This window comes from Jutongia hominis, from assembly GCF_014384965.1.
Classification (GTDB): Bacteria; Bacillota; Clostridia; order Lachnospirales; family Lachnospiraceae; genus Butyribacter; species Butyribacter hominis.
This window is the reverse complement of the sequence record NZ_JACRSW010000030.1, coordinates 57672-173014: the sequence shown is the minus strand read 5'-3', so window position 1 is coordinate 173014 and position 115343 is coordinate 57672. Positions and strand designations below refer to the sequence as shown.

The window sequence follows — 115343 nt, the reverse complement described above, 5'->3', positions numbered from 1 at the left end:
ACAAAATTCTCTTTTTATGACGATTAACATGACAGCACATATTAATTGCCAGAGGAAGTCCTGCAATATGTGTAGGATATGTTTCGATATTGATTCCTAATGCAGTTGTAGTGCCCCCTAATCCGCCCGGACCTATTTTAAGCTGATTGATCTGTTCAAGCATTTCATCTTCTAATTCTTTGACATAAGGAATCGGATTGTGAGATCCTAATTCTCTTGTCAGGGCTTTCTTTGCTAATAATGCACATTTTTCAAATGTTCCGCCAATACCAACACCTACTACAACTGGTGGACATGCATTAGGACCTGCCAGACGTACTGTTTCTAAAATTTCTCTTTTAACACCTTCTATGCCATCAGCCGGCTTTAACATAATGACACGGCTCATGTTTTCGCTGCCAAAACCTTTTGGTGCTACTGTTATTTCTACCTGATCTCCCGGTACGATTTCATAATGAATGACTCCCGGTGTATTATCTTTTGTGTTTTCTCTTTCGATAGGATCTTTTACAACTGATTTTCGAAGATAACCCTCTACATATCCCTGACGGATGCCATCATTGATCGCATCTTCTAAGTTTTCTCCCTCAAAATGCACATCCTGACCAATTTTCAAAAAGACAACCGCCATTCCGGTATCCTGACAGATTGGAATACGGTCTTTGTGAGCAATATCTAAGTTTTCTTTTAATTGCTGTAATATCTGTTTTCCTAACACACTTTCTTCTTTTTGCGCCTGATCATAAAGTTTATCTTTGACATCTGCCGATAACTCATAATTTGCTTCTATACACATTTCTTTGATATTCTTTTTTATTTCATCTGTCGATATGATTCTCATAAGTTGCCTCCTTCGTAACAAACAGCCCGACACAAATCATTATGCTGGGCTGTCTGGTTTCTATCTTTTATTTTTCTTCTTCATCCATTTCTTTTTGCAATTCTTCTAATAATTTTTCTTCTGAATTACCGTTTTCTTCCGGAATCGCATCTCTGACTTTTGCCATACTTGCTACAACAATATCTTTTTCAGGATCCAGATCGATCAGTTTGACACCTGATGTAATACGTCCAAGTGTTGATATTTCTGATACTTTTAACTGGATAATAATGCCTTCTGTTGTAATAAGCATTACTTCATTGTCATCATTCACCGCTTTGGCATTTACAACATTTCCGGTCTTATCCGTGATCTTATAGCATTTCACACCTTTACCGCCACGATGCTGTACGCCAAACTCATTGATATCTGTCTTTTTGCCCATACCATATTCTGATACGATCATCAGACAGTCTCCCTGCGTATTAAGCTGCATGCCGATCAGTTCATCATCATAAGAAAGATTCATACCGATCACACCCATAGAAGTACGTCCCGTAGGTCTTACATCATTTTCATTGAAACGGATACACTGACCATGTTTCGTGATCAAAATAATATCTTTCTTCTTGTTTGTTACTTTTACTTCAATCAATTCATCTTCATCACGAAGGCTGATTGCCTGAAGTCCTGTCTTTCTGATATTGGCATATTCTACAATTGATGTCTTCTTAACAATTCCCTTTTTCGTTGCCATAAACAGATACTTCTGATCCTGATATTCCCTGATTGGAATAACTGCAGTGATCTTTTCATCCGGCAATAACTGTAACAGGTTAATGATTGCAGTACCTCTGGCTGTTCTGCTTGCCTCCGGAATTTCGTATGCTTTCAGACGATATACTCTTCCCTTATTGGTAAAGAACATCAGATAATGATGTGTGGTTGCCATAAAGAGATCTTCTATATAATCATCTTCTATCGTTTGCATTCCCTTGATTCCTTTGCCTCCACGATGCTGGCTCTTAAAATTGTCCAGAGTCATTCTCTTAATATAACCAAGCTTTGTCATCGTAATGATCGTATTTTCATTTGGAATCAGATCTTCCATCGACAGATCGTACTCATCATATCCGATTGAAGTACGTCTTTCATCACCATACTTGTCTCTGATCTCAATGATTTCTTTTTTTACAACAGAAAGCAATACTTTTCTGTCTGCTAAGATTGCTTTGTATTCGGCAATTTTCTTTTCTAATTCTGCATATTCACTCTCCAGTTTTTCTCTTTCCAAACCGGTCAATGCACGCAAACGCATTTCTACGATTGCATTTGCCTGCGCTTCTGATAAAGAAAATCTCTGCTCTAATTTTTCTTTCGCTTCATTGGCATTCTTTGATCCACGAATGATCTGGATCACTTCATCAATGTTATCTAATGCAACCAATAAACCTTCTAAGATATGTGCTCTCTCTTCGGCTTTATTTAAATCGTATTTTGTACGACGTGTTACAACCTCTTCCTGATGCATCAGATAATATTTTAACATCTGCAAAAGGTTCATAACGACCGGCTCATTGTTGACTAATGCCAGCATTATAACACCAAACGTATCCTGAAGCTGGGTATGCTTGTATAACTGATTTAATACGATATTCGGATTGACATCACGACGCAGTTCGATACAGATACGCATTCCTTCACGACTTGTTTCATCACGAATATCTGTGAGTCCGTCAACCTTTTTATCTTTATGTAATTCTGCTATTTTCTCAATCAGTCTTGCTTTGTTGACCATATATGGAAGCTCGGTAACTACAATTCTGTTCTTACCGTTATCCATTGGCTCAATCTCTGTCACAGCACGCACTCTGATCTTTCCGCGTCCTGTACGATATGCTTCTTCAATTCCTCTTGTACCTAAGATCTGTGCTCCGGTCGGGAAGTCAGGTCCTTTGATAATTCCAAGAATTTCTTCCATTGTTGTTTCTTTATCTTCTTCAATATCATCGATCAGGCGAACTACACCATTGATTACTTCACGAAGGTTGTGTGGTGGAATATTCGTTGCCATACCTACCGCAATACCGGATGTACCATTTACTAAAAGATTTGGAAAACGAGATGGAAGTACAACAGGTTCCTTTTCTGTCTCATCAAAGTTTGGTATAAAATCTACTGTGTCTTTGTTGATATCACGAAGCATTTCCATTGAAATCTTACTTAATCTTGCTTCCGTATAACGCATCGCAGCAGCTCCATCACCATCGACAGAACCAAAGTTTCCGTGACCATCTACTAAAGGATATCGTGTAGACCATTCCTGTGCAAGGTTTACCAATGCACCATAAATAGAACTGTCACCATGTGGATGATATTTACCCATGGTATCACCAACGATACGGGCACATTTACGATGTGGCTTATCCGGACCATTATTTAATTCGATCATTGCATATAAGATTCTTCTCTGTACAGGTTTTAAACCATCTCTTACATCAGGAAGTGCTCTTGCTGCAATAACGGACATGGCATAATCGATATAGGATGTTTCCATTGTCTTTTTTAAGTCCACCTCATGAACTTTGTCAAAGATATTTTCGTCCATTTTTTACCTCATTCCTGCACACATGCTTACTACTAAACAGATTTTTGACTGTGTGCTTTATCAAAAATCTATTTTCTTATATATCAAGATTTCTAACGTATTTTGCATTTTCTTCGATAAACAATCTTCTTGGTTCTACCTTATCACCCATCAATGTATTAAATACTACATCAATCTCTGATTCGGATTCCTCATCAATATTGACACGAAGCAAGATTCTCTTAGCAGGATCCATTGTCGTATCCCAAAGCTGCTCGGCATCCATCTCACCCAGACCTTTGTAACGCTGGATCTTGTTGTTGCCATCTCTGCCTATCTCCGTAAGAATATCATTCAATTCCTTGTCATCATAAGCATAGAATACTTTCTTGTTCTTCTCTACTTTATACAATGGCGGCTGTGCCAGATAAACATGACCTTCCCGGATCAGATCCGGCATAAAACGATACAGGAAAGTCAACATCAATGTTGCGATATGCGCTCCATCGACATCGGCATCGGTCATGATAACAATTTTGTTATAACGCAGTTTCTCGATATTAAAATCTTCTCCGATACCTGTACCAAATGCTGTGATCATGGCTTTGATCTCATTATTTTCCAAAATACGGTCAAGACGTGCTTTTTCTACGTTTAAAATCTTACCACGCAAAGGAAGGATTGCCTGTGTTGCTTTATCTCTTGCTGTTTTTGCACTACCACCGGCTGAATCACCCTCAACGATATAAATTTCACAATTTTCAGGGTTCTTGTCACTGCAGTCAGCTAATTTACCCGGAAGACTTGTACCGTCTAATGCTGTCTTACGTCTGGTCAGATCTCTAGCCTTACGTGCAGCATCTCTTGCTCTTTGTGCTAATAATGCTTTATCGCAAATAATCTTTGCAACTGCAGGATTCTGCTCCAAAAAATAAGTAAGCTGTTCTGTAACAACGGATTCTACCGCACCTCTTGCTTCACTGTTACCAAGTTTTTGCTTAGTCTGACCTTCAAACTGTGGCTCTGTGATCTTTATACTGATAATCGCAGCAAGTCCTTCTCGAATATCTTCTCCTGAAAGATTGCCCTCTTTTTCTTTCAGAATCTTGTTCTTTTTCGCATAATCATTAAATGTCTTTGTAATTGCGTTACGGAAACCGGTAAGATGCGTGCCACCTTCCGGTGTTGTAATATTATTAACAAAGCTGTATGTACCTTCCTGATAAGAGCTGTTATGCTGCATCGCTACTTCAACATAAATATCATCTCTTTGTCCTTCGCAATAAATGATCTGGTCATACAAAGGATCTTTATGACGATTCAGGTAAGAGACATATTCTTTGATTCCGCCTTCGTAATGAAATTCTCTGACTTTTGGCTCTTCTAATCTTTCATCTGTTAAAACAATCTTGATACCTTTTGTCAAAAATGCCATTTCACGCAGTCTCTGTCTTAAAGTATCAAAGTCATATTCGGTATCTTCAAAAATTTCTTTGTCCGGCTGGAATACAACTTCGGTTCCGGTATGATCCGTTGTACCGATCTCTTTTAACGGATACATTACTTTTCCACGCTCGTATCTTTGATTATATTTCTTTCCATTCTGGTGAATGGTAACTTCAAGCCATTCAGAAAGTGCATTTACAACAGAAGCACCTACACCATGGAGACCACCGGATACTTTATATCCGCCACCGCCAAACTTACCACCGGCATGAAGAATCGTAAAGACAACTTCAACAGCCGGTAAACCTGCTTTATGGTTGATACCGGTAGGAATACCTCGTCCATTATCTACGACCCTGATAGAATTTCCTTTTTGAATAAATACCTGAATTTCAGTACAATATCCTGCTAATGCTTCATCAACTGCATTGTCTACAATCTCATAGACCAGATGATGCAGACCTCGCGTGGAAGTGCTGCCGATATACATACCAGGTCTTTTACGAACCGCCTCTAATCCTTCTAATATTTGGATCTGATCCGCTCCATATTCTCCATTCACTTCTGTTCCCATATGTTCCTCCATTCCTATGTTATGTACTCTCAAAATTTTATAAATTCCGATAGTACATTGTTACTTACTTTTTATAATCTTCTTAGCACACACATTCAATCCAAATGAATTGATTTTTTTATTAAACTACTCTTTTTCTATAAATACTGTACCTTCTTTTATTCTAAAAATCCTATCTAAAGTCAATCTGCTATCTATAAATTCTTCAATACCCGTGCAGGTAATGATTGTTTGAATATCGTGAATACTATCTAGCAGATAATTTTGTCTGTTGCGGTCTAACTCTGATAAAACATCATCCAATAATAAAACGGGAGAATCTCCGGTCATATTTTTGACGATCTCTATCTCTGCAAGTTTCAAAGAAAGTGCACATGTTCTTTGCTGTCCCTGTGAACCATATTTTCGAATGTCAATATCCTTATTCATAAAACAAAGATCATCTCTATGTGGTCCTACACTTGTAGAGAAAAGTTTTTTATCGCGTTCTCTGTAATTATTTAACTTATTTGCAAATTCATCAATAGTAACATCCGGCTCATAAAGCATTTGTAAATGTTCTTTGTTACCGGTAAGGTTTTCATTTACCTTTGTTACTGTTTCTCCAATTTCCTCAATGAACTGACTGCGTCTTTTTATAATTGATTCACCATATTGTAAAAGCTGCATATCCCATATATCTAAAGTATCTTCTAAAGAAGGCTGAAAACTTATCTGCTTTAACAGTTTATTTCGCTGCATCAGAATTTTGTTATATTCTTTCAGATCATGCAAATAAACCTGATCGAGCTGGCATAATTCCATATCAATAAATTTTCTTCTCTCCGCAGGACCGTTTTTTACAATTCTTAGATCTTCCGGTGAAAAAAATATTACATTTAACAGACCAAGCAATTCGCTGGATCGCTTGATTGGAATTCCATCTATTGCGATTCCCTTGCCTTTGTTCTTTTTTAGATGCATATCAATCCGATGTGTCATTTCTTTTTTGGTCAGATGCAATCTGATATGTGCTTCTTCTTTACCAATGCTGACCAATTCTTTATCTTTGCTTCCTTTATGGGATTTTGTTGTTCCACATACGAAAACAGCTTCCAGCAGATTGGTTTTGCCCTGTGCATTATCGCCATACAATATATTAGTATTTGGATGAAAGTCAATCTTTGCAAATTCATAGTTTCTGAAATTGCCTACTTCTAGAGAATCAACATGCATATATTATTCACCGATTACAGTTACCTGCTGTCCTTTATATTCTACCACATCATTTGGGTAGATTTTTTTTCCTCTGCGGGTATCTATTTCTCCATTGACTTTGACTTCTCCATTTTGAATTACAATTTTGGCTTCTACACCGGATGATACCATATTTGCCAGCTTTAAAAGCTGACCAAGTTTGATGAAATCATCACTAATTACTACTGCTTCCATTTTTACCTCGATTCTTTCTTACATACCATACATTCAAAAAAATATTTATCTTTACAAACTCTGTTTTTATTTATAATGCAGAAAAACTAAGCTTTCTGATTATCATACATTAAAATTAACCGGAAGGATCAGATAAATATAGCTTTCTTCTTTATCTCTGATAAAGCATGGTGCTTTCGGATTGATCATATAGATTGTAATTTCTTCTTCATCTATAACACGAAGAGCATCCATTAAAAATCTAGGATTAAATCCGATCAAGATATCTTTTCCTTCTTTAATAGCACTTATTTCTTCATTCATGGAACCAATCGATGAATTCATATTAAATCCCATACTATCATCTTTGATATCAATAATAACCGGTTTTTTGTCAGATTCTTTGATCAATAAGGTAGTACGGTCAATACAATCTAACATTTCTTTTTTGTTTACCGTGAGTTTCGTCTCATAATCACTTGAAAGCATTTTATCGATTTTATAATATTCTCCCTCGATCAATCTGGAAAGAACAATTGTATTTTCAAATTCAAATAAAGCGTGTTTGTCTGTGAAGTAAATATTTACATCATCATCCATACCACCATTTAAGATCTTGCTGATCTCTATTAAGGTTTTTCCAGGAATAATAACGCTGACTTCGTCATAACTATTTTTAAGTTCGATATTGCGGATAGATATTCTGTGGCCATCCAGAGAAACAACTTTTAATTTATTTCCTTTTACCTCGAAGAGTTCACCTGTCATGACTTTTGTATTTTCATTATCAGAAATGGAAAATACTGTCTGACGGATTACTTCTTTTAAAGAAAACTGTGAAATAGTAATATTATTATTTTTTACAATTTGAGGAAGAAATGGAAATTCTTCTGTCGGTTTTACCGAAATATTAAATTTAGCTTTTCCTCCACTAATATTCATAACATAATTATCGTCTACAGATATTGTTACTTCATCCGATGGAAGTTTACGAATGATTTCAAAAAAGACCTTTGCATTAATAGCAACGGAACCTTCTTCTATGATCTGACCATCAATGGTAGTTTCGATGCCAATCTCAAGATCATTGGCAATGAGTTTGATAATGTTATCTTTTACTTCAAGTACAAGGCATTCTAAGATTGCCATAGTCGATTTACCGGGAATTGCCTTTAAAGCAATATTGATACCTTCGATTAACTTCGATTTATCACAAATGATGTTCATGTGTATAACTCCTTTCAAAAAAGCCAAATAAAAATATATAAATATTTATAGTCATTTTGTCGTAGCAGTAGTATTAGAGGCTGTGAATAAGTTGAAAAGTGGTTCAAGCCCATAATACATGCTGTTCGAGTGAAAAAAACAACTTAAAAATAATCTGTTGATTTATGTTCAGAAGTACGTTTTTGTTAACAAATCAAAAAAACAGAAAAAAATTGTGAATCTGAGTTATCAACCGTTTTTGTTGACATGTTAATTTTAGATTAACAAATTTACACAGCTACTGGGGATCAATCTTTTTCTTCAGAACATCAATATTCTGGATTGTTTCTGCATCATTCTCAGCAATTTTATTTTCAATGATCTCTACGCTGTGTAATACCGTAGAATGATGCCTGTTGCCAAGTTTATTGCCAATCTCGGCAAGAGGGCTGGTCGTAAGTTCACGGCATATATACATACAGATATGACGAGGGTATGCGATATTACTGCTTCTTTTATTAGAAAGAATATCTTTGACCGTAATGCCAAAGTGATCTGCTACTGTTTCTAATATATAGTCGATCGTGATAGGACGTTTGATATCCGGGTTGATCTTATCTGATAAAGCTTCCTTTGCGAGATCCATCGTAACTTCCTTACCGCATAAGCTTGAAAATGAGATAACTTTATTAATGGCTCCCTGAAGCTCACGGATATTGGAAATGATATTGCTGGCAATAAAATCAAGGATAGAATCGTCGATATGGATATTTTCCTGATCAACCTTGGAACGCAGGATTGCCATACGGGTTTCATAGGTAGGTGCTTTTACATCCACGGTGATACCCATTTCAAATCGTGAACGGAATCGTTCGTCTAAGGTTGTCATTGTAGAAGGATGCTTATCGGAAGAAATAATAACCTGCTTCTTTGAGTCCGTTAAATGACTAAATGTAAAGAAAAATTCCTGCTGGGTTGCCTCTTTACCGATGATGAACTGGATATCATCAATTAAAAGAACGTCAACGTTTTCTCTGTATTTTTCACGAAAAGCTTTTAATGACTGGGAATGATCGTTGTTACTGCCTCGAACGGCTTCAACGATTTCATTCGTAAATTTCTCGCTTGTAACATAAACGACACGCTTAGAAGGATCGTTTTCTAAGATATAGTTTGCAATCGCATGCATCAAATGTGTCTTTCCAAGTCCGGCACCTCCATAAATATAGAGAGGGTTAATGCTTTCGCCAGGCTTTTCAGCTACCTTTAAAGATGCGGCTTGTGCAAAGTCGTTGTTATCACCGACAATAAAAGTATCAAATGTATAATTAGGATTTATATTAGAAGGAATATTTCTTTTTACCTCAGGAGCCTTTGTTTTATTCTCTCTGTTGATAGGATCTAATTCCGATAAAGAAATAAACTTTAGCTGGTAATGTACGCCTGTAATCTCTTCAATTGAAGCAGCAAGAAAAGTGGAATACTTCTTTTGAATAAAAGATTTACTGTCTCCAATCTCTGTGTCATCAATTAAGATTGTCAGCAGATTATCCTGAACAGAATATACATTTAACTTCTTAATAAAGGTACGAAATACTACGTCTGATATAGAAAATGCAATATGCATATGTTCCAAAATCTTGTCCCAATTTTGTTGTAATTCATATTCCAATTTTTTTTCCTCTTTTCTATATTTATTGTAATGTCAGACTATATACCGGTAGAGTTTCTTCTATATATAGTTACAAAAGAAAAAACGGTATCTAGAACACAAAATTTAAAATATCATGTAAAGCGTTCAGATGTGCCTGAAATAGAGCCTGTCTATAGGCAACAAATAACACATCATACCTTATCTATTTTATATCAAAATAGGCGAAAATACAAGGAACATATTGGGGATAATTCATATATTAGACTGCTTTTTAAAAAAAAGAGAAAGAAAAGCCTGAAATCGTGTTAAAATTGCACCAAAAAGTTTTCAACATAGAAAAAAAGGCAGGAAAAATATAATATATTGGGTGTGGAAAAAAATAAGATTGATGAAAAAAAGCGAGTTATCCACAAAAGAAGAAAAAGGAAGGTTATTAAATTAATAACAATTCAAAATCACAAAAAAGGGCAGTTTTTCAGCAAAAAAGTGGATAATGTTAATAAAATTGTGGAAAACTAATAACAGTGGTGTTAGTTATACAAAGTTATAAACAATTTGTGCACAAATTGTTTATAACTTTGTATGGAACATATATTCTATCTACTTATGTAGAATAGCATAAATAAAGGAAAAATTGTGTGATTAGTCTATTGGTGTATTATGTGAATATTAGTATTATCATATTGTAGAATAAAAATATAATAGTTTGCGTTTCTTCCTATTATAATATGATTTGTTTTTAGTAGAATTGGTAATGTGTATATTTTTAAAATAACAATGAACAAAATGCACATGTGTATAAAATTGTGTATAAGTCACAAAATGATATTTGGATATCCGTATGGCAAAGTTTTTTAACGAAGTGGCCTGCATACCAAAATGTCATAGTAATAAAACGCAAAGCAGGATTGATTCAAATAAGATCCGGATTTTATTTAATGACAGGTAAAATGTAACATGATTTTTAAAATGTTATGGAGAATGAGAGAGTTTGTAAGAAAGTGTGAAAAAAGAAAATAATGGAGAGAAAATAATAAGGAGTGTAAAAAAAGCTTGACTATTTTTTACTTTGCTTGTATAATATGAGATACACGTGATTTTGCGTATAATTATTGATGAATTTAAGGAGGTGTATTCACAATGAAGATGACATTTCAGCCAAAGAAGAAGTCTAGAAGTAGAGTTCATGGTTTCAGAAAGAGAATGCAGACATCTAATGGAAGAAAAGTTTTAGCAAATAGAAGAGCAAAAGGAAGACATAAGTTATCTGCATAGGTCGCATTTATGTGGCCTTTTCTTCTATCACAATTTTCTTTTTTATAGAGGGTTTGTTGCATTGAATTCAATTAAAAAAAACAGAGAGTTTTTAAATGTTTATCATCGTGGAAAATCCTATGCTAATAAGTATTTGGTAATGTATGTTCTCAAGAATGATTCGGAGGAGAACAGATTTGGAATTACAGTTAGTAAAAAAGTTGGTAACAGTGTTGTAAGGCATAGGGTTACACGGTTGATAAGAGAAAGTATTCGTTTAAATTTGGAACAGTTTGAAAAAGGGTTTGACATTGTAATAGTAGCAAGAAATACGGCTAAGGAAAGAAGTTATTTTGATGTGGAAAGTGCATTATTACATTTAGGTAGGCTGCACAAAATAGTGATGAGATGATTATAAATGAAAAAAATAATGATTTTTCTTATAAATTTATATCGTAAGTATATATCTCCCTTAAAAGGAAGACCGTCATGTATCTATACTCCAACATGCTCGCAGTATGCAATACAGGCTTTGGAAAAGTACGGCTTTTTGAAGGGGGGTTTTTTAGCTGTTAAGAGGATTTTAAGATGTCATCCTTTTGCGAAAGGAGGATATGATCCGGTTCCTTAAATTAGAAAGTACCGGAAAAATATTATGATGAGCGCAATATTAACAACTTACCAGGGAGCTTTTTTAGGACCGATTGCCCGTGTACTCGGAAAGATTCTTGAGGCAATTTATTATGTATTGTCACTTGTAGGAATTGAAAATACAGGTATCTGTATTGTTTTATTTACATTTTTGGTAAATGCATTGATGCTTCCGCTTCAGATTAAGCAACAAAAGTTTGCTAAAATGTCGAATATAATGAATCCTGAAATCATGGCGATTCAGAACAAATATAAAAATAAAAAAGATCAGGCATCCCAGCAGAAGATGTCAATGGAAACGCAGGCTGTATATCAGAAATACGGTGTCAGTCCGGCAAGCGGATGTCTTCCATTGTTGATCACATTTCCTATTTTATTTGCTTTGTATCGTGTTATTTATAATATTCCGGCTTATGTAAATCAGGTATATGATATTTATGCCGGTGTTGCAGGAAATTTAAAAGATTTAGATATTACGGTAGCACAGTTAGCCGACTTTATGAAAACAAAAACTTATGTAGTAACAAATGCGGTAAATGATGCTGCAAAAACTGCTGCAAAGACGGATATTAAATATTATATAGACGTTATCGGTCAGTTTAACCAGGAGGCCTGGGACAAGTTAAAGAATATGGATGTGATACAGAATGCGAAAGATGCAAAACAAGTATTAAAGGAAATTACAAGTACATCAACGCGTGCAGCATCAATTAATTCTTTTTTTGGAATGAACATTGCAGATGCACCTAAAGTCCCGTTTGTCGGTGGAAATGCTTTGACACTTGGTTTCAGCATTCCTGTTTTTTCTGTAATTACACAGATTATAAGTACAAAGTTAAGTATGGCAGGTACACCACAGCAGAATATGCAGGATAATCCTACTGCAAATTCTATGAAGACGATGAATACGGTAATGCCATTTGTAACAGGTGTTATGTGTTTTATGTTCCCAATCGGTGTTGGTTTATACTGGGTAGCCGGTAATGTATTTAGAATTTTTCAGCAGCTTTTCATTAATCTGTATTTTAGTAAAGTAGATATGGAAGAAATGTTAGCAAAGAATGCCGAAAAAGCCAGAGAGCGTATGATCAAGCGAGGTATTGATCCGGATAAGGTTCAGAATTATGCTAAGACGAAGACAAGCACAATCAACAAGAATACAGGATCACAGCCTAAGAAGAATACTGCAAATGTAAATAAAGCTGTTAATAAGGCAAAGAAGAGCGATTATAAGCGTCCTGAAAATTCAAAATACAAAGAAGGCAGTATTGCGGCATATGCAAATATGTTAAACCGCGATAAATCGCAAGATACAAAGAAAAATTAGAAAAATTTGTCATAAACATGATTAAATAGTCTTTATAAAGTGAAGTTGAAATGCAAACCGGAGATTTGCATGGAAAAAGCAGTTATAGATAATACAAAATGTGGACAAGTATGTACGAAAAAGGAGAGATATATAATGGAATGGAAAGAGTTTTCAGCTAAAACAACAAATGAAGCATTAACAAATGCATTGATCGAATTTAATACATCAAGTGATAAAGTAGAATATGAAGTGGTAGAGAAAGAGTCTTCTAAGCTTCTTGGTCTGATCAACAAGCCTGCCATCATCCGCGTACGTTTGAAGATGGGATATGAAGAAATTGCAAAAGATTTTTTAGTAAAAGTATTTCATGCAATGAATATGGAAGTTGAAGTAGAAGCCATTTATCATGAAGATGAAAATACGATGGATATCGAGCTGACAGGAAACGAAATGGGAATCCTTATCGGTAAAAGAGGAAATACATTGGATTCTTTGCAATATCTTGTAAGTCTTGCTGTAAACCGCAATTCAGAAAGTTATATTAAAGTAAAACTTGATACAGAAAATTATCGTGAGCGTCGTAAAGAAACATTGGAAAACCTTGCTCATAATCTTGCTCATAAAGTAAAGAGAATTCACAAACCGGTTTATTTAGAGCCTATGAATCCTTATGAGAGAAGAATTATCCATTCTGCATTACAAAAAGATAAATATGTAGAAACACATAGCGAAGGAGAAGAACCATATCGTAAAGTGGTTATTACCTTAAAAGACGGCGTTGATACCGGTTATGAAAACCGTGGAAGATATTCTCGTAATCGTTCCTATGGAAAGAATAATTATCGCAAACCATATAATAAGAAAAATGCATATAACAGAGATGAAAGTGTAGAAGAGACAGTTTCAACAGATGTAGAAGCATAGTCAGGTCTGCATAAAATAATCCGAATCAAAAAGTATGTGTTTGATGAGATGGTAAGGGGGCTGGAAGACAGCTCCCTTTTTTGCTATATAGGAAATTGCTCGTACAGTAGCGGTACACCAACAAGAATTGCTTTAGCAATTCTTGGAGTGCAAAGCGCTGGCTTTGCACTTTTTTGTGAAATAGGAAAAAGACTTTTTGTGTATTGGAGGAAGTTCAATGGAATTTGATACAATTGCCGGTATTGCCAGTGGAATGGGTGGAGGAATTGGAATTATAAGAATCAGTGGACCGGATGCTTTAAAAGCAGCCGGTGCTATCTTCCGGACAAAAAAATATCTGAAAGATCCAAAGAAAGAATGGAATCAGGCTTATTTTGAAAAAAAAGAGACACACACGATCCATTATGGAATGATCGTCAATGAAGATGGATCGATGTTAGATGAAGTAATGGTTCTTTTGATGAAAGCTCCCAGAAGTTACACTTGTGAAGATGTTGTTGAAATTGATTCTCATGGTGGTCCTTTTTTGGTACAAAAGATTCTAAAGAGAATATTGCATCAGGGTGTCAGATTAGCAGAACCCGGAGAATTTACAAAAAGAGCTTTCTTAAATGGACGTATTGATCTTGCACAGGCTGAAGCCGTTATGAAGATGATATCTTCAAAAGGAGAATTTGCATTAGAAAGTGCAACGAAACAGTTAGAAGGACGTGTTTCGGGATATATTGAAGAAATCAGACAGGAAATTTTGCATAATATGGGATATATTGAAGCAGCATTAGATGATCCTGAACATTATGAACTGGATGGATTTTCAGAAAAATTGTATGATATACTTCAAAAGGAATGTAACCGTTTGCATGAACTTCTGGATAATTTTGAAAATGGACGAATGAAGTCAGAAGGTATCAATACTGTCATTGTCGGAAAGCCAAATGCCGGAAAATCATCTTTAATGAATCTTTTGCTTGATGAGGAAAGAGCGATTGTTACAAATATAGCCGGAACAACGCGTGATATATTGGAAGAAACCGTTCATATAGGTAATATTGTGTTGAATTTAGTAGATACGGCAGGAATTCATGATACAGAAGATATTGTGGAACATATGGGTGTTGAAAAGGCAAAAGAATATCTTGGACAGGCTGATTTTATTATTTATGTTGTGGATGCAAGTATTCCTTTGGACGAAGCAGATCATAAGATTATAGAACTTCTTTCAGATAAGAAAGGAGTAATCTTAAAAAATAAATCAGATTTAGAAAAGAATCTTGATGACAAAGAACTTGAACAAAAATTGCATTGGGATTGTATTGATTTCTCAAGCAAAACGACAAAGGGACTTTCGAAACTGGAAAAATATATTACAGATTCTTTCTTAGAAGGAAACATTTCTTATAATGACCAGATTTATCTGACGAGTGTAAGACATCGTGATGCGGTTGAAAAAGCAGTAGTAAGTTTAAAACGGACAATGCAGACGATTGAAGATGGAATGCCGGAAGATCTGTTTATTATTGATATGATGGATGCTTATGAAAAGTTGGGACTGATCAATGGAAAGACAGCTTCGGAAGATCTGGTCAATAAAATATTCAAAGAATTTTGTATGGGAAAATAAGTGTCAGATGGGAAAAGGAGTATGAATAATGTCTTATATATATGAAAGTTATGATGCTGTTGTGATAGGAGCCGGTCATGCAGGATGTGAAGCAGCATTGGCTCTTGCGCGGCTTGGTTTTCGTACTTTGGTCTTTACGGTCAGCATTGACAGTGTTGCAATGATGCCGTGCAACCCAAACGTTGGCGGAAGCTCGAAAGGACACCTGGTTCGCGAAATAGATGCTCTGGGTGGAGAAATGGGTAAGAATATTGATAAAACATATATCCAGTCTAAAATGTTAAATATGTCAAAAGGACCTGCAGTTCATTCTTTGCGTGCACAGGCAGATAAGAAGGATTACAGCCGGTCAATGCGTATGGTTTTGGAAAATACAGATAATCTGACGATCAAGCAGGGTGAAGTTGCAAAAATCCTTGTAGAGGATGGAAAAGTTACAGGTGTTGTTACTGCTTCCGATGCACAATATCCTTGCAAAGCTGTTGTTATGTGTACGGGAACTTATCTGAATGCCCGTTGTGTCTATGGTGATGTCAGTAATTATACAGGACCAAACGGATTATCGGCAGCCAATCATCTGACACAGTCTTTGTTAGATCTTGGCGTTGATATCAGACGGTTTAAAACAGGTACACCGGCTAGAGTAGATAAAAGAACGATTGATTTTAGTAAAATGGAAGAGCAGTTTGGTGATGAAAAAGTTGTTCCTTTTTCATTTACAAATACACCGGAAGATATTGAGAAAGAGCAGATTTCCTGCTGGCTTACTTATACAAATGAGAAGACACATAAGATCATCATGGATAATATTGACCGTTCGCCTCTCTATTCAGGAAATATCAAAGGCACAGGTCCACGTTATTGTCCATCAATTGAAGATAAAGTAGTACGTTTTGCTGATAAGAACCGTCATCAGGTTTTTTTGGAGCCGGAGGGTAATTATACGAATGAAATGTATGTGGGAGGTATGTCAAGTTCATTGCCGGAAGATGTGCAATATGAAATGTATCATTCTGTTCCGGGATTGGAGCATGCGACGATTGTGAGAAATGCCTATGCGATTGAATATGATTGTATCAACCCGGTGCAATTAAAAGCTTCATTGGAATTTAAAGATATATCTGGATTTTTTAGTGCCGGACAGGCAAATGGAAGTTCAGGATATGAAGAAGCCGCAGCACAGGGTATCATTGCCGGAATCAATGCAGCACAAAAGCTTGCCGGAAAAGAACCATTGATCTTAGATCGTTCGCAGGCTTACATAGGTGTACTGATCGATGATCTGATTACAAAGGGAACGAATGAGCCGTATCGAATGATGACATCACGCGCAGAATATCGTCTGCTCTTAAGACAGGATAATGCAGATATTCGTTTGACCGGCATTGGTCATGATATTGGTTTAATATCCGATGAACGATATGATAAATTATGTAAAAAAATGGAACTGATTAAAAAAGAAATTCAACGCTTGGAAAAAACTACAATCGGTGCAACAAAAGAAGTACAGAAATTCTTGGAAAAAAACGGAAGTACACTTTTGCAATCCGGTGCAACATTAGCTGAGCTTTTGAAAAGACCGGAATTGTCATATGATCTTCTTGCAGAAATTGATACAGACAGAGAAAGTCTTCCGGCAGATGTCTGTGATCAGGTTAATATTAACTTAAAATACGATGGATATATCAAGAGACAGGAACGACAGGTTGCCCAATATAAAAAGCTGGAAAATAAGAAAATACCGGAAGATATTGATTATGATGACGTATACAGTTTGAGAAAAGAAGCAACGCAAAAATTAAAGGAGTTTCGTCCTGCTTCTGTCGGACAGGCATCCCGTATTTCGGGTGTATCACCGGCTGATATTTCGGTGCTGCTCGTTTATCTCGAAAGAAAGTAAAGAAAATAAGTGTTAAAAGTAGGATTGACCGATTTTCTTTCGTGGGGGATGCTTCTTGTTTGAAGGATAAAAAGGGAAAAGAAAAATAGTTTGATAAATCGGAATTTTATGGAGAGTCACCGTTATGATTAGAGAATTTCAAAGAGATGATATAAATAAAGTTGCGGATATATGGTTAGATACAAATATAAAGGCACATAATTTTATCCCCTCCCAATACTGGAAAAGCAACTTCAAATCAGTAAAAGAAGCACTGTCACGATCAGAGGTTTATGTGTATGAGTATGATATAGAAATACAGGGCTTTATAGGCTTAAATGATGAATATGTTGAGGGTATTTTTGTTTCTGGTGAAATGCAATCGCAGGGTATAGGTAAAATTCTGCTGAATTACGCAAAGGATAAAAGGAATAAGTTACTCTTGAACGTATACCAAAAGAACGCACGGGCAATATCCTTTTATAAGAGAGAAAAATTTGAAATTCAGCATAGTGGCTTGGATGAGGCTACCGGAGAAAAAGAGTATGTAATGGCATGGCAACGGAAATAAAAATGCCAATTCGCAAGGTAGACTAAAAAACGGAAAAGCGAGAAAAAGTATAGTATAAATAGCAAAGTAAGCGATTGTTTTATAGGAAAATGTAATGAACTAAATTTTGCTTAGGCAGAAAAGATACTCTGCAACAGAGTGTTTGTAAGTTAGAAATAAAGATATTATTCTACTTGTAGTGGGTTTTATTGAAATGGAAAAGTTTACTTTTTAGAAAATACAATTAGATATATGTAATAAATGGAAAAGAGGGTTATATGAAAGAATTTTTGAAAAAATCAGCAAGTGCATTGTCAATTGAACTTACGGATGAAATGTTAGAAAAATTTCAAATATATTTTGATTTTCTTTTGGAGACAAATAAATCATTGAATTTAACAGCAATTACAGAAATGAAAGATGTTGTATTAAAACATTTTGTTGATAGTATATCGATTGTTTCTTATTTTGATCTGAAAGGTAAAAAGGTAATTGATGTAGGAACAGGTGCAGGTTTTCCGGGAATTCCTTTGGCTATATTAAATCCGGATACAGAATTTGTATTAGCTGATTCATTAAAAAAAAGATTACATTTTATTGACCAGGTTACAGAAAAGTGTGATCTGAAAAATGTTACTACTGTTCATGGCAGGGCAGAAGATCTTGGACAAGATACGATGTATCGTGAACGGTTTGATTATTGTGTATCAAGAGCAGTAGCATCATTGCCTGTCTTATTGGAACTTTGTATTCCCTTTGTAAAGCAGAATGGTTATTTTATTTCTTATAAAAGTGAAACATTGCAACAGGAGTTAGGACAAGCAAAGCATGCAATGCAGGAATTGAATTGTTCTTTATATCAGGAATATTCATATACTTTACCGGAAACGGATTATTATAGAGTGTTAGCAGCTTTTTCTAAAAATGGTCCTTTGAAGAAAAAGTATCCAAGACAGGCTGGAAAACCAAAAAGGAATCCGTTATAATGGAGAGGTAGTGTATAAGTATAATAAATTTTAAAAGATAACAAAATAAAAAAGCAAAGCAGATAACAGAAAAATGATATTGACTGAGCTGAAGGCGAGGAATGCTTCTTGTCCGTAGGCAAGAAGACGAAACGTAAAATGAGTTTGATAAATTGGTATTTGCTTTTTAAGATGTATGGATCAATCAAATAATGTTTTGTTAAACAGATAACAAAACCAGGGAGTACGGTTTCTATCAGCGTAAAATATAATAAATTGACTAACAAAGGTGTTAATAAGAGCATGATTTGTATTATGTTCTTTTAACATCTTTTTTATATGAAAAATTAGAATGTTTGTCAAATAAAATAAAGAAAATAGATAGCATGTTTTATAAAAAATGATTATATGCATAATAAAATATAGATAAAAATGGATTGTATTGTTTGATTGAATAGAAGAAAATTAAAATGAATTTTGAATAAAATAGTGAAGAAAGTAGGTTGCTGCTTCATCAAATAAAAACAGGGGGTGCATGTTTAATAAAATAAAGAAGAAAATTGTATGTAGGCTTTATGAAATAAAAGTTAGATTGTATGTTTAAAAAATATAGATGTTTTGATTGAAATATCAATACAGTAAAATGTTGATATAGAGAAAGAAGAAATTATTAATGCCAAGGAAAATTTAATAATAGATACGAGGAGATGACCTGGTAATGCAGCAATATATATTAATAGAAAAGTTAAAAAAATACATATCGGAAAATGATAATATAATACAAAAGCTTCATTTTATAATAATGTATTATAATGATATTTTGTTAGTTTTAAAAAGTAATACGTCAGATCAGAAAAAACAAAATTGCTTGAAAAATATTAAACATAAATACCAGTCTTCATTTGATTATTTGGAAAATAAATTTAATCTTATATCCTTAGCTGAAATTCAAATGAATTATAAATCAGAAAATTTGTATCAAAAATGTCATGATAATAAAAAGAAGTTGCAAACTAGTTTATTGAAGATACAAATGCAAAATACTTTCTTTTATGATTTGATTCGGACATTAGAGGAAGATGAAAATACTGAATATTTTATTGCAGATGAAATTATCACACCTGAGATACGGGAAGATACTCAATTTAATTATAATAAGGAAAAATTGTCAGAAAAATCATTTCATGAAATGATATGTATAGTTAATGAAATTTTAAATGAAAATTTGATAAAGGCAATTTCACATCTTAATTATTTAAATCGACATATAACGGATGGCTCTAACATGGAAAATAAGATACAAATCAAATTGGCAGTCGAAGAAATAGAAAAGATTAAGCAAAAGATATCTTTGATAAAACAACAATTAAATGTTTTTAAGACCTTTGAAATATAAGTATCACTGTGATTTAAAAAGACAGAATTTAAAATATAAAAAATGTTTTGAGTTTATATAGAAAACAATAATAGATAGGAGATTTTTGATTTATATTGCTCAATAATGTTTCACGTGAAACATTATATTAGTGTATACTCATATAGAAATGAAAAATTATAATGAAATATAAGATACACATAAATTATTAAAAAGTTGTTTTTATTATTACAAGTAAATATGTATAGAACTGAAAATACAGGTAAAAAAATATTTATATTATATTCAGAATAATAATTAATACTGGGTTAATTAAACTGGTATATGTTTCACGTGAAACATTATACCAGTTCAAATTATATAGTAACGGAAAATATAATGAATAATAAGATGTAAATAATTAATGAAGAGTAGTTTTTTATATCATTGATATTAAAATGTATTCATGAAAAAAATGCATAAAAAAATATAGGAAGAGCAAAAACATCTATTATATAAATATAATTATCAGTTGATTATATTTATATAATGTTTCACGTGAAACATTATGCTAATGCGTTATAGGTAATAACATAAAATATAGAGAATAATTGAATATAAATAGAATTATATAATAAATTGGTAGATATGAATATGAAATGAAAAAAATAAATGATTTTATTGAAAACAAATTAAAGAACTCCTGATATAAAAAGAATCGTTGATTAATTTTATACAAGATAAAATAACAACTAACTGATCAGGTGTTATCGTATAAATAAAAAATGATTATATGAAACGGAGCAACAACCAGCTGATCAGTGTTATCGCATAAATAAAAAATGATATATGAAACGAAGCAACAACTAGCTGATCAGTGTTATCGCATAAATAAAAAATAATTATATGAAACAAAATAATTTATTTGAGTCGAGACTTTTTACAAAAGAGGCAAAGGATGATAACTGAAAATAAATAAAAGAGTAATATATTTAAATGGTTTTATTTAGAAAACATAATAACATTTTGCTATAAAGAGTATAGTGGTTAATTACATATCTATATTTTTTTAAAATAAAATATGCGTAATTAGAGTGTTTTTAACTGGACATTGTTAAAAATGTTTCACGTGAAACATTAATTGCTATATCTAACAAAAAAGTAACATATATACATAGCACTGTATATATTTCTATAAAATGTAAAAAAATATTGGCAGACAGATAAAATATATATTTCTTTGTTTCCACTTTATTCAGTTAAACATATTTTAACGGAAAATGCTGATTTCAAAAAAATTGAACAAATAAAAAATTATTTTATATGCAATATTCTATAGAAATTTTATACGATTATATATTATAATAATACATAGACTATTGATAAAATTATATTTGGAAAGGATGAAAAAATGGGCAGGGTAATAGCAATATCAAATCAAAAAGGTGGAGTTGGTAAAACAACAACAGCTATTAATCTTTCTGCTTGTTTGGCAGAAAAACAACAAAAAGTTTTAGTGATAGATATGGACCCGCAGGGCAATGCAACCAGTGGATTGGGAGTTGAAAAAGCATCCGTAGAACATTCCAGCTATGAAGTGCTTTTAGATGATATTTCAATTACAGATGCGATGGAACGGTCTGTATGCGATAATTTATATGTTGTTCCATCTGAACGAGGATTAGCAGGAGCAGAAATTGAATTAATCGGTAAAAATGAAAGAGAGTATGTATTAAAGGAAAAGGTAGATCAAGTAAAAGATCAATTTGATTTTATTATTATTGATTGTCCTCCATCATTAAATATATTAACGGTAAATGCGATGACAACAGCGGATACTGTATTAGTACCAATTCAGTGCGAATATTATGCATTGGAGGGGCTTAGCGAATTGTTATATACAATTGAATTAGTTAAAGAACGATTGAACAGCAAGTTAGAGATAGAGGGTGTTGTCTTTACTATGTATGATGCTAGAACATGTTTATCATTACAAGTGGTGGAAAATGTAAAGGAAAACCTACAGCAAAATATCTATAAGACAATTATTCCAAGAAATATTCGATTGGCGGAAGCTCCAAGTTATGGCATGCCAATTAATTTATATGACAGTAAATCTGCCGGAGCAGAGGGATATCGTAATTTGGCTGAAGAAGTATTGGAAAGGGGAAAAGAATAATGCCACAAAAAAGAGGATTAGGAAGTGGAATTGACGTTTTGATTCCAAAAGCACAAGGGACAAAAAAAGGAGAAGAAAAAAAGAAAGTAGTTAAAGAAGTAGTAAAAGAGGTAGTGAAAGAGTTAGAGACAATACCGATTAATAAAATAGAACCAAATCAATCACAGCCAAGAAAAAATTTCAACGAGGATTCTTTGCAGGAATTAGCTGATTCTATTAAACAGCATGGATTGATAGAACCATTGATCGTTCAAAAAGGGAAAAAAGGATTCTATCAGATTATTGCAGGAGAAAGAAGATGGCGTGCTGCCAAAATAGCAAATCTGAAGGAAGTTCCTGTTGTAATCAAAGATTACACGAAACAGGAAGTTATGGAAATTGCATTAATCGAGAATATTCAACGAGAAGATTTGAATCCAATCGAAGAAGCAGAAGCATATGATAGTCTAATTAAAGAATTTCACTTGAAACAGGATGAAATTGCCGAAAAAGTCTCTAAAAGCAGAGTCGCAATTACAAATGCATTACGGTTGTTAAAGCTTGATGAAAGAGTCCGGACAATGCTGGTAGAAGATAAATTGAAAAGTGGACATGCAAGAGCATTGCTTGCGATTGAAAATAATGATTTACAATACGAAACAGCAGTTCAGGTTTTTGATCAGAAATTAAGTGTACGAGAAACAGAAAAACTAGTGAAGAAAATTCTTCTTCCAAAAGCAGAAAAAAAAGAAGATGAAAAAAATAATGATGAGCAAATGAAAACCATATATCAGAATTTTGAAGAAAAATTAAAAATGATAATGGGTACAAAGGTGAATATTAATCATGGAAAAAAAGGAAAAGGCAAGATAGAAATTGAATATTATTCACCGGATGAATTTGAACGTATTATGGAATTAATGACAAAAATAGCAGATAAAAACTAAAATAGTATAATTACATAAATAAAAATATGCAGAAAAGAGGATAAACAAGAATGAAATTATTTGAACAGTATAATATTGATATCGGATATGTAGTAATGGGAATGGCTGGAGTAATTCTTATCATGTTGATCTTATTGATCGTTACAATGGCAAAGAATGCCAGTATGCGTAAAAAATATAAGATTTTTATGAATGGTGAGAATGGCAAAAATATGGAAAAAGCTATTTTAGAAAAATTTGCTGCAATTGACTTTTTGGAAGAAAATGTTGATCAGATTTACAAACAAATTAAAGCAATTAGTGGTCAGTTGACAACAGCTTATCAAAAAATCGGTCTTGTAAAATATGATGCATTTAAGGAAATCGGTGGAAAACTGAGCTTTGTTTTAGTTTTATTGACAGAAGATAACAATGGTTTTATTTTGAATTCAATGCATAGCACAAAAGAAGGTTGTTATACATATGCAAAAGAGGTTGTAAATGGTGAAGCATTTGTAATTTTGTCGGAAGAAGAACAGCAGGCACTAGAAGAAGCAAAAGCCAATGTCAGTTTGAAAAAATTAACAGAGGAAAGATAGTAAATGAGTTCAATGATTAAAATAATCCTGGGGACAGTAATCACTTCTGTGATTCCTGTCCTCATTATCGAAATGGCAAAAAAGAAAAAATGGATTGAATTAAATGATTTCTTTCATAGAAATATTATTTATTATATGACTATGTTTTGTGTACTTTTAGCAGGAAATTTGTATGGAAATACGGAATTTGTATTTACTATAATTATAGGAAGTTCTATTTTGCATATATTGGGAGTATGTGGCGTGAAGTTTGTATTGGAGAAAGAAGAAAAAAATACAGTTATATGGAATCATGGGATGTATTATGCATTTAGCTGTATTGTCTTTCTTTTTCTTGGAGCAGATTATTTGATGTTTGGAAACAGATCGTCAGCAAGCTGGTTTTCAACTGAAAATATGATAAGTCGAACAGATGGAATGGTATTGTTTTTTCTTTTGTTATTTTATCTTTTCATACAGGCTTATTTTTCAAAGAAATCCATAGAGCAGAAAGAAAGTGGTGAAATATCTTATTTGCATGAGAATACACAAAGTATTAAAAAAAGCATCATTGTTTTTGTTATAATATTTCTTTTAATTTATACAGGAGTTGCACTTTTGTTTAGTGGATTTTCATATATTACATGGAAATTGCACCAATCATTTTATCTGGTGAATTCTTTACTGGGAGTCTGGGTACTAAATCTGCCTTATATCTATTTAACAATGAGAAGTGGAAATAAAAAGGAAGTGATATTGGAAGAATCATACATTCAGGGATTAGTGGGACTTACAGGTGGAATTGGATGTACAGCAATCATACATCCTTTTTGGATGAGTGCAAGATATATTCAGGATGTAATGATATTGTGCGTAATTGTTACTTTAATGCAATTAATCAAAAAGATTCCGGCAACCATTAGAGGCAGTATTATGATTACGGCATATTTAGCTGTTGTAATAGGTTTGTTTGTGCGGTAAGAGCAGAATAAATCTCAATATTTATCAGAATTTACGGAAATATAAAAACTCATATGGTAAATCTGAAAGATAACTATATGAGTTTTTTTGCGTTGCATTAGTATATATAATGCAGGTATTACTAATAACATAATAAACAATATTGTTAGTGTACTATATTTCTTAAGAATTTGCCTCGTTATTGTGCAATGAGCCAAATAATGGTTTCAAAGTATCCGGAATCTTATTATCATTAGAAGATTCTCCTTCAGATGTAGCGGCTGCCATAGCAGAACCGCCATTAAAATCATCGTGATAATTTTTGACATTTTCATTAATTGATAGCATTTTCTGATCTAAAAATGAAATGATCTTTGCACATTCTCGAAGTTCATCGCGAATTCCATCGGGAGCTTTTCCTTCAAATTTATAATAAATTTTATGCTCAAGACTTGCCCAAAAATCCATGGCAATTGTACGGATCTGAATTTCCACTTTTGTATCAATTACATCATTTGACAAGAAAATAGGGATCGACACGATCATGTGGTAACTCATATATCCGTTTGGTTTTGGATTGGCAATATAATCTTTGACTTTTAACACAGTAACATCATCCTGCTTAGCAATGGCGTCTGCGATGCGATAAATATCAGAAGTAAAAGAGCAGATAATACGCACTCCGGCTACGTCATTAATATATTTTAGTATATTTTCTACTGTTAATTCTTTGCCCTTGATCCGAATTTTGCGGGCAATGCTTGATGCGGATTTTATACGGGATGTTATATGCTCGATTGGGTTGTATTGGTGTGCCAGTTTAAATTCGTTGTTTAGAATTTCAAGTTTTGTGCTAATTTCTTTTAATACAGCATCATAAAGAAGTAAGGCACGATTCCATTCTTCTTCCTCATCATAATATAGTAATTCACCCATTTTTTTCCTCCTTGTAGTAGTTCATAAATCTACAATCAATTAAATCCATAAATGCGGTTAAACAGATGGTATCCTTTTACAACAATTGATTTTCCGAATTTTGTTTTAAATTGCAATGGAAGTCCAAGTTTTTGTAAACTGATTGTTTTGTATGCAGCAGGATTTGTTGTTTTTAAATAATCCCAAAGGGCATCTCTTTTAGCAATGTTTGTGGCAGAACCCTCATTGACTAATAACGCAGAACTTACAATCATCATAATAGAAAGATATTGCAACATATAGCTTTTTAATTTTTTGCTTGGAATTTCCATACTGTCATATGCATTAATCATTATTTTTGTAATTTTAATCTGCTGATCAATACGACCGGTCATGACTTTTTCATTGACCGATTGGTCTTCACGTCCAATATAATAGCGGTAAAGATCCACATTCAGATAATACATCTTTTTTACATATGGTAAAGGACAAAAAGCAAAAATATTATCAACATAGAATGTATGCTCCGGTAATTCCAGCTTGGATTCTTTTAAAATACTTGTCTTGTACATAATAGAATGCATAAGCAGATTTTGTGTTATTTTAAAATGTTTTACATCATCCCAGCCAAAGAATTTATTGACTGGAAATGCACTGCGGTAATTGACTGTCTTTTGTTTGTTCAGACTAGGTTTTTCATAAACGTAATTGCTTATGATCATATCAAGCGGTATTGATTCATTTACAATATAATGAATAAAATGTAATATTTTTTTTAAGCTGGCTTCGTCAAACCAGTCATCACTGTCTAATACTTTGAAGAACAATCCGGTTGCATTTTGAATACCGGTATTGACAGCCGATCCATGTCCTCCGTTTTCTTTGTGAATCGCTCGTACAATCGTAGGAAATTTCTGTTCATATTCCTGTGCGATTGATAAAGTGTTGTCAGATGAACCATCATCTACGATTAATATTTCTATATCTTCACCACCGACTAATACACTTTCTATCGCATGGCGCATATATTCCTGAGAATTGTAACTCGGAATCGTTACCGTTAATAATTTCATAGCTATCTCCATTTCTGTTATTTGTATCAAGACAAATAACGGCTTAAATTAATATATTACATTTTATTATATCAAATCCGGCTTTTTTTTTCATCTTTGAAATGAATATAAAAAAATAAGATATTCATTCTTATAATCAATATATCACATTTTTGTGAAAATTATTTATTCATATGTGTATTATAATATGATTTTGCATTTCAGAAAAGGTTTAAAGGCTAAATAATTCCTTTCAGAAAACTTAATATTGCTTTTATCATGATATGAGTGGTGTTATACTGATAATAATAAAAAGTATGAAATGATTTGTTATAAAAAGAATTTGACCGGAAAGGAGTGCGGTTAGTATGAATACAATAAAAGATACGATTCAATTCGCAATGAATGCTAGAAAAAAGGCATACACACCATATTCTCATTTTAAAGTCGGAGCTTGTCTGGTTGCAAAAAACGGGCAGATTTTTACAGGATGCAATATAGAAAATGCCGGATATTCGTCAACGAATTGTGCGGAAAGAACGGCATTTTTTAAAGCAGTTAGTGAAGGAGTGCAAGAGTTTGACAGTATTACGATCATCGGTGGTAGTGAGAAAAAAGGAATACAGGATTTTTGTCCACCTTGCGGTGTCTGCTTACAGGTTATGATGGAATTTTGTGATCCGGAAAAATTTCAAATTATTTTAGCAAAATCAAATGAAGAATATCAGATTTATACATTAAAAGATCTGCTTCCGCATGGATTTGGACGAGCAAATCTTTCTTGAAATTTTATCAGACGTTTTAGGAAAAGTTAGAAAGATCGAATAGGGAGTATAAAATTTATACATTAAAAGATCTGCTTTCACATGGGGTTGGACGAGTGAATCTTTCTTGAAATTTTGTCAGATGTTTAAAAAAAATCGGAAAGCTCAATGAAAGAATTTAGATCATTTGCAATACGATCTGATTACATAGGGAGGAAAATGCATATGAGAATGTATGATATTATAGATAAAAAGAAAAGAGGACAGGAACTTACAGAGCAGGAGATACAATATGTTATCGAAGGTTATGTAAAAGAAGAGATTCCGGATTATCAGGTAGCAGCGTGGCTGATGGCAATTTTCTTTCATGGTTTAAGTGATCATGAACTTGTAAAAATGACAGAGTATATGGCAAAATCGGGTGATATGGTGGATCTTTCTAAAATACAGGGGATCAAAGTGGATAAGCATAGCACCGGTGGTGTTGGTGATAAAACAACATTGGTGATCGCACCGATTGTTGCTGCCTGTGGTGGTAAAGTTGCAAAAATGAGTGGAAGAGGTCTTGGATTTACCGGTGGCACAATAGATAAATTAGAATCCATTCCGGGATTTCGGACGGCAATTGATGATAAAGAATTTTATGACATTGTTAATCGTACCGGACTTGCTGTTATTGGGCAATCCGGCGAAATCGCACCGGCAGATAAGAAACTTTATGCTTTGCGTGATGTAACAGCTACTGTGGATAGTATTCCCTTGATCGCAACTTCTATTATGAGTAAAAAGCTTGCGGCTGGAAGTGATAAGATTTTACTCGATGTTACGGTTGGAAGTGGTGCTTTTATGAAGTCGAAAAAAGATGCGATCATACTTGCTCAAAAAATGGTTGCGATCGGTGAAGGTGCCGGAAGAGAAACGAAAGCAATTCTGACAAATATGGATGTACCGTTAGGTATCGCTGTGGGAAATGAGATAGAAGTTGTTGAAGCAATACAGACATTACAGGGGAAAGGTCCAAAAGATTTTCAGGAAATTTGCGAAGTTTTTGCTGCTAATATGCTGATGCTTGCAAAAATTGCAAATGAAAAAGAAGCACATGAAAGAGTAAAAGAAGTGATCGCAAACGGAAGTGCATTGCAAAAATTTGCCGAAATGGTAAAAACGCAGGGTGGAGATCCAGAATATATCTATCATGCGGACAAGTTTGAACCGGCTAAGTATCATCAGGATTTTATTGCACCGCAGGATGGCTGGGTTGTCAAAATGGATACGGAAATATGTGGAAAAACCGCTGTTGTACTGGGTGCCGGAAGAGAAACAAAGGATAGTGCGATTGATCCAAAAGCCGGAATTTATTTTTACAAAAAAACAGGTGATAAAGTAAAAGCCGGAGAGACAGTTGCAACATTATGTGCATCGGACAAAGAAAAACTTAAAGGAGGAGTGGAATACCTGAAAAATGGCTATTTCTTTGGGGATCAGCAGGTAGATCCAATGAAAAATATCATAGCAGAAGTTACAAAAGACAGTGTTATTGATAACTAGGCTGGTTTGTTTTTAATGATGAATGATTTAGGTAGATATCAGTGATCAAACCGGATTTTTTATAAATGAAAGTACGTGGTGCATTTGAGGATTTTGATACGGACATGGACGCAAATGCACCATTTCTTTTATATGAAATGGAAATACAAGGAAATGTTGTCTGTGACTGTGTGATTTCTTTTTGAGATAATACAAAAGAATCATTCTCAAGCAGGTAAAGGGATTGTTCATAAAAATCATTTGGAACTTTTTCCTGGAACGAAGAAGTATTGCTATTTTGACAGTATATTTTTAGCATGTATTTTGTTAGAGGATTCTGATAGTCGAAAGGAGTTGTATTTTCTAATGTTGTATGAAAAATATAATAAGAAGATGCAAATGCAGAATTCTTTTTTGGAAGCAGAAGATATTCTTCGTTTTGATAAAGGGGAGCTAACCAAAGTTCTGTATGCTGAAAGCCTGATGCAGCCAGAAAAAAGGGCATAGAATGAAGCGTAGTCTGGTAAAAATAGTTGTGATTCTTTTTTTGATACAGGTCAAAAGAAGCTTGTAATGAAGTAGAAGTATATTCTGCAAAATTCAGACTAAGTGCTTTTTGTGCTTTTTGCAAAATAATCGTATCAGCATATGCTTTACCACGCAAAACAGATACAGGCAGAACAGAAGATAATGCTTTTGCTGTGTGTGTCTGGTTATATAATGTAAACTGAATGAAATAAGTGCCATCCGGCAAAAATAGTTTCTTTATATCAAGACCGGATAGAAGATTTTCAGATATGTCAGATACATGCCATTCATTTGTATAAAACGGAGTATGCTTTAAAGATGTATAAATAGAACAGGAAACAAAATCTGTTGGCAATAATGTGATATCTTTTGTTTGTAATGTAATATGCTGTAATGACAAAGTCTGGCAGTCAGACAGATGGAGTGAAAAGTATAGATGATCTGTCATAAAGTCAGAAAAGCGAAAAGAAAATTGCATTGTCTGGGAACAAGGGGGTTGAACAGAGGAAGATAAATCCTGTACAAAAATTGTGTATTCTTTATCATGATTAAGAAGATCTTTTGTAATCAAAAAATGATTCTTGCTTTTGGGTTGATATTTTTTTTGTACCGATACTCTAGTTGTGTTTGACGGATCAGAACGTTCTATGACAGAATACTCGTCGTTACAAAATGTATCTGTATTACTAAAAAGCAATTGTCCTAAAGAATCTGTTTTTCCTGAGAAAAGAATAGTAGAAGTCCCTTTTTGCACAATATAGACAGTGGTATTGGAAAGAGACTGATCCTGTTTGTTTTTGATTTCAAATTCAATAGAATGATTGTTTGCCTGACAGGATGCTCTCTTTTTTGATAAAGTAAAATTTTCGCATAATATACCTTTAGAAAGTTTGTTTTTGAGTTTTCTGCTTTGCGAAAGATATCCGCTTTTGGAGACAGAGATAGTATGTGGTTTTGAATTTGTTATATCTGCTGTAATCTTATAATATCCGTGTGAATCTGTCCGGACTGTTATCTTTTTATTTTTTTCTTTCAAGATAACAGTGGCTTTTGCTAACGGTTTTCCAATATCGTTGACAATAAATCCGGCTATTGTATTAGATGGAATGCGTTCGTGATAAGACAGAATGTTTCTTTTTGAAAAAAGAGAACTTTTGACAATATATTTTCCGTTTTTGGAACGATTGGAAGGGCATAATTTCTTCTGATCTTTTTTTATGATTGTATAGGTAATCTTTTTGCCATTAGAAGATAAAGATGCAAACTTTGCCCGATAAATTTGTTTTTTCTTCCCTCTTTTTGATAAAGTCAGTGTTGAACGGATGACTTCTTTTTTTCGCATAATACGTTTGCTTTTTAATGTGATCGTATGATTCCATGGATTGATCGTTTGGTTATAAGAGAAAAGAGAAGAGGAATATAAAGAATGCTTAGCAGAGTGATTGGTTGTTTTAACTGCTGCACAAGCTTTTGTCGCAGGGCCAAGGCACAATTGCACAGTGAAAAAGAATGCAAAGATGGTAATTGATAAAATCAGAAATGATATTTTTTTCATATAAATCCTTCTTTCTAAAAATAAATGTTATAATAACTCCAAAATCCAAGCAAGCGACAGCAAAGCCGGCATTTGCTTTTCGAGCGAATTAACGAACGAATTATTCTGCATAGCAGAAAGTAAGGATCTGCAAGAGCGTTTTTGTGAGTTCAAAGTACAAATCATAAGATTACTAATAAAAGATAGTACACAGTGGCAATTTTTTCTGCAAATAAGAAATCTCTTTCCTGCTGCATCCTGTGTTTTGCAAAAGTAAAAATTGAAGTTTTGTCAGAGAAGAAAGACAATGTATTTTCGTTATTTTTGGATTATCGGAAAGATCAAGTATTGTCAGATCAGACAATGCTTGCAATGCACCAATATCCTGTAATTTGTTATCTGACAATACCAAAATGGACAAATTCTGACAAGCAGAAAGCGATTGTATGGATGTGATTTTATTTGTGTTCAAATAAAGTTCCTTTACATTGGAAAGAGGTGCTATTTCTTTGCATGATGTTATTTGATTATACGAAGCTGCAAGGATTGTAATATCTTGATTCTGCTTTAGTTTTCTTTTTAATGAAACATTCGTTAGTCCTTGTTTTTGTAAATCCAAAAAATTGCCTGGAACGGTAGCAGGGAAACCGGCAGCAGGAGAATTGTCAGGCGGAGAAACTATTATTGAAGAGGGAGAACTGGCCAGGAAAACATTGGTCTGATTTGATAAGGCACTACCGGTAGCTGTCTTTTTTTTGTTTTGGCTGCCGGAAAAAGCAGAAATGATCGAATGTTTTGCGATTGCGGTATTTGCATTTTTTTTGCGCAAGGCATCATGTATAGAATATAGAAAAAGACAACTGCAAAAAAGGAATGCTACATAGGGAAGATATTTCGAATGCAAAAAGGCATTTCTTTTTGGCTGTTCTTTAGGCAGCAATTCTATAAAGGAAGGAGATAAAAGTATTAACAGACCATTTTCGTGTAATAATAGCATATCCGGATGATTAGATTGCATTTTCTTTGCTTGTCTTAATAATGGATAGGAAAAAGAATATATTTGCAGGACATAATCTTCTGCATCCGATTTAGAACGGATTTGTAAGACTAATTCTGATGACTGGGTGGAAATGATGTGTTCAACGGTATATTGTTCTGCCAGTTTGGAAGAAAAAGCAGACAAATCCAACGATTGGGTTGTTAAAGTTTTTGCCACAATAGGTCTCCTTTCTTAGATAACGCGCACTATCATGCATGCTGTATGGTTCTTTTTAGTATCTTTGCAATACAAAATAGAAATGCCGGTTGATCTTGCGTAGATTTTTCCGTTTTTATAAAGAGCAACAGAAGGTTCTGTTACATAGAAAGAAATGGATGATATGTTCGTTTCATTTTTTGTAAGATCAAAATCAGGTTTGTAAACATTATTTACACGTAAAATCAAAAAATGTGGATTTAGATTAGCATTTCCATGGGTAAATGTGGATAACTTTCGAGAAGAAGAATTTTTTTTGATTTTAGTTTTATCGGAAGGCTTTTTAGAAGAAAAAGAGTTTTTTGATTTTGAACTATTGATATTGTTGTTAGAAATACTTTGGTTATCTGATTTCGAACGATTGGAAGCAGTTACAGAAAACGTGTTCTTCTTTTTTTTCTGTGAATTCAAATCATTTTTAGAAGAAATATTTTTATTATTCTTTAGTTGATTTGAATCACTTTTATTCGGTTTTTTATTTTTACTTTTTGAAAAAACTTTTATGCAGAGCGATATTTTTTTTTTCTGATAATTTGCGATTTGCAAAAAACAGCCATCCACAGAATCAAAGGTTTCTTTGGGCAGCAAAGTATAGTTGTGTTTTTCTTTTTTTACGGAGAAGTTAAGAGATTGTCCTGTCTGCGAATAGAGTTTTAGTGAGAGAGAACCGGAAGCCTGAATAGAAATACCAATAGCTTGTTTTTTAGCCGGAGCAATATAATAATATTCTTTTTCATTTGTGGAAAGTGTTTTTTTTTGGCTTATATTTATGGGCAGATCATAAGCTGTAGAAAAGGTATTGTGCCTTTGAGAGATAGCTATGGTATGTGCACTGGCTTTATAGATAGAATGGGAAGAATATCCGGAAAAAGATTCAGTGAAAAAAGATAAATAGACTATCAAGAGAAAGACGATAAAAAGAAACGCACCAGACAACAGTAATAGATATGAATATAATTTTTGCATAAATCTCCTTTCAATTTGTTTCTGTTTAAGGTGAGAATAGTGTACAAAAAATAATAAAGAATTACTATGGCAAAATTGGTAGAAAATGAGATTGAAAAAACAGCATTTTGCCAAAAGAGTACAGAAAAGAGAGTTTACGTTTGGCATAATCATGAAAATAACTTTTAAAATTTGAGCATTTTGACATATCAACAATCCCCCTAAATACTTTTATTCAGAAGTATTTAGGGGGACATAAGCCTGACTTTTTTTCTTTTACCTACAGTGTAAGGATAATCTTACAAAGCTCTTTTAATCCGAAATATAACTTACAAACTTATAACCGGCATTCTTAAACATATTTTCTGCGACATGAATTGATACGGTTTTTGATTTTCTTGTCTGTGGATCCATCCAGCTTACGGTAGAAGAAGTATAAGCTGTGATCAGTACAGCATGGTTAGAATCCAACATTCCGATCACAGGGCATTCACGGCTTACAAAGTAAAGGACATCATCCAGAGAACAGCCGGCAAGACTGACCGGATACTCCAAATGCTTTTGCAACATTGACAAAATAGATTTGCCGGAAAGCTCGGAGGTTGTTGTTGTTACCTGTGCAGCCTGTAAAAGCATCTGTGTACAGGCTTTTATGCTGGATGAAGTATCACTTGGATAACTGATCGTTGACAATTTCTTGCTGATAAATTTTCCACCACGTTCCCATACAATATGTGATTTGTTATCAATGACAGTTCCCATTTCCTTATAAGCCTCGGAAATCGCCTTTGCAGCACTCGTATAGGACTTTGTGATCGTTCCGTTAGCGCATACATAATATTTGATTGATGTAGAGATATCTTTGTTTGAAAAATGAAGTGTTGTATTATCCGTAACCATTACATTTTTCGTAGAAGAAATCTCAGGCATCCGTTCCATTACATAACCTGCAGGAAGAGAAATATACTTTTCTGTCAGCATTTTATTCGTGAGTCGCGTTGTCAGTCCGATCGATGTCTTTTCCTCTGCCATCTGGTTCATGATCGTATCCGATGTAGCGGAACGGAAATGACCATTTACTTTCTTACTTCGTTTCAAATGAATAACATTGCCATCGACAGAAGCACTTTCCACATAGCGGTTTTTGCTTTGGTAATCACGCAGGATATTTCCCTTGCAATCGGATATTTTAAGAATGTATGCCGGTTTTACAACGTCGCCGGTGGAATCTTCATAAATATCGGAATTGCGTACAAATCCATATACAATATTAGCATCGATCGTTCCAAGCACAACGACACTCTCATTATCCGGTGACTGGATCGTCAATTCTTTTGAAGTATTCAGATCAAGAATTGTGATCTGGTTGACAAAACCGTTTTTGTCGGTAGTGGACCATACAAAACATTTTGCGGCTTTCAACATGGAAAAATGATCTCTTGTTGCATTTTCAGTCAGGATCGTGTAACGCTTAGAAGAAATATTATAAGCATAAACAATGTCGTTTAATGAGAAATAGAAGATGTTTTTGGTGTTGACATAGTTAAATGTACCAAGATCCTGGTTAAGCTGCTGGAAGCTTGTTTCAAGCGGTATATAGACTCTTTCTGTGATCTGGTTTGTCTTTGCATCGTAATCATATAAAAGGATTCCCACTCTGCCCTCATAATCACCACAGTTCATATAACCATAGACCATAAAACTCATCGTTCCGTCTTTTTCCAGGTTTAATATCTGAATATCATGCTGATCATATTCATCACGAAGATAATCTTTTTTATTTTTAGCATAACTAAAGACACAATTTAATTTCTTTTTACTAAGATCATAATACCAAAGACTTCCATTGCGTACAAAAGCCATTTTCTTGTCTTTATCGGCAGTTGTGATATTCAGATCATCTGCGTTAGATATGCCGATCTTAAGTTCACTTTTCTTAACAGAAATCAGATCAGGATCAAAGAGCGATTCCATTGTACGGTTAAAGTTTAAAAGATAAATCCGGTTACCTGAGAAACGGACACGGTAATTTTCTTTCACATGATATGTTTCGAAATTATCACCGGAGCCGATCTGTACAAAATAGTCCTGATAAATGGCAGCTGTTTCGATATTGATTTCTTTGATCGTTGGTACGATCGTTGTAATGATTGTTGGTTTTAGATTGTTCCACTGAATCATTTTTTTGCTGGAATGAATATCTACATTAGCAAGAGTAGCATCCTCATTGGTTGTCGCTTCCAGATAGGATGAAATGTTAAATCCTGATTGCGGATCTAATGTTGCATTATGAAAAGAAGAAACAAAATCCAGTTTTTGCTGCAAAAAGAAATCGTTTGTGTAGTATTTGATACGTGTATAAAAATGAATTTTCTTGCTGACATTTGTTGTTAAAGTGATTTGCATATCATATTCCGTACTGGTATCAAGTGCCTGATTCAGCGTAATCTTCGAGGTCAGATATTTTCCATCAGAATCAAAACTCATATAGGAATTTGTTTCTAAAACTTTGTGATTTGCAATATCGCGAAGTTCATAAGTAATCTTTTTGATCTTTGATTCATTTTGCTGTATTTTTACGGAAAATGTTTTGCTGTTGTCTAAAGGAGTGATCGATTCACGGATCTTTCCGATTGGCATTTCACTGCTGTAGCCATGCAACGTATTGATCGTATAGTTTCCATCCTGAAGATACATGATCGGAAAAGTAGAATCCTGTAAGCTTGATGCGGTTGTCGAAGTGATCGACACGGATGGAATGCTTTGTCCGAAGAAAAAAAGCGAACAGAAAAACAAGAAAAATAAAGCAACAAATTTATATAAATGTTTCATAAGAACCTCCAAAAATAATCTAATTTATAGTATAGTTTGTTTTCAAAAAAAAGACAATGTATAGCAAGAACCTTTTTTGGGAAAAAACATAAAATATTCTAAGAAACCAGACAGGAAGCAGGGAATGGCAATATGGAAAATAAAAAATATGAGAAAGGGATTTCAATGACATTTCCATTAGAATTGACGGAAATCAAAATGAAACATATCGCAAAAGATAACCGGTACTTATGCCCATATGAGGTAAAAGAGCTTCAAAGGGCAATCGAAGATGCTTGTGATCATATGGAATATGATGGAAGTCTAATGTATGATGCCTATCCTGATAAAGTCAGTGTGGAGCTTTTGGCTTCCCGAATCGCTAAAAAGAGCAAATGCAAAAGACAATCTGAGATCAGTAATCGTTTCTATCAAGTGTTGATCCAGACAATGCTTTGTAATGAAATGTCATATCGAAGAGAAAGAAGAAGCTGTCATAAAAGAAATATGGGAAAACCATGTGATTACCGGTAAAAAAATCCGGATAGATTCAAATGAATTTATCCGGGAGTTTGATATTTTTATATAAAATTTTCTGATCGATTCCATTAATATAAATCTGTTATTTGAGATAAGGTTTTCAAATAACTTAGTTCTCTTTTTGCTCCAGCAATGCCTGATATACATCTCTTTTGGAGATGCCGCGGTCCTGAGCGACTTTTTTCATTGCAGTTTTTTTATCCATGTTTTGGGCTAGATATCGTTCCATATGTTCCGGAAGCGAAATTGCTTCCCAGGAAGCCTGTGCCTGACTGTCAAGCTCTTTTTGAGATATCCCTTCAAGTACAAGGACATATTCGCCTTTGGGGGCGTTTTGTGAATAGTAGTCGATTGCTGTTTCTAAAGTAAATTGCTGTATCGTTTCATGTAATTTTGTCAGTTCACGGCATAAGGTGATCTTTCTGTCACCAAGAGCATTATATAATTCTAAAAGTGTGGCTTTTAAATGATGTGGTGCTTCATAGATCACAGTCGTGCGTGTTTCTGTTGTCAGGCTTTCTAAGATCGTACGCCTTTCCTTTTTGTCGTGTGGCAGAAAGGCTTCAAAAGCGAAGCGTCTGGTTGAAAGCCCGGATAGGATCAAAGCTGTGACACAGGCACAGGCACCCGGAACCGAGGTGACAGTAATACCTGCTTCTAATGCCTGGCGGACAAGTTCTTCACCGGGATCGGAAATGCCCGGCGTGCCGGCATCCGTTACGACAGCAACATTAGTACCATCCAGAATCTTTTGAACCAGATATGCTGCTTTCTCTATTTTGTTGTATTCATGGTAGCTTGTCATTGGTGTTTTGATTTCAAAATGATTCAGAAGTCTGATCGTATTACGTGTATCTTCTGCTGCGATCAGATCAACTTCCTTTAATGTGCGGATTGCGCGAAATGTCATATCTTCGAGATTTCCAATCGGAGTTGCACATAAATATAAAGTTCCAGCCATTGTTTTCCTCGTTTCTATGTTAATGTAATCTCAAAATTTTTTGTTCAGAAGATTTCGAGATTACATGTTATATTTTTTATGATCATTCCTAAAATGATAACAAATCTGTCTGTGTATTTTACTGATATCCATACAACTTTAGCAACTGGTCTGTATAGACGTTAGGGCTTTTGTATACAATGATCGGTGGTTCTACCGTGATACGGGATCTGCCATCTTTTACCCCCTCGATCAGAACCATATTCGGCTCTTTATCAATATATGGATGAACAAGACACATTCTTTTTGGTTCTAAATGGTATTTACTCATTGTTTGCATGATCTCGGCAAGGCGGAAAGGCCGATGCACCATAAAAAAGCTTCTTTTTGGTTTTAATACGGCAGCACTTTCACGGATCACATCTTCTAAAGTACATAAAACTTCATGACGAGCGATCGCTTTTGGCATATCCGGATTTTTCAGTCCATGTGTATCTGTCATATAAGGTGGATTCGTTACAACAGCATCAAAAGACTGTTTTCCGTAGATTTCAGATGTATTACGGATATCTCCTGTTGTGACATGAATCTTATCTTCCAAATGATTATAGGCAATACTTCTGCGTGCCATATCAGCACTTTCTTCCTGAATTTCCAATGCTTCGTAAGAAGCAGCCTGCGTTTTTGCACATAGCAGAAGGGGAAGAATGCCGGTTCCTGTGCCAAGATCCAGTACACGTTGTCCTTTTGTGAGTTTAGCAAAAGAAGAAAGCAGGACAGCGTCCATGCCGAAACAAAACTTTTCCGGATTTTGAATGATCCGGTAACCGTTACGCTGTAGATCGTCAAGTCTTTCTCCGTCATGCAAGTAGTCCTGCTGTATCATAATCTTTTACTTAGTCTCCGTTTCTTTTTTCGAATTATTTACATTGCCTTTATGGGAGTAATAAGAATTCTTGTTGTTGTATTTCTTATAATTTCCTCTGGTTGCAGAGCCTGCGTTTTTGAAAGTATTATTGTTATGTGAATTCGTTTTTGTAAACGGTTCTGTATGCTCTGCATTATTATACTTCGCATTTTTCTGACCGGCATTTGGATAATTTTTCTTATAATTTCGTTTTTTATAATTGTCTTTGTTTTTATTCTCTTTATGCGGATTCTCTTTTGCAATATAATCTGTAGAAGAATCGTTTTTAGTTCGATTCTCTTTATACGGATTCTCTTTTGCAATATAATCTGCAGGAGAATTGTTTTTAGCTCTATTCTCTTTATTTGAATTATCTTTTGCAAAGTGATCGGCAGAAGAATGGTTTTTGTTTCGGTTATCTCTATATGATTTCTTTGAATGGTTGTTTCGGTGTGAATTCTTGGAAACAGCATTATCTGCCTCTTCTGCAACAGAATCTTCCAGATCTTTCTGTTCCAGATCTTCTAATTCTTTGATTGTTTTTTCATCAATCACTTCATCCGGTATAATCGGAGCAATTGGAATATTAGATGGACGGTTTCCTTTGTCAAAATTTAATTCATCTACGTCATATTCACGTACTTCTTTTTCTTCGTTATCTATGGTAACGATAACTTTAACACGTTGTTTTAATACGCTGACACTTTGTACTTCTCCTTCAAATCCGTCAATCGTACTGACCTGTGTACCAACATGCGGTAATGTTTTATTGAGGTATTCGTAAGCTTCCTCTTCGTTTTTCAGACAACACATAAGACGACCACAAACTCCTGAGATTTTAGCAGGATTTAATGACAGATTTTGCTCTTTTGCCATTTTGATCGATACCGGTGCAAAATCAGACAGGAAAGTGTGACAGCAAAGGGGTCTTCCACAGATTGCAATGCCTCCGATCATTTTTGTCTCATCACGTACACCAATCTGACGTAATTCAATACGGGTACGAAAAACAGCTGCTAAATCTTTTACAAGCTCTCTAAAATCAATTCGTCCGTCGGCTGTAAAGTAGAACAACAGTTTATTACGGTCAAATGTATATTCTGAATCAATCAGTTTCATTTCAAGATTGTGTTTTGTAATCTTTTCTAAGCAGATGTTATAAGCTTCTTTTTCTTTCTTTTCATTTTCGATACTTGTTGCATCATCTTGTGGTGTGGCGATACGCATAACCGGTTTTAATGGCTGTACGATCTTTTCTTTCTCGACTTCTTTTGGCGCTAGTACAACAGTTCCGTATTCTACACCTCTTGCGGTTTCTACAATAACATGATCGTTTTTCTTGATATCAAGATCAAGTGGATCAAAGTAATACACTTTACCCGATTTTCTAAAACGAACCCCTATAATCAATACCATAATCTATATAATTTCCTTTCTTTTTCGTCCGGTTTAATTTTCTTTTATTGTCAAAAGAAGTAATTCAATTGTTATATCAAAGTTGACATTAGCAGCAAGACGGACTTTTGCATTGTCGATCGCTTTGATAATGTTCTCGATCTTCTGATAGTTATGAATACAAGCCTGCTCGGAAATTGCTTTGTATTCTTCACGGTATAAAAGAATATTCGTATCTTTTGTAATCTTAAACATCAGAACATCACGATACCATAAAAGCATCAGATCAAGATAATCGTCCATTGAGGATTTTCTTTGTGAAAAGCTCTTAATCTGTTGCATGATTTCAGGAACATCCATTTTATCAATCTGTTTTAATAAAGAAAGTGTTTCAGCTTTCATTTCCTGAAAATTCTGGTCTGAAGAAAAATGAATTGCCTTTCCGACATTTCCCTGACAGAAAGCAGCAGCAATGTCTGCCTGATCTTCGTCCATCTGAAGGTTTTTGATCAGATATTCCTTGATCTCAGCTTTTGTCAAAGGACGTGTATTTAATGTAATACAGCGTGACTGGATCGTATTTAACAGATTTTTGGAATTTTCCGTAATTAATAAGATCACAGCATATTCCGGTGGTTCTTCAATTGTTTTTAAAAGGGCATTTTGTGCCTGTTCTGTCATTTTGTTTGCATCCGGGATAATGTATATTTTGTAAGCACTGCTATAAGGTTTGATCGTAATATCATTGATCAGTTGCTCACGGATATCATCTACACTGATGCTTGCTTTTTCATGTGTTACAAAGCGGACATCCGGGTGATTATTTGAGTCTGCCTGCTTGCAGGATTTACACACGCCACAGGCATCTCCCTGCGCAGAACGATTCTCGCAAAGCAGGGCTTTTGTTAAGGCAGATGCAAGTAAACGTCTGCCTGATCCTGTTTCGCCATTAATAATATAAGCGTGGGAAATATTTCCCTGTAAAATGCCATCTAAAAGATGTGTCTTAATCTGGTCTTGTCCGATTATATCTTTAAAATTAGCCATTATTACTCCAATCCGTGTATTCAAATATACACTTATTTACTTTATAAAAAACTGAATGTACAGTAGTGTACTGACGTTATATTTATCATAATATAAAGAAATGTATGTACCTGTTTTCTTTATTTGCATCAGGTAAAAATATCAAGGATCAAACCACGTATTTCATCAACCTTTTGCAAAATGGCAAGATGATCTTTCTCTTCTTCCAGAAGTTCCTCTGCAAGTTCGTCTAATGTCTGGTTGATCTGCTTGATAATTCCATATACACGATGCCGGCCTTTACGGTCAAGAAAATTTTCACGACTGAATTTATGGGAATGTGTAGAGATTTCATTAATAAATTCTTTGATCAGTTTGCGATACTGTTTCATATCGCGAACATCCATACGCTTGCTGATCCGGTTTCCCTGTTGTGTGATCTCTTCCATCATGAAGGCAAGCTGGGACTGTAGTTCATTTTCCTGCAGGTTACTGAGTAAAGCAAATCGAAAAGAGCCATCTGTTTCAGGAAGATTCGAAAGTGCATTTTGTTGTTGTATCTGTGCAAGATTAGTAACTTTTAAATCCACAGTTATCGCCTCCTTATCAATACTTATTTAAAAAAGAGCAGAGACTTCTTTCCAGATAGCATTGGCAATCTGATCTACGGACCGGTCTCCGTCAACGACAATAATTTTTTCTTTGTCTTTTAGCTGCTCAATCAGAGAAAGATAACGGTTTCTGACCTCTGTCAATCTTTCTTTTGTTTCAAAAAGTTCTGTATGAAAACGTCCTTTTGCCATACGTTCTAAAGATACTTCAGGAGTAACATCAATAAATATATGGCAATCAGGTTTGACGGTATCGTTTGCTACCGAATTCAGGCTCATCACCCAGTTTAATGGGGCGCGTACACTTTGGTAGGCATAATTGGATAATACATAGCGGTCACAGATTACATGAATTCCTTCGTCTAACTTCTGGCAAATGCCGTCTGTTTTATTAAAAAGATGATCCAGACGATCTGATGCAAAAAGGGCAGCCAGAGTGCGTTCATCTGCTTCGATTCTTTTTGTAAGACATTGACGAAGCATACATCCTACCGGACCGTCAGAGGGTTCACGGGTTTCATAACAGCGTGTTCCCTGCTGCTCGATCTTTTGTTTTAACAGTTCGATCTGTGTGCTTTTGCCACAGCCGTCAATTCCTTCAAAAGTTATAAAACGTCCTCTCATTTGTTAAAAATCTCCTGGTTTGATCTGGTTAAAAGTTGCCCCTTGTGTAGCATACATAAACGATAAAATGAAATTATCCGTCACAATGGGCGACAAGCGTGCAATGCTTGAATTTTAGAATTATTCTATCGTATAGATACTTTAATAATACGCTTTTTGGGGGATATTTGCAAGTTATCTGCTCCGGTATAGGCTGACAAAAAGTTCTAAAAAAATAAAAATGTTTTTATGAAATGATCTGTCTAAAAAAAGAGCCTTTGCTTCGTAGGTTTTCTGCCTATGTTGCAAAAGCTCTTTATAGATATCTATCCGATTTTCAGCTTGAACTTTTGAATGGCTCTATCGTCATCAATTTCAACTTTTTCCATTCGCGCACCGAGCTGATTCAGTTTGTGCTCAAAACATTCATAACCTCGCTCAATGAACTTGATCGAATCGACCGTTGAATAACCATCCGCCACCAATGCAGCTACTACTAATGCAGCTCCGGCACGCAAATCCGGTGCTGAAACAGCAGCTCCGGTAAATCCCGAAACGCCTTCGATAATAGCAACATTTCCTTCTACTTTTACATTTGCTCCCATGCGGGAAAGTTCATCAATATATTTAAATCTGTTCTCAAAAATACTTTCCGTAACGGTACTTGTGCCTTCAGAAAGAGCCAGAAGTGTTGCGATCTGAGGCTGCATATCTGTAGGAAATCCCGGATATGGAGAAGTTTTAACCTGTGTGTGGCTTAATCTGCCGGTTGCGGATACACGGACAGCATCATCAAATTCTTCGACTAATGCACCGATTTCCGTAAGTTTTCCGGTAATTGCTTCTAAATGCTTTGGAATGACATTTTTGATCAGAACATCGCCCCTTGTAGCGGCAGCAGCTACCATAAAAGTACCGGCTTCGATCTGATCCGGAATGATCGAATATTCACTTGCGTGTAGCTTTGATACACCGGTAATACGGATCTTATCGGTACCGGCTCCTTTAATATTTGCACCCATACTGTTTAAGAAGTTTGCTACATCTACAATATGTGGCTCTTTGGCAGCATTTTCCAATACAGTCTTTCCGTCTGCCATACAGGCAGCTAACATAATATTGATCGTTGCACCGACAGAAACAACATCAAGGAAAATGTGGTTTCCAACCAGATTTTCCGCAAAAGTGTCGATCATACCATGTTCAATGTTGACCGTAGCGCCAAGTGCACGAAATCCTTTCAAATGCTGGTCAATCGGACGGCTTCCAATCTCACATCCACCCGGTAACGCTACTTTTGCTTTTTGATATTTGCCCAGCAACGCACCGAGCAGGTAGTATGAAGCACGAATCTTACGAATGGAATCGTAATCAATCGTTACAGCTCCAATGGTACTACCGTTAATTTCTACCGCATGTGGGCTCAACCTGTTGACTGTAGCTCCGATCCCCTCAATTGCAGTCAATAAAACATTAATATCGTTTACATCAGGAAGATTGTCGATCAAAACCGTTTCATCTGTCATAATTGCAGCGGCAAGTATGCCTAAAGCAGCATTTTTAGCACCACCGATCGTAACCTCTCCACGGAGAGGAACACCGCCTTTAATAATATATTGATTTTCCATATTGCACCTCATAAAATCCAATTTCGCTCTCTTTTGTATATTGCATTAAAATTTATATAATATCTGTAAGTCCAGTCTGATAAGTCAAAATAAGTATCTCACTATTATAGTTTAAAATACATTTTATGGCAATTCGTGCACATAAAATGTATTGTGTCGCAGAAGAAGAATACATTTTTTTAACAAAAACCTCTGCATTTTGTCTCAATTGTCGAATGTGTTTCCTGCCTTTTGTAAAAATAAGCAAAAAACAACACATAACAATATTATAAACAAAACTTATGTTATGTCAACAAGAAAAAAGGTTTGTGACACAAAAGTGACAAAAATTCGTCTCCATCCTGTATGGCTGTTTTTGTTGTCATCATTTTTTTCTGTTTTCAAAGTATACAAAAGAGTCGATCGCATCAAAAATATCCTGAAAGGTTTCGCGTGGTGCGGCATCAATATACTTTTTGAGGATTTCCTGTTCGGCTGTTCCGTGATAGCGTCCATAGAAAATGTCAAACAGATTATGGCCTCTGACATATATTTTTATGTCTTCTATATGGTCTTTTATGTCTTGTTTATTTTTTATCCTGAAATTTTTTGTGCGCAGCAGCTTTTTGAAACTGTTCAATTTAAATAAGTAGTCTTTGTATTTTTTATAAAGAATATTGTAAAAATCTTCTTCGGAACGGATCACGCCGATCTTTTTCATAACGGATGGCTCTAAAAAGTAATTTTCAAAGGAATAATACTTTAAGATCAATACATTTTTCGGCTCAATCTTTGGCAGATTGCCTAAATCTTCTTTGGCCCGCTGGCTGTAATAGTTACAAAGCTGCTTCTTTAGGTATTTTGGGTTTTTTCCATCGCTGTCGCGGATCATTAAAAACTGATCTTTCAAATATAATTTATTGATGTACTTTAAGTTTGCGTACGTTTTAATATTTGTACAGCTATTAGTAGGAATGATCGTAATTCGCTGCAGTTTGCCGTCATCATCATAGATTTCGGAATAATATTTTTCTAAAAGCAGCGGCAGGCGGTTGCTATCCTGTTTGCCTTCTACAATAAAGACGAAGCTGACATTCATCAGATCATTTGCAGTATATCCAAGGTCATCTAAAATGACATCAATATCCGTATCCTGACGTGCGATAGTGTAATATTCTTCATCAAGAATGATTTCGCGGATCTGCTTTGTAGAAAAGTTAAAGATCAGATTCGGGGAGTGTGTTGTAAATAAAACCTGATTCTTCTTTGAAAGGCGGTAAAGAATTTCACTTGCTACCTTCTGGAGCTGTGGATGAAGATAGATTTCGGGGTCCTCGATCATGATAATGCAAGAAAGAGTATCTTCTTCTTCGATATAAGCCTCCAGAAAAGAAAGAGCATAAATACTTCTTAAGCCTTCACTAAGCAGATTGATCGAACCGACAGAACCACCACGGACTTTGTTACGTACTAAAGTATCAATATGGAGCAGACTGTCAATATCATAATTCATAACATATTGGATATCCTGTGATGGACTTGCATTCGCATGGAAATGTTCATTGACTTTTTTGGCAAATTCATTCAGGTTCGTATGAAAAAGTTTGTATTGTAAAAGTCGTGCTGTTTCAAAAAGAGTTAGTTCCTCCGGTGTTTTTTTGTTGATCAGTCCAATGCACTGAAAGCAGCGGTTGCAGGTTCTTGTCGCATCAAAAGTACATTGGTTGTCTTTGAGTTTTTGGAAAGATTCTTTGTCGTAAAAATTAAATACATCATTTTGTAATGCTTCTAAGTTTCGCGTCTGATCGATATGGTAGATTTTTGGAAAAACTTCTAATATATATGGATTGTTTTTTTGGAATCCATCGTCATAACGTACTTTCTTTTGTGGTGTGATAATGCAGGTAAAAGAAAGTACATTATCCTGAAAGGAAGGAAGTTTTGTGCAGAATTCCTGATACCATGCATCATAATCACGCAGCTTGTTTAATGTTCCTTTTTTGTGAAAATATTCGAGATCTTCCGTAGAAAATTCGATGTGCAAAGAAACTTCAATAGATGTGTTTGCGTCACGATACTGGTAATCTTCCACTTGGGTTTTACCGGCAGTTAATAAGAGTGCATCAATGATAGAAGTTTTGCCGGTGCTGTTTTTACCGACTAAGATCAATGCATTTTCAATGTCACAGATCTCAATATCGCGAATAGATTTGAAGTTGCGGATTTTTATATAGGTTATTTTCATAAGTGCTCCCTTTTATACCATGAATAGCATCAAAAACGCCGGTTCTTTGTATACCATTGTTAACAGGATCTGTTGCTATATAGTATATGAATCTGTTGCTGACATTGTCATAGTATATTTTATGACTTTGCTTTTCGTTTGTGTTCTTTCTTTTTTTTCTTTTTTTGAATGGAATATCCAAACTTACCGACCGGCTCTCCAAGCGTCAGATATGTTCCGTGCGAATAAGAGATCAGATTACTGTCGTTTAAATGAAATGTATTATGTTCATCTAGCAATGTATCATCTACATGAACAGCAACAACATCAGCAATAAACATATGATGCGAACCTAATTCCTGAATCTGCGAGACTTTGCATTCAATATTGACAGGTGATTCTTTGATCATCGGGCATAGGACCTGATCTGCTTTTTCTTTTGTCAGGTGACAATCGCTCCATTTATCATAGTTCCGGCCGGAACGGACACCGCAATAATCAGTTGCAAAAGCCAGATCTTTTGTCGTCAGGTTGATCACAAACTCTTTTTGCCTGCGGATCATGTCATAGGAATAACGTTCCGGGCGGACAGAAATCGAAACCATTGGCGGATTTGTGCATACAGTAGCTGCCCATGCAACAGTAAAAAGATTGGATTCACCATCAATATCACCACAGCTTATCAATACAGCCGGTAAAGGATAGAGCATGTTGCCGGGCTTAAAATTTATCTTTGCCATAGAGGGTAACCTCCTTTGTTTTTCTAAACATAATTATAACAAAAAAATAACAGATACGATACACTTATAATTAGATATACACAAAAAACAGGATGTGTGTTAAAATGAAAGATAATATGGAAATAAACTAAGATAGAGGATTGGATACAAAGAAGTCTGATCAGAGGAGAAACGGAGAGATAATTATGGCAAATTATTTGGCATTTGAATCTATGACAGAAGGATTGGAGAATAAAGTAAAACAGGATCTGAAATTCAAGACAGGAAATTTTTTGTGGAAAATTAAGTTTAATGTGCCTTTGGATCCTAAGACAGTCAATAATGTAAACCTGTATGTAACAACGATGAATATGTCGCCATTAAAGACGGCGATCCGTTATAATTCAATTGAAAATGAGATCGAGATCGAACCGATCGAACCATATGCACAGGATGAATCATATATTTTGAATATTACAACGAAAGTAACATCACTATCCGGTAAACCGTTAAAAAGTCCGGTTCAGGTACAGTTTAAGATTGGTGAATAGAAAGAATGAAAAAAAGAAAATACAGATGGTATAAGGTGCTGGATATAGCAAAAAGTATCAGTTTCGGAAAGAGAATGTTCCTTATATATATAATAGGGGGAATTATTCCTTTTGTAATTGCAACATTTTATATCAGTCAGCAGAGCCGTAATCTGATTCTGGAGCAGAATAAAAAAGCACAGCAGGAGGAGGTTGCCCTGATCGGCTCCAGTATAGAAGAATCTATGGAAGTTGCTACAGACGTAGGGAAACAGATCTATAGTGATGCGGCGGTCCGTAATATTATTACGAAGATCGCACAAAAGGAATATAAAGATACCGATGAGTTTACACAGGACTGTGTCAGCATGCAGTTTATTGATAAATATCTCGAATATTATAAGGAAGAGATTTATGATATCAAGATCTATGTAAAGAACAGAACGATCGCATCGAACCGGTATTTCAGCTATTCGGGTGGAGGGGATATCAAAAAGCTTAACTGGTATCTGCCCACCTGTTACCGGAATGGTGAGAGTTATTGGTCTTATTTCTTTGATGAGACAAAATCAGAAAATGTGATCCAGCTTACACGTAGTATTCAGGATTCTTCCGGTAAAACAATAGCTGTGCTTGCCGTACGCTTGAATCCCGAACGAACTGTGAAAAAAGTGATTAAACGAACAGACAATTCCGTATTGGTGTATGGCCCCGATGATGTGATCGCAACAAATTTTGAAATTACAAACGATAATGATTTTCTGATCGCAAATTTGAATTCTTATCGTAAAAATTTGGGAACTCAAAAAGTGGTTAATGGTATTAGTGAGTATCTGGTAACCTATCAAAAAATTTATCCTGATGATACGGGATCGTGTTATACGATCGTGCGAGTCCAAAGTTCACGAGCTTTACTGGTTGATTTTAATAAAACAAATCTGATCAGTATTGTTACAGTATTGCTCGGCCTTATGATGTCAATCTTTTTGATCCTGCTCTTTTCGAATCTGTTTGGGCATCGTATTAAAAAGCTGCGTGAACAGATGCATTTAGTCGCGGTAGGCAGATATAAGGAAGTAGAGCCGATCGATGGAACAGATGAGGCAGCTGAGCTGTACCAGGAGTTAGAACAGATGATGCAGGATATTCAAAAGCTGACAACCAAAGTGGTTGATGAACAGGTTCAGAAAGAAAAGCTGCATACCAAGCAAAAAGAAGTTGAATTTAAAATGCTTGCAAGCCAGATCAATCCCCATTTCTTATATAATACATTGGAAACGATCCGTATGAAAGCAAAGATTAACAAAGAACCTGAGATCGAAGAACTGGTAAAAAAACTTGCAAAGATCATGAGAAGAAATATACAGGTTGGTGATCAGATGGTCAGTTTGCAGTCAGAGATCACATTGATCGAAGATTATCTTGTAATTCAGAATTATCGTTTTGGAGACAGAATCCATTCAAAAGTTATTGTAGACGATAATGTTGATACTTCTATCATGGTCATCCCACTGATCATGCAGCCGTTTGTGGAAAATGCATTTGCACATGGTCTGGAGTCGAAAGAAAATGATGGCTATCTGGAAGTGCATGTTATGCAGAAAGAAAGAGATATTGAAATTCAGATTAAAGATAACGGTGCAGGAATGAATTATTATACATTAGGAAAGATTCGTAAAGCACTCAGAGAAGGAATTCATTCGGAAAATGATCATATCGGAATCAATAATGTGAATCAGAGAATTACCATATTATATGGCGAGCCGTATGGTGTATCGATCAGGAGTGAAGAGGGGAAAGGAACTTGTATTACAATCTGTTTTCCGGCAGAAATCCCACAAGAAATTCAAAAATACATCTAAAAATGGAAAAGATTGCATAACAGATACAAAAGTAACCATATCAGAAAAGAGTTTTTTGTGGAAAATACCATAAAAAACTCTTTTTTAAATGCAAAAGTGAAATAATGTGGGTAAACATGTCAAAAAAATAAGGTTACTTTTGTTGATTTTTATGGTATACTCAAATACAGGCATGAGAATGTCATTATGTTGAGTAAAAATAAGAGGAGGAAATGGTAATGAGAAAATCATTAAAGAAAATCGTTTCAGCAATTACAGCCGGTGCTATGGCTTTAGCTCTTGGCGTAACAGTGATCCCTTCCGTAGCATTTGCAGCAAATGATCCTACGAAAGAGGCAATCGCACTTGGTAAAAAGGATTTTGATCCAAATGGAGAGTACAATGCATACTTTATGTTCCAGGCAGATGGATGTTGGGTATTCAGAGATCCGTTCTTCAAGAAGGAAACCGGTATCGACAATGCAAACTGGGACAAGATGCTTACTACATTAGATGTAGAAGAAGCTAAGCCTGTTGATGGTCAGATCACTGACGTTAAGATCAAAGGTAATGGTACATATACAGTTGGCGTTAAAGGATTAAACGGATGCGTTACAAACGATGGTAACACACATGTTAAATTCGTAGGTGTATCTACAGATATCCCTTCTAATGACACTGTTAAGATCACAAATGTTAAGACAAAGATTGATGGTATTACAAAATTAACACAGGACAATGCCATTATTGATGAAGAAGCAGAAGATGCTCCACATACACTTTGCTTTAACACAGCTAACACATATAGAAATACAAAGGAATTAAAGACGGAGTTCCAGATTCCTAATGATTCTGTGGAAGTAACATTTACTGTTTCCGGTTTTGCGAAGGACGATCCGGATGCAAAAGAAGCTACTCCTACACCGGCAGCAAAGTCAAACGATAAGAAAGATGACAGCAAGTCAAGTGTACCGGTTATTCCAATCGTAGTAGTTGTAGCTGTCGTTGTAGTTGCAGGTGTTGTAGTTGTTGTAACTTCAAAGAAAAAGAAAAAATAATTCATTCTGACAGAGAATGATTGAGGAGATCTTGAGATGAGATTTGAAATACAATCTCATCTCTTTTCCTCTTTTTTTCATGTCTAAATTGTTTTTACGTTTGTCTGCATATTCTCTGTATGATTTCATAATAAAAAAGAAGTGCGAACAAACAGTTTAAAAAGTGTGAAAAATATGTGTATTTTCAATCCATAAATTATGGTATTTTTAAAATGCACTTTTTGATAAAATAATAGTAGAAAAGTTCTATTCGTTTTTTTGAAGCGAAGACTGAAATACAAAACAAGGAGGTCATTATGAAAGAAGAAATAACCGAGAAGAAAGGGACGTTAAGCAGTCTTTGGATTGTGCAGCGTGTGATTGCCGTACTTGTGATCGTCATGGCATTCTTCCCAATCGCTAACCCGGCTAAGATCTGTGGTTTGGTTAGTGACAAGATTTCATTATTTACATCAGCTATTTCTTATAACAGTCTTATTAGTGACTGTGCGAGAGCATTTCGTATGAATTGGGTTGATGAGACAACATTCGTAGTTACTTATATTGGTGCGGTGATCGCGGTACTTGGTATCGCGGCAACAGGTGTTGGTGTTTGTACATCAATGGGTAACAACAAGCTTCAGAGATTTGGCTTAAAATTCTCTATTATCGGAGCAATTGCAGAAGTAGTTGGATATGCAGTTTGTTTCGTAGGTTACATTTTGGTTCGGGATACAAATCGTGTGGACAAAGTTGCACCTTCTATGCCGGTTGGTGTATTTATCTTCGGCGGAATCGCTGCTTTGATTCTGATACTTTCTTTGGTATTATTTGTTAAGACTCCAAAGGCACTGCCTGGTGAGAAGTTTGAGATGGAATCAAAGTACAAATTATTCCTGATGTTCCTTCCGTTTGCAATCCTTGGTTTCTTATTCTGCTACCTTCCTCTTTATGGATGGAGATACGCATTCTTCGATTACAAGTCAGGTGGAACGCTTTCATCAGACAACTTTGTTGGTCTTAAATGGTTTGCTTACTTATTTAAGAACTCTGCAACAAGAAATGATGTTATCAACGTTATGAAAAACACATTGGCAATCAGTGGTTTAAATATCATCACAAGCTGGATTCCTATGATCTTCGCTGTATTCCTTTGTGAAGTCCGTAACATGAATTTCCGTCGTTTTGTACAGGCGTTTACAACAATCCCTAACTTCATTTCATGGGTACTTGTATATGCCGTAGCGCTTTCTATTTTCTCAACAGATGGTTTCATTAACACATTTGCAAAAGAGGTTGGTTTGATGTCACAGAATGCGCCAGGTCATAACTACCTGATGGGTAACTCCTTCACATGGGTTAAGATGTGGGGCTGGGGTACATGGAAAGGTGTAGGCTGGAGCGCAATCATTTACATAGCAGGTATTTCCGGTATCGACCAGTCATTGTATGAGGCGGCTACCGTGGATGGTGCGGGACGTTTCCAGAAGATGCGTCATATCACTCTTCCGGGTCTGCTTCCAACATTCTTCGTGTTATTGTTAATGGCTATTGCCGGTATTCTCAGTAATGGTCTTGACCAGTACCTCGTATTCGAAAACGCTGAGAACAGAGAGTCTATCCGTGTATTAGATTTATACGTTTATAAATTAGGTATTGGTAATGGTAGTATTCCATTATCTACTGTAGTAGGTATGTTCAAATCTGTAATCAGTGTCGTTTTACTGTTCGCCGCAAATGGTATGTCAAAACTGCTTCGTGGCGAGAGTATCATATAGGAGGTGAAGAAAAATGGCAAAGACAGCACAGGAAAAGCTTGATGCTAAGAGAGAAAAAGCATATTACAAAAAGCATAAAAAGATGTACCGTACTAAGCCGGGCGATGTGATCTTTAACATCTTTAACTATATTTTCTTCTCAGCATTTACACTTACATGTATTTTCCCATTCTACTATCTGTTTATCAACACGGTATCAGATAACGAATTGGTAAAAAGAGGTTTGATCAACTTCTATCCAAAGGGATTTAACGTTGATAACTATATTGCGTTACGTGAGGTAGGTGATCTTGGTACTTCCTTTATCGTAACCATTTCAAGAACATTGATCGGTACAGCACTCATGGTAGTTGCTTCCGCTTTCGTAGGTTACATCGTAACAAAGCAGGAAATGTGGCACAGAAGTTTCTGGTATCGTTTCCTCGTTATCACTATGTATTTCAATGCCGGTCTGATCCCTTGGTATTTGAACATGGCATTGTTAGGTTTGACAAAGAATTATTTAGCTTACATCATTCCTACGATCGTAGCTCCGTATAATATTATTCTGGTTAAGACGTATATAGAGTCCATACCGGCAGAGCTTGAAGAAAGTGCCTTTATTGATGGTGCTTCTTATATGGTAGTGTTCCGTAAGCTGATCTGGCCTTTGAGTAAACCGATTCTTGCTACAATCGCTATTTTCGGTGCAGTAGGACATTGGAACTCATTCCAGGATTCTTTGATCCTGATGCAGGGTAATGAAAAGCTCTTTACATTGCAGCATAGATTGTACAACTACCTGAACCAGTCATCAAACCTTGGTACTTTGATGAGTCAGGGTGGAACAGCAGCACAGCAGGCTATGGAGCAGGCATTGAACTCTAAGGTTATTAAGTACACGATTTCCATGGTATCCGTTATTCCTATCTTCTGTGTATATCCATTCATGCAGAGATATTTCGAAAAGGGTATTATGTTAGGTGCTGTTAAGGGTTAATGTACTCGTAACATTATTAAAATTAAAATATTGGTCACAGCAGAGTGTAAACTGCTGTGACTGTAAAATGAATCTATTAAAAATGCATTTTCTTGAGAGGAGGAAAAAATAATGCGTAAGAATTTTACAAAAAAAGCAACTTCTATGCTTTTAGCAACAAGTATGATCGTTGGAAGTACATCTTTCTTGGCAGGATGTGGTTCTAAGAAAAGTGAGATTGTTACACTTGATGTATACAGTCAGTTAGCAAACTATTCAGGTGTCCAGACAGGTTGGATCGCTGATATCTTAAAGGACAAGTTCAAAGTTAAATTAAATATTATTCCTGATGGTGACGGTGTTTACGAGACACGTATGGAAGATGGTAACTTGGGTGATATCGTGGTTTGGGGTAATGACAGTGATAAATACCCAACAGCGGTAAAGAATGGTCTTTTATATGACTGGAATGAAGATAATATCTTAAAGGATTATGGTCCATATATTAAAAAGCATATGCCTGATGCGATTAAGAAGAATCAGGAATTAACTTCTACTATTACAAATGGTGCAAAAGATACTCTTTATGGTTTTGGTCATAACGTAGCTACTTCAAGTGAAGATCATGAATCATTCTTCTATACATGGGATGTTCGTTGGGATCTCTACAAGAAATTAGGTTATCCTGAAGTTAAGAATTTAGACGATTTCGAAACATTAATGAAAAATATGGTAAAAGAGTGTCCGACGGATGACTCTGGTAATAAGACATATGCTGTTTCATTATGGCCTGACTGGGATGATGCAATGGTTATGTATGTTAAAGCTACAGCTACTGCTTACTATGGTTATGATGAGTTAGGCTGTGGATTATATGATCCTCAGAATGGTAAGTTCCATGATGCATTAGAGAAGAATGGTCCATACCTTCAGATGTTAAAATTCTATAACAACTTATATCAGGATGGATTAATAGATCCTGACTCAATGACTCAGACATATGATAAGATGATCGAGAAAGTACAGAATGGTGGAACAATGTTCTCTATCTTTAATTATTCCGGATCATTAGCTTATAATAAGAAAGCTCATACAGAAGCAGGTAAGATGATGAACTGTATGAAACCTTCGGAAGCCACACCAATTGTTTATGGTATGAACCCACAGGGTGGAGATCGTATCTGGTCAATCGGTGCTACAACAGAATATCCTGAGTTATGTATGGAAGTTATCAACTACTTCTGTACTCCGGAAGGTCGTCTTACAATGGATTACGGTCCTAAGGGCGTATGCTGGGATTATGATAAAGAAGGCAACACATACTTCACTGATTTAGGTAAAGAGTGTCACAACAATAAACAGACTAAGATTGGTAACGGTCATAAGGGTACTTTCCAGGATGGTACATTACAGATTGTAAACACTACATGGTCTGTAGATGCTTCTAACCCGGATTCAAACGGTGAAACATACAACTCAGATAACTGGAAGAGCAACCTTTCAGCAGCTTCAAGTGATATCGAGAAAGATTGGCGTGATAAGACCGGTGCTACAGGTGTAAATGATTACATGGAGAAAAGCAAATATGTCGTAGCTCCTGGTACATCTTATACAAAGAGCGAAAAGTCTGATGAGTTAAAGACAACATGGTCACAGGTAACTGACGAGATCAAGAATGGTTCTTGGAAAGCTATCTACGCTAAGACAGATGCTGCATACGACAAGATCGTAAACAGCATGATCAAGAAGTGTGAGCAGTATGGTTACAAAGAGTGCGTAGATTGGTCTACAAACGAAGCTAACAGACGTAAGAGCTTAGAAGATGCAATCACATCTAAATAATTAAAAAATGATAATATGACGGTAGGGCTGTTCCATATGAACAGCCCTATTTCATAAATTAGAGAAAATAATGTTAAAACAATAAGAGAGTGCATACGATCATTTAAAAGATGATAGTAGCAAATGCACAGAAATGGATATAGAAATGAGTAGTTTTTTTTCGATTGACAGTCCCTTTTATAAGTTTATGAACAGATTGCTTGATATGCTCAAGTTAAATGTAATGTGGCTTCTTTGCAGCGGAGTTGCAGCAAAGTTTATCATAGAAGGAATCATTGTCTTAGCCGGCTTTGGTTCTTACCGTGTGTTTAGCTGGATCCCGCTTCTTTTGATCGGTCCGGCAACAACAGCCGCATTTTCCATTACCCTGCGGATGGTAGATGAAGAAGAAGGATATATTGCAAAACCTTTTTTGAAAGCATATCGTGAGAACTTCAAAGATGGAATGATCCTTGGTGTGATCACATTGATCGCTGTGTATGCATTGTATCTTGATTTTCAGTTCTATGGAGCCGCAAAAAAAATCGGTTATAGTACAACAGGATACATGATCATTGGAATCGTTGCCGGTTTTCTGGCATATATGCATATTGCTTATGCATTTGCTTTGCAAGCAAGATATGAGAATTCGATCATTAATACAATGCGTAATTCATATTCGATCCAGATGAAGTATTTTCCAAAAACAATTTTTCTGTTTGTCGTTTTGTTAGTGGAATATTTTGTAATTACTTTTAGTGCAACTACAAAATTGTTAGGTATATTAGTTGGTCCGGCATGTGTATTTTTGACGATCAGTGGATTTGCAGGACAGGCATTCCGATTGATCGAAAATGAAAATGAAGAGCGGGAAAACCAGACGGAAGATACTGACGAAGAGACGGAAGAGGTGTATGAGGATACAGACGAATCCGATGAGGAAGAGGAAATTGACTCAGATGAAACAACAGAGGAATATTTAGAAGAGAACGACTCAGAAGATTGATTTGTTGTCAGAGTAATTTGTGGAAAGTAGAATCGGGACTTTGTTTGGCTTCATGGAGACGAAGAGGATTTTAATAAATAGCAAATTGCCGGAAGGTTGAGAGTCAGATTTCTTTGTAATGATATTTTGTCATTCATGAATTTACAATAAGAGACACCTGGTTTCTATTTGTGTTATGGACTGACCTTTAAATGTTAGATTTTGGTCTGACTTTTTGGGGGGCAGTATATAGGAATAGAATTCGGGTGTCTTTTTTCATGGAATAGGAAACTGCTCGTACAGTGGTGGTGCACCAACAAGAATTGCTTTAGCAATTCTTGGAGTGCAAAGCGCTGGCTTTGCACTTTTTTAAAGCAAAGATATTTGATCTATGGTTTTAATTTTTCAAGTTCTGATCGATCAATTCCCATAATGTTTAGAATATCATTAAAACTAACTGTTTGAAATTCACTATTATATTTGCAAAAGATTTCATTTAATTCGGAATGAAATTTCTTGTAATACGATTTATTAAGCAATATTTTAAGGTAAAGAATGGCAACAAAAATACGTCTGTTATTATAATTTGTTATGTTATAATAATTGGCAATATTAGCTACACGAATATTTTTGTAATCAGAGTTATAAAGACGCTCACCATGGGCACATTGATTTCTTACTAAGTATGATTACCTGCCCCTGATTGTCTTTACATAAGAACAGATCTTTATAACCATTTATTGCATTATAATAATTTTCTTGTTCTAAAAATCGTTTTGGTCTGCCATCTGTTGGAACAATCATTCCTCTGCTGCGTAATATGGTTAGTTGTTGGTTAAATGTTTTAAATTCTTTCAGCTTTTGTACTTCCTATTAAAAAAAATGGCCAGGGCGTCGTACGCTTCCTGACCTAATCTTATGCTGCTATTATATTCGCATACTTATATTATGTCAATATTATCAGATGATATTTTTCTATAGTTATTAAGATTTATTAAAACGAAAGTAAAAAATCCATATATTGAATGAATGTAGGAGGACATACAATAACATCACCGGCTACTGTTTCGCGTGTGCTTAATAACCCTAATTATAAATGTTCTGTAGAGGGGTTGAGAGAAAAGATCTGGATTCGGTCAAGGACCGGATCGAAACGGACATCTATGATCAGTTAAAGAGAATCGAAGAAGATGTTATCGACTTGCATTCGTATTTGTAATTTCCGATTATTGATCGCTAGATCAGATGTAAAGTAGTTCTAATCTGCATTTTGGTGTCATATACTGTTACTATCAATATAAGGATGGGGGCAGATTCCTATGTCGAATACCAAAATAGTCGTCTTACGTTCCAAAGAGGTGATCACAGCCGCAATATTTGTTGGTATTGCCGTGATCGTGCTTTTTGTACTTCTGGGCTTTCTTTTCACAGGAAAGAATGACTCTAAGACAACGGCACAAAGCAGCGGAGATCAAAAATATGAAGCCGGTGTTTATACGAAAGAATTGACGATTGGAGACAGCGTAGTGAATCTTCAGTTATCATTGGACGAAGACCGGGTTAAGGCAGTGGAATTTGTAAATCTGAGTGAAAGCGTAGAAACGATGTATCCTTTGATGCAGCCAACGGTTGAAAAGCTGTCAAAGCAGCTTGCAGCCGGAAAGACGATGGAAGAGATCGTGGTATCAGAGGATACGCAATATACGGAAAAAATTTTGGTGGAAACGGTAAGCGAGATGTTAAAGGAACATACGAAGAATTAGGAATGCAGGGAAGGAGAAATAAATGAAAAATACTTGCTTGTAATGTTTTGTAATAGTATACTATTTTTATATTCTTTTTCAGAAAAAGTACTCTGAAAAGCAAAAGAAGGAAAAATGGCGAAAAAAATGTAAAAAATTAAATTGTCAGACAATTACCTGCAATTGCGTCTGAATTGTGCCCCCATTTTATGCGTGTTCCGAGAGGGTACCGTAGAAATGGAGTAAGCCCGACAAAGGGCATTATTTGGCAGCACATATGTGCTGCCTTTTTTCTATGGAGATATTTTTTCAGGTATGATAAAATAAAATAGTATTTTTTCAGCACAACATTGCGGTGTTGGAACAAGAAAAAAGGGGAGCTTTTGAAATCTTTGGCAAAAGATAAAAGCTTTGCTTCCAGAGTCGGCATAAATATACAACAGTAGCAGATTCAGGGGTGTCACTGTAAAGTGTATGGAGATATCTGCGGGACGGAGAACAGAATGGGGAAAAACAAAATAAGGGCTAAAGGAACAAAGATGGGGAATACAAAGAAACATTGGAACATTCGGACAAAAATCATGGCAGGCATGATCATATGTGTTTTGATCGTTATGAATCTGATAGGATGGAGCTTTATTATTCAGGCAAGAAACACAATGCTGGAACAGTGTAAAAAGACAGCTAAAAGTTCGGCAAAGATTGCAGCAAAAAGAATAGATGGTGATCTTTTAGAACAGATCAAGAAAGGTGACGAAGGAACGGATCATTATAAAGAAATGTTAGAACAGCTGCAGGTATTTCTTGCCGGTGATGATATTAAATATATCTATACGATGAGAATGGATGATAATAAGCTGGAATTTGTCGTTGATGCAGATACAAAAGATGGAGCGGCGATTGGCGAAGAATATGAAATTTATGATGAGATTGCAGATGCTTTTAAAGGAAATGTTACTGTTGACCGTGAAATGACATCCGATGAATGGGGTGACTTTTACAGTGCATTTGCACCGGTTTATAACAGCTCAAAACAAATTGTAGGGATTGTCGGTGTGGATTGTTCTGCATCAGCGATTCGGACGCAGCAGAATACATTTATAAGACAATTTATATTGATTGGATTTGCAGGTCTTATAGTCGCCATTGTGCTTTCTTTGATCATTAGCAGGGTTTTGTCAAGAAGTGTCAGTACGATAGCCGGAAAAATGAGCGAGCTTGCGATGAAGGAAGGCGATCTTACACAAAAGATCCATGTAAAGTCAAAGGATGAAGTAGGGGACATTGCAAAAAGTCTGAATGTGTTTTTAGAAAATTTGCGTGAGATTGTTCAAAATATAGGAACAAATGAGCATAAACTTTTGGAAAATGCAGAACATGTCAATGATATTGTAGTTTCTTCTGCAAACGAAGTGTCGCAGGTAAATGTAGTCATGAATGAAATGGGTGATAATGTTCTTGAAATGAGCGACCTGGTTCATAAGATCGCTCAGAATGCGAAGAACAATCATGATAAGATATCTTCTGTTATGTCAGAGACAAAATCTAAAACAGAGTATATCAACCATGTGGGTGAGAAAGCACAAAAGCTGGAAAAAGATGCAATATCTGCTAAAGAGCACATAGAAAGTGCACTAGACAGGATTGGACAGACATTGGAAGAAAAGATAGCAGGATCTAAAGATGTAGAACGTATCAGTGAGCTTACTGATCAGATATTAGAAATTGCTGATCAGACCAATCTGCTTGCACTGAATGCGAGTATAGAATCAGCAAGGGCAGGAGAAAGTGGAAGAGGATTTGCGGTAGTAGCCGGTCAGATTGGGAAGCTGGCAGAGCAATCATCAGAAACAGCAGAAGAAATCCAGACATTAAATGCGTATATTATAAATGTCGTGGATCAGTTAGCAGAAGCATCCTTTGAACTTTTGAACATGGTCAAAGGAAATGTCATGTCTGATTATGATGTTTTGGTACATACCGGAAAAGAATATGCAAATGATGCTAATGGATTTAGAGAATTAATGACAGTTTTTGAAGAGCATATTAATGAAATTCAGCAAAGCATGAATCGGATCAATGAATATGTAGATCAGATCATGAATGGATTTGATAAGCAGAAAGAAGAGGTGCTGAATAATTCTGAGCATATATCACAAATGGATGAAGAATTCAAAGAAATTGTGAATGCAGTACAGGATAATAAAGAAATTGTGGATGAATTAGAAAAAATAATCAAACAATTTAAAATATAGATTTTTTAATCATTAAACACAGATCGTGTGTTTTTTACGATATAGGTCATTTAATGGTCTTAAATCCTGACAAGTTAAAAGATCAAAACAGCAGATATACAAACATGTCATTATATATCAAAAATCTATCTTGAAATTTTTCGTTCAGAAGATTCCGAGAGTACATAAAACAACAAAGGGGAAATTATGTCATTACAATTTATTTTTGGGGGATCAGGTAAAGGAAAAAGCTATTATTTACAGCATTTCATTTCAAAGGAAGCGAAGCTTTTCCCGGAGAGACAATATTTGTTCGTTGTGCCGGAGCAGTTTACGATGCAGACACAAAAAGAACTGATCGCGATCAGCGATGAAAAAGGTATTATGAATATTGATGTGCAAAGTTTTCTGCGATTGGCATTTCGTGTGCTTGCCGAAACAGGAACAGCAAGTATGCCGATACTGGATGATATGGGCAAGACCATGATCTTAAAAAAAGTGCTTGCTAATCTGGAAGAAGAACTTACTTATTTTGGAAGAAATATTCATAAAAAGGGTTATGTGCTGGAGATCAAATCCTTTGTATCGGAATTGATGCAATATGGAGCGGATGAGACAGTTGTAGAAGAAATGATCCAAAAAGCCGACAGGCAGCCGGTACTTCGTCAGAAGCTTACCGATATTAAGAAGATCTATAAAGCGTTTGTCGAATATTTATCGCAGAATTATATTACTTCCGAAGAAATCTTAACGGTGCTTACGAAAGTAACAAAAGAGTCAGAGATTTTAAAAGACAGCGTGGTTTGTCTGGATGGTTTTACCGGTTTTACACCGACACAGTATCAGTTCATTGAACAACTGCTTTGTGTTGCACGAAAAGTATATATATCCGTAACGATCGCACCGGGAGAGTCTGTTTTAAAAGTGGGAGCAGAGCATAAGCTTTTTCATATGAGCCAGAAGACGATCTGCCGGCTACGCAAACTCGCCAAGGGGCATCGTGTAGAAGTGGAGGAAGATATCTGGGTTGGAGAGGATTTCGAAAAGACACGTTTCGCTATGGCACCCGGAGTACGTGTATTAGAAGAGCAGCTTTTTCGTTATCCGTTTTCGCCATGCCACGAAAAGGTAGAAGATGTTACGATCCATGTATTAAAACAGCCGGAAGAGGAAGTTGCGTTTGCCGTAGAGCAGATTAGCAACCTGCTTCGAAAAGAAGACTGCCGTTACCGGGATATTGCTGTGGTGGCAGGAGATCTCGAAGTGTATGGAAAACTTGCAAAAGAACTTTTTGCACAAAATGAGATTCCCTGCTTTGTGGATCAGAAGAAAAGCATTCTTTTGAATCCTTATGTAGATATGCTAAGTGCAGTGATCGACATTTTTCTGACGAATTTTGAGATGCAAAAAGTGATCCGTTTTGAGAAAAATCTTTTTTCGACAGCCAGCTTAGAGCAGTGCAACCTGTTGGATAATTTTCTTCGTGCAACGGGAATCCGTGGATATCGCAAATGGTGTGAAGTCTGGGATCCTAAGTGGGCTTTTCGAAACCTTTCGAAAGAAATGCATGCAGCACTTAATGTTACGTTAGATACCATACGTCAGGAGACTTTGGATCAGCTTGGCGGACTTTACGAACAGATCGGACGCGGAAAGCATACGGTCAGGGAATATGCACAGGCTTTTTGTGAATGGATGGAAGAAGAGAAACATTATCTGAAGATTCAGGAAATGGTTGAAACATTTACACAACAGGGAGAACGTGACCTTGCAAGAGAATACAGCCAGATTTACGAAATTGTTTTAGGTGTTTTTGAGCGTTTAGTTGAGCTTTTAGGTGACGAAGAAATGAATCTTCGTGAATTTAAAGAAATCATAGATACCGGATTTAGTGAGGCTCGTATCGGACTGATCCCTCCGGGAGTTGACCAGGTTGTCGTGGGTGATATGATCCGTACCCGTCTTGCAAATATCAAATATCTTTTCTTCCTCGGAATGAATGACAATAATGTTCCAAAGAGCGGAAGTCATGGCGGCGTTCTTTCGGATTCGGAACGGCTTTTCCTTGCACAGGAAGAATTTGAACTGGCACCGACGGTAAGAGAAAACGTCTATATGGAGCAATTCTACCTGTATCTTAATCTGACAAAACCATCGAGACATTTGTATCTGACATTTTGTGAATCGGGAAACGATGGCAAAGCTTTGAATCCTTCGTATATGATCGACAAAGTACAAAAGATCTTGCCGAAAGTTTCGATCCGTGTCGAGGACAGAAGGCAGGATGACAGTTATCTGCTTGGTACAAGCTTTGGAAAAGAATATCTGATACAGGGATTGCGAAACAGAGAAGATCAAACGGTACCGGATAAATGGAAAGAAGTATTTGCTTTCTATAACAGAGATCCTAATCGAAAAAAAGAACTGGAAGATCTGATAGAAGCTGCTTTCTATCGGGAAACCGAAACGAAACTTTCGAAAGAAGCAGTAAGGGCTTTGTATCATAATATATTGACCGGAAGTACATCGCAGTTTGAGCGGTATGCCGCCTGTGCATTTTCGTATTTTTTGCAATATGGACTTCATTTGCGGGAGAGACAGGAACATCAGGTAGAATTTTTTGATATCGGAAATATTGTACATGAGGCATTAGAGCTTTATACCAGACAGTTGATCACAGAGAAGAAAAAGTGGCAGGATATCAGCGAAAAAGAACAGCATGTTCGTGCAAACCAGTGTATTAACAGCGTTGTGGAACGATATCGTGAAGGAATTTTATATGATACCGAGCGTGATACCTACCTGATCAACCGTTTACGGAGAATCCTGCATCGAACGATCCATACGATCACAAAGCAGATGGAAGCAGGTTCTTTTGATACGGTAGATAGCGAAGTTGGATTTGAATTACTTAAAAATGTTTCGGAAACGAAAGAGCCGGATCTGCTTCGCCTGATCGGAAGAATTGATCGTGTTGACCGTATGGAAGAAGAGGGTTCTTTGTATGTTAAGATTGTAGATTATAAGACCGGGAAAAAGGCATTATCGTTATCGGATCTTTATTATGGATTGCAAATGCAGCTTATGATCTATTTGAAGGCGACTGTCGAAGAGACACAAGAAAAGACCAAAAAACTTGTCGTTCCGGCTGCTGTTTTGTATTACAACATTGATGATCCGATGGTTGAGACGATGAAGCAGGATCAGGAACAGATCAACAATGAAATATTTAAGCAGCTTCGTATGGAAGGGCTTGTTAATGAGGATGATCCGGTCTTGCCGGCATTGGACCATTGTTTTGAAAGCGAAGAAGGCACATTGCCTTTGGATGTCAGTTCCGATATTATACCGGTTGCAACCGATAAGAAGGGACAGTTAAAGAAAGCGTCTAAAACATTGCAAACAAAGGATTTTGAGACCTTAATGCAATTTACCGATAAGAAGTTAAAAGAGATTCATGATGCGATACAGCAAGGTGAGATTTCAATAAATCCATACCGGAGAAATGATGCAAGCGGTGAAACAGCGTGTCAGTACTGCCCGTATCACAGTGTTTGCCGTTTTGATATCAAGATACCGGGGAATCATTATCGTGTCTTTGACAAAATGACAGAAGATATGGTGCTTTACGAGGCAGCAAAAAAGATCAATGGGGAAGAAAAAGAGGAAAATAGTAAAGAGCAGGATCTTTTGCAGCAAACCGGGAAATTAGAGAAAGGTGGTGAAAAATAGAATGGCAGAAACAAAATGGACGAAGGACCAGCAATTAGTCATTGATCTGCGGGACCGAAATATTTTAGTTGCAGCGGCAGCAGGATCGGGAAAGACGGCTGTTTTGGTCGAAAGGATCATTGAAGAGATCACCGAAGAGAAAAAGCCAAAAGACATTGATAAACTTTTAGTCGTAACATTTACGAAAGCGGCAGCGGCAGAAATGCGAACACGTATCGGAAATGCGTTGGAACTGCGGATAGAAGAAAATCCGGATAATGAACATATCCAAAAGCAGGCAAGTTTATTGCATCTGGCACAGATTACAACGATTGACAGTTTTTGCCAGTCTATTATTAAGAACTACTTTCATATTATCGATCTGGATCCGGTCTTTACGGTTGGCGATGAGACAGAACTCGGATTGATGAAGCAGGATGTACTGGAGGAAGTTTTAGAACAGAATTATGCCAGAGCAAAAGAGGAAAAGGATGATGCATTTTTGGCATTTACGGACATTTTTGCGACAGGGCGTACGGATCATGAGATAGAAGAGCTGGTACTCAATCTGTATGAAGCATCCCGAAGTTTTCCGTGGCCGTCAGAATGGTTAGATGGCATTCCGGAAAGTTATGCTTGTACGGATATAGAAGAGTTTGAGCAGTCCGCATGGATGAAGAGTCTTATTGCCTATCTTAGAAAAACGATAAAAAGCTTTTTGAATATTGCATACAAAGCATTACAAATATGTGGTGCAAGTGGTGAGCTTTTTGAGTATTCACCTGCGATCGAAGCGGATATTCAATATTTAGAACAGCTGTCAGAAGCGAATTCTTATCATGCATTCGCCACTCTTTTAACGGGCAGTAAAGAAAGAAAACAGCGGCTCAAAGCGATACGAAATGTTTCGGATGTCGAAAGTAAAGATGCTGTACGTGCCTATCGTGATCTTTATTGGAAAAACGGAATTGACGAGATTGTAGATAAATTCTTCTTCCAATCAGAGGAAATGATGTTTGAAGAGATGCAAAGCATGGCAGCGCCGGTGGCTCAGCTTGTTAAGCTTACGAAAGAATTTTCGGAGGCATTTTCTGCGAAAAAGAGAGAAGAAGGAATCGTAGATTTTGCAGATATGGAGCATTTTGCACTTCAGATTCTGGTCGATCACAGAGATGGCGGTGCGTACGCAAGCAAGACAGCATTGGAATTGCAAGATTATTATGAAGAAATTCTGACAGATGAATACCAGGACAGTAACTATGTGCAGGAGCTTCTTTTGAGCAGTCTGTGCTGTAATGCGGATGAAAATATGTTAGAGGAAGATTTTATCAGTCGTCCGGACCGCGCACCATATCTTTTTATGGTCGGTGATGTTAAGCAGAGTATATACCGTTTCCGACAGGCAAGACCCGATCTTTTTCTGCATAAATATGAGAAATATGCGACCGGAGAGAGCGTCTGCCGGAGGATAGACCTGCATAAGAATTTCCGAAGCCGTGCAAGCGTGCTGGAAGCCGCTAATTATATTTTTGAACATATTATGACGAAGGAACTTGGCGGGATCTGTTATGATGAGCAGGCAAGTCTTGTGCCGGGAGCGGATTTTGGAGAATGCAGCGAACGGACAGCGGATCTGACAGAGGTACTTCTTTTTGATCAGGAGAATGACCAGGCGGCGGTTTTTGATAAAAAGGAGTTTGAAGCAGCAGGCATCGGGCAGAAGATCAAGGAACTGGTACAGGGAGATGATCCTTTGTTTGTCCGTGATAAAGATGGATACAGAAAAGTACGGTTTGGTGACATTGCCATTCTGCTCCGCAGTATGACAGGCTGGAGTGAGAAATTTATCGAAGTATTAAATGAAATGGGAATTCCTGCTTTTGCAGATACCAAGACAGGATATTTTACAAGCATGGAAGTAGAGACGGTGCTCAACCTACTTCATGTGATCGATAATCCAAGACAGGATATTGCGTTGAGTGCTGTATTACGGTCGATCTTTTGCCGGCTGACGGATGATGAACTGGCATGGATCGGAAGTATTCCGGATGGCGTGGATTTCTGGGAAAGAGTACAGGGATTTTTGGATTTCTGCCGTTGGAAAAAAGGAGAAGAGTCCGTTTTCGAAGAATATAAAGAGAAAGGCATTGACCTGACGAAATGGGATACCATCCTAAAAGAGCAAAAAGACAGAGAAAGTTTAAAAATAAAATTAACTACATTTGTAGAAAAAATAAAGGAATATCGTTCTTTTGTACAGATTCATTCGGTATACGAACTTTTACGCAAGATTTATAAAGAGAGCGGCTATTATGATTATATGGCATCTATGCCGGCAGGAGAAAAACGAAAAGCAAATTTAGACATCTTATTGCAGCAGTCGATTGAATTTGAAAGTCATGGACATAGTGGCATTTTTGGCTTTACCTATTATATTGAAAGTCTGCAAAAATCAGATATTGATTTTGGAGAAGCTTCGATACAGGATGAAAACACAAATGCCGTTCGTATCATGACGATCCATAAAAGTAAAGGTTTAGAGTTTCCTGTTGTTTTTGTGGCAGGCATGGGAAAACGTTTTAATATGATGGATGCAAGAAAGGCAACGATCATTGACGGAGAACATGGAGTTGGCTGTGATTATATCAATCTGTCTATGCGTGTTTGCAAGCCCAGTCTTTTTAAAAGATATATCGCGAATGCAATGGTTTTGGAAAATCTGGCAGAAGAACTCCGGGTGCTATATGTGGCGTTGACCAGAGCAAAAGAAAAACTGTATATTACAGGAGCTGTAAAAGATGCGTCAACGGTACTGAAACGATGGATACAGCAAAGCAGTATACAGAATTTTGTGATATTGAAGAAAGCACAGACTTATCTTGACTGGATCATGACTTCTCTTTTTACCCGTGATTCATTGAGAAATGCTATGAGTTTGAAAGGGAATCGTTTGGCACAGGATGAACTTTACCGCATTTTTGTGTATTCGCAGGACGAGATCATCGGAAAAGAAGCTAAGGAGCTTGGAACGGAAGCTCTTTTACAACAAAAGCTTAGGGATATTGATCCGAACAGTATCTATGACAAAGATATGCATGAAGCTTTGCTGCAGCGTTTGAACTACGAATATCCTTATCGGGATGAGACAGATCTGCCGATTAAAGTTTCTGTGTCAGAATTAAAAAGAAAATCCTATGAAAATGCATTGAAGATGGAAGAGGAGGAAGAACTTTCTCTTCTAAAGGAAGACGACTTTTACATGAACAAGTCAGACATGACAAAGAATAGCAAATCTGGTCAGATAGAGGAAAGCAATTCAGATGCAGCAGACAAAGTATCTGAAACAGATCTGCCGGAAATTGAAATTCCTCGTCCGGCATTTTTACAGAAAGAGAAGGAAGTTTCAGGAACTGCCCGTGGTACGTTGTATCATTTAGTAATGGAACATTTTCCATATGCACAGATCCGCAGTGATGGAGGAAAATGGGATGTTGCAGCCTTTCAACGTTATCTGGCACAAATGGTACAAAATGGTTATATGACACAGGAAGAAGCCAAACTTCTAAATTGTCGTAAGTTTGTCGCATTTCTCGAAACGGATATTGGAAAGAGAATGGCAGCAGCGCAGGAACAAAAGACACTCCGCTTAGAACAGCCATTTATGCTTGGTATTCCGGCAGATCAGATCTATACAGAGAAAAAGAGTAAAGAACTGATCATGGTACAGGGAATTATTGACGCCTTTTTCTTCGAAGACGAAGATATTGTATTGGTGGATTACAAGACAGACCGTGTCAGACGAAAAGATGGCACGGAGCTTGTCGAAAAATACAAAGAACAGCTTAAGTATTACGCACAGGCATTGGAACGGTTAAGCGGACGAAAAGTCAAAGAAAAGATTATCTATTCCTTCGCGTTATCAAAGGAAATTCCGGTGGAATAACAGAACGAGGAATGGAATAATAAATGAAAAAGAAAAGCAAGTGGCAGTGAAGTTGTCATTTGCTTTTCTTTTATAGAATAGGAAACGTATTTCAATTATTAGTGATTTGCTGTCCTAGGCATCCGGGTTTATTTTATCGAGTTCTGCTAACCATAGATTGACAGAGGCATCACTGGGCATTCGCCAGTCACCGCGCGGAGACAGCGCAACACTTCCGACTTTTGGACCGTCCGGCAGGCAGGAACGCTTAAATTGCTGTGCAAAGAAACGCCAATAGAAGGTCCGAAGCCATTTGTAGATCGTTTTATCATCATAAACACCATCAAAAGTATATTTCGCAAGTCGGTAGATCTTAGCCGGTCTGAATCCAAATCGCATCAGGTAATATAAGAAGAAATCATGCAATTCATATGGTCCTACGATATCTTCCGTCTTCTGGGCAATCTTTCCGTCTTTAGGAGGCAGAAGTTCAGGACTTACCGGTGTGTCTAAGACATCGAGCAAAATGTCATGTAGTTTCTGCTCTTTGGTTGTCTCAGCGTAATACAGTACGAGATAGCGAACCAGAGTTTTCGGAACAGAACAGTTTACACCATACATAGACATATGATCACCGTTATAAGTTGCCCAGCCAAGAGCAAGTTCCGACATATCTCCGGTACCGATCACCATACCGTTTGTCTGGTTTGCAAGATTCATTAAGATCAATGTACGCTGGCGTGCCTGTGAATTTTCGTAAGTGACATCATGCACGGAACTGTCATGCCCGATATCCCGGAAATGCAGATTAACGGCTTCATGGATCGGAATTTCTTTTAGCGTGGCACCGAGAATTTTTGTCAGTTCACAAGCATTCTGATAGGTGCGGTCTGTTGTTCCGAAGCAAGGCATTGTTACAGAAAGAATGCCGCTGCGGTCAAGTCCGAGCATATCGAAAGCTTTTGCGGTGACTAAAAGAGCAAGTGTGGAATCAAGTCCGCCTGAAATGCCAACGACAGCACTGGTGCAATGTGTATGGGCAAGACGTTTTTTCAGACCTAATGCCTGAATATTTAAAATTTCATTACAGCGACGATCGCGGTCTGCTTTGTTCTGCGGTACAAATGGTGTCTGTGTAAAAGTACGTGTCAGGTTCGTTGTACCAACATGATGAAAATGGAATGGCAGGATCAGATAGCCGGCATCTTTCGGAAGAATCGTTTCATATGTGCTCATCCGGCGGCGTTCACTGATCAGTTTTTTCAAGTCCAGTTCGCTGATAATCATGTCATTATGGAAACGGCTTGTCTCTTTTAAGATCGTTCCGTTTTCGGAAATGATATTGTGTCCGGCAAAGACAAGATCGGTAGAAGATTCACCCTCACCGGCATCTGCATAGATGTAACCACTGACAAGGCGGGCAGACTGGTTGCGGACAAGTTCACGACGATAAATGTCTTTTCCTGTAGTTTCATCACTGGCGGACAGATTTGCGATCACGGTAGCACCGACTAATGCATGTTCGCAGGATGGCGGAATAGGCATCCACAAGTCTTCGCAAATATCAATGCCCAGTATAAATTCCGTCATGTTGTCTGCCTGAAATAAAAGATTTGTTCCAAAAGGAATGTCTTTACCGGCATCTCCAAGAGCGGTTAAAGTGATCCGTTCATAGCCCTTGCCCGGAGTAGTAAAATGTCTTGCTTCATAGAATTCGGAATAGTTTGGAATGTGTTGTTTTGGTACGATTCCAAGAATCTTTCCTTCATGGATCACGGCTGCCACATTATAGAGAGAGTTGTGCAAAAAGAAAGGGAAACCGACTACGATCAGCATATCGGTAGCGATGGAAGCCGCTAAGATTTCCTTTAAACCATCACAAATTTTATCAAGAAGAAGCTCTTGCAGGAAAAGATCATTACAGGTATAACCGGTCATACAAAGCTCCGGGAATACAACAACCTTGGCATCCCGGCTGTTTGCCTCTTTGATCCGGGCAATGATATTGGTAACGTTATGTGCGATATCGGCTACACTCACATCAGGAGTGGCAGCAGCGACACGAAGAAAACCGTCTTTCATAATTTCAAAATCCTTTCTATGGTTTCCAGTTTGTTATAGTCTGGCTGAATTATAATCAAAATGTGTAAAAAAACAAGTAAGACTATATTACAACAGTTTAGAAGTTAATACAAATTTGTTGTGGCTTCTTTTTGATTTGTGTATAATGATGCAGGGATTAAAAACAGATAGCAAGGTATGTTTACATATAAATTGCTGTTTCTTTTTTGTTTCAAAAAAATGTAAGTTTGTAGAAATGGAATAGCAATGATCTATTGTATCGTGGGGGATGGCAATACGATTGTCCTTGCAATATGATTATAGTATTACATGTTGATTGGAGAGAATGAGATGAACTGGCTTGGCAGAATTTTTTATACTGTTTTATCAATGAGTGGCATGATGCTTTTTTTGGCACCTTTGGTTTTGCTGCTTCGTTTTGGTATGAGAAATCAGGAAAAGAAATTTATGAAATGGGAATGGTGGCTTGTATATCTGCGGAGTCTCTGCCCGGTTGCATTATCAAGCCCGATCTGTCTTTTTGACAGTTGGAACAGGCAATACCATCTCTTTTTATCAACGCTTGGACTGACAATAGAAGAGCAAAGCGGTATTATGAATAGCTGGAGTGCCGTTTTTTTGCATCCGGTTCATATGACAAAAGCATTTACTGTCTGTGCGGTGACATGGGCAGCAGGGGTATTTTTGGTGCTGTTTAGTGCATTTTTTGTACAAAGAAGAGTGAAGCAGACTTTGATGCAGGGAAAAGAGATCGGAGAAGATATTTTAGAATCCGGTACAACATCTGTCCCGGTCCGCTTTGGCTTTTTTCATAAGATACATGTCGTTCCGGCAGGAATGCATGCACGGGATATGCGTTATTATTTGCAACATATACAGGCACATTCTTTTGAAAATGCAAAAAGGATCGTGGTTGTCGGTATCACAGCGATCCATTGGTTTAATCCGGTCATGTGGCTTTACTATATTCTTTGGAATCATGATGAAGAATATCTTGCGGATGAAAAGGCAGTGCATAAGAAGCCGTCAGCCGAATGCCGCGAATATGCACAGGGACTTTTGAATATTCAAAAAGAATCAAAAAAATTACATTTGTCGCTTTTTACGATCCGTGAGGGAAATGTAGAAAAGCGTGCTCAGAGAATGATGTACCTGAAGTGGGATAAGACCGGAGAAAAGCTGTTAAATTTTCTGATATGGTCTGTTACATTGATCCTGCTTTTCCTGCTTGCACCAATGAAGATAGCATGGAGTGGGGGAACCTGGCAAAATCCTGTTGATTCATCAAAAGGATCCCTTTTTTCAAATATAAAAGGAATCGTGATCGCTAAGACAGATATTTCATCCCCGGATGGGCTGGACCGGATCTTAAAGTTAGAATTGCTTGAAAAAGATAAGACAGACAAGGATTCTTATACCGGAACATTTGCTTTAAGAATGTATGATGATTTTGACAACCGGATTGCATCTCTTTCAATGAAGGACATTTTTGGCACCGGTGGCAGTTATGCATTCCCGAAAGATATGAACCTGTTTGTCGGAGATTACAATGGTGATGGTACGCAGGAAGCAGTTTTAGGAAAGAAGTTATCATTGTCTCAAAAAGAATTTGACAGGATGACAGAGCAGACAGACAGCTCACAAAAAGTCAAAGATTATACTGTATATTCTTACAGCGTGATCAATCTTGAAAAAGAAAATATGCAAGTGATCGGCAGTGACATCTGTGCGGCAGTTTCAAAAAATGGGAAAAAGGAACTTTCTTCTTCTGTAGAACTTGATACGATCGAAGATATTACGACTGTATTTTCCGTTCCGTTTGCCAAAGAGACGCAATATTATGTCTGGAATCAGGAAAAAGGAAAATACGAACAAAAAGATCTGTCAAAGAAAGATCTTGAACAATATAAGACAGACAGCACAGCAGAAGCAAAAGAAGAAACACAGGAACATACGCTGAAAAACAATAGTGGAAGTACGGCAGTGCTTGTCACAACGAAAAAAGACAGCGATGGCAATGAAGACATTCGGTCGCTTATCCTTTCCCCGAAAAAAAATCAAAAGAAATGGGATAATATTCATGGATATTATTGCGACTTAAAGTGGATCACACAGGAAAATGTTTTGAACAACCGCTATGCAATGCTGATCTATAACGGTACAAAAGCACAGACTTTTACTGTTTATGATACAAAGACACGAACGCAGTATTATCAGCAGGAGGATGGAACAACGCAGCTTGCAAAGGTCTTTAAGCAATACAAAGAAGATGATATTACATTTGAAGACGGAGCAGTCGTTGTCTATAATTTAAAGGAATTAAAAGACGATATCCTGACGATCGGCTTTGCGGGACAGGCAGATAACGGAATTACCGTAAAAGGAAGCTACCAATACGATATCAAAAAGAAGCTGACAACGAACTTTACTTATTCCAGGGAAGCTGACACCGATGCCTCTGCATCACCGTCACCGACCACCAAATAAACTTTTCTACCATAGTAATTTGAACTAAAATGCACGAACATTTACAGCTATTCACATAATCGCACCCAAACAATGTCCGAATTTACAGGTAAGCAATCCCCTCCTCCCCATGCTAAAATAATAGTGTGGAACAAATATATCAAATATACAAAAAGTGCCTTTTCTACATACTTCTTGTAGTTCATAACGATCTTTTTGGGACTGTATTGCGTGATCTATGGAATGTATATTTCACGTTTCTATTTCTTTTTGACTTTGGGGTGACACGCCATCCGGTTAGGATATCTGATTTTTTATGCTTTTTTGCTGATTGGGCGCGGGTCATAACTATAGGGGCGACTCAGCCTGAGTAGCATTGTTGCCTGGGACACGCTCCCGCTTCGCAAAGCCACGTAGCGCACACATAGCACTTCAAAAAGCAAAAACACTTTTTGAAGCGCAAGTGGCGACGGGCTTAGAGATTCCCCGGCAGCAATGTACATCAGAACTGGTCTTGCCCCTATATCAGATGAGAGCGCCCATAATCAGAGCAAAAAAGCAAAAAATTTTAGATATCCTTAGCGGATGAAACAGTGCCCCCATAAGTCAAAAGAAATAGAAACGTGAATGCACACACCTGAAATAGATCACGCTATAGTCCCAAGAAGATCGTTATGAAGCACTTTGTGTATGTTTGAAAAGGCAGGAGGTATGAAGATATGATCGTATTGCAGAATATCAGTAAGTATTATTATACAGATACGTCCGTAACGCAGGCATTGCGTAAGATAAATCTGGAATTTAAGATTGGAGAATTCGTGGCGATCACCGGTGAGAGCGGCAGCGGCAAATCAACGTTGCTTAATGTGATCAGTGGAATGGATGCATTTGATGATGGTGAAATGTTTTTTTGCGGGGAACCGACCTTTCAATATGATGCAGCGGATTGGGAGAATTTCCGAAGAAATGAGATCGGATTTGTTTTTCAAAATTACAGTCTGATCGGACATTATACTACAGTAGAGAATATAAAAAGTGCCCTTTTGATCATGGGATATCAGGAAGAGGAAGCTACAAGAAAGGCCGTGACATATCTTGAAAAAGTAGGATTAAAAGGACTGGAAAAGCAGCGTGCATCGGAATTATCGAGTGGACAAAAGCAGAGACTGTCAATTGCGAGAGCGCTTGCTAAGAATACATCTATTATTGTGGCAGATGAGCCGACCGGCAATCTGGACCGTGAGACCGGAGACCAGATTATACAGCTCTTAAAGGAACTGTCAAAAGATAAGCTTGTTTTGATGGTTACACATAACTATGATCAGGCAGAACCTTATGTTACAAGAAAGATTCGTCTGCATGATGGAGAAGTTGTAGTCGATGTACCGGTCAATGAACAGGATGAATCTGTTATAGACAGCAAAACAGAGCAGGAAGTGATGGCTGCTGCAAAAAGAGAAGATATCACAGCAGATACAACGACAAAAGAATGGAAAAAGAAACAATACCGCATTGCAAGGATCTTTGCACGTATGAATACGAAGACGCAGCAGTCAAGAGCATGGCTGTTTCGAACTTTTTTGTTTCTGACGGCAATAATTTCTTTTGTTTTTATCGGTGAGCTTTTTGCGAATGCAGATGATACGAAGACAAAAAATTATGACAGAGATATCTTTTATCAGAAAAACGACAGCAGACTTTCTGTTCGTAAAAAAGACGGAAGTGCTATGACTACAAAGGATGTTGCAAAGCTAAAGCAGATCAGAAACGTAGTGACAGCAGACCAGTATGATTATGCAAATGATATTAACTATTATGTGGATAAAGGAAAAGATTATACTTATACATATGGTACAACTGGTTCGCAAAATACATCCGATGTAATAAGCAATGGATATGAGGAAGTGTCTACAGGAGTACGCAGTCAGTATCATGATGATAAAAATGTAAAATTCCTTCATCGGAATAAATTCATGCATTCGGCTACCTGCATTACAAAAGCAGATCTAAAGAAAGGCCGCCTGCCAAAGAGCCGTAATGAGATCGTTTTATATGAAGATGGGAAGAAGAAGCTAAACAGTACCGTTGAAATTTATTTTACTTCATCTAATATCATGGGTTCAGAAACATATTATCATAATAAGTTCAAAGTCGTAGGTGTATTAAAAGAAAAGACATCTCAGATTTATTTTGACAATGATCTGTGTCATATGCTTTCGGCTGCTGCGGATGGTGACCAATGTACGCTTTTTTATTCGTTTGATCTGAAAACACAGGATTACCTTGGAAGCAACCAATTCTATCTTGTGATCAATGATAAGCTCAAAGGAAGTGAGGCCAGAGTCTCAAGAAACCATTTATTACAGCCTGTCGGATATGATACCTATTCGAGCCCTGTAGAAGACATTATTCCGGGGGATGATGCACTTACGGTTCAATTTAATACAAACCGGAAAGGTCTTTCGAAAGAAACCTTAAAACTGGATGATGTCAGACAAAAGCTGCACGTAACCGATAAGCTAAATGACCAGAGTGGTGCGATCTTGGAAGTCAGTGAGGAATTTTTCAACAAGATCTTCACAAGAAAAAGTACGCAGTGCTCTGTATATATCAAAAATTATACAAAGACAGATCAGGTGATCCGTGATATCGAAAAGGCAGGTTATACGGCAGTCAGCACTTATCGTATCAGTTCCGTAAATTATAATGAAAATAAAGTGATGGATCGTCTGGTATTTATCGGAATCTCCGTCGGAATCCTTCTTGTTCTGATCATCGTAGAAATCCTGATCCTGCGTTCTTTAATGAAGATCAAGATCAAAGATTTTTTTGTGATGAAATCCATGGGTATGCAGATCCATATGATCAATAAGATCAGCCTTTTTGAAATGACACGTTATTGTATCGAAGCTCTCCTGGCAGCCGTAGTAGTTATGCTTGGGTTATATGCGGCGGGCATTCCGGTGATCAGGGAAATGATGATCTATTATGGTGTTGCCACTTACCTTTGCTTCTTTGTCTATAATCTGCTTTTGGAATATGCAACAGTACGTTCCTTTAATAAGCTTCTGAAAGGGAGGATGGCATCATGATCAAAGTAAATCAATTAGAGAAATATTTTAATAAAGGAAAGAATAATGAACTTCATGCTTTAAAGGGTGTCAGCGTAACTTTCGAAGATAAGGGGCTGGTATGTATCTTGGGAGAAAGCGGTTCCGGTAAGACAACGCTGTTAAATGCGATCGGTGGTCTGGATACCTTTCAGGGCGGTTCAATGGAGATTGAGGGGATCACATTAAATAAATATGATCCTAAGGCAGTAGAAAAGATCCGCAATGATAAATACGGATATATTTTTCAAAACTATTATCTGTTGCAGGATTATACCGTTGCATACAATGTCAAACTTGCATTAAATACATTTGACATTTCCGAAGAGGAGAAGGATGAGAGGGTTGAGTATGTCTTACAAAAGTTAGACATCGCAAAGTACAAGAAAAAACTGGTATCACAGTTATCCGGTGGTCAGCAGCAGAGAGTTTCGATCGCAAGAGCATTGGTAAAATCGCCAAAGATCATTTTGGCGGACGAACCAACCGGAAACCTTGATGAAGAAAATACACTGCGTACTATGAGTATTTTGCGTAGTATTGCAAAAGATTGTCTGGTTATACTGGTATCGCATGAAAAGAGGATTGCCAGATTTTTTGCAGACAGGATCATTGAGATCGCAGATGGTTGTATTGTAAAGGATTATGAAAACAAAAACCAGACGGCTTATCAGAGAATGGATGACGGAAATATCTATCTACAGGATATGGAATGTACGGATGTTGTCGAGAATGACAAATATGAGATCCATGTTTACGAAGAGGAACAGACACAGGATAAGATCCGTTTGAATCTTGCATGGAAGAATGGAAAGCTTTACATTCAGAATCTTGAAAACTATGATGTGCTTTTTGAAGGAGCAGAAGCCGGTTGTGAAATGATTGATGATACAAAGCCCGACATTGATATGGAAGATGTAGAAGAGTTTGAGTTTTCTCTTCCTCGTCTGAAGGATCATAAGAAGGCAAAGCTTAGTAAAAAAGAAATCTGGAAGCTTGCCTTGGAAAACATTCGTCTGATGGGCAAAAAGCAGGCATTTATTGTCGGAATTCTTGTGGTTGCGGCAGTCATGCTGACGATCACGATTGCAAACTTTACAAACGGTGTATATTACAATGAGAGAGAAGTTGTATCAGAAGATTCGCATTATGTCACGGTAGGTATTTCACCGCAGGCAAGTGTCGATGATAATGAATATGACAAAGCATTTAAAGCATTTTGTAAGAAAAATGCATTTACCGGTGCAAACTCTGATATCTATCGTTCCAATGGCGGGGCTTTAAGTTTGCAATGCGACAGTTTCTGGCAGTTAGCATCTTCCGGTGTTGTTTTTAAGAAGTTTTCGTATGTTTCTTTAAACGAAGTCAGCAAGAAAGATCTGATCTATGGAAGAATGCCGCAAAAGAGAAATGAAATCGTAGTAGACCGCTGGATCTTTGATGCATTTTTTGATAAAGATAATTCTTATCAGGCGATTTATCGGGATGTAAAATCGTTCTTAAATGAACATCTGACATCCGATATCACCGGAGATACGTTCCAAATCGTTGGCATTTCCGACAAAGGAGAACCAAGCATTTATATGGATCAATATACAGCTATGGGTATTTCAATCAACGGTGATAAGATTGCAACGCTTGAGCAGCTTCAGAAAGAATATCCGGGACAATATGACAACCAGACATTAGGAGATCATGAGATCATGGTGTCTAAGGAAGAGATGAAAGGATACAAGCGTAGAAAAGTCAACAAAGTTACTATGGAAAATGGAAATGAATATACGATCGTCGGTGCGTTTCCAAATACCTTTCATGTAAAGTATATTTTAAATGATAAGGACTGTCAGGAGCTTCGCAATCAATTTATCCTTACATCAAAAGGATATAACGTTTATACGCAAGATACGAAAAAGACGATCGCAGCATTAAAGAAAGCAGCACAGGAATATAGCGATATCTTTACATTAAGTGCGTATTCTCCAAGTCAGAAGCAGATTGCACATTATCAGAAGAAACAAAAAGAACGTGCATCGGGAAGCCGTTTGATCATGGTTGCGGCTATTCTGGTATCTCTCTTTATCATTTACTTTACGATCAAGTCCAATGTCACTTCACGTACGGAAGAATTGACGGTATATCGTCTGATCGGAATCGCACAGGGAAGTATTATCAAAGCCTATCTTTTAGAAATGCTTTTGATCACATCCTATACGGTGCTTCCGACTGTATTGATCGTAAGTGGTGTGATACAGTTCTTTGGTTCGATTCCGTCTTTGGAACTCGGACTGATCTTCCCGTGGTGGACTTCGGTTGCGCTGATCGCAGCGTTATATGTATTAAACCTGCTGATCAGTTATATTCCGGTCAAAGGAATTTTAGCAAAGCCACCGGCAGTATTGGCAGTAAAAGAATAACGATTCATTATAAAAACGTGCATAAGCCGTCATTTTACAGTGATGTAAAGTGGCGGCTTTCTTTTTTCTTGTATGTAAAATCCCCCTCTTGTTATGTAAATTTTTTATTACAATCTTTTTACGCTGTCATGATAGTTTGCAAAAAAATGCTGTGCTAATCTTTTAGTTGTCCGAAGGATACAGCACCGGATGAAAGGATAAGCAGATGAATAAATTGTTGATAAAAAATTGTGTACCGGCAATTATTGCTTTGACATTAACCGGACTTTATTCGGTAATAGATGGATTGTTTATCGGGAATGCACAGGGAGACAATGGACTGGCGGCAATTAACATTGCATGGCCCGTTACAGCATTGATCACGGCAGCAGGAACCGGCATGGGAACAGGTGGAAGTATCTTATATGCTTCTTTTTGCGGAAAGAAAAAGCAAAAGGCAGCAGACAGCGTACTTTTGCAGACACAGATTCTTTTTTTGATAACAGGCATTGCATTACTATTGGTTCTTGGTATCTGTAAAGACGGATTGCTTTCTCTTTTTGGAGCAAAAGGAATCATTTTTAGATTGGCAGAGCAATATACGAAAGTTATATTACTCGGAAGTCTTTTTCAGGTCGTAGGTGCAGGTGTGATCCCGCTTCTTCGCAGTATCGGTATGGCAGTATCCGCAATGGTAGTCACGATCATTGGAATGATCATTAACATGACAGCAAATGCGATCTTTCTTTTTGTATTTCATATGGGAATACGGGGAACAGCCTGCGGAACGGTTCTGGCACAGAGTGTTGTCTGCGTGGCAGGGCTTTTCCTGATCGCAAAGAAAACCGGAGTATGGATCCGTTGTGCTATGGTCTGGCAGCAGAGTGTTTACCGGATCGGAAGAATTCTGTCGATGGGTGTTGCTTCATTTGGCGTGGCAATGTCAGCCACGATCGTTTTGATCTTTACGAACCGGCAATGTCTGCGGTATGGCGGAACAAAAGCAGTAGCAGTTTATGCAGTCATATCGTATCTGGTCTTTCCGGTACAGTCTTTATTGCAAGGTGTAGGCGAGGGGGCTTTGCCATTGATGAGCTTTGCATATGGCAAAGGAGATCAAAAAGAACTTCGCTGTATCAAAAGAGGAGCAAAGTTTTTGCTGGCAGGGTTAAGTATCCTTGTATTTGTGGCAGCAGCATTCAGTATTCCGGTTATCGGTACATGGTTTGGCATGTCAAAAACAGGTTGCCAACTCTTTGTACATGGCATGAAAATAAGTGCTTTGGCTTTTTGTATGATGGGATTTGTTAAATTCCATATAGCAGAGCAAAGTGCGATACAGAATGTAAAAGAAACCTTTCTATTAACATATGGTGAAAGCCTTTTGTTAGCACCGGGATTACTTTTTCTTCTTCCGATCAAGCTCGGACTCGATGGTATCTGGTGGTCACTTCCGGGGACAGCAGCCGGAATGCTTCTGTTTTATTATCTGCTGCAAAAAGGAAACCAAGCAAAAGAAATGAGGAATGATTGTGAGTAGGAAATTTAACTGGAAAAGATGGTGCAGCGTCATGGCATTTGTCATACCGGCACTTCTTCCATTGGTTGTGTTCTGGATCTATCCGATCCTTAGATCACTTTATTTGAGTTTTACAGACTGGGATTATATGTCATCGGAGTATTCGATCATCGGTTTTAAGAATTACATATCACTTTTTAAGGATACACGTTTTTATGAAGCATTATGGAATACCTTTATCTTTGGAATCGGAACCGTGATCCCTACGATTGCCGGTGGCGTGGTACTTGCATTGCTTTTACAGAAAGCATTCAAAGGAGATGGCATTTTTAAATTCATTCTCTTTTCACCATGGATCACACCAACCGTTGCGATCTCTATTGTCTGGACATGGATATATGAACCGGATGTCGGAATTGCCAATGCTGTTTTGAAATTCTTACATTTGCCGGCATTGCAATGGATCAACAGTTCCAAAACTTCTATGCTTGCAGTGATCATTGTAACAATCTGGAAAAGTCTCGGCTATGCAATGATCTTTTATATCACCGCACTTGAGAAAGTACCAAAAGAACTCTATGAAGCAAATGCACTGGATGGAGCAAACAGTTGGCAACGTTTCCGTGACGTGACATTTCCAAGTATTTCACCGACAACCTTTTTCTTAGTGATCATTACAATGGTCAATTCGCTTCAGGCATATGACCAGATTCAGATCTTAACGCAGGGTGGACCGTCAGGAAGCACAAGAACACTTTTATATATGTATTATCAGCTTGGCTTTGAAGAATATAACATGGGGCAGGCAACCGCAGTTGCGATCGTGCTGATCATTATTACCGTGATCTTGTCATTGCTACAGTTCGTCGCTTCTAAAAAATGGGTACATTATTAGAACAGACAGGCAGCAAATGTCTGTGACAGAAAAAGAAGAAAGATCAATATGAAATAGAACATACAGGTTATGATCCTGATAAGAAAAGAGGATAAACATGGAAAAAATAGAACGATGGAAACAAAGAGGAACGTTAGCAATCAGGCTTCTTTTGCTTGCGATAGCGGGTATCTTTACGATCTTTCCGTTTGTCTGGATGATCGTAAGTGCGTTGAAAACAAAAGCAGAGATTATGGATACTTCCGTATTCTTTGCAAAAGTACCGCAATGGGCAAACTTTAAATCGATTTTTTCTGATTCACCATTATTACATTATGTCTGGAACAGTTTATTTGTATCAACATTGACGCTGGCATTACAGCTTCTTTTTGGAACATTGATCGCTTATGCAGTTGTTTTTATGGAGTTTCGAGGAAGAAAGCTTCTCTTTGCGATCATTATGGGAACCTATATGCTGCCTACCGCGGCAACGTATATTCCGTCTTATATTATTTTGGCAGATATGAATCTGTTAAATACATTTACAGGTCTGATCATTTCAAACTGCGTCAGCATTTTTGGAATCTTTTTATTACGACAGGCATTTATGCAAGTGCCTATGGGATTGATCGAGGCAGCAAGGATCGATGGAGCAAGTCATTGGAAAATTTTATGGAGAGTCGTCGCACCAATGACGAAATCGTCGTTTATTACATTTGGTTTAATGAATTTTATTACCTGTTACAACAGTTATATGTGGCCATCCCTGATCACAGATGATCCGGACAAAAGTCTGGTTTCTCAGGGATTGCGGCGATTCTTCATTGAAGGTGGTTCGTATGGAACAGAATGGCCGCTTGTTATGGCAGGAAGTACGATCATTGTTCTTCCGCTTCTGATCTTATTTGCATTTACACAGAAGTGGTTTATCAATGGAATCGGTGGAGATACCGGTATGAAGGGGTAGTCCCTTTTATATAGATATCGGGAGTGTCAAAAGAGTGGATGCTTTTGATGTTTTCGTAAAAATGTAACGTGCACAGTTACCGGGGCCGTGTGTGCGGTTCGAAAGTTTGGATCAATTTAGAAATGAAACAGGTTAAAAAACCTAAGAAATGAGGTAAAGAAATGAGAAAAAAATTAGTAGCAATGTTATGTTCGGTTACGATCGCTGCAATGGCGGTAACAGGTTGCGGAACAGGTGCAAAGAACAGTACAGCAAAGAAAAATGCAAACGGAGCAGTCGAGGTAGACTTCTGGTTCTCCGGTGGTAAGACAGCAGTTAATGTATTACAGGATACTGTTGATGCGTTCAACAAATCACAGAAAAAATATCATATCAACACTGTTACACAGGCAGATTATGATGAAACATATGAGAAATTACAGGCAGGTATTGCCGGAAAGAAAGCACCGGACATGGCACTGTTAGATGTAGATAAAGCAAGAAACCTTTCGAATAAAAAGCTGACAGCCGATATCCAGCCTTTTGTAGACAAGGATAAAGATTTTGATAAATCAGATTATCTCGATGTGTTTTTAAATCAGGGATATGATGACAACGGTAAGTTATTCGCATTGCCTGCTTATGGAACAACACAGGTAATGTACTACAATATTAAAGCATTCAAAGATGCAGGGATCAATGCTTCCGATATCAAAACGTGGCAGGATCTGAGTGCCGCTGCAAAAAAGATTCATGAAAAGAACAGCAAGATGGCAGGCTGGGAGCCGATGTGGGGCAAAGACAACATGGTAGATGCTGCGTTAAGCAATGGTGCAAGCATTCTAAGTAAAGACGGTAAAACCGTTGAGATCAATTCCGATGCATGGGTAGAAGTTTGGGACAGTTTCCGCAGCTGGATTCATGATGATAAGACCATGAAGATCCATTCCGGTGGTCAGGGCTGGGAATACTGGTACAAGACAATTGATGATGTTCTTGCAAACAAAGCAGGTGGATATACAGGATCTTCAGGAGATCAGGCAGATCTTGACTTTACAAAAGTTGCAGCAATGGAACAGCCGGGCTGGGGCAGCAACGCTTCCGCACCGACAGCAAATGCATTACAGTTAGTGATGTTAGAAAATTCATCAGACGAAGAAAAACAAGGTGTCTATGAATTTATGAAATATTTTACAACAGCTGAAAATCAGGCAAACTGGTCTATGAATACAGGTTATGTTGCCGTAAGAAAATCAACACAGGATGTAGAGAAGTTTAAGACTTACGCAAAAGATCATCCACAGGCACTTGTTCCGTTACAGCAGGCAATGCATGGTTCTATTCTTCCGGAAGATCCGACAGGTGGAAAGATCTGGGATGCATTAAAGATCGCAGCAGATGAAGTAGAGATTGAAGGCAAGTCTGCAAAAGAAGCTTTGGATAAAGCGCAAAAGACAGCACAGGAAGCTTTGGATGCGGTACAGTAAAGTACAAAAGTTTAAACGCAAAATGTATGATAGAAGGATGTAGGAAATCGTGAAAGAACAGTTATCATGGAGTATAGACCGTCACTCTGATCCGGTATTGTATCGGGAGATTGCGTTAAAAGAAGATACAAAACAGCTCTTTTTACAGGTGCAATATCCTAAAGAATTCGAATATGGAAGCTTTTTGGTGATCTTTGACAGCAATGGGCAGATGCGTTTGCAAAAGCTGTTAGGTTATGGAGAACAAAAGATTGGCATTGGAACATCACCGCAGAATACAACGGTGGGTGGTGTTCCGGGTATCCTTCCGAAAGGCATTTACCGGATTGCACTCGGGATCTTTACAGAATATCTGGAACGCTATGAAGGAACACTTCCGGTTACGGTACAGATAACGATCGATACCGACAGTACAGACCCGTCTTTGACACAGTCGATCGGTGCATCATGCTGGATAGATGATCTTACGGATGGAAAAATGGTTTTTAACCGTTATGACCGAAAGAAAATATATAACGAACAGACAAGATGGTACAAAGGTGATTTTCATACGCATACGAGATTGTCTGATGGAAAGCAGACTGTGGAAGATGCGATGAAGCTTGCAAAAGAGATGCAAATGGACTTTTATGTGCCAACAGAGCATAATCTGGTTCACACAGGCTGGATAGATACTCCGGTCATGCCGGTTCCGGGCGTTGAGATCACCACAGGGCTTGGTCATTGCAACCTTTTTGGAATTACGCAGTATCCGGGTTACATCACAGCAATTATGGAGCATGTGAATCAGCCGGATTTAGAAGACTATCTTCTGATGCAGATTCAGGAAGCAAAAGAAAAAGGCTGGCTTGTCAGTATCAATCATCCTTTCTTACACATCTGGAAATGGAAATGCAAAAAAATTGCATTAGAAGATATTTCCTGCATGGAGATTGTTAATGATCCGACGTATCAGTACGCAAAGGAAGCCAATGACGAGACAATTGACTTTTTGGATCTGTTACACAAAGACGGATATTGCATTACCGGAGTCGGAGGCAGTGATGCACATAATCTGCCCGATGAATATTATCCGGGAGCAAAGGAACATTCTGTAACCGGTGATCCGGCAACGTTTGTCTATGCAGAAGGGCTGAGTCCGGAAAAGTTACTTTCCAATGTCAAAAAAGGACACGTCTGTGTGACAAGACATTGTAACATTTCTTTTCAAGCCAAAGGAAAATGGAAAGAATACCTTCCGGGAGATCATATCGAAGAAGAAACGATCACGATCCGTATACAGGTAACCGATGCAAAGACACCAGCAGAGCTTTATGCAGTAAGTTACCGGGATGGTGTCTTAGGAGAACAGATACAAAAGATCAAAGTACCGGGTGGCAAAAAACAAGGCGATACGTATAGCTGGGAATGTTACTATTCGGTTATGGGAAGCGGATGGCAGTGGCTTCGCTTTGAAGTGCGGGACAGTGATGGAAATTTCATGGCATATACGAATCCTTTGTACTACGGAACCAAGGAACATTGTTTTATACAGCTTGGTGATGCATTAGAAGAAATGGATTAGTCTTTTATAAAAAGCGATGAAGTATTAGAAGAAATGGAGCAGACAGATGTTGATAAAAGGAATCCTGTTTGATAAAGATGGAACGTTGATCGATTTTAACTCTCTTTGGCTTAAAGCAGCAAAAGAGGTAGCACGATTGTTCTTGCAAGTCAATGGATTAACAGATACGAAAGAATTACAACAAGTGATCTTAGAAGCAATGGGAGTGATCAATGACACGATCGATGCAAAAGCACCGCTTGCTTACCAGACCTACCATGAGATTGCAAAAAGTATATGTGATGCATTGCAAAAAGAAGCTGTCGAACTGGACGAAGAGCTGGCAGGACAGCAGCTTTCCGTATTGTTTGAAAGTGTGATCAGCCGCAAAGAATTTTCTTATCAGCAGATCGTTCCACTAAAAGAACTTTTTGATCGTCTGCATCAGGAGCATATTTTGATCGGACTGGCAACAGCCGATACCGATACCGCAGTCAGAAGATGTTTTCAAAAGCTTGGCATTCTTTCGTGCTTTGATTTCCTTGGGTGGGATGATGGAAGTATGAAACCAAAGCCGGATACCGATATGTTTGAACGCTTTCGAAAAAAATATGATCTGCAGGCACAGGAGATCATGGTTGTAGGAGACACGCTAAACGATATGCTTTTTGCACACCGGTGTCATGCAAAGGCGGCAGGTGTTTTGAGTGGACTGGCAGCTTATGAAGAATTGGAAAAAGAGGCAGATATTGTGTTGGAAAATGTCGGAGAAATTCCGGATTATTTGGCTGATCAATCTATATAAAAGCAGTTAATGAAATGTCACTTAAAACAGATAAAAGAAAACTGCCTGTAGCATAAAAAAGGTCATGCAGATAAAAGAGAAATGCCGATAAAAACAGGAAAAAAGAAATGAGGATGAATATGGCAGCAATAGAATTAAAACATGTATTTAAAAAATATGATGATAAAGTAACAGCAGTAAATGACTTTAATCTTACAATAGAAGATAAAGAATTTGTTGTATTTGTCGGACCGTCAGGCTGTGGAAAATCCACAACACTCCGTATGATTGCAGGGCTTGAAGAGATTTCAAGCGGTGAGTTATGGATGGACGGACAGATCATGAATCAGGTAAAACCCAACAAGCGTAATGTGGCAATGGTTTTTCAGAATTATGCACTTTATCCTCATATGACTGTTTTTGAAAATATTGCATACAGTATGAAACTCAAACATATTACGAAAAAAGAAATGCAAAAAAAGGTTTCGGAAGTCGCAAAGATTCTGGATATCGAAACGATCCTTGACCGTAAGCCGAAAGAACTTTCCGGTGGTCAGAAACAGCGTGTAGCAATCGGACGGGCAATGGTTCGCAACCCGAGAGTATTTTTAATGGATGAACCGTTATCAAACTTAGATGCAAAGCTTCGTAACAAAATGCGTGCCGAGATCCATCATTTATATCAGATGTTAAAGACGACTTTTATCTATGTGACACATGACCAGACAGAAGCGATGACGCTTGGAACAAAGATTGTTGTCATGAAAGACGGAATCGTACAGCAGGTAGCCTCGGCAAAAGAGTTATATCGGAATCCGGCAAATGTTTTTGTTGCACAGTTTATCGGTTCGCCACAGATGAATCTGTTACATGGTAAGATCTTTTACCGTGATAAGAAGTATTTCTTAATGGTTCATGATTATCGCATTGATCTGCCAAAAGAGATGGGAGAAAAGCTCGAACAAAAAGATTATATCGGTAAGAAAGTTTTCGTCGGTGTACGTCCCGAAGATGTTGAGGTTTTAGATATGTCAAGAGGTGGTGATGGACTTAAAATGAATATAGAAGCACAGGAACTTTTAGGAGTACAGACGAATCTTTTCTTAAAGAGAAAAGATACCCATATGGCTGTCGTGGTAAAAGGAAGATCGGATCGAGCGATCGGTTCGGAGTGTGCAATCTGTCTCGATACAGATAAGATTCATCTGTTTGACATTGATACAGAAAAGAATATTTTGAAACAGAAACATGATCCGAAATAGTATTCAATCGGATTTGGGGAGATAACAGAATTCTGCTTGAAATATTATTTAATAACAATTTGAAACAACAGCAGAGCTCTGTTTGAAATATAACAAAATAGGTTTCTTGACAACGTAACACTGTTATGCTAGCATAACAGTGTTATTTGATGCAAAAAACAGTTTAAGGATGGCACTTGATATGGTAAAAGCAGTAAAGGATGAGAAAGAAACCAAAAGAAGGCTTCTGGAAAGTGCAAAAAAAGAGTTCCTTGAGAAAGGATATTTACAGGCATCGCTTCGAAGCATTTGCAAAAATGCCGGTGTGACAACAGGAGCGTTGTATTTTTTCTTTGAAGGAAAAGAAGCTCTTTTTGCAGAGTTGGTAGAAGAACCATTGCAAATTCTAAAAAAGATCATGTTACAGCATTATGAAGACGAGATGCAGCAGATCACAACGGCAGAACAGCAAAAAGAAGATCATATGGATGATGCAGAGGCTTCGAGGCAGATCATCCATTATCTGTATCGGTATTACGATGCGTTTCAGCTTCTTGTGAATAAATCACTGGGTTCGCGATTTGAACATACCGTTGATGAATTTGTAGAATTTACGCAAAAGCATTATGCACATTATACGAAACTTTTACAAAAGCATAAAAGTTATGAACCGGTCAGCGAATATCTGATCCACTGGATCGCACATATGCAGGTTGATGTGTTTATTCATCTGCTGACGCATGTGTCCTCTGAGGAAGAAGCGCAACAGTATATCCGTCCGATCGTAACGTATCTGAGAGGAGGATGGGATGCACTTTTTACAGAGCATTAGCGGCTCGTAAAGTAAAAATTAAAAGTAAAAAGTTTAAAGCAAAAATGTTAATCATCAGCTATATATCGGAAGAGATCATCGAAAGATATATAGCTATTAAAAACTCATTAACATAACAGTGTTATGTTAATGAGAATATTTATCAATAAGATGATGCAAGGATCAAAAGCGGATCGGTTTGCATGAATGCAAACGGATAGCGGCTGTAAGGATCAGGAAGGGGAAGAAATATGTATCTGGAAGTAAAAGATATCAAAAAAAGTTATGGTGCAGACGGAAGTTATATTCAGGTCCTGAAAGGGATCAGTACCGGAGTAGAAAAAGGGGAGATGTGCGTGATTCAGGGAACGAGTGGTTCCGGCAAATCGACATTACTTAATTGCATCGGTGCATTAGATGTTGTTGACAGCGGATCGATCTGTATTGATGGCAAAGAAATTGTCGGATTAAAACCACAGGAATTATCGGAATACCGGAGAGAAACGCTTGGTTTTATTTTTCAGTTTTACAATCTTGTTCCGAACCTTACGGTACGCGAAAACATAGAGGTGTGCCAATATCTGACGAATGAACCGCTAGAGATGGATGAACTTTTACACACATTAGGTCTTTGGGAGCATCAGGATAAATTCCCGTCACAGCTTTCCGGTGGGCAGCAGCAACGCTGTGCAATCGCAAGAGCATTGATCAAGAATCCCAAACTCCTTTTACTGGATGAACCGACCGGTGCATTGGATTCCGTGACATCAAAAGAGATCCTGATCCTGTTAGAAAAGATCAACAGGCAGTATGGAACGACGATGCTAATGGTTACGCATAACAATTCGATAAAGGATATGGTACATAAAGTCATTCGGATCAAGGATGGCAGGATCAGTAAAGAATACCGGAATGAAAACAGAATACCGGCAGCTCAGTTAGAAGATCTGTAATGTGAAGGAGGTAGATCATGCAGAAAGTTTTAAGGAAAAGAGTTTTAAGAGAGTTCCGGGAAAACCTGTTTCGTTATATTGCGTTGTTTTTATTGATCGTACTTGGAATGTATCTGGTTGTCAGTCTGGTTGCGGCAGCAGAAAGCATTCTTGTCGGAACGGACCGTTTTGCGAAGCAGCAAAAAGTAGAAAGTGGCGAATTTCATGTGTTTGTTCCATTGACAAAAGAGCAGGAAAAGGAGCTGGAAGACAAAGGCATCACATTAGAGAAAACATTTTATCTTGATTTTTCTTATAAAAATGGAAAGCATGTTCGCGTATTTCAAAACAGAGAGAAGATGAATCTTGTTGATACCGAACAAGGAAAAAAGGCTTCTCATGCAGGGGAAATGGTATTAGAAAAAAGATTTTGTGAATCGAATAAGATCAAGACAGGAGATACCTTTACGCTCGCAGGAAAACGTTTTAAGGTGACCGGAATCGGTATTGCACCCGATTACGAAGCACCGAAGGAATCTTTTGCGGATTCTTCTGTTGACAGTAAGCAGTTTGGCGTTGCTTTTGTAACCAAAGAAGAGTATCAAAAGCTGTTAAAAATGAAGAAAAGCATTCGCTCAGAAGAATATGTATACGCTTACCGGTTAAATGGAAAAATGACAAATAAAGCGTTGAAAGAAAAGTTAAAAACATATGAAGTTTCTGCTGACAACATATCCGATCCGTATTTTCGGAAATACTGGAACGATACCGGAGCAAAGAAGGATAAACTGTTAGATGGTGTCAATAAATTGGCTGACGGTGCTGCCGATCTTGGTGACGGCATGGAAAAGCTATCAAAATACCGTAAGCGGCTTTTGTCCGTGACAAAGCTTCTGCTATCCTCTTCTTTGCCGGAAACGCAGGAAGGATTTGCTTCTTATGGATTAGAAGATACTTTGACCGAACAGAATTTTGAGAAGAAGCTGAAAGCGTTAAAAGCCAAAAGTGACAATGGAATCGTTAATCTGAAGATTGGAGCAGTGATCGATCAATTAAAAGGGATCAAACAATATAAAGATGCGATCAATTCATATACGAAAGCCGTAAACAAAGCGGCAGACGGTTCAGAAAAACTCGCGAAAGGAACAGCAAAGTTACAGGATAATTTAACATTGATCGTTGACCGCTATTTTGATTTTTCGTTAAATAATCTGAAGCAATTTGTGATACAAAGCGATAATTCGTGTATCGGTGCGGCAGGAGATGACCAGATTCTGAATAAGTACGCAGGACTTGTATCGGGTGTGATCATTTTGATACTGTTTGCCTACGTCATATCGGTATTTGTGATCCACGGAATTGAAAGAGAAAGCAGTGTGATCGGAGCGTTGTATGCACTTGGTGTCACCAAAAATGATCTGATCCGTCATTATCTGATGCTTCCTGCCATCCTGACATTTGCAGCATCCGTGGCAGGCTTTGCGGTTGGTATGTGCCCGCTTGGTGCATGGACGCAGATGCAGGATTGTTATGCTTATTTTTCAATATGCATTCTTCCGGTACGCTGCCCGTTATATCTTGTCATATATGTGCTTTTCATGCCGGTGATCACTACCATTATTGTGAATTATCTTGTGATACGTAAACATTTATCGCAAACGGTATTATCCCTGATGCGAAAAGAAGAAAAGCAAACAAAGATCCATGCAGTTTCTTTAAAGGGAATGCGTTTTGTGACACGTTTTCAGATCAGACAGATGTTAAAAGAACTTCGAACCGGATTTACAGTGCTGTTTGGTATGTTCATCTCGCTTTTGATCGTCATGCTTTCGCTAGATTGTCTTGTTATGTGTAATGCGGTCAGAGATGAATCGAAACAGGATACAAAATATGAATATATGTATTCTTATAAATATCCGACAAGTAAAGTGCCGGAAGGTGGAACGGAGTATTTTGCAAAAGGATTTACAAAAGTCATTCTTGGTTACAAGTGGGACATTACAATGCTGGGAGTAGGAAAAAATGATCCGTATTTTCCGGCCAATGTGACAAAAAGTAAGAAAAATGTTGTGATCTCATCTGCCTTTGCGCAGAAAAATAACCTGCATGTCGGAGATTCCCTGGTACTTTCGGACGAAGAGGAAGATATGGACTATGCTTTCTGTGTACAGGATATTATGCAATATTCAACAGGAATGTATGTCTTTATGGATATTGACAGTATGCGTGATCTTTTTGGTGAAGAGGATGATTATTACAATATTGTCTGCTCGGATAAAAAGTTATCCATACCGGGCGGACGACTCGACAGCATAACGACGAAAAAGCAGGTTGAAGAGGCATCTGCTGTTTTCTCGGATATGATGGGACCGATGATCGGAATGCTTTGTGGTGTATCTGCGATCATTTTTGTAGTTGTCATGTATCTGATGTTAAAGGTAATGATCGACCGTTCTTCTTTTCCGATCGCATTGATGCAGATCTTTGGTTACCGGACAAAAGAAATTCGAAAACTCTATCTGAATGGAAACTTTTATATTGTAGCAATAGGCGGGATCTTTTGCATGACATTAGCGAAAGCGGCAATGGATCAGATTTATCCGTTTCTTGTTGTCAATGTTTCAACCGGAATCAATCTGACATTTGGATGGAAATTATATGCAGGCGTTTATGCAGCCATCATCCTGTTGTATTTTGTGATTAATCATGTGCTGGTGGGTAAGATCAGGAAGATTACACCGGCAGAGATTTTGAAAAACCGTGAATGATCCTAAAAAATTGCATGTGATCGGAGAGAAAAACCGTATCATATAAACGGAGGGATTTGACTTTATTGTATATGTGAGATATCTTTTTAGAAAAGTCTTGATACCATATATGTACTTTTGGTATCTTCCAAAAACGAATCCTTTCGGTTGGATTTTCGATATAATAACTTTAAAATCCATCTCGAAATATTTCGCTTGGAAAATTCCGAGAGTACATCATATCAGAAATGGAGGATATCCCGATATGAATAAAAAAACAACAAAATTAGCACTTGCCGGTGTATTTACGGCAGTCGCTGTGATAGGAAGTCTGATCAGTATTCCGGTAGCAGGCAGCAAATGTGCTCCGGTACAGCATATGGTCAATATATTTTCTGCAGTATTGCTTGGTCCATGGTGGGGCGTTGCGATCGCTTTTGTGGCAAGCCTGCTTCGCAATCTCTTTGGACTCGGAAGCTTTCTTGCTTTTCCGGGAAGCATGATCGGCGCGTTTTGCTGTGGTATTGTTTATTATTTTTGCCAAAAGATCAGTCTGACCTGTATAGCAGAAGCACTTGGTACAGGACTTTTAGGTGGACTTGCGGCTGTTCCTGTTGCAAAGTGGCTTATGCAGATTCCGGTAGGAGGAGCCTTTGTTTATGTGATCCCGTTCTTTATCTCTACGTTTGCCGGCAGTATTTTATCATTTGTAATATTTTCTGTCTTAAAAAAGAGTGGAAGCCTCATACAATTACAGGAAATGGTACATAATAAGAGCAGGTAATGACAATTTTTATCAGCTAAGTGAAAAGATAGAATGATGCATTGACAGAAAACATATGATTAGGTATACTTCACTATAGTTAGATACAACTAACTATAGTGATTATATTTTAAAGGAGGAACTATCTATGAAGATCAGTGTTGTTTTTTGGTCACAGTCAGGAAATACAGCAGCAATGGCAGATGCCGTTGGTCAGGGAATCACAGAAGCCGGAAAGGAGGCAGAAGTAATAGAGGTAAGCAGTGCTTCTCTGGATGCATTGAAGGAAGAGAAAGCATTTGCACTTGGCTGCCCGGCAATGGGAGCGGAAGTGTTGGAAGAGTCAGAAATGGAACCGTTTGTAGCAGAAGTCGAGAGCTTTGCGGCAGGTAAAACGATCGCATTATTCGGTTCTTATGGATGGGGCGATGGCGAATGGATGCGTGACTGGACGGATCGTATGACAAGTGCCGGAGCAACTGTAGTCAATGGTGAAGGTTTGATCTGCCACGAGACACCGGATGAGGATGGTTTGAGCGAATGCGTGGAATTAGGAAAGGCATTGGCACAGAACGCATAAATAGAATTTTATATGATCTTCTTGAAAGGGCAGTGCATGGGCGCTGCCTTTTTTTGAGGAATGGAATCATGCTTTTATAGGAGTGGAATCATGCTTTTATAGGAGTGGAATCATGCTTTTATAGGAATGGAATTATGCTTTTAGAGGAGTGGAATGTCGACAGGAATCAGCTTTAGCAATTCTTACAAAGGCAGTACGTTTACACTGTACCGGTGCTGTCTTTGTGGTTGTTTTTTCTTTTAAAATGTGCAAAAATAAAATCAATATGATGCAAGTGTTAAAAGAAGATAACTATGGAGTGATCCATGGTATCAGCAGAAAGTCAAGAATAAAACAGGTATCAAAACAGATCACTTGCTCTGTTTTGGATACCGGAAAAGAGGAAGATTATGGCAAAAGCTCTTATTTTTTTAGCCACTGGATATGAAGAAGTAGAAATGTTGACTGTAGTAGACATGCTTCGTCGTGCCGGGATTGACATTGACATGGTTTCTGTTACAAAAGATCCGGAAGTAACCGGCTCGCACAATATTACGATCAAAGCAGATGTGTTGTTTGGAGATGCCGATCTGGATCAGGCACAGGCATTGATCCTTCCGGGCGGCATTCCGGGAACACCAAATCTCAAAGCATATGCACCGCTTTGCGAAGCATTAAAAACATTTGCAAAAGAAGGTAAGCTTGTGGCTGCTGTTTGTGCAGCACCAACTGTACTTAGTGAACTCGGTATCTTAAAGGATAAGAAAGCAACCAGCTATCCGTCATTTGAAGGAAAGTTAGACTGTGCAGAATATTTACAGCAGCCTTATGTTGTCGATGGCAATGTGATCACCAGCCGCGGCATGGGAACCTGTATTGAATTTGCCGGTGCGATCATTGCGGCATTGAAAGATGACGAGACAGCAAAGCAGGTAAAAGATGCGATCGTGTATCAGGGATAAGATCAGAAAATAAAATAATATCGGAAATAGTGATAGCAATTCTTGGAGTGCAAAGCGCTGGCTTTGCACTTTTTTATACACTTTCAACTCTTTTTATCAAAAATATTGAAATAAAACTATGTATTTGTTAAAATATTCTAAATAATATTAAGCACGTAAAATAATTCGTACAGAGAAACGGATAGAAGGGAAGGATGACAAATGAGGAAAAAGTGGACAGCACTATGCATGGTGTTTGTAATGCTATTTGCATTGACTGGATGTGGTTCTTCAACGAAGGTTGTGGATCTTGTTACAAACAATGTAAATGGTAAAAACAGTTCCGAGACAACAAAGACTAATAAGACAGAGACCGAAGCGGGGACAAAGGTGATCGCGGCAAAAGACATTAAAGTCGGCGTTTTGTACATAGGAAGTGCTTCGGATACTTCCGGATATACATACGCACATGAGCAGGGGATCAAAACAATGGCGAACAATCTCGGACTAACATCAAAACAGATTGTTCGTAAAGAAAATGTTTCCGATGATAATACGAAAGAAAAGAACAAAGCAATTCAGGAATGCATTGATGCAGGATGCAACATTATATTTGGAACAAGTTTTGGTGAGATGCAGGAGTTATCGGAATTTGCAGAAAAATACCCTGATATCTATTTTGCGCATGGTTCAGGTTATATGAGCAACGGCAAAAACTTTACCAATTATTTTGGCAGGATCTATCAGGCGAGATATCTGTCCGGCATTGCCGCGGGTCTCAAGACGCAGAGCAATAAGATCGGTTATGTAGCCGCACAGGATAATACAAATGCAGAAGTAACAGGGGGAATTGATGCATTCGCAATGGGTGTGGAATCTGTAAATACAAATGCAACGATTTATGTAAAAGTAACACATAGCTGGTATGATCCGGCAGAAGAAAAGGCCGCGGCAAAAGCACTTCTGAGTCAGGGTTGTGATGTGCTTGCACAGCATTGTGATACGACAGCACCTCAGGAGGAAGCACAGAAAAAAGGAGTATGGGGAATTGGTTATAACTCGGATATGAGTAAGGAGACACCAAAAGCAACCCTTACCTCTGTATTATGGACATGGAGTGCATATTATACATCTTATGTACAAAGTATTATGGATGGTACATATGATGGAAGCAATTATTATGGCGGTATGTCAGAGGGGTTGATCGGGCTATCCGGGCTGGCATCCTTTAATGATAATTCAGCACAAGACAAGATCGATGAAGCAAAACAGGCTATTTTAGATGGCTCTGTTAAGATCTTTGAAAATGAAATGAAGACAAATACAGGCAAAGTGATCGGAAAGGATGGCAGTGTCTTAGACGACGCGACGATCACCGGAAAGATAAACTGGTATTATCATAATGTAAAAGTACTTAAATAGTAAAGAATGCATGGAGAATGATGATGTTGGGCATGAAATGACATATGAAAAATTTAAGCTAAAGGAAAAGATCTGCATACACCTTGAGAATGTCAGGTGTTTTATGGGAGGGAAGGACATATGAAAAATATAAAGTTACGTGTAAAATTAATGACTTTGTCTATACTGCCTATGTTGGTGATCGGGGCAGTGATCGCTGCTGTTACATTAGAATGGCTGTCATCAACGATCGTAGACGAGACAGAGAACTCATTACGCAGCACCGCAGAAGCGGTACTTGCAGCTTACGATCAAAATACCGGAGACTATTTTCAAAATGAGAATGGGGATATCTGGAAAGGTGGTTACAATGTTTCGAAGTCAGAAGCGTTGCTTGATAAGATCAGTAACAACACAGGAATGGCAGTAACCTTTTTCTATGGATCAAAAAGGATCGTCACATCATTGAAGGATAAAAACGGTGACAGAATTTTGGGATCAGAAGCCGGAAAAACGGTACAAAAGAAGGTATTGCAGAATAAGAAATCTTTTTTTACAAATGGTGTATCGGTTGATGGAAAAATGTACTATGGTTATTACATTCCGGTCAATCAGAATGAATCAAAAGACGTAGTTGGTATGGTCTTTGTCGGAACACCGACAGCAAAAGTCAGTCAAAAGATCAATCGTATGATCGTATCGTTTGGAATTATCCTGTTTCTTGCTTTGGTAGCAACAACTGTGATCGTGATTTATGTTGCCGGAAGAATGATCAAACGAATTAAATCCGGTATTCAGACTTTAACAGATATTGCCGGAGGAGATCTTACTACAAATGTAGAGAAGAAATACCTGAACGATTCGGATGAGATCGGAGAACTGATCCAGAGTACGCAGCAGTTAAAGACCGGTCTGACAGATATTATTTCTGTGCTTGCACAAAAGACGAAGCAGTTAGGACAGTCTTCTAACGATATCAATGAAATGTTAGAGATCAATATGCACGAGATAGACCGGATGGAAAATGCGATTGAACAGATCTCCGATGGAATGAATAAACAGACCAAATCAGCAGATGATGCCTCCGACGGAATCAGTACGATCAATAATATGATTGAAAAAGCTAACACAGAGACAAAGACATTAAATATCTCTGCAAAAGAAATGCTTCAGGCAGGTTCGGAAGTATCTTCTACACTCGATAACCTTGATGCGGTTAATGCAGAAGTTTTGAAAGCAGTAGAACAAATTCAGCAGGATACTGATCTGACAAATGAAGCTGCCGAACAGATTGGAAAAGCAGTCGATGTTATCATGAATATAGCAGAAGAGACGAACTTGTTGTCGCTGAATGCAAGCATAGAAGCGGCAAGAGCAGGAGAGAGTGGAAAGGGCTTTGCCGTTGTTGCATCCCAGATCCAGAAACTTGCCGAACAGTCCGGTGAGTCATCGGAACAGATCAACACGATCGTCAATAACCTAGGCAGCAGTTCTGCAAAATCCGTTGAAACAATGGCATATGTACGCGAGGTTATTGACAAACAGAGCAATGATATCGTTAAGACGCGCGAAATCTTTGGAGAAGTGGAACGCGGGATTGATCATTCTATGGATGGCATTTTAAGGATTGAACAGGCAATCGGTAATCTGGAAGAAGCAAAAGGTTCTATTGTAGAATTGATCGCTTTTCTGACTCAAGCAACAAAAGAAAGTAAAGAAAATGCAGCAGTTACATTAGAATCAGCACATAGTGTTAAAAAATCCGTTACGGATATGGTGCAAGCATCAAATGGTGTCAAAGAAGTTGCACATGATATCAATAACAGCGTCAGTACGTTTCGTATTGAATAAAGGCAAAACAAAAGATATATCAATTGTCAGAAAAACAGTCATTTGGTTTATTGAGAGGATAAACTAAATGACTGTTTTTTATTACTGAAAATACATTTTTGATCGAGATACAGCCTTTTACGGCTGTTGAAAGCAGAACATGAAAAGTATATAATATTAATATCTCAAATCAGGAAAAAAACGACAGAAAGTCACATTTGTTTACAAGGGGAGGCAGATAGTATCATGAAAAGATTAATAAGCTTATTTTTATGCTTTGTGCTGATAACCGGAGTGTTAAGCAGTTGTGGACAAAGCAAGGGAAACGACAGATCAAACGGAAGCGGAATTAAAGTGATGCTGACATTATCACAGGCGGATACATTCCGTAACACATTGGTGGAAGCAGCACAAAAAGCAGCCAAAGAAAACGGCGTACAACTTGATGTCAAGCAGGCAGAAAGTTCGCTTGAAAATCAGGTTAAGCAGGTAAAAGATGCAGTCAAAGAAAAATATGATGTGATTTTATGTGCATTAGTAGATGCAGATGCTGCACTGGAGATTGAAAGTCTTGCAGGAGATATTCCGATCATTTTCTTTAATAACTGCCCGGATGAATCACGCTTAGAATCCGGAAAATATGTTTATGTCGGATCGGATGAAAAAGTAGCCGGTAAATATCAGGCAGAGTACATATTAGATAAATTTGCATCGGCACAGGAGATCAATGTAGCGATTATGAAAGGACCGGCAAGCCAGTCGGCCGCACAGAGTCGTACTAGTGCATTCAAAGATACATTGAATGCTTCTGACAAGAAGATCAATTATGTCTTTGAAGATCGTGCAGAATGGGATCGGACCAAAGCCAAAGATCTGTTTGAAATCTTTAGCAAGACCGGTCAGAAATGTGATGTTGCAGTCGGAAATAATGATGATATGGCACTTGGTGTTATTGATGCATGCAAAGAAAAAGGAATCGAGGGTATCACGGTTCTTGGGATCGATGCTACGGCAGATGGTTGCACAGCGATTGAAAGCGGAGATATGGCATTTACGGTATATCAGTCTGCTTCAGGACAGGGTGATATGGTTATTCAGACTGCGGTTGCACTGGCAAAAGGCAATGATATGTCAAAACTTTCAGGTGTGACAAAAGATCAGAAATATGTCTGGGTTCCATTTGAAAAAGTCGACAGTTCAAATGTAAAAGATTATGAGTAAAGGGAGACGTAAAGACAGACAGTCCGAATGAAAATGATCATAAGTAAAGAAACCGAAAAGCAGACAGCCTGAATGAAAATGATCATAAGTAAAGAAACCGAAAAGCAGACAGTCCGAATGAAAATGATCATAAGTAAAGAAACCAAAAAGCAGACAGCCTGAGTGTAAAAGATTATAAGAAAAGAGGGAAACTATGAAAAAAGATAAAACAATATCGATCAAAGCAAAATTGCTGGGTACGATCATTCCGGTAGTTATTGCAATTGTTGTTGTGTTAGTAGTAGTTGCGTACCAAATCTCAGCAGGTATTATTGAAGATAATGCAGCAAATTTGTTAAAAACATCAGTAGGAAGCCAGGAATCTAAGATTGAAGCATGGATCAATGAGAATCTTGCATCATTCCAAATGGCAAAAAAGACAATAGAAGATATGCATGCAGATGATGACCAGATTCAGAAAATTCTGGACGGATATTATAACTATAGCGAAAACTATCCGGATGGTCTTTATCTTGCAGATTCCGATGGGAAGATTTTAAAAGCTTCCAAATCAACGAAAGAAGAAAACAACGCGACAGATAGTACGTGGTATAAGGAAGGACTTACCAGGGTCAACATGGCAGTCGGTACAGCATATAAGAATGCCGATGGTGAAAATGTCATTAGTGCTTCCGGTATTTTGAACGATGGTTCTGACGATGTGCGTGTTATTTCAGCAGATATGTCATTGGATCGTATCGCCGTTATCGTTAATTCCTTTATTGAGATGGATGGAGCAGAGGCTCTTCTGGTAGATAAAAACAGTGGAATGATCCTTGCAAACCGCGATAGTGCATTGATTTCTAAGACACTTGGCGAAAGTGGACAGAGTGCATTGTATCGGAAGATTGCAAAGAAGATCTCTCAGAAAAATTATGACTTTACTACACTGGATGGTAATATGACAGTCTTTGATGAAGTCAATGGTACAGACTGGATCTTAGTATCTTACATACCAAAGAGTGTTGTACTTTCAGAACTTTCTAATTTGAGAAATATTATGTTGATCATCAGTCTGATCTGTATTTTGATCCTTTGCGTATTAATTGAAAGAATGACACATGTTGTTATCAGTCCGGTTAAGAAAATGACCAAAGTGATTACAGCGATGGCAGGCGGTGATTTTACTGTTTCGATGAAAGTAAAAGGAAAAGATGAGATTGCGGTTATGGGACGAAGCGTCGAACAGTTCATTGAGTCCATGAAACAGATGATCAAAAAGATTGAAGAAGTTTCAGGAAAATTAAAAGAACAGGCAGATGCCAGTAAGAACGTTTCGGGCGAGATGAATGAAGCCGCAGGCATTCAGTCACAGTCTATGGGTGAGATGAACAGCACGGTAGATCAGTTATCTATCTCTGTTAATGAAATTGCCCAGAATGCAACACAGCTTGCCGGAGTCGTAGCAGATACGAAGAGTGACAGTGATACAGTAGAAAATCGTATGAAAGAAACGGTTGAAGTATCAGAAAAAGGCCGTGAAGATATGGAACGTGTCGGAGAGGCGTTAGGAAATATCGAGGTATCTATCCATAATCTGGAGACAGCAGTTAATAAAGTAGGTACCGCATCCGGTGAGATCGTCCAGATCATCAATCTGATCGGTGAGATTGCAGATGAGACCAACCTGTTATCTTTAAATGCATCTATCGAGGCTGCCAGGGCAGGTGAGGCCGGTAAGGGCTTTGCAGTTGTTGCGTCGGAGATCGGTAAGCTGGCTCAAAACAGTACCGAATCTGTAGCGAATATCACTAATCTGATCGCAGAGATTAATCGTCTGGTTGAAGATGCAGTCAGACAGGCAGGTAATAGCGCAGGCGATATTTCAGAAAGTGCACAGCTGATCCAGACAGCAGTTGATACATTTGATACGATCTTTAAGAATATTCAGGATACAAGTCATTTGATCAACAATGTAGTAGATGAGATCAACAAAGTAGATGAAGTTGCTTCTAATGTTGCTGCTATTTCGGAAGAACAGGCAGCAAGCTCGGATGAGATCTTAGCAACATCGGAATCTATGTTAAACCAGGCAGAAAATATTTCAAAGAACAGCCAGCAGGTAGAGGAAGAATCTGATAAACTGGCAATTTCAGCTGATCATCTGGCTGACCAGATCAAACAGTTTAAGATTTAAGAATGGAGTACGCAATGGCACAGATAATACAGATAGAGCGGTTTTCCTCGCCGGTATTGGATATTTATACAAGAAGTAAAGAGACACAGCTTTTGCACAGACCGGCGCATCAAAGAGGGCTGTTCATTGCAGAAAGTCCGATTGTGATCGAAAGAGCATTAGCAGCCGGATATGTGCCGGAATCACTTTTGATGGAAGATACGCAGGCAGGTGAACCGGTCGGTAAGAAGATGATGGAACTTTGCGGCGATATTCCGGTTTATACGGCACCGTTAGAAGTTTTAAAGCAGATGACAGGCTTTTCCATGACACGGGGGATGCTTTGCGCGATGTATCGGAACGATCTTTTGTCTGTAGAAGAGATATGTCAGAACGCATGCAGGATTGCTGTGTTAGAAGATGTAGTTAATCCGACGAATGTCGGTGCGATCATGCGGTCAGCTGCAGCATTGAATATGGATGCGGTACTTCTGACACCGGATTGCAGCGATCCATTATACCGCAGGGCGATCAGGGTCAGTATGGGAACGGTTTTTCAGATTCCATGGACATTCTTTGATAAAAAGAAAATCAACTGGAAAGAAAATGGAATTGATCTTTTGCACCGGCTCGGTTTTCAGACAGCGGCAATGGCATTGAGTGAAGATTCGGTAAATATTGATGATGAAAGGCTGCTTGCAGAAGAGAAGTTAGCAGTCATTCTTGGAACAGAAGGAGACGGATTAGCAATGCATACTATTGCATCCTGTGACTATACGGTTTGCATTCCGATGTCACATGGTGTAGACTCATTAAATGTCGCAGCAGCGAGTGCAGTTGCTTTTTGGCAGCTAGGCAATAACAAAAGGAAATAAATGTAAAATAAGGAGAACAAGAATGCCAGTATTTGATTTTACACATACACCGGATGAAAAGAAGCCGGCAGAATGTACTTACACCGTTTTTTATTCAAACGAACAACACCCGACAGCAGACAACCCACTGATGGTATTAGAGCGTCTGGAAGAAGGAAGCTGCCACCATCCGGTCGGTCTGATCACAAATCCGATCAAAAAGACAGCTTTTGAATATACAGGTCAGAATGGAACAGTTAGTGCGAACATATTAAAGATGGATGCCCGTTTTGTAGGCTTGTTTAAGTGGCTGGGTGAAAGTCATATAAAAGTACGTCTTACCGGTGAAAATAGGGAAGAGGGATATGTGGTATATAAAGTAAGAGAAGTTGGCTTTGGAGGCGGTACAAAGCTTTCGGCAGAGGATGGATTCCTACAGTTTATGATCGAACGTCTTTTAGCAAGTGATGCCCCGGCAGACATAGAAGAAAGTGATGACGAAGAAGACGGCGACAACATGAAGCTTACAAGCTTACAAAGTATCGTAGACTTTATGAATTGTGCCGGTAGAACGCTCCCTGATAATGTGCGTCTCTGGGCAAGAAGAAACCTTGCTGTGGCTCGTTCTACAGAAGTAACCGCAGAAGAGAGAAGACATGCACAAAGAGCATTATCCATGATGATGAATATCCAGTGGAAAAGCAATTACTTCGAGGCTATCGATCCCAAGGAAGCACGCAGGATCTTAGATGAAGAATTATATGGTATGGAACCGGTAAAACAGCGTATCATTGAAACGATCATCCAGATCAATCGTACACATACCCTTCCGGCATACGGAATCCTGCTTGTAGGTCCGGCAGGAACCGGTAAATCACAGATTGCATATGCTGTTGCTCGAATTCTTCGTCTTCCATGGACTACATTAGATATGAGTTCGATCAATGATGCGGAGCAGCTTACCGGAAGCTCGCGTATTTATGCAAATGCGAAAGCCGGTATTATTATGGAAGCATTTGCAATGGCAGAATCCTCAAACCTTGTCTTTATCATTAATGAGTTAGATAAGGCATCATCCGGCAAAGGCAACGGAAATCCGGCAGATGTGTTACTTACGCTGTTAGATAATCTTGGGTTTACAGATAACTATATTGAGTGTCGTATTCCAACGGTTGGTGTATATCCGATCGCAACCGCAAATGATAAAGAAAACATCAGTGCACCGCTTATGTCGCGCTTTGCCGTGATTGATATTCCGGATTATACATTTGAAGAAAAGAAGATCATCTTCTCAAAATTCTCGCTTCCAAAAGTGTTAAAGCGTATGAGTATGAAGGCGGAAGAATGTATTGTTACCGATGAAGCTTTGGATGCGATTGTAAGGCGTTATGATAATACAACCGGTATCCGTGATCTTGAGCAGGCGGCAGAGCATCTTGCGGCACATGCTTTATATGAGATCGAAGCGAATCAGGCTAAGAAAGTAGAATATACGGTTGATATGGTAAAAGAGCTGTTAAGCTGATATCCTAAGCGAGTGTCAGGGCTGATGGCATGCGAAGCATTTTTTAAAAGCGTAGGGTGGAAAGCCTGCCTAAATTGCAATCAAGGTTAAGATTATGCATAAATATAAATTAAAAAAAGATTAAGATACAAAGAAGTATCGGAGAGAATGGAGTCATTCAGATCTCTCCGATCTTTTTTATGGCTCTTTGTCAAGCGTTTGGGGGATAGCAGCTCTCATACTGACTTTTCGAAAAAATAGACACAGAGGGTGAGAATAGACAGCCGAGATACTGTTTTTTTTAGAATAAAATTTGTATAATATATAATATGAGATTCAAAAATCAAAAGGATTGAACTTTTCTGACAGGCTGTTTTTGAAAATGGACTTTTGACAATTTGATCGATAGAAGATGGAAATTGTGCGGACAATACGTATTTGCTTTTCTAAGAAAAGCAGAAAGGAGAGATTATGAAGAAGGAACAAAGGAAAAAGCAGATAGCAAATGAGCTTACAATACGCATCTTAAGTGTTGTATTGGCAATCTTTGCACTGGTTCTGATATTAGTCTTTATTATGATCGATAATATCAGCATAAGTGCACAAAAGCAGGATCTTACCATGCAGTCAAAGGCAGCTTCTTATCAGCTGGAAATATTCTTTACAAATTATGTTACGACTGTAGAACAGATAGCTTTGGATGGCAATGTCAGAGAGCTCCTTGATACAACAAAAGCAGGAGATAAGATTACCGAAAATGATAAATATTCTCACGTATTTAATGAGCTGAAAAAGACAGCAGACTTTGATAAAGGAAATATCATGGCAACATGGGTAGGTGATATTGATGCGAATGCGCTGACACAGTCGGATGGATTTACCAGTGACGCTTCTTTTGAAATAACACAAAGAGAATGGTATAAGGTAACAGAAAGTGGAAAATCAATGCTGACAGCACCATATCAGGACGTAAGCACAGGAAAAGAGATTATGAGTGTGGCGGCACCGGTCTACAACGAATCCGGCGACAAGGTTCTTGGTGTAGCAGGTGTAGATATTTCGTTAGACCATATTAATGAGATCTGTTCACAATACAAGATTGGCAACAAGGGTTATATCGTTCTTTTGACAGAAGATGGAACGATGGTATATCACCCAACAAAAGAAAATGAATTAAAGAAGCTATCAGAAGCAAATATTTCAGATGACGTTATGAATGCACTTAAAAGCAAAAAAGGTACTTTCCTTTCTTATAAAGCAGATAAGTCAACAAAGGAGGGATATGTAGGACAGATTGGCTCCAAAGGATACTATGTGTTAAGCAGTCTGCCGGCGAGTGAATACTATAGCTCCCTGATTACCAGTCTGGTCGGACTGGTCTTCCTTCTTGTGATTGGTGTAGCTGCGATCGTACTTGCGATCCGTAAAGTGGCAAAGAACATTTCTAAGCCAATCGTAGCATTAAATGATGTAGCACAGGAGCTTGCAGCAGGAAATCTTGATGTAGCACTTCATGTTGAATCGCAAAATGAGATCGGTGAGCTTGCAGAATCCATTCAAAAGACGGTTGACCGTTTGAAGAAATACATTGATTATATTGATGAAATTTCAGATATGTTAGACCAGATTGCAGATGGTAAGTTAAAGGTTTCGTTAAAATATGACTATTCCGGAGAGTTTGCAAAGGTAAAAACTGCTCTGTTACATATCTCTGCTTCTATGCAGGATATGATGCATAACATTATTCAAAGCTCAGAGCAGGTATTGTCCGGAGCAAATGACCTTTCAAAAGCAGCACAAAGCATTGCAGAGGGTGCAAGTACACAGGCTGCATCCGTTGAGGAGCTGGTAGCAACAGCGGTATCTGTTTCGGAGCAGGTAAATGAAAATACACAAAGTGCAAAAGAATCTGCTGTAGAAACAGAACGTGTAACAGACATGATGAAGAACAGCAGTGATCAGATTATACAGATGATGGATGCCATGAATCGTATCTCTGAGAAGTCGCATGAAGTTGTCGGCATCATTAAGACGATTGAAGACATTGCAGATCAGACCAACCTTCTTTCCTTGAATGCGTCGATTGAAGCCGCCAGAGCAGGAGAAGCAGGTAAAGGATTTGCTGTCGTTGCTTCTGAGATCGGCTCACTTGCTGATGAAAGCTCGCGTGCAGCAAGCAATACAAGAGATCTGATCGGCATTTCCATTGATGAGATCGAGCAGGGTACATCATTAGCACATGAAGTGGTAGATTCGATGAATGAAGTGCTTAAAGCGGTACAGAATGTCAATGATCTGATCGGAAAGAGTGCACAGAATAATGTGGCACAGGAGCAGAGCGTAGAGCAGATCCGATTAGGCATCGAAGAGATTTCTAATAGTGTACAGGATAATTCGGCAGCTGCAGAGGAAACCTCAGCTACTTCCGAAGAACTGGCTGCACAGGCAAATATTCTGACGGATATGGTACAGCATTTTGATCTGGGAGAATAGAGTGATAAATCCTCAAAAAACGAGGATTGATATATAAGAATACTTTTTAAAGATAGCAAAGGCATCGGTTATGGAACTGTCACCCCGAAATCTGACTTTGGGAGGCAATTCTAGTCCGGTGCCTTTGCTTTATGGAATAGGAAAATGCTCGTGCAGTAGCACAACACGCTGGCGTTGCACCTTTTTAGTTCAAATTTTTCCTGGAATACATAATAATACAAAGGTTTTATGGGATCACAGGATAAAAATGTATAATACGAGCGAAAAATGTATAAAAATAAGTCGTATTCTCTTGTGAACATGGTAAAAAACCATTATAATAGCATTACTTACTATGCATTTTTATAAGAGTGTACATATAGCAGTGGGGGAGCTGGCAAGAATTACAGAGTGATTTTTGTAGTGCAAAGCATTGACTTTGCACTTTTGCAGCAATGTAAAGATGCACATACAGTAGTGGGAATTTTTGATTTGATTTACAGAAGAAAGCAGGTATGAGATGCAGCACAGAAAAAGTTATGAGATAAGTATATTTGTAATCGGATGCATTTTGATTAATTGCATTGGAAAATGGCTGGCAGGAGCACTGCAGCTTCCTTTATGGATGGATTCTTTTGGGACAGTATTGGCTGCATATGTGCTTGGGCCGATATGCGGTGCTTTTATTGGAGCGGCGGTAAATATTATATACGGATTGCATTCATCGCTTTCACTTGTTTATGCATTAACAAATGTTGCACTTGGAATTCTGGTAGGCATTTGTGCAAGAAAGGGATTTTTTGAAAATCTTTTCAGGACATTGTCATTGAGCTTTTTAGTGACAATGATCTCGGTGCTCGTTTCTGCACCTTTGAACTATTTCTTTAGTAATGGGATGACCGGTAATGTCTGGGGAGATGGCGTTGTCGGTTTCTTGGAATTAATGGGGATTCAGAAGGTGATCCGGTGTATCATCGGTGAGTTTTATGTTGACTTTTTAGATAAAGTGATCACATTACTTTTATTCTTTTTTATATTAAAAGCAAAAGTATTACGCAAAAAAGACGGCAGACGAAGTCATGTACGGAAAAAGACATGGCTTGGTTTGCTTTTTTTCTTACTTTGTATGCAGGCAATGCTTGATGGAACATCTGCCTGTGCAAAGCAAAAGAGTAAATATAGTGCAGACAATCGTTTTAATACATATGTCAGAACAATCTATAATGGAGAGAACGGGCTGCCGGGTGGTAAAGCGAATGATATTGCCCAGACAAAGGATGGTGTCTTGTGGATTGGCACGTATGGCGGGCTGTACCGTTATACCGGAAGTAATTTCCGCTGGGTAAACGAGTTTGAATCGGTGAAAAACGTAAACTGTCTGTATACAGATGAAGCCGGACGATTATGGATCGGAACAAATGATAGCGGAGTATCAATCTGCATTAACGGAGAAATATCAAATGTATTGGATGCAACCGAAAAACTTCCTGCAGATTCGGTTCGTTGTATTACAGAAAATACAGATGGTAATTTTTATGTTGGAACGACCGATGCATTAGCAATCGTATCTTTATCAGGTGGACTTTCCGTGACGGAAACCATTTCGGAGATTAAGTATGCAAAAAGCCTATCGACGGATGCTGTGGGTACGGTTGCTGCAGTTACGGATGAAGGATGTCTATACCTGTTAAATGGAAGTAAGATCGTTACTAAAAAAGAAAAAAGCATCAGTGGCACGGCATATACCTGCTGTACATTTGATGATGCAGGAAAACTATATCTTGGTACACAGGAAAATACGATAGAAGTATACCGATTTGAAAATGAAACATTAAAGAAAGAAAAAGTGATCTCCTGTCGGGATATGATAAATATTAAATCCCTGCAACAGTCGGAAGATGGTTATTGGTTTGTCTGTGCTGACAATGGAACAGGATATATTGACAAGGAGGGAATCTATCATACGATCAATACAAATCAGTTTAACAGTTCAATTGACCATATGTTAATTGATTATCAGGGGAATCTTTGGTTTACTTCGTCCCGTTTAGGACTTTTGCGTATGTGCAAGTCGGTATTTACAGAGATTTATGATGAAGTCGGTTTGCCGGGGGATGTTGTTAATTCTGTCACAAAATGGAACGGGCAGTTTTACTTTGGAACGGATAACGGATTACATATTGTGGATCAGAAGTTAACCAAAAAGGTAGATAACAGTTTGACGAAAAAGCTGGAAGGTGTCCGAATACGTTGTCTTAAAGAAGACAGCAGACATCATCTCTGGATCTGTACAGGTGGTGAAGGTGTCTGGGAAATTGCCGGTGATCGGATCTACACTTACAAAGAAAAAGATGGTATGACAGGAGATAAGTTCCGATCGATCATTGAACTGGCGGATGGTACGATGGCAGCTGCCGGAGATTTCGGGATTTCCTATATCAAAAATAGAAAAATTTGTGCTACGATCAAAGAAAAAGACGGACTGACAAATCCTAAAGTTCTTTGTATGCTGCAAAAAGAGGATGGAACGCTTTTAGCGGGAACCGATGGAAATGGAATTGCGGTCATTCAGGATACTAACGTGGTAGGAAGCATTAAAAAGTCGGATGGACTCGGATCGAACGTGATCATGCGGATTGTAAAAGACAGCGATAATGAAGGATATTTTGTGATCACAAGCAACAGTATCTGTTACATCACAAAAGCAGGAAAGATCAGAATTTTAAAGAATTTCCCGTATTATAATAATTTTGACCTCGTAGAAGGAAACCATGGAGAGGTCTTTGTCCTTAGTGCAGCCGGAATTTATGTTGTAGATAAGAAAAAACTGTTACATGATAAAGATACAGAATATGATCTTCTGGATTCGACAAAAGGATTACGGGAGTCATTGACACCAAATGCGTGGAATTATGTTGATGACAAGGATAACCTCTATCTTTCCGGTGGTTCCGGAGTTGTTTATATGAATATCAACGCATATAGTACAACGAAGTCATCGTATCGTATGTTGCTCAAGTCGATCAAGTTAGACGGAGAGACCGGTCAGGTAGAGCGAGGCGAGGTGTTTCACATACCAAGAGGTGTTTCTCGTGTAGAGATCATACCGGAAGTGATCAATTATTCGACAAATGACCCGTATGTGCGTGTCTGGCTCGAAGGTTTTGACAAAAAGGCAACGATCGTACAGCAAAGTGACTTAAAAAATATCGTTTATACGAATCTGCCGACCGGGAATTACACATTCCATATGGCAGTATATGACAACAAAAAGAGTAAAGTCATAGAGGAAAGTACCTATCAGATCGTTAAAGATAAAGAGATTTATGATCATTGGTGGTTCTATCTTTATTTTGGTATTGTCTTTACCTCAGCAATTGCGTATCTGACATGGCTTGTAGTCAGAACACAGATCCAAAAGACATTAAATATTCAGAAGAAAGAATTGGAACTGACGAAAAGACAGCTTGAAATGGGAAATGAAACGATTTTAACGATCGCTAAGACGGTAGATGCTAAAGATGTCAATACAAGCCAGCATTCGTTCCGTGTATCGGAATATGCTTCGATGATCGCACAAAGGTTGGGATATAGTGATCAGGCGATTGAAGATTTAAAGAAATCCGCCCTCTTGCATGATATTGGAAAGATTGCGATTCCTGACCGCATTTTGAATAAGGACAACAAACTGACGGATGAAGAATATGCCGTTATGAAATCGCATGTCGTAAGAGGTGGTGAGATCTTAAAGAATTTCACATTGGTAGACCATGTATATGAAGGTGCATTATATCATCATGAACGTTATGATGGAAAGGGATATGTGCAAGGGTTGAAAGGGGAAAAGATTCCTTTAAATGCAAGGATCATCGGAATTGCAGATGCATTTGATGCAATGACAGCAAATCGCGTCTATCGAAAGAAGCTCGATATGGAATTTGTATTAAATGAGATCAAAAAAGGAAGAGGAACACAGTTTGATCCGATGCTTGTAGACATCATGCTCGATCTGATCGAAGACGGTACAATTGATGTACAAAAGATCTATGCACCGTAATATATGATCGGGATAATAGTTTTGATAAAAGCAGTATTGTTCAGGATTATGTCAGACTGAGAAATGAAAAAAGCCGGGAAAGTTCAGTAGTTTGTATCAGAATCGTGTCAGATCAGGCATGAAAAAGGCAGAGAAAATGTTTTTGTAAAAAGGGAGACCAATATGAAAAGAATATATGCAATATCATTCATTAGTACCATTGCTGTGATCATCGTTGCGGCATTGTTTCAGTTCCTTGTGCTGGATAAGAGAACACAAAAGCACATCAAAGTCGGGTTTGTATATGTAGGTGATACCAGTACTGTTTATACCGGGAACTTTGTTAAAGCGCAAAATGCGATTGAAAAACAATACGGAGATCGTGTAAAAACCTATGCAAAATACAATGTGACAGAAGGAAATGAGGGCGAAATCTTACAGGAACTGATTGATACCGGCTGTGAATTGATCTTTACGACCAGCTATGGATTTTCCGAAAAGACAAAAGAATATGCGAAACGCTATCGCAATGTACAGTTTTGTCAGGCAACCGGATCCAATGCCAATGAAAAGCCAAAACTTAGCAATTATCATACTTTCATGGGAGCAGTTTATCAGGGACGTTATGTATCAGGTGTGGCAGCAGGCATGAAGATCAAAGAAATGATCAAAGATAAAACGATAACAAAAGAGCAGGCAAAGATCGGATATGTCGGAGCGTATCCGTATGCGGAAGTAATATCTGGTTATACGGCATTTTTACTGGGAGTACGATCGGTTGTTCCGCAGGCGGTTATGACAGTCAGATATACCAATACATGGGGGAGTTATGCGTTAGAGAAAAAGTGTGCTATGGAACTGATAGATGAGGGATGTGTCATAATATCACAGCATTCTGACACAACCGGCCCGGCTGTTGCCTGTGAAGCGACAAGAGGAACAAAGACCACATATCATGTAGCATATAATCAGAGCATGGAAGATGTGGCACCGACAACCTATCTGACAGGATGCCGTATTAACTGGGAACCTTACATTTTAGAGGCGGTTAGTGCAGTTTTATCAGATAAGAAAATCGAAGATGTTGTCAATGCCAACATAAATGGAAACGATGCCGGAGCAGGCTTTGAACGTAACTGGGTGGCAATGCTTGAATTAAATGAAATCGCAGTGGCGAAAGGCACGCAGGAACGGATGGAAGATGCGATCAAACAATTAAAAACCGGCAAACTTGCCGTTTTTCAGGGGGATTATATAGGAATCAATCCATATGATGCAAAAGATACTATTGATCTGAATAAAGGTTATCAGGAAAATAAGGACAGTTCTGCACCGACTTTTCATTATGTGCTGAAAGATGTAATACAAATTAAATAAAATGAAATTCTCATGACGAATAAATCAGGAATGAAACGGAATTATCTTGAAGATGTAACCGGGAATGAAGCAAAACTATCTTGAAGATGTAATCGGGAATGAAGCAAAATTGACTTGAAGATGTAACCGGGAATGAAGTAAAACTATCTTGAAGATGTAACCGGGAATGAAGTAAAATTGTCTTGCAGATGAAGCAGGGCATGAAAAGAAACTTTCTTGATGATAGAATCAGGAATGAAACGAAATGCTTGTGCATATACATATAGAAGGGTATAAAAGAGCGGGTGTGACCGGTCAGGGCAGGAGGCATTTCATGAAAGAGCAAAGCAGACAGGATTACAAAAAATACTTTATGCAGGATCGGAAAAAAGGATTTTTCGGGCATCGTGGCAGGCTGGCTGCTTTTCTGATCTGTCTTGTTGCGGTTCTTGGTGCAGTCTGTATCAGACAAGGCATTTTGCCGGTTTCTTATCATTTGCTCGATCATCCGAAAGTGCAGGACAACCGTAGTGTAAAAAAGACACAAAGCGATTTTGATGCACTGATACAGCAGATCTTTCGGGACGAAGTGACTTCGGATTCTTTTACGTTAAATTATACATTAAAGACAAAAGAAAATTATGGGATTACACAGGAGAAACCAACGCTTGGTGAATATTCCCTAAAAGAAATGAAAAACAGTCTCGTTATATCGGAAAACCGCGTTGCAACACTCGAAACCTATGATTATGAAAAGCTGACCAAAGAGCAAAAGCTGATCTATGATACGATATATCTTTTATCAAAACAGAATTTAGAAGCGGCAGATTTCCTGGAATATACAGAATGCTTAGGGCCGACAACCGGTATACAGACGCAGCTTCCGGTTTATTTTGCGGAATACAGCCTGCGTTCGAAAAACGATGTGGATACCTATTTGGAGTTATTAAATCTTGTTCCGGCATATTTTAAGGAAATTCTGTCTTTTGAACAGATGAAAGCGAAAAAAGGGATCTTTATGTCGGAGACAACCGCACAGGCGATCATCGACCAATGCAATGATTTTGTGAGCAAAACAGAGGAGAATTATCTGATCACAATCTTTGCGGGTAAACTTTTAAGCGTTGCCGATATGACAGATACCGAGAAGAGTACCTATGAGCAAAAGAATAAAGAGTTGGTTCTGAATGCGGTAATACCGGCATATAAGAATCTCGCAGAAGGGTTAAAAGAACTAATAGGCAGCAGCAAGAACCAAAAAGGACTCTGTTATCTTGAAAAGGGAAAAGAATACTACAGTTATCTGGTCAAAGCCAAGACCGGATCAGACCGTTCCATCAAAGAAATAGAGCATATCTTAGACAATAAGATTGAAGAATTGAAGAAAAAAATTGCAAAAGTGATCTCTGATACACCGGATGTTTATTATCAGGCACAAAAAGCGGAATATACATACAACACGCCACAGACAGCAATGGAACATCTAAAAAAAGCGATTCAAAAAGACTTTCCTGCACTGGATGAGTCGATCGGATATGAATTAAAATACGTGGATGCGTCTTTGGAAGAAAGCATGAGTCCGGCATTCTATCTGACTCCGGCAATCGATGATTACAAAAATAATGTAATCTATATTAACCGAAATAAAAGATATGATCTGTCAAAAGCATTTACAACGATTGGTCATGAAGGATATCCGGGACATTTGTACCAGACGTGCTATTTTCAATCGCAAAATCCGTCACCGCTTCGCAGTATGATCAATGTGGCAGGATATACCGAGGGATGGGGAACATATGCAGAGTTATACGGTTATGATCTTGCAGGGTTGAAAAAAGATGTCGCTAAGCTTTTAAAAGAAAACACATTGATCACGCTTTGTCTGTATGCAAAAGCTGATATCGGTATTCATTATAAAGGATGGGATCAGAAGAAATTGCAACGGTATCTGACGGATTTTGGATTTAGCAAAAGCAATATGATGGCAATCTATCAGTCACTTTTGGCAGAGCCGGCAAGTTATATGCCATATACAATAGGGTATTTGGAAATAGATGACCTTTTGAATGATGCAAAAAAGCAACTGGGCAGGAAATTCGTTCTAAAAGACTTTCATAAGTTCTTCCTGTCGCTCGGTCCGGTTCCGTTTACGGTAGCAAAGGATCGGATGCAAGGCTGGATAGAGATGCAGTTACGTCAAAAATAACGCATAAAATGTTAAAATTAAATTTGCAACTGTAAAGAGGATATTTTATACTATTTTATAGAGCTGTATTGTTTTGAGTGAATGCAAAATTTTCGCATTTCAACATACAAAAAGGGTACGTGTCTTGGTGGAAAAAATATCAGACACAGTAATGCGACAAAGAAAGGAAGATGCAAATGAAAAAAAGATGGAAAGCGGTCATGGCAGCAACATTGGCAACAGCTATGGTGATCACAGCAGTTCCCGTTCAGGGACAGACAGCACAAGCGGCAACAAAGTTAAAAAAGATTACGCTGTCAAAGAAGATCTGTGTGATCAGCAAACACAGCAGAGTAAAGCTGTCAGTAAAGTACAGTCCTAAGAAAGTAAAAGGTACTGTAACATGGAAGAGCAGTAACAAGAAGGTTGCAACTGTTACAAACATAGGTGTTGTTACAGCCAGAAAAACCGGAAAAGCTACGATCACCGCAAAGGTAAAAGGAAAGAAAGCAATCTGTAAAGTGATCGTTGGTACACCGGTCAAGAGTGTGACAGCAGCAAAGAAAGTAACGCTTACGGTAGGAAGCAGTAAAGCGATCAAAGCAAAAGTGCTTCCAAAGAAAGCTTCTGTAAAGAAGTTGCAATACACAACTTCAAACAAGAAGATTGCTGCCGTATCCTCAAAAGGTGTGATCAAGGCAAAGAAGCAGGGTAAAGCAGTGATCACAATAGCAAGTACAGATGGTAGTAACAAAAAGGCAAAAGTGAATGTTACGGTTAAAGCAAAGACAGCAAAGAATGTGGATGTAACCGGCATTTCGATTGCCAAAGCAGCTCATATTATGAACGTTGCAGATACCTATCAGGTAAAAGCCGTTGTCGCACCGGCAAACGCAACCAATAAAAATGTAACATGGTTTACAACAAATGCACAGACAGCAACTGTTGATGCAAATGGTCTTGTCACTGCGGTAAATAAAGGTACAGCAGACATCGTTGCAACAACGGTATCCGGCAATAAGTCGGCAAAGTGTACAGTCACGGTCGCATCAGTAGCACGTGTCAGCACAGATGAGCAGATTGCTACGGCGTTAAAAGCCAATGTAGAGTATCTTTATCTGGAAACAACCGAAAAGAAGCAGCTTACCATTCCGCAGGGAAGCTATGCAGGCACAAATCTGATCGTGGATATGCCAAATGGTGAAGTTATAAACCATGGTACATTTGCAAGCGTTACGATCAAGAACATTGCGAAAAATACATTTAAAGAATATGCAAGCGGCAATACATTAAATGTAGAAGCAGCAACTTCTCATATTGTGATCAGTAAAGATGCAAATGCAACAGTAAAAATTGCAAAGACAGCTTCTTCTACACAGGTAGAAAACAATGGAACGATCCAGAGTCTTGAAATTGCATCAGAAGGTGATGTTACCGTCAACGGTAGTGCAAAAGACATTGTTCCGACTGTTGTAAATTCTAACGTAAATCTTGTGACAAACCAGAATATGCAGATCGATGCGATCATCAAGTTCTTTTTAAAGATCTGTCCGGGTGCAGAAAATACAACGGTATCGGTCGATACAGCAATCAATATTCCAAAAATTGTTGGTCTTGGACTGATCCCTGTTACGGTATCTGACACAGGTGAAGTAGTTACCGTGATCAGTGACAATCTGGGTGTTGACGAGAATGCAGTAGATGTAGCATTCCATGGAGATGTACAGGATGAAGAAAATGTAGTGTTACAAGATGCAGATATCTACATTGTGCCATATACAGCAGATTATGATATTCCTAATATTGTAAACGATACGAATGCAACACATCTGACAACAGATGCAAATGGTCAGTACAGTATTGATACGATCAAGACAGGTAACTACATTTTAGTAGTGAAAAAAGATGGTTATATGGATGTGACACAAAATATTGTGATCACAAGTGTATATGGTTCTATTTATACAAATGAACTGATCAATATGCTGCCGGCTTCCTGGGAAGGAAAAGAAGGTGGTGTATCCGGTGCCGTGACAGACAGTAAGACAGGTGACAAAGTAGAAGGTCTTACCATGCGTATCCGCAAGGGTAAAAACAACCTGATCAATGATGCGATCAAAGAAACAAAGACAAATGCAGATGGAGAGTATCTGTTTGAAGATCTTCCGGTAGGTTATTATACCGTTCAGGTGCTTGATAAGCGTACATTAGAGGATACCGCAGACCGTTATCTGTCTACTTCATTTAATGTGTTGATCCGTCCTGATACGATCACAAAGAATCAGGGCGTTGGTGTCAGCACAGCGATCCATACCGGTCAGGTACGTTTTATCCTGACATGGGGTGATGAAGAGTCGGGTGCTGTTGCCGATGCGGATTCTCATTTGATCGGTCCGGTAAATGCCACAGGAAATCATTTCCATACATACTATAGTGACCAGGCAGCATGGAATGGTGAGGAAGAAGTAGCAGATCTTGATCTGGATGATACCGATTATGAAGGTCCGGAGACTACTACGATCTACAAGGAATATCCTGGAGTGTATTCTTTCTATGTACATGATTATACGAATTGTGACTCAAATGACAGTTCACAGCTTGCAGCATCAAATGTTAAAGTAGAAGTGTATTCCGGAAGTTTTAAGATGGCAACATATTATATGCCAAACAAAGAAGGAACATTATGGCATGTATGTGACTATGACAGCCGTACAAAAGCACTTACAAATGTTAATGAAGTGACATATCATACGGAGCCTTCTAATGTCGGATTATCAGATGAAGAAGTTAAAGTACTGGAGATAAAAGAGAACATTCGTGAACGGTTGTTTAACATTGAGAATATTGCAAATGGTATGGCAAATGGTGCAGATGAAGTGGATGCGAAAGTGACAGCATGGAGACAGCAGGCGGACAGCTATGATATAGAGGTGTTGAATGAAATCCAGGATGCCGTAGAAGAATATTATCAGCAGATAAATAAGATGTTTTTGTATGATGTTTCCTACACGGTAGATAACAATGAAAAGAATGTGTATGAAAATACCAGTAGCAGGATTTGTATCAATAAATTAGACAGCAGTGTACTTAGTGATATTAAGATTACTCTGTCCGATAGCGATAGTGATACCGTGGTTACTGAGGTTACACCGGATGAAGGATACGACAAAGCATACAAGCTTACCGCATCGAATGGTTTTGAAAAAGTAATCCGGGTTAAGATCAAAAATTTGACACAGGATGATTGGAATGCTTCTATTGATGATGAAGATTGATCGAGGTCATAGCAAACCGTTAAAAGGGTAAAAATGCATGGGAATGGCAGATACAAATTTTATATTTTCGGCGAAAATAGATTGACTTTTTAAAGCAGTTGTGAGATGATAAATCCAAATTGTGTTACAGGTGAAATGATTGTATCCCCGATACTTTCGGATAATCCTTTATCGGAAAGCAGAGAGATACGAAGAATTTTGAACCGGTATGCACAATATACCAGTTACTAAGTGACAAAAAATACTAAGAAAAGTGAGGTTGAATGCAAATGGCAACAGTAGATTTAAGTCAGTATGGTATTACAGGAGCAACAGAGATCGTTCACAACCCTTCTTATGATGAGTTATACAAAGAAGAGATGAAGGCAGACCTCGAAGGATATGAAAAAGGACAGGAAAGTGAACTTGGCGCTGTCAACGTTATGACAGGTATCTACACAGGTCGTTCACCTAAAGATAAGTTTATCGTTATGGATGAGAACTCAAAAGATACAGTATGGTGGACATCAGATGAGTATCCAAACGACAACCATCCGGCAAGCCAGGAAGCTTGGGAAGCAGTAAAAGA

General features: G+C 37.6%; 81 protein-coding genes (2 of these 81 cut by a window edge). 57 read left to right on the top strand and 24 right to left on the bottom strand.

Going from position 1 to position 115343, the window contains the following annotated elements:
• From H8700_RS08090 to dnaA, 7 genes are all read right to left on the bottom strand, one after another.
• A protein-coding gene (locus H8700_RS08090; RefSeq protein WP_249304959.1) for a fumarate hydratase crosses the window boundary here: on the bottom strand, window positions 1–841 show its 5' portion. 2 nt of this gene lie to the left of the window's left edge; the window shows 841 of its 843 coding nt (coding positions 1–841); it begins with the start codon at window positions 839–841; the stop codon is cut by the window's left edge — 1 of its three bases falls inside, at window position 1.
• A 67-nt stretch (window positions 842–908) separates the two neighbouring features.
• Entirely contained in the window at window positions 909–3428 is a 2520-nt protein-coding gene (gene gyrA, locus H8700_RS08085; RefSeq protein WP_249304957.1) for a DNA gyrase subunit A, read from the bottom strand.
• A gap of 76 nt (window positions 3429–3504) precedes the next feature.
• Window positions 3505–5427: a DNA topoisomerase (ATP-hydrolyzing) subunit B gene (gene gyrB, locus H8700_RS08080; protein WP_249304955.1), complete on the bottom strand. Its 1923-nt coding sequence runs from the start codon at window positions 5425–5427 to the stop codon at window positions 3505–3507.
• A 126-nt stretch (window positions 5428–5553) separates the two neighbouring features.
• On the bottom strand, window positions 5554–6642 hold the full coding sequence (gene recF, locus H8700_RS08075) for a DNA replication/repair protein RecF (RefSeq protein WP_022142643.1): 1089 nt from the start codon (window positions 6640–6642) through the stop codon (window positions 5554–5556).
• 3 nt (window positions 6643–6645) lie between these two features.
• Complete coding sequence (locus H8700_RS08070) at window positions 6646–6858, bottom strand: RNA-binding S4 domain-containing protein (RefSeq protein WP_249304953.1); 213 nt, start codon at window positions 6856–6858, stop codon at window positions 6646–6648.
• Window positions 6859–6960: 102 nt separating this feature from the next.
• A complete protein-coding gene (gene dnaN / locus H8700_RS08065; RefSeq protein WP_249304950.1) occupies window positions 6961–8064 on the bottom strand; it encodes a DNA polymerase III subunit beta in 1104 nt (367 codons plus the stop codon).
• Between the two features lie 277 nt (window positions 8065–8341).
• Complete coding sequence (dnaA, locus tag H8700_RS08060) at window positions 8342–9715, bottom strand: chromosomal replication initiator protein DnaA (protein WP_022142646.1); 1374 nt, start codon at window positions 9713–9715, stop codon at window positions 8342–8344.
• Window positions 9716–10837: 1122 nt separating this feature from the next.
• Between dnaA and rpmH the strand changes: the two genes are divergently transcribed.
• The 14 genes from rpmH (at window position 10838) to H8700_RS07990 (ending at window position 24847) form a co-directional block, all read left to right on the top strand.
• On the top strand, window positions 10838–10972 hold the full coding sequence (rpmH, locus tag H8700_RS08055) for a 50S ribosomal protein L34 (protein WP_022142647.1): 135 nt from the start codon (window positions 10838–10840) through the stop codon (window positions 10970–10972).
• A 61-nt stretch (window positions 10973–11033) separates the two neighbouring features.
• Complete coding sequence (gene rnpA / locus H8700_RS08050; RefSeq protein ID WP_022142648.1) at window positions 11034–11363, top strand: ribonuclease P protein component; 330 nt, start codon at window positions 11034–11036, stop codon at window positions 11361–11363.
• Window positions 11364–11369: 6 nt separating this feature from the next.
• Window positions 11370–11582: a membrane protein insertion efficiency factor YidD gene (yidD, locus tag H8700_RS08045; RefSeq protein ID WP_249304948.1), complete on the top strand. Its 213-nt coding sequence runs from the start codon at window positions 11370–11372 to the stop codon at window positions 11580–11582.
• Window positions 11583–11606: 24 nt separating this feature from the next.
• Complete coding sequence (locus H8700_RS08040) at window positions 11607–12929, top strand: YidC/Oxa1 family membrane protein insertase (RefSeq protein WP_249304946.1); 1323 nt, start codon at window positions 11607–11609, stop codon at window positions 12927–12929.
• 135 nt (window positions 12930–13064) lie between these two features.
• Window positions 13065–13835, top strand: coding sequence for an RNA-binding cell elongation regulator Jag/EloR (gene jag / locus H8700_RS08035; RefSeq protein ID WP_249304944.1), 771 nt, complete (start codon window positions 13065–13067; stop codon window positions 13833–13835).
• A gap of 217 nt (window positions 13836–14052) precedes the next feature.
• Window positions 14053–15456 carry a tRNA uridine-5-carboxymethylaminomethyl(34) synthesis GTPase MnmE gene (mnmE, locus tag H8700_RS08030; RefSeq protein ID WP_249304943.1) on the top strand — a complete coding sequence of 468 codons (1404 nt, stop codon included), beginning with the start codon at window positions 14053–14055 and terminating at the stop codon, window positions 15454–15456.
• 28 nt (window positions 15457–15484) lie between these two features.
• On the top strand, window positions 15485–17356 hold the full coding sequence (gene mnmG / locus H8700_RS08025) for a tRNA uridine-5-carboxymethylaminomethyl(34) synthesis enzyme MnmG (RefSeq protein ID WP_249304942.1): 1872 nt from the start codon (window positions 15485–15487) through the stop codon (window positions 17354–17356).
• A 124-nt stretch (window positions 17357–17480) separates the two neighbouring features.
• Window positions 17481–17906 carry a GNAT family N-acetyltransferase gene (locus H8700_RS08020; protein WP_249304941.1) on the top strand — a complete coding sequence of 142 codons (426 nt, stop codon included), beginning with the start codon at window positions 17481–17483 and terminating at the stop codon, window positions 17904–17906.
• 257 nt (window positions 17907–18163) lie between these two features.
• Window positions 18164–18871, top strand: coding sequence for a 16S rRNA (guanine(527)-N(7))-methyltransferase RsmG (rsmG, locus tag H8700_RS08015; protein ID WP_249304940.1), 708 nt, complete (start codon window positions 18164–18166; stop codon window positions 18869–18871).
• A 697-nt stretch (window positions 18872–19568) separates the two neighbouring features.
• Entirely contained in the window at window positions 19569–20246 is a 678-nt protein-coding gene (locus H8700_RS08010) for a hypothetical protein (protein WP_249304939.1), read from the top strand.
• Between the two features lie 1369 nt (window positions 20247–21615).
• Window positions 21616–22383 carry a ParA family protein gene (locus H8700_RS08005; protein WP_249304938.1) on the top strand — a complete coding sequence of 256 codons (768 nt, stop codon included), beginning with the start codon at window positions 21616–21618 and terminating at the stop codon, window positions 22381–22383.
• Window positions 22383–23309 (top strand): ParB/RepB/Spo0J family partition protein, encoded by a 927-nt coding sequence (locus tag H8700_RS08000; RefSeq protein ID WP_249304937.1) that lies wholly within the window; start codon window positions 22383–22385, stop codon window positions 23307–23309. Before H8700_RS08005 ends, H8700_RS08000 begins: the two co-directional genes overlap by 1 nt.
• 50 nt (window positions 23310–23359) lie before the next feature.
• A complete protein-coding gene (locus tag H8700_RS07995) occupies window positions 23360–23887 on the top strand; it encodes a DUF4446 family protein (protein WP_022142659.1) in 528 nt (175 codons plus the stop codon).
• A 3-nt stretch (window positions 23888–23890) separates the two neighbouring features.
• Complete coding sequence (locus tag H8700_RS07990; RefSeq protein WP_249304936.1) at window positions 23891–24847, top strand: hypothetical protein; 957 nt, start codon at window positions 23891–23893, stop codon at window positions 24845–24847.
• A gap of 162 nt (window positions 24848–25009) precedes the next feature.
• Here H8700_RS07990 and H8700_RS07985 read toward each other — a convergent pair whose 3' ends face one another.
• Window positions 25010–25762, bottom strand: coding sequence for a GTP pyrophosphokinase (locus H8700_RS07985; protein ID WP_249304935.1), 753 nt, complete (start codon window positions 25760–25762; stop codon window positions 25010–25012).
• Window positions 25763–25797: 35 nt separating this feature from the next.
• The gene (locus tag H8700_RS07980) at window positions 25798–26814 is read right to left on the bottom strand and encodes a glycosyltransferase family 2 protein (RefSeq protein ID WP_249304934.1); all 1017 of its coding nucleotides are present in this window, start codon (window positions 26812–26814) and stop codon (window positions 25798–25800) included.
• Between the two features lie 347 nt (window positions 26815–27161).
• On the opposite strand from H8700_RS07980, the gene cdd reads away from it, so the two are divergent.
• Both cdd and H8700_RS07970 read left to right on the top strand, forming a co-directional pair.
• Window positions 27162–27578, top strand: coding sequence for a cytidine deaminase (cdd, locus tag H8700_RS07975; RefSeq protein WP_249304933.1), 417 nt, complete (start codon window positions 27162–27164; stop codon window positions 27576–27578).
• A gap of 204 nt (window positions 27579–27782) precedes the next feature.
• Entirely contained in the window at window positions 27783–29105 is a 1323-nt protein-coding gene (locus tag H8700_RS07970) for a thymidine phosphorylase (protein WP_249304932.1), read from the top strand.
• Here H8700_RS07970 and H8700_RS07965 read toward each other — a convergent pair.
• The 4 genes from H8700_RS07965 to H8700_RS07950 all read right to left on the bottom strand — a co-directional run bounded on the left by H8700_RS07965 (window position 29092) and on the right by H8700_RS07950 (window position 36178).
• Window positions 29092–31167: a carboxypeptidase-like regulatory domain-containing protein gene (locus H8700_RS07965; protein ID WP_249304931.1), complete on the bottom strand. Its 2076-nt coding sequence runs from the start codon at window positions 31165–31167 to the stop codon at window positions 29092–29094. The genes H8700_RS07970 and H8700_RS07965 overlap by 14 nt on opposite strands.
• 172 nt (window positions 31168–31339) lie before the next feature.
• Entirely contained in the window at window positions 31340–32143 is an 804-nt protein-coding gene (locus H8700_RS12585; protein WP_408610852.1) for a leucine-rich repeat domain-containing protein, read from the bottom strand.
• A gap of 234 nt (window positions 32144–32377) precedes the next feature.
• Entirely contained in the window at window positions 32378–33367 is a 990-nt protein-coding gene (locus tag H8700_RS07955) for a hypothetical protein (RefSeq protein ID WP_249304929.1), read from the bottom strand.
• A 291-nt stretch (window positions 33368–33658) separates the two neighbouring features.
• Window positions 33659–36178 (bottom strand): hypothetical protein, encoded by a 2520-nt coding sequence (locus H8700_RS07950; protein WP_249304928.1) that lies wholly within the window; start codon window positions 36176–36178, stop codon window positions 33659–33661.
• Window positions 36179–36310: 132 nt separating this feature from the next.
• Here H8700_RS07950 and H8700_RS07945 point away from each other — a divergent pair, with 132 nt between their 5' ends.
• Complete coding sequence (locus H8700_RS07945) at window positions 36311–36691, top strand: hypothetical protein (protein ID WP_249304927.1); 381 nt, start codon at window positions 36311–36313, stop codon at window positions 36689–36691.
• Window positions 36692–36806: 115 nt separating this feature from the next.
• Here the strand turns inward: H8700_RS07945 and rsmI are convergent, their stop codons facing one another.
• From rsmI to H8700_RS07900, 9 genes are all read right to left on the bottom strand, one after another.
• The gene (rsmI, locus tag H8700_RS07940; RefSeq protein WP_022142668.1) at window positions 36807–37658 is read right to left on the bottom strand and encodes a 16S rRNA (cytidine(1402)-2'-O)-methyltransferase; all 852 of its coding nucleotides are present in this window, start codon (window positions 37656–37658) and stop codon (window positions 36807–36809) included.
• 118 nt (window positions 37659–37776) lie between these two features.
• A complete protein-coding gene (locus H8700_RS07935) occupies window positions 37777–38523 on the bottom strand; it encodes a tRNA1(Val) (adenine(37)-N6)-methyltransferase (protein ID WP_249304926.1) in 747 nt (248 codons plus the stop codon).
• A 6-nt stretch (window positions 38524–38529) separates the two neighbouring features.
• Window positions 38530–39960 carry a PSP1 domain-containing protein gene (locus H8700_RS12215; RefSeq protein ID WP_283242234.1) on the bottom strand — a complete coding sequence of 477 codons (1431 nt, stop codon included), beginning with the start codon at window positions 39958–39960 and terminating at the stop codon, window positions 38530–38532.
• A gap of 33 nt (window positions 39961–39993) precedes the next feature.
• On the bottom strand, window positions 39994–40986 hold the full coding sequence (gene holB / locus H8700_RS07925; RefSeq protein ID WP_249304925.1) for a DNA polymerase III subunit delta': 993 nt from the start codon (window positions 40984–40986) through the stop codon (window positions 39994–39996).
• Between the two features lie 128 nt (window positions 40987–41114).
• The gene (locus H8700_RS07920) at window positions 41115–41555 is read right to left on the bottom strand and encodes a YaaR family protein (protein WP_022142672.1); all 441 of its coding nucleotides are present in this window, start codon (window positions 41553–41555) and stop codon (window positions 41115–41117) included.
• A gap of 27 nt (window positions 41556–41582) precedes the next feature.
• Window positions 41583–42200, bottom strand: coding sequence for a dTMP kinase (gene tmk / locus H8700_RS07915; protein WP_022142673.1), 618 nt, complete (start codon window positions 42198–42200; stop codon window positions 41583–41585).
• Between the two features lie 305 nt (window positions 42201–42505).
• Window positions 42506–43807, bottom strand: a complete 1302-nt coding sequence (gene murA / locus H8700_RS07910; protein WP_249304924.1) for a UDP-N-acetylglucosamine 1-carboxyvinyltransferase — start codon at window positions 43805–43807, stop codon at window positions 42506–42508.
• Between the two features lie 364 nt (window positions 43808–44171).
• Window positions 44172–46031 carry an ATP-dependent nuclease gene (locus tag H8700_RS07905; RefSeq protein WP_249304923.1) on the bottom strand — a complete coding sequence of 620 codons (1860 nt, stop codon included), beginning with the start codon at window positions 46029–46031 and terminating at the stop codon, window positions 44172–44174.
• 119 nt (window positions 46032–46150) lie between these two features.
• On the bottom strand, window positions 46151–46750 hold the full coding sequence (locus tag H8700_RS07900; protein WP_249304922.1) for a flavin reductase family protein: 600 nt from the start codon (window positions 46748–46750) through the stop codon (window positions 46151–46153).
• Window positions 46751–46935: 185 nt separating this feature from the next.
• Here H8700_RS07900 and H8700_RS07895 point away from each other — a divergent pair, with 185 nt between their 5' ends.
• The 7 genes from H8700_RS07895 to H8700_RS07865 all read left to right on the top strand — a co-directional run bounded on the left by H8700_RS07895 (window position 46936) and on the right by H8700_RS07865 (window position 55700).
• Entirely contained in the window at window positions 46936–47280 is a 345-nt protein-coding gene (locus tag H8700_RS07895) for an Ig-like domain-containing protein (protein WP_022141859.1), read from the top strand.
• A gap of 5 nt (window positions 47281–47285) precedes the next feature.
• The gene (locus tag H8700_RS07890; RefSeq protein ID WP_249304921.1) at window positions 47286–49121 is read left to right on the top strand and encodes a cache domain-containing sensor histidine kinase; all 1836 of its coding nucleotides are present in this window, start codon (window positions 47286–47288) and stop codon (window positions 49119–49121) included.
• 218 nt (window positions 49122–49339) lie between these two features.
• A complete protein-coding gene (locus H8700_RS07885; protein ID WP_249304920.1) occupies window positions 49340–50158 on the top strand; it encodes a hypothetical protein in 819 nt (272 codons plus the stop codon).
• A gap of 296 nt (window positions 50159–50454) precedes the next feature.
• On the top strand, window positions 50455–51915 hold the full coding sequence (locus H8700_RS07880; RefSeq protein ID WP_249304919.1) for an ABC transporter permease subunit: 1461 nt from the start codon (window positions 50455–50457) through the stop codon (window positions 51913–51915).
• A 13-nt stretch (window positions 51916–51928) separates the two neighbouring features.
• Window positions 51929–52894: a carbohydrate ABC transporter permease gene (locus tag H8700_RS07875; protein ID WP_249304918.1), complete on the top strand. Its 966-nt coding sequence runs from the start codon at window positions 51929–51931 to the stop codon at window positions 52892–52894.
• A 111-nt stretch (window positions 52895–53005) separates the two neighbouring features.
• Window positions 53006–54715 (top strand): type 2 periplasmic-binding domain-containing protein, encoded by a 1710-nt coding sequence (locus H8700_RS07870; protein WP_249304917.1) that lies wholly within the window; start codon window positions 53006–53008, stop codon window positions 54713–54715.
• Window positions 54716–54860: 145 nt separating this feature from the next.
• A complete protein-coding gene (locus H8700_RS07865) occupies window positions 54861–55700 on the top strand; it encodes a YesL family protein (RefSeq protein WP_249304916.1) in 840 nt (279 codons plus the stop codon).
• Between the two features lie 633 nt (window positions 55701–56333).
• Here the strand turns inward: H8700_RS07865 and H8700_RS07860 are convergent.
• Window positions 56334–56483, bottom strand: coding sequence for a hypothetical protein (locus H8700_RS07860; RefSeq protein ID WP_249304915.1), 150 nt, complete (start codon window positions 56481–56483; stop codon window positions 56334–56336).
• A 515-nt stretch (window positions 56484–56998) separates the two neighbouring features.
• Between H8700_RS07860 and H8700_RS07855 the strand changes: the two genes are divergently transcribed.
• The 4 genes from H8700_RS07855 (at window position 56999) to addA (ending at window position 67309) form a co-directional block, all read left to right on the top strand.
• The gene (locus H8700_RS07855; RefSeq protein ID WP_249304914.1) at window positions 56999–57442 is read left to right on the top strand and encodes a hypothetical protein; all 444 of its coding nucleotides are present in this window, start codon (window positions 56999–57001) and stop codon (window positions 57440–57442) included.
• A 482-nt stretch (window positions 57443–57924) separates the two neighbouring features.
• Window positions 57925–59676 carry a methyl-accepting chemotaxis protein gene (locus H8700_RS07850; RefSeq protein ID WP_249304913.1) on the top strand — a complete coding sequence of 584 codons (1752 nt, stop codon included), beginning with the start codon at window positions 57925–57927 and terminating at the stop codon, window positions 59674–59676.
• Window positions 59677–59862: 186 nt separating this feature from the next.
• Window positions 59863–63387 (top strand): helicase-exonuclease AddAB subunit AddB, encoded by a 3525-nt coding sequence (gene addB, locus H8700_RS07845; protein ID WP_249304912.1) that lies wholly within the window; start codon window positions 59863–59865, stop codon window positions 63385–63387.
• A 1-nt stretch (window position 63388) separates the two neighbouring features.
• On the top strand, window positions 63389–67309 hold the full coding sequence (gene addA / locus H8700_RS07840) for a helicase-exonuclease AddAB subunit AddA (protein WP_249304911.1): 3921 nt from the start codon (window positions 63389–63391) through the stop codon (window positions 67307–67309).
• Between the two features lie 114 nt (window positions 67310–67423).
• Here addA and H8700_RS07835 read toward each other — a convergent pair whose 3' ends face one another.
• On the bottom strand, window positions 67424–69370 hold the full coding sequence (locus tag H8700_RS07835) for an NAD(+) synthase (protein ID WP_249304910.1): 1947 nt from the start codon (window positions 69368–69370) through the stop codon (window positions 67424–67426).
• Between the two features lie 330 nt (window positions 69371–69700).
• Between H8700_RS07835 and H8700_RS07830 the strand changes: the two genes are divergently transcribed.
• From H8700_RS07830 to pckA, 29 genes are all read left to right on the top strand, one after another.
• Window positions 69701–71857 (top strand): M56 family metallopeptidase, encoded by a 2157-nt coding sequence (locus H8700_RS07830; protein WP_249304909.1) that lies wholly within the window; start codon window positions 69701–69703, stop codon window positions 71855–71857.
• A gap of 698 nt (window positions 71858–72555) precedes the next feature.
• Window positions 72556–74928 (top strand): ABC transporter ATP-binding protein/permease, encoded by a 2373-nt coding sequence (locus H8700_RS07825; protein ID WP_249304908.1) that lies wholly within the window; start codon window positions 72556–72558, stop codon window positions 74926–74928.
• A complete protein-coding gene (locus H8700_RS07820) occupies window positions 74925–77360 on the top strand; it encodes an ATP-binding cassette domain-containing protein (RefSeq protein ID WP_249304907.1) in 2436 nt (811 codons plus the stop codon). The genes H8700_RS07825 and H8700_RS07820 overlap by 4 nt, the downstream gene beginning before the upstream one ends.
• A 205-nt stretch (window positions 77361–77565) precedes the next feature.
• Window positions 77566–78879 carry an MATE family efflux transporter gene (locus H8700_RS07815; RefSeq protein ID WP_249304906.1) on the top strand — a complete coding sequence of 438 codons (1314 nt, stop codon included), beginning with the start codon at window positions 77566–77568 and terminating at the stop codon, window positions 78877–78879.
• 31 nt (window positions 78880–78910) lie between these two features.
• Window positions 78911–79753 (top strand): carbohydrate ABC transporter permease, encoded by an 843-nt coding sequence (locus H8700_RS07810; protein WP_442905248.1) that lies wholly within the window; start codon window positions 78911–78913, stop codon window positions 79751–79753.
• 97 nt (window positions 79754–79850) lie between these two features.
• Window positions 79851–80699: a carbohydrate ABC transporter permease gene (locus H8700_RS07805; protein ID WP_249304904.1), complete on the top strand. Its 849-nt coding sequence runs from the start codon at window positions 79851–79853 to the stop codon at window positions 80697–80699.
• A gap of 161 nt (window positions 80700–80860) precedes the next feature.
• The gene (locus H8700_RS07800) at window positions 80861–82165 is read left to right on the top strand and encodes an ABC transporter substrate-binding protein (RefSeq protein ID WP_249304903.1); all 1305 of its coding nucleotides are present in this window, start codon (window positions 80861–80863) and stop codon (window positions 82163–82165) included.
• A gap of 49 nt (window positions 82166–82214) precedes the next feature.
• Window positions 82215–83729 (top strand): CehA/McbA family metallohydrolase, encoded by a 1515-nt coding sequence (locus tag H8700_RS07795; RefSeq protein ID WP_249304902.1) that lies wholly within the window; start codon window positions 82215–82217, stop codon window positions 83727–83729.
• A 46-nt stretch (window positions 83730–83775) separates the two neighbouring features.
• Complete coding sequence (locus tag H8700_RS07790; RefSeq protein WP_249304901.1) at window positions 83776–84513, top strand: HAD family hydrolase; 738 nt, start codon at window positions 83776–83778, stop codon at window positions 84511–84513.
• Window positions 84514–84632: 119 nt separating this feature from the next.
• Entirely contained in the window at window positions 84633–85754 is a 1122-nt protein-coding gene (locus tag H8700_RS07785; protein WP_249304900.1) for an ABC transporter ATP-binding protein, read from the top strand.
• 181 nt (window positions 85755–85935) lie between these two features.
• Entirely contained in the window at window positions 85936–86565 is a 630-nt protein-coding gene (locus H8700_RS07780) for a TetR family transcriptional regulator (protein ID WP_249304899.1), read from the top strand.
• 230 nt (window positions 86566–86795) lie between these two features.
• Window positions 86796–87497: an ABC transporter ATP-binding protein gene (locus H8700_RS07775; RefSeq protein ID WP_249304898.1), complete on the top strand. Its 702-nt coding sequence runs from the start codon at window positions 86796–86798 to the stop codon at window positions 87495–87497.
• A gap of 17 nt (window positions 87498–87514) precedes the next feature.
• On the top strand, window positions 87515–90244 hold the full coding sequence (locus H8700_RS07770) for an ABC transporter permease (protein ID WP_249304897.1): 2730 nt from the start codon (window positions 87515–87517) through the stop codon (window positions 90242–90244).
• Window positions 90245–90488: 244 nt separating this feature from the next.
• Window positions 90489–91007 carry an energy coupling factor transporter S component ThiW gene (gene thiW / locus H8700_RS07765; RefSeq protein ID WP_249304896.1) on the top strand — a complete coding sequence of 173 codons (519 nt, stop codon included), beginning with the start codon at window positions 90489–90491 and terminating at the stop codon, window positions 91005–91007.
• Window positions 91008–91134: 127 nt separating this feature from the next.
• A complete protein-coding gene (locus H8700_RS07760) occupies window positions 91135–91566 on the top strand; it encodes a flavodoxin (RefSeq protein ID WP_022141832.1) in 432 nt (143 codons plus the stop codon).
• 148 nt (window positions 91567–91714) lie between these two features.
• Window positions 91715–91993, top strand: a complete 279-nt coding sequence (locus tag H8700_RS07755) for a hypothetical protein (RefSeq protein ID WP_249304895.1) — start codon at window positions 91715–91717, stop codon at window positions 91991–91993.
• Entirely contained in the window at window positions 91956–92507 is a 552-nt protein-coding gene (locus H8700_RS07750) for a DJ-1 family glyoxalase III (protein WP_249304894.1), read from the top strand. The genes H8700_RS07755 and H8700_RS07750 overlap by 38 nt, the downstream gene beginning before the upstream one ends.
• 201 nt (window positions 92508–92708) lie before the next feature.
• A complete protein-coding gene (locus H8700_RS07745) occupies window positions 92709–93908 on the top strand; it encodes a BMP family ABC transporter substrate-binding protein (protein ID WP_249304893.1) in 1200 nt (399 codons plus the stop codon).
• Window positions 93909–94028: 120 nt separating this feature from the next.
• On the top strand, window positions 94029–95738 hold the full coding sequence (locus H8700_RS07740; RefSeq protein WP_249304892.1) for a methyl-accepting chemotaxis protein: 1710 nt from the start codon (window positions 94029–94031) through the stop codon (window positions 95736–95738).
• A 225-nt stretch (window positions 95739–95963) separates the two neighbouring features.
• Complete coding sequence (locus H8700_RS07735; protein WP_249304891.1) at window positions 95964–96938, top strand: sugar ABC transporter substrate-binding protein; 975 nt, start codon at window positions 95964–95966, stop codon at window positions 96936–96938.
• 193 nt (window positions 96939–97131) lie between these two features.
• On the top strand, window positions 97132–99114 hold the full coding sequence (locus H8700_RS07730; RefSeq protein ID WP_249304890.1) for a methyl-accepting chemotaxis protein: 1983 nt from the start codon (window positions 97132–97134) through the stop codon (window positions 99112–99114).
• A gap of 14 nt (window positions 99115–99128) precedes the next feature.
• Entirely contained in the window at window positions 99129–99968 is an 840-nt protein-coding gene (locus tag H8700_RS07725) for a TrmH family RNA methyltransferase (protein ID WP_249304889.1), read from the top strand.
• A 22-nt stretch (window positions 99969–99990) separates the two neighbouring features.
• On the top strand, window positions 99991–101472 hold the full coding sequence (locus tag H8700_RS07720; protein ID WP_178413930.1) for an AAA family ATPase: 1482 nt from the start codon (window positions 99991–99993) through the stop codon (window positions 101470–101472).
• A gap of 450 nt (window positions 101473–101922) precedes the next feature.
• A complete protein-coding gene (locus H8700_RS07715) occupies window positions 101923–103944 on the top strand; it encodes a methyl-accepting chemotaxis protein (RefSeq protein WP_249304888.1) in 2022 nt (673 codons plus the stop codon).
• 499 nt (window positions 103945–104443) lie between these two features.
• A complete protein-coding gene (locus tag H8700_RS07710) occupies window positions 104444–107980 on the top strand; it encodes an HD domain-containing phosphohydrolase (RefSeq protein ID WP_249304887.1) in 3537 nt (1178 codons plus the stop codon).
• Between the two features lie 162 nt (window positions 107981–108142).
• Complete coding sequence (locus H8700_RS07705) at window positions 108143–109336, top strand: BMP family ABC transporter substrate-binding protein (RefSeq protein ID WP_249304886.1); 1194 nt, start codon at window positions 108143–108145, stop codon at window positions 109334–109336.
• A 313-nt stretch (window positions 109337–109649) separates the two neighbouring features.
• The gene (locus H8700_RS07700; protein WP_249304885.1) at window positions 109650–111521 is read left to right on the top strand and encodes a DUF885 domain-containing protein; all 1872 of its coding nucleotides are present in this window, start codon (window positions 109650–109652) and stop codon (window positions 111519–111521) included.
• Between the two features lie 176 nt (window positions 111522–111697).
• On the top strand, window positions 111698–114775 hold the full coding sequence (locus H8700_RS07695) for an Ig-like domain-containing protein (RefSeq protein WP_249304884.1): 3078 nt from the start codon (window positions 111698–111700) through the stop codon (window positions 114773–114775).
• 269 nt (window positions 114776–115044) lie between these two features.
• Window positions 115045–115343, top strand: the 5' portion of a protein-coding gene (gene pckA / locus H8700_RS07690; RefSeq protein ID WP_249304883.1) for a phosphoenolpyruvate carboxykinase (ATP). The gene runs 1306 nt beyond the window's last position; only the first 299 of its 1605 coding nucleotides appear in the window; it begins with the start codon at window positions 115045–115047; the stop codon falls past the right edge of the window.

Coding starts and splice junctions, on each gene's coding strand:
- H8700_RS07725 (WP_249304889.1), top strand. CDS start 99,129: ATGGCACAGATAATACAGATAGAGCGGTTTTCCTCGCCGGTATTGGAT.
- H8700_RS07710 (WP_249304887.1), top strand. CDS start 104,444: ATGCAGCACAGAAAAAGTTATGAGATAAGTATATTTGTAATCGGATGC.
- H8700_RS07980 (WP_249304934.1), bottom strand. CDS start 26,814: ATGAAATTATTAACGGTAACGATTCCGAGTTACAATTCTCAGGAATAT.
- holB (WP_249304925.1), bottom strand. CDS start 40,986: ATGGCTAATTTTAAAGATATAATCGGACAAGACCAGATTAAGACACAT.
- mnmG (WP_249304942.1), top strand. CDS start 15,485: ATGTCTTATATATATGAAAGTTATGATGCTGTTGTGATAGGAGCCGGT.
- H8700_RS07825 (WP_249304908.1), top strand. CDS start 72,556: ATGATCGTATTGCAGAATATCAGTAAGTATTATTATACAGATACGTCC.
- H8700_RS07875 (WP_249304918.1), top strand. CDS start 51,929: ATGGCAAAGACAGCACAGGAAAAGCTTGATGCTAAGAGAGAAAAAGCA.
- addA (WP_249304911.1), top strand. CDS start 63,389: ATGGCAGAAACAAAATGGACGAAGGACCAGCAATTAGTCATTGATCTG.
- mnmE (WP_249304943.1), top strand. CDS start 14,053: ATGGAATTTGATACAATTGCCGGTATTGCCAGTGGAATGGGTGGAGGA.
- H8700_RS08020 (WP_249304941.1), top strand. CDS start 17,481: ATGATTAGAGAATTTCAAAGAGATGATATAAATAAAGTTGCGGATATA.
- H8700_RS07720 (WP_178413930.1), top strand. CDS start 99,991: ATGCCAGTATTTGATTTTACACATACACCGGATGAAAAGAAGCCGGCA.
- H8700_RS08040 (WP_249304946.1), top strand. CDS start 11,607: ATGATGAGCGCAATATTAACAACTTACCAGGGAGCTTTTTTAGGACCG.
- H8700_RS07890 (WP_249304921.1), top strand. CDS start 47,286: ATGAAAAAAAGAAAATACAGATGGTATAAGGTGCTGGATATAGCAAAA.
- H8700_RS07995 (WP_022142659.1), top strand. CDS start 23,360: ATGAAATTATTTGAACAGTATAATATTGATATCGGATATGTAGTAATG.
- jag (WP_249304944.1), top strand. CDS start 13,065: ATGGAATGGAAAGAGTTTTCAGCTAAAACAACAAATGAAGCATTAACA.
- H8700_RS07805 (WP_249304904.1), top strand. CDS start 79,851: ATGGAAAAAATAGAACGATGGAAACAAAGAGGAACGTTAGCAATCAGG.
- tmk (WP_022142673.1), bottom strand. CDS start 42,200: ATGAGAGGACGTTTTATAACTTTTGAAGGAATTGACGGCTGTGGCAAA.
- H8700_RS07820 (WP_249304907.1), top strand. CDS start 74,925: ATGATCAAAGTAAATCAATTAGAGAAATATTTTAATAAAGGAAAGAAT.
- thiW (WP_249304896.1), top strand. CDS start 90,489: ATGAATAAAAAAACAACAAAATTAGCACTTGCCGGTGTATTTACGGCA.
- H8700_RS07780 (WP_249304899.1), top strand. CDS start 85,936: ATGGTAAAAGCAGTAAAGGATGAGAAAGAAACCAAAAGAAGGCTTCTG.
- H8700_RS07695 (WP_249304884.1), top strand. CDS start 111,698: ATGAAAAAAAGATGGAAAGCGGTCATGGCAGCAACATTGGCAACAGCT.
- H8700_RS07885 (WP_249304920.1), top strand. CDS start 49,340: ATGAGAAAATCATTAAAGAAAATCGTTTCAGCAATTACAGCCGGTGCT.
- H8700_RS07735 (WP_249304891.1), top strand. CDS start 95,964: ATGAAAAGATTAATAAGCTTATTTTTATGCTTTGTGCTGATAACCGGA.
- H8700_RS07790 (WP_249304901.1), top strand. CDS start 83,776: ATGTTGATAAAAGGAATCCTGTTTGATAAAGATGGAACGTTGATCGAT.
- H8700_RS07970 (WP_249304932.1), top strand. CDS start 27,783: ATGAGAATGTATGATATTATAGATAAAAAGAAAAGAGGACAGGAACTT.
- H8700_RS07990 (WP_249304936.1), top strand. CDS start 23,891: ATGAGTTCAATGATTAAAATAATCCTGGGGACAGTAATCACTTCTGTG.
- H8700_RS07730 (WP_249304890.1), top strand. CDS start 97,132: ATGAAAAAAGATAAAACAATATCGATCAAAGCAAAATTGCTGGGTACG.
- H8700_RS07855 (WP_249304914.1), top strand. CDS start 56,999: ATGTCGAATACCAAAATAGTCGTCTTACGTTCCAAAGAGGTGATCACA.
- H8700_RS07835 (WP_249304910.1), bottom strand. CDS start 69,370: ATGAAAGACGGTTTTCTTCGTGTCGCTGCTGCCACTCCTGATGTGAGT.
- H8700_RS07850 (WP_249304913.1), top strand. CDS start 57,925: ATGGGGAAAAACAAAATAAGGGCTAAAGGAACAAAGATGGGGAATACA.
- gyrA (WP_249304957.1), bottom strand. CDS start 3,428: ATGGACGAAAATATCTTTGACAAAGTTCATGAGGTGGACTTAAAAAAG.
- H8700_RS07905 (WP_249304923.1), bottom strand. CDS start 46,031: ATGAAAATAACCTATATAAAAATCCGCAACTTCAAATCTATTCGCGAT.
- H8700_RS07895 (WP_022141859.1), top strand. CDS start 46,936: ATGGCAAATTATTTGGCATTTGAATCTATGACAGAAGGATTGGAGAAT.
- rpmH (WP_022142647.1), top strand. CDS start 10,838: ATGAAGATGACATTTCAGCCAAAGAAGAAGTCTAGAAGTAGAGTTCAT.
- H8700_RS07705 (WP_249304886.1), top strand. CDS start 108,143: ATGAAAAGAATATATGCAATATCATTCATTAGTACCATTGCTGTGATC.
- H8700_RS07830 (WP_249304909.1), top strand. CDS start 69,701: ATGAACTGGCTTGGCAGAATTTTTTATACTGTTTTATCAATGAGTGGC.
- H8700_RS07760 (WP_022141832.1), top strand. CDS start 91,135: ATGAAGATCAGTGTTGTTTTTTGGTCACAGTCAGGAAATACAGCAGCA.
- H8700_RS08005 (WP_249304938.1), top strand. CDS start 21,616: ATGGGCAGGGTAATAGCAATATCAAATCAAAAAGGTGGAGTTGGTAAA.
- gyrB (WP_249304955.1), bottom strand. CDS start 5,427: ATGGGAACAGAAGTGAATGGAGAATATGGAGCGGATCAGATCCAAATA.
- H8700_RS12585 (WP_408610852.1), bottom strand. CDS start 32,143: ATGCTATTATTACACGAAAATGGTCTGTTAATACTTTTATCTCCTTCC.
- H8700_RS07860 (WP_249304915.1), bottom strand. CDS start 56,483: ATGATTGTTCCAACAGATGGCAGACCAAAACGATTTTTAGAACAAGAA.
- H8700_RS08070 (WP_249304953.1), bottom strand. CDS start 6,858: ATGGAAGCAGTAGTAATTAGTGATGATTTCATCAAACTTGGTCAGCTT.
- H8700_RS07935 (WP_249304926.1), bottom strand. CDS start 38,523: ATGATACAGCAGGACTACTTGCATGACGGAGAAAGACTTGACGATCTA.
- H8700_RS07775 (WP_249304898.1), top strand. CDS start 86,796: ATGTATCTGGAAGTAAAAGATATCAAAAAAAGTTATGGTGCAGACGGA.
- H8700_RS07770 (WP_249304897.1), top strand. CDS start 87,515: ATGCAGAAAGTTTTAAGGAAAAGAGTTTTAAGAGAGTTCCGGGAAAAC.
- H8700_RS07870 (WP_249304917.1), top strand. CDS start 53,006: ATGCGTAAGAATTTTACAAAAAAAGCAACTTCTATGCTTTTAGCAACA.
- H8700_RS07815 (WP_249304906.1), top strand. CDS start 77,566: ATGAATAAATTGTTGATAAAAAATTGTGTACCGGCAATTATTGCTTTG.
- H8700_RS07900 (WP_249304922.1), bottom strand. CDS start 46,750: ATGGCAAAGATAAATTTTAAGCCCGGCAACATGCTCTATCCTTTACCG.
- H8700_RS07955 (WP_249304929.1), bottom strand. CDS start 33,367: ATGCAAAAATTATATTCATATCTATTACTGTTGTCTGGTGCGTTTCTT.
- H8700_RS07810 (WP_442905248.1), top strand. CDS start 78,911: ATGGCATTTGTCATACCGGCACTTCTTCCATTGGTTGTGTTCTGGATC.
- H8700_RS07750 (WP_249304894.1), top strand. CDS start 91,956: ATGGCAAAAGCTCTTATTTTTTTAGCCACTGGATATGAAGAAGTAGAA.
- H8700_RS07985 (WP_249304935.1), bottom strand. CDS start 25,762: ATGGGTGAATTACTATATTATGATGAGGAAGAAGAATGGAATCGTGCC.
- H8700_RS07715 (WP_249304888.1), top strand. CDS start 101,923: ATGAAGAAGGAACAAAGGAAAAAGCAGATAGCAAATGAGCTTACAATA.
- H8700_RS08000 (WP_249304937.1), top strand. CDS start 22,383: ATGCCACAAAAAAGAGGATTAGGAAGTGGAATTGACGTTTTGATTCCA.
- addB (WP_249304912.1), top strand. CDS start 59,863: ATGTCATTACAATTTATTTTTGGGGGATCAGGTAAAGGAAAAAGCTAT.
- yidD (WP_249304948.1), top strand. CDS start 11,370: ATGAAAAAAATAATGATTTTTCTTATAAATTTATATCGTAAGTATATA.
- rsmG (WP_249304940.1), top strand. CDS start 18,164: ATGAAAGAATTTTTGAAAAAATCAGCAAGTGCATTGTCAATTGAACTT.
- H8700_RS07945 (WP_249304927.1), top strand. CDS start 36,311: ATGGAAAATAAAAAATATGAGAAAGGGATTTCAATGACATTTCCATTA.
- recF (WP_022142643.1), bottom strand. CDS start 6,642: ATGCATGTTGATTCTCTAGAAGTAGGCAATTTCAGAAACTATGAATTT.
- rsmI (WP_022142668.1), bottom strand. CDS start 37,658: ATGGCTGGAACTTTATATTTATGTGCAACTCCGATTGGAAATCTCGAA.
- H8700_RS07745 (WP_249304893.1), top strand. CDS start 92,709: ATGAGGAAAAAGTGGACAGCACTATGCATGGTGTTTGTAATGCTATTT.
- murA (WP_249304924.1), bottom strand. CDS start 43,807: ATGGAAAATCAATATATTATTAAAGGCGGTGTTCCTCTCCGTGGAGAG.
- H8700_RS07700 (WP_249304885.1), top strand. CDS start 109,650: ATGAAAGAGCAAAGCAGACAGGATTACAAAAAATACTTTATGCAGGAT.
- H8700_RS07785 (WP_249304900.1), top strand. CDS start 84,633: ATGGCAGCAATAGAATTAAAACATGTATTTAAAAAATATGATGATAAA.
- H8700_RS07740 (WP_249304892.1), top strand. CDS start 94,029: ATGAAAAATATAAAGTTACGTGTAAAATTAATGACTTTGTCTATACTG.
- H8700_RS07950 (WP_249304928.1), bottom strand. CDS start 36,178: ATGAAACATTTATATAAATTTGTTGCTTTATTTTTCTTGTTTTTCTGT.
- H8700_RS07965 (WP_249304931.1), bottom strand. CDS start 31,167: ATGAAAAAAATATCATTTCTGATTTTATCAATTACCATCTTTGCATTC.
- H8700_RS07865 (WP_249304916.1), top strand. CDS start 54,861: ATGAGTAGTTTTTTTTCGATTGACAGTCCCTTTTATAAGTTTATGAAC.
- H8700_RS07880 (WP_249304919.1), top strand. CDS start 50,455: ATGAAAGAAGAAATAACCGAGAAGAAAGGGACGTTAAGCAGTCTTTGG.
- H8700_RS08010 (WP_249304939.1), top strand. CDS start 19,569: ATGCAGCAATATATATTAATAGAAAAGTTAAAAAAATACATATCGGAA.
- H8700_RS07800 (WP_249304903.1), top strand. CDS start 80,861: ATGAGAAAAAAATTAGTAGCAATGTTATGTTCGGTTACGATCGCTGCA.
- H8700_RS12215 (WP_283242234.1), bottom strand. CDS start 39,960: ATGGTATTGATTATAGGGGTTCGTTTTAGAAAATCGGGTAAAGTGTAT.
- cdd (WP_249304933.1), top strand. CDS start 27,162: ATGAATACAATAAAAGATACGATTCAATTCGCAATGAATGCTAGAAAA.
- dnaN (WP_249304950.1), bottom strand. CDS start 8,064: ATGAACATCATTTGTGATAAATCGAAGTTAATCGAAGGTATCAATATT.